This window comes from Mesorhizobium sp. M0018, from assembly GCF_040323955.1.
Lineage (GTDB): Bacteria > Pseudomonadota > Alphaproteobacteria > Rhizobiales > Rhizobiaceae > Mesorhizobium.
Genome location: NZ_JAMYVL010000009.1, coordinates 167,412 through 255,571 on the forward strand (window position 1 = coordinate 167,412; position 88,160 = coordinate 255,571).

The 88,160-nt window shown below is 63.6% G+C and carries 81 protein-coding genes, 1 tRNA gene and 1 pseudogene (1 of these 83 only partly in view); 54 read left to right on the forward strand and 29 right to left on the reverse strand.

What is annotated here, in order from left to right:
• The 5 genes from NKJ81_RS15245 to ppa all read left to right on the forward strand — a co-directional run.
• Nucleotides 1-269 carry the end of a TPM domain-containing protein gene (locus NKJ81_RS15245; RefSeq protein ID WP_352500800.1) on the forward strand. The gene continues 574 nt to the left of window position 1, outside the view, so the window shows 269 of its 843 coding nt (coding positions 575-843); its start codon lies beyond the left edge, outside the window; the stop codon is at nt 267-269.
• Between the two features lie 52 nt (nt 270-321).
• On the forward strand, nt 322-1,164 hold the full coding sequence (locus tag NKJ81_RS15250; protein WP_352540956.1) for a TPM domain-containing protein: 843 nt from the start codon (nt 322-324) through the stop codon (nt 1,162-1,164).
• Between the two features lie 10 nt (nt 1,165-1,174).
• The gene (locus NKJ81_RS15255; protein ID WP_352540896.1) at nt 1,175-1,813 is read left to right on the forward strand and encodes a TPM domain-containing protein; all 639 of its coding nucleotides are present in this window, start codon (nt 1,175-1,177) and stop codon (nt 1,811-1,813) included.
• Between the two features lie 117 nt (nt 1,814-1,930).
• Complete coding sequence (locus NKJ81_RS15260) at nt 1,931-2,437, forward strand: GNAT family N-acetyltransferase (protein ID WP_023678138.1); 507 nt, start codon at nt 1,931-1,933, stop codon at nt 2,435-2,437.
• 116 nt (nt 2,438-2,553) lie between these two features.
• On the forward strand, nt 2,554-3,084 hold the full coding sequence (gene ppa, locus NKJ81_RS15265) for an inorganic diphosphatase (RefSeq protein WP_352451245.1): 531 nt from the start codon (nt 2,554-2,556) through the stop codon (nt 3,082-3,084).
• Between the two features lie 15 nt (nt 3,085-3,099).
• On the opposite strand, the gene NKJ81_RS15270 is transcribed toward ppa, so the two are convergent.
• Together NKJ81_RS15270 and NKJ81_RS15275 are read right to left on the reverse strand one after the other, a co-directional pair.
• On the reverse strand, nt 3,100-3,690 hold the full coding sequence (locus NKJ81_RS15270) for a hypothetical protein (protein ID WP_352540897.1): 591 nt from the start codon (nt 3,688-3,690) through the stop codon (nt 3,100-3,102).
• A 98-nt stretch (nt 3,691-3,788) separates the two neighbouring features.
• A complete protein-coding gene (locus NKJ81_RS15275; protein ID WP_352540898.1) occupies nt 3,789-4,394 on the reverse strand; it encodes a TetR/AcrR family transcriptional regulator in 606 nt (201 codons plus the stop codon).
• An 82-nt stretch (nt 4,395-4,476) separates the two neighbouring features.
• On the opposite strand from NKJ81_RS15275, the gene NKJ81_RS15280 reads away from it, so the two are divergent.
• Complete coding sequence (locus NKJ81_RS15280) at nt 4,477-5,760, forward strand: MFS transporter (protein WP_352474677.1); 1,284 nt, start codon at nt 4,477-4,479, stop codon at nt 5,758-5,760.
• A gap of 278 nt (nt 5,761-6,038) precedes the next feature.
• Nucleotides 6,039-7,613, forward strand: a complete 1,575-nt coding sequence (locus NKJ81_RS15285) for an alkaline phosphatase D family protein (RefSeq protein WP_352540899.1) — start codon at nt 6,039-6,041, stop codon at nt 7,611-7,613.
• Nucleotides 7,614-7,660: 47 nt separating this feature from the next.
• On the opposite strand, the gene NKJ81_RS15290 is transcribed toward NKJ81_RS15285, so the two are convergent.
• Complete coding sequence (locus NKJ81_RS15290) at nt 7,661-7,942, reverse strand: hypothetical protein (protein WP_352451242.1); 282 nt, start codon at nt 7,940-7,942, stop codon at nt 7,661-7,663.
• Nucleotides 7,943-8,140: 198 nt separating this feature from the next.
• Here NKJ81_RS15290 and typA point away from each other — a divergent pair, with 198 nt between their 5' ends.
• Together typA and NKJ81_RS15300 are read left to right on the forward strand one after the other, a co-directional pair.
• The gene (gene typA, locus NKJ81_RS15295; protein WP_352540900.1) at nt 8,141-9,970 is read left to right on the forward strand and encodes a translational GTPase TypA; all 1,830 of its coding nucleotides are present in this window, start codon (nt 8,141-8,143) and stop codon (nt 9,968-9,970) included.
• 16 nt (nt 9,971-9,986) lie between these two features.
• Nucleotides 9,987-10,196, forward strand: a complete 210-nt coding sequence (locus tag NKJ81_RS15300) for a hypothetical protein (protein WP_352540901.1) — start codon at nt 9,987-9,989, stop codon at nt 10,194-10,196.
• 31 nt (nt 10,197-10,227) lie between these two features.
• Here NKJ81_RS15300 and NKJ81_RS15305 read toward each other — a convergent pair whose 3' ends face one another.
• Nucleotides 10,228-10,854: a DUF1062 domain-containing protein gene (locus NKJ81_RS15305; protein ID WP_352540902.1), complete on the reverse strand. Its 627-nt coding sequence runs from the start codon at nt 10,852-10,854 to the stop codon at nt 10,228-10,230.
• A gap of 393 nt (nt 10,855-11,247) precedes the next feature.
• On the opposite strand from NKJ81_RS15305, the gene NKJ81_RS15310 reads away from it, so the two are divergent.
• Nucleotides 11,248-11,862, forward strand: a complete 615-nt coding sequence (locus NKJ81_RS15310; protein WP_352540903.1) for a LysE family translocator — start codon at nt 11,248-11,250, stop codon at nt 11,860-11,862.
• Nucleotides 11,863-11,871: 9 nt separating this feature from the next.
• Here NKJ81_RS15310 and NKJ81_RS15315 read toward each other — a convergent pair whose 3' ends face one another.
• Both NKJ81_RS15315 and NKJ81_RS15320 read right to left on the reverse strand, forming a co-directional pair.
• Nucleotides 11,872-12,195 (reverse strand): YciI family protein, encoded by a 324-nt coding sequence (locus NKJ81_RS15315; RefSeq protein WP_023678126.1) that lies wholly within the window; start codon nt 12,193-12,195, stop codon nt 11,872-11,874.
• A 137-nt stretch (nt 12,196-12,332) separates the two neighbouring features.
• A complete protein-coding gene (locus NKJ81_RS15320) occupies nt 12,333-12,896 on the reverse strand; it encodes a peroxidase-related enzyme (RefSeq protein WP_352540904.1) in 564 nt (187 codons plus the stop codon).
• A 130-nt stretch (nt 12,897-13,026) separates the two neighbouring features.
• On the opposite strand from NKJ81_RS15320, the gene NKJ81_RS15325 reads away from it, so the two are divergent.
• A complete protein-coding gene (locus NKJ81_RS15325) occupies nt 13,027-17,847 on the forward strand; it encodes an NAD-glutamate dehydrogenase (protein WP_352540905.1) in 4,821 nt (1,606 codons plus the stop codon).
• Between the two features lie 189 nt (nt 17,848-18,036).
• Nucleotides 18,037-19,413, forward strand: a complete 1,377-nt coding sequence (locus tag NKJ81_RS15330) for an MFS transporter (protein WP_352540906.1) — start codon at nt 18,037-18,039, stop codon at nt 19,411-19,413.
• 37 nt (nt 19,414-19,450) lie between these two features.
• On the opposite strand, the gene purH is transcribed toward NKJ81_RS15330, so the two are convergent.
• The 4 genes from purH to htpX form a co-directional block, all read right to left on the reverse strand.
• Entirely contained in the window at nt 19,451-21,067 is a 1,617-nt protein-coding gene (gene purH / locus NKJ81_RS15335; protein ID WP_352540907.1) for a bifunctional phosphoribosylaminoimidazolecarboxamide formyltransferase/IMP cyclohydrolase, read from the reverse strand.
• Between the two features lie 84 nt (nt 21,068-21,151).
• Nucleotides 21,152-22,900: a heparinase II/III family protein gene (locus NKJ81_RS15340; protein ID WP_352540908.1), complete on the reverse strand. Its 1,749-nt coding sequence runs from the start codon at nt 22,898-22,900 to the stop codon at nt 21,152-21,154.
• A 146-nt stretch (nt 22,901-23,046) separates the two neighbouring features.
• Nucleotides 23,047-24,435 carry an RsmB/NOP family class I SAM-dependent RNA methyltransferase gene (locus tag NKJ81_RS15345; protein WP_352540909.1) on the reverse strand — a complete coding sequence of 463 codons (1,389 nt, stop codon included), beginning with the start codon at nt 24,433-24,435 and terminating at the stop codon, nt 23,047-23,049.
• Nucleotides 24,426-25,439 (reverse strand): zinc metalloprotease HtpX, encoded by a 1,014-nt coding sequence (htpX, locus tag NKJ81_RS15350; protein ID WP_352540910.1) that lies wholly within the window; start codon nt 25,437-25,439, stop codon nt 24,426-24,428. The genes NKJ81_RS15345 and htpX overlap by 10 nt, the downstream gene beginning before the upstream one ends.
• A gap of 116 nt (nt 25,440-25,555) precedes the next feature.
• Between htpX and NKJ81_RS15355 the strand changes: the two genes are divergently transcribed.
• A complete protein-coding gene (locus NKJ81_RS15355) occupies nt 25,556-25,768 on the forward strand; it encodes a DUF1674 domain-containing protein (protein ID WP_352451229.1) in 213 nt (70 codons plus the stop codon).
• 17 nt (nt 25,769-25,785) lie between these two features.
• Here the strand turns inward: NKJ81_RS15355 and NKJ81_RS15360 are convergent, their stop codons facing one another.
• Nucleotides 25,786-26,457, reverse strand: coding sequence for an HAD-IA family hydrolase (locus NKJ81_RS15360; RefSeq protein WP_352451228.1), 672 nt, complete (start codon nt 26,455-26,457; stop codon nt 25,786-25,788).
• 178 nt (nt 26,458-26,635) lie between these two features.
• Between NKJ81_RS15360 and NKJ81_RS15365 the strand changes: the two genes are divergently transcribed.
• From NKJ81_RS15365 to NKJ81_RS15375, 3 genes are all read left to right on the forward strand, one after another.
• Nucleotides 26,636-27,505, forward strand: a complete 870-nt coding sequence (locus NKJ81_RS15365) for a transglutaminase-like domain-containing protein (protein WP_352540911.1) — start codon at nt 26,636-26,638, stop codon at nt 27,503-27,505.
• Nucleotides 27,506-27,833: 328 nt separating this feature from the next.
• Nucleotides 27,834-29,195, forward strand: a complete 1,362-nt coding sequence (locus NKJ81_RS15370) for a pilus assembly protein TadG-related protein (protein WP_352540912.1) — start codon at nt 27,834-27,836, stop codon at nt 29,193-29,195.
• Between the two features lie 388 nt (nt 29,196-29,583).
• Nucleotides 29,584-30,852 carry a class I SAM-dependent methyltransferase gene (locus NKJ81_RS15375; RefSeq protein ID WP_352540913.1) on the forward strand — a complete coding sequence of 423 codons (1,269 nt, stop codon included), beginning with the start codon at nt 29,584-29,586 and terminating at the stop codon, nt 30,850-30,852.
• On the opposite strand, the gene NKJ81_RS15380 is transcribed toward NKJ81_RS15375, so the two are convergent.
• Nucleotides 30,853-31,596, reverse strand: a complete 744-nt coding sequence (locus tag NKJ81_RS15380) for an MOSC domain-containing protein (RefSeq protein ID WP_352540914.1) — start codon at nt 31,594-31,596, stop codon at nt 30,853-30,855.
• The gene (gene acs, locus NKJ81_RS15385; protein WP_352471293.1) at nt 31,596-33,551 is read right to left on the reverse strand and encodes an acetate--CoA ligase; all 1,956 of its coding nucleotides are present in this window, start codon (nt 33,549-33,551) and stop codon (nt 31,596-31,598) included. The genes NKJ81_RS15380 and acs overlap by 1 nt, the downstream gene beginning before the upstream one ends.
• 306 nt (nt 33,552-33,857) lie before the next feature.
• Here acs and NKJ81_RS15390 point away from each other — a divergent pair, with 306 nt between their 5' ends.
• Nucleotides 33,858-34,130 carry an usg protein gene (locus NKJ81_RS15390; RefSeq protein WP_352540915.1) on the forward strand — a complete coding sequence of 91 codons (273 nt, stop codon included), beginning with the start codon at nt 33,858-33,860 and terminating at the stop codon, nt 34,128-34,130.
• A 45-nt stretch (nt 34,131-34,175) separates the two neighbouring features.
• Here NKJ81_RS15390 and NKJ81_RS15395 read toward each other — a convergent pair whose 3' ends face one another.
• On the reverse strand, nt 34,176-35,210 hold the full coding sequence (locus NKJ81_RS15395) for an aldo/keto reductase (protein WP_352540916.1): 1,035 nt from the start codon (nt 35,208-35,210) through the stop codon (nt 34,176-34,178).
• Between the two features lie 55 nt (nt 35,211-35,265).
• Nucleotides 35,266-36,447, reverse strand: coding sequence for an MFS transporter (locus NKJ81_RS15400; protein ID WP_352471291.1), 1,182 nt, complete (start codon nt 36,445-36,447; stop codon nt 35,266-35,268).
• A gap of 137 nt (nt 36,448-36,584) precedes the next feature.
• Here NKJ81_RS15400 and NKJ81_RS15405 point away from each other — a divergent pair, with 137 nt between their 5' ends.
• Entirely contained in the window at nt 36,585-37,493 is a 909-nt protein-coding gene (locus tag NKJ81_RS15405) for a LysR family transcriptional regulator (protein ID WP_352500794.1), read from the forward strand.
• A 60-nt stretch (nt 37,494-37,553) separates the two neighbouring features.
• Here the strand turns inward: NKJ81_RS15405 and NKJ81_RS15410 are convergent, their stop codons facing one another.
• Nucleotides 37,554-38,603 (reverse strand): aldo/keto reductase, encoded by a 1,050-nt coding sequence (locus NKJ81_RS15410; protein WP_352540917.1) that lies wholly within the window; start codon nt 38,601-38,603, stop codon nt 37,554-37,556.
• A 109-nt stretch (nt 38,604-38,712) separates the two neighbouring features.
• Nucleotides 38,713-39,375 (reverse strand): YggS family pyridoxal phosphate-dependent enzyme, encoded by a 663-nt coding sequence (locus NKJ81_RS15415; protein WP_352540918.1) that lies wholly within the window; start codon nt 39,373-39,375, stop codon nt 38,713-38,715.
• A gap of 146 nt (nt 39,376-39,521) precedes the next feature.
• Between NKJ81_RS15415 and leuS the strand changes: the two genes are divergently transcribed.
• Nucleotides 39,522-42,146 carry a leucine--tRNA ligase gene (leuS, locus tag NKJ81_RS15420; protein WP_352540919.1) on the forward strand — a complete coding sequence of 875 codons (2,625 nt, stop codon included), beginning with the start codon at nt 39,522-39,524 and terminating at the stop codon, nt 42,144-42,146.
• Nucleotides 42,133-42,714 (forward strand): LPS assembly lipoprotein LptE, encoded by a 582-nt coding sequence (locus tag NKJ81_RS15425; RefSeq protein WP_352540920.1) that lies wholly within the window; start codon nt 42,133-42,135, stop codon nt 42,712-42,714. Before leuS ends, NKJ81_RS15425 begins: the two co-directional genes overlap by 14 nt.
• A 72-nt stretch (nt 42,715-42,786) precedes the next feature.
• Here NKJ81_RS15425 and fsa read toward each other — a convergent pair whose 3' ends face one another.
• Entirely contained in the window at nt 42,787-43,440 is a 654-nt protein-coding gene (gene fsa, locus NKJ81_RS15430) for a fructose-6-phosphate aldolase (protein WP_023678103.1), read from the reverse strand.
• A 90-nt stretch (nt 43,441-43,530) separates the two neighbouring features.
• Here fsa and NKJ81_RS15435 point away from each other — a divergent pair, with 90 nt between their 5' ends.
• Nucleotides 43,531-45,714: a primosomal protein N' gene (locus NKJ81_RS15435; RefSeq protein ID WP_352540921.1), complete on the forward strand. Its 2,184-nt coding sequence runs from the start codon at nt 43,531-43,533 to the stop codon at nt 45,712-45,714.
• Between the two features lie 9 nt (nt 45,715-45,723).
• Here NKJ81_RS15435 and NKJ81_RS15440 read toward each other — a convergent pair whose 3' ends face one another.
• Nucleotides 45,724-46,179 (reverse strand): type II toxin-antitoxin system VapC family toxin, encoded by a 456-nt coding sequence (locus NKJ81_RS15440; protein WP_352540922.1) that lies wholly within the window; start codon nt 46,177-46,179, stop codon nt 45,724-45,726.
• The gene (locus NKJ81_RS15445; protein WP_254018681.1) at nt 46,176-46,421 is read right to left on the reverse strand and encodes a type II toxin-antitoxin system Phd/YefM family antitoxin; all 246 of its coding nucleotides are present in this window, start codon (nt 46,419-46,421) and stop codon (nt 46,176-46,178) included. Before NKJ81_RS15445 ends, NKJ81_RS15440 begins: the two co-directional genes overlap by 4 nt.
• 210 nt (nt 46,422-46,631) lie before the next feature.
• On the opposite strand from NKJ81_RS15445, the gene NKJ81_RS15450 reads away from it, so the two are divergent.
• The 6 genes from NKJ81_RS15450 to NKJ81_RS15475 all read left to right on the forward strand — a co-directional run bounded on the left by NKJ81_RS15450 (nt 46,632) and on the right by NKJ81_RS15475 (nt 52,436).
• Nucleotides 46,632-47,027 carry an AGROH133_08824 family phage infection protein gene (locus tag NKJ81_RS15450; protein ID WP_352500793.1) on the forward strand — a complete coding sequence of 132 codons (396 nt, stop codon included), beginning with the start codon at nt 46,632-46,634 and terminating at the stop codon, nt 47,025-47,027.
• A gap of 246 nt (nt 47,028-47,273) precedes the next feature.
• Nucleotides 47,274-47,834: a F0F1 ATP synthase subunit delta gene (locus tag NKJ81_RS15455; protein WP_352540923.1), complete on the forward strand. Its 561-nt coding sequence runs from the start codon at nt 47,274-47,276 to the stop codon at nt 47,832-47,834.
• A complete protein-coding gene (gene atpA, locus NKJ81_RS15460; protein ID WP_352489181.1) occupies nt 47,834-49,363 on the forward strand; it encodes a F0F1 ATP synthase subunit alpha in 1,530 nt (509 codons plus the stop codon). Before NKJ81_RS15455 ends, atpA begins: the two co-directional genes overlap by 1 nt.
• 28 nt (nt 49,364-49,391) lie before the next feature.
• Nucleotides 49,392-50,276, forward strand: a complete 885-nt coding sequence (locus NKJ81_RS15465) for a F0F1 ATP synthase subunit gamma (protein ID WP_352540924.1) — start codon at nt 49,392-49,394, stop codon at nt 50,274-50,276.
• A gap of 67 nt (nt 50,277-50,343) precedes the next feature.
• Nucleotides 50,344-51,909 (forward strand): F0F1 ATP synthase subunit beta, encoded by a 1,566-nt coding sequence (gene atpD / locus NKJ81_RS15470; RefSeq protein WP_352471279.1) that lies wholly within the window; start codon nt 50,344-50,346, stop codon nt 51,907-51,909.
• 119 nt (nt 51,910-52,028) lie between these two features.
• Nucleotides 52,029-52,436, forward strand: coding sequence for a F0F1 ATP synthase subunit epsilon (locus tag NKJ81_RS15475; RefSeq protein WP_023678096.1), 408 nt, complete (start codon nt 52,029-52,031; stop codon nt 52,434-52,436).
• 168 nt (nt 52,437-52,604) lie between these two features.
• Here NKJ81_RS15475 and uxuA read toward each other — a convergent pair whose 3' ends face one another.
• Together uxuA and NKJ81_RS15485 are read right to left on the reverse strand one after the other, a co-directional pair.
• The gene (gene uxuA / locus NKJ81_RS15480) at nt 52,605-53,783 is read right to left on the reverse strand and encodes a mannonate dehydratase (RefSeq protein WP_352540925.1); all 1,179 of its coding nucleotides are present in this window, start codon (nt 53,781-53,783) and stop codon (nt 52,605-52,607) included.
• Nucleotides 53,780-55,282: a mannitol dehydrogenase family protein gene (locus NKJ81_RS15485; RefSeq protein WP_352540926.1), complete on the reverse strand. Its 1,503-nt coding sequence runs from the start codon at nt 55,280-55,282 to the stop codon at nt 53,780-53,782. Before NKJ81_RS15485 ends, uxuA begins: the two co-directional genes overlap by 4 nt.
• A 175-nt stretch (nt 55,283-55,457) precedes the next feature.
• Here NKJ81_RS15485 and uxaC point away from each other — a divergent pair, with 175 nt between their 5' ends.
• The 9 genes from uxaC to recQ all read left to right on the forward strand — a co-directional run bounded on the left by uxaC (nt 55,458) and on the right by recQ (nt 64,800).
• Nucleotides 55,458-56,867 (forward strand): glucuronate isomerase, encoded by a 1,410-nt coding sequence (uxaC, locus tag NKJ81_RS15490; RefSeq protein ID WP_352540927.1) that lies wholly within the window; start codon nt 55,458-55,460, stop codon nt 56,865-56,867.
• 38 nt (nt 56,868-56,905) lie between these two features.
• Entirely contained in the window at nt 56,906-57,883 is a 978-nt protein-coding gene (locus NKJ81_RS15495) for a TRAP transporter substrate-binding protein (RefSeq protein WP_352540928.1), read from the forward strand.
• A gap of 103 nt (nt 57,884-57,986) precedes the next feature.
• Nucleotides 57,987-58,514 carry a TRAP transporter small permease gene (locus tag NKJ81_RS15500; protein WP_023719697.1) on the forward strand — a complete coding sequence of 176 codons (528 nt, stop codon included), beginning with the start codon at nt 57,987-57,989 and terminating at the stop codon, nt 58,512-58,514.
• Nucleotides 58,515-58,518: 4 nt separating this feature from the next.
• Nucleotides 58,519-59,799, forward strand: a complete 1,281-nt coding sequence (locus NKJ81_RS15505; protein ID WP_292656436.1) for a TRAP transporter large permease — start codon at nt 58,519-58,521, stop codon at nt 59,797-59,799.
• A gap of 12 nt (nt 59,800-59,811) precedes the next feature.
• Nucleotides 59,812-60,588: a FadR/GntR family transcriptional regulator gene (locus tag NKJ81_RS15510; protein ID WP_352540929.1), complete on the forward strand. Its 777-nt coding sequence runs from the start codon at nt 59,812-59,814 to the stop codon at nt 60,586-60,588.
• 28 nt (nt 60,589-60,616) lie between these two features.
• Entirely contained in the window at nt 60,617-61,474 is an 858-nt protein-coding gene (gene kduI / locus NKJ81_RS15515) for a 5-dehydro-4-deoxy-D-glucuronate isomerase (protein ID WP_352540930.1), read from the forward strand.
• Nucleotides 61,471-62,238 (forward strand): 2-dehydro-3-deoxy-D-gluconate 5-dehydrogenase KduD, encoded by a 768-nt coding sequence (gene kduD, locus NKJ81_RS15520; RefSeq protein WP_352540931.1) that lies wholly within the window; start codon nt 61,471-61,473, stop codon nt 62,236-62,238. The genes kduI and kduD overlap by 4 nt, the downstream gene beginning before the upstream one ends.
• Before the next feature lie 24 nt (nt 62,239-62,262).
• A complete protein-coding gene (locus NKJ81_RS15525) occupies nt 62,263-62,601 on the forward strand; it encodes a cupin domain-containing protein (RefSeq protein WP_352540932.1) in 339 nt (112 codons plus the stop codon).
• A gap of 363 nt (nt 62,602-62,964) precedes the next feature.
• On the forward strand, nt 62,965-64,800 hold the full coding sequence (gene recQ / locus NKJ81_RS15530) for a DNA helicase RecQ (RefSeq protein WP_352540933.1): 1,836 nt from the start codon (nt 62,965-62,967) through the stop codon (nt 64,798-64,800).
• A gap of 22 nt (nt 64,801-64,822) precedes the next feature.
• Here recQ and NKJ81_RS15535 read toward each other — a convergent pair whose 3' ends face one another.
• Both NKJ81_RS15535 and NKJ81_RS15540 read right to left on the reverse strand, forming a co-directional pair.
• Entirely contained in the window at nt 64,823-65,041 is a 219-nt protein-coding gene (locus NKJ81_RS15535; protein WP_352450887.1) for a hypothetical protein, read from the reverse strand.
• A gap of 210 nt (nt 65,042-65,251) precedes the next feature.
• The gene (locus NKJ81_RS15540) at nt 65,252-66,169 is read right to left on the reverse strand and encodes an alpha/beta fold hydrolase (RefSeq protein WP_352540934.1); all 918 of its coding nucleotides are present in this window, start codon (nt 66,167-66,169) and stop codon (nt 65,252-65,254) included.
• Between the two features lie 723 nt (nt 66,170-66,892).
• On the opposite strand from NKJ81_RS15540, the gene NKJ81_RS15545 reads away from it, so the two are divergent.
• Nucleotides 66,893-67,492, forward strand: coding sequence for a TetR/AcrR family transcriptional regulator (locus NKJ81_RS15545; RefSeq protein ID WP_352540935.1), 600 nt, complete (start codon nt 66,893-66,895; stop codon nt 67,490-67,492).
• A 77-nt stretch (nt 67,493-67,569) separates the two neighbouring features.
• A complete protein-coding gene (locus NKJ81_RS15550) occupies nt 67,570-68,145 on the forward strand; it encodes a DUF308 domain-containing protein (RefSeq protein WP_352450884.1) in 576 nt (191 codons plus the stop codon).
• Nucleotides 68,146-68,220: 75 nt separating this feature from the next.
• Here the strand turns inward: NKJ81_RS15550 and NKJ81_RS15555 are convergent.
• Nucleotides 68,221-68,310, reverse strand: a tRNA-Ser gene (locus tag NKJ81_RS15555).
• A 337-nt stretch (nt 68,311-68,647) separates the two neighbouring features.
• Between NKJ81_RS15555 and NKJ81_RS15560 the strand changes: the two genes are divergently transcribed.
• From NKJ81_RS15560 to NKJ81_RS15570, 3 genes are all read left to right on the forward strand, one after another.
• Nucleotides 68,648-69,355 (forward strand): 50S ribosomal protein L21, encoded by a 708-nt coding sequence (locus tag NKJ81_RS15560; protein ID WP_352450883.1) that lies wholly within the window; start codon nt 68,648-68,650, stop codon nt 69,353-69,355.
• Nucleotides 69,356-69,453: 98 nt separating this feature from the next.
• Nucleotides 69,454-69,723 carry a 50S ribosomal protein L27 gene (gene rpmA, locus NKJ81_RS15565; RefSeq protein WP_023678077.1) on the forward strand — a complete coding sequence of 90 codons (270 nt, stop codon included), beginning with the start codon at nt 69,454-69,456 and terminating at the stop codon, nt 69,721-69,723.
• Nucleotides 69,724-69,842: 119 nt separating this feature from the next.
• Entirely contained in the window at nt 69,843-70,430 is a 588-nt protein-coding gene (locus NKJ81_RS15570; protein WP_352471260.1) for a GNAT family N-acetyltransferase, read from the forward strand.
• Between the two features lie 10 nt (nt 70,431-70,440).
• Here NKJ81_RS15570 and NKJ81_RS15575 read toward each other — a convergent pair whose 3' ends face one another.
• Nucleotides 70,441-71,310 (reverse strand): endonuclease/exonuclease/phosphatase family protein, encoded by an 870-nt coding sequence (locus NKJ81_RS15575; protein ID WP_352540936.1) that lies wholly within the window; start codon nt 71,308-71,310, stop codon nt 70,441-70,443.
• A gap of 171 nt (nt 71,311-71,481) precedes the next feature.
• Here NKJ81_RS15575 and obgE point away from each other — a divergent pair, with 171 nt between their 5' ends.
• Nucleotides 71,482-72,513 carry a GTPase ObgE gene (gene obgE / locus NKJ81_RS15580; RefSeq protein WP_352471258.1) on the forward strand — a complete coding sequence of 344 codons (1,032 nt, stop codon included), beginning with the start codon at nt 71,482-71,484 and terminating at the stop codon, nt 72,511-72,513.
• A 2-nt stretch (nt 72,514-72,515) separates the two neighbouring features.
• On the forward strand, nt 72,516-73,643 hold the full coding sequence (proB, locus tag NKJ81_RS15585; protein WP_352500789.1) for a glutamate 5-kinase: 1,128 nt from the start codon (nt 72,516-72,518) through the stop codon (nt 73,641-73,643).
• Between the two features lie 18 nt (nt 73,644-73,661).
• Here the strand turns inward: proB and NKJ81_RS15590 are convergent, their stop codons facing one another.
• Nucleotides 73,662-74,150 carry a hypothetical protein gene (locus tag NKJ81_RS15590; protein ID WP_352471256.1) on the reverse strand — a complete coding sequence of 163 codons (489 nt, stop codon included), beginning with the start codon at nt 74,148-74,150 and terminating at the stop codon, nt 73,662-73,664.
• 78 nt (nt 74,151-74,228) lie between these two features.
• Between NKJ81_RS15590 and NKJ81_RS15595 the strand changes: the two genes are divergently transcribed.
• From NKJ81_RS15595 to NKJ81_RS15605, 3 genes are all read left to right on the forward strand, one after another.
• Complete coding sequence (locus tag NKJ81_RS15595) at nt 74,229-75,509, forward strand: glutamate-5-semialdehyde dehydrogenase (protein ID WP_352540937.1); 1,281 nt, start codon at nt 74,229-74,231, stop codon at nt 75,507-75,509.
• A gap of 163 nt (nt 75,510-75,672) precedes the next feature.
• Nucleotides 75,673-76,260 carry a nicotinate-nucleotide adenylyltransferase gene (locus tag NKJ81_RS15600; protein ID WP_031212055.1) on the forward strand — a complete coding sequence of 196 codons (588 nt, stop codon included), beginning with the start codon at nt 75,673-75,675 and terminating at the stop codon, nt 76,258-76,260.
• 74 nt (nt 76,261-76,334) lie between these two features.
• A complete protein-coding gene (locus NKJ81_RS15605) occupies nt 76,335-77,624 on the forward strand; it encodes an MFS transporter (protein ID WP_352540938.1) in 1,290 nt (429 codons plus the stop codon).
• Between the two features lie 29 nt (nt 77,625-77,653).
• On the opposite strand, the gene NKJ81_RS15610 is transcribed toward NKJ81_RS15605, so the two are convergent.
• Nucleotides 77,654-78,511 carry a mechanosensitive ion channel family protein gene (locus NKJ81_RS15610; protein ID WP_352471253.1) on the reverse strand — a complete coding sequence of 286 codons (858 nt, stop codon included), beginning with the start codon at nt 78,509-78,511 and terminating at the stop codon, nt 77,654-77,656.
• A 239-nt stretch (nt 78,512-78,750) separates the two neighbouring features.
• Here NKJ81_RS15610 and rsfS point away from each other — a divergent pair, with 239 nt between their 5' ends.
• From rsfS to NKJ81_RS15650, 8 genes and pseudogenes are all read left to right on the forward strand, one after another.
• Nucleotides 78,751-79,128: a ribosome silencing factor gene (gene rsfS / locus NKJ81_RS15615; protein ID WP_023678068.1), complete on the forward strand. Its 378-nt coding sequence runs from the start codon at nt 78,751-78,753 to the stop codon at nt 79,126-79,128.
• A gap of 61 nt (nt 79,129-79,189) precedes the next feature.
• Complete coding sequence (gene rlmH, locus NKJ81_RS15620; RefSeq protein ID WP_352540939.1) at nt 79,190-79,672, forward strand: 23S rRNA (pseudouridine(1915)-N(3))-methyltransferase RlmH; 483 nt, start codon at nt 79,190-79,192, stop codon at nt 79,670-79,672.
• A 151-nt stretch (nt 79,673-79,823) separates the two neighbouring features.
• Nucleotides 79,824-81,167: a murein hydrolase activator EnvC family protein gene (locus NKJ81_RS15625; protein WP_352540940.1), complete on the forward strand. Its 1,344-nt coding sequence runs from the start codon at nt 79,824-79,826 to the stop codon at nt 81,165-81,167.
• Entirely contained in the window at nt 81,168-82,493 is a 1,326-nt protein-coding gene (locus NKJ81_RS15630; protein ID WP_023678065.1) for a S41 family peptidase, read from the forward strand.
• 202 nt (nt 82,494-82,695) lie between these two features.
• Nucleotides 82,696-83,892, forward strand: a complete 1,197-nt coding sequence (locus NKJ81_RS15635; RefSeq protein ID WP_352540941.1) for a divergent polysaccharide deacetylase family protein — start codon at nt 82,696-82,698, stop codon at nt 83,890-83,892.
• 1 nt (nt 83,893) lies between these two features.
• Entirely contained in the window at nt 83,894-84,415 is a 522-nt protein-coding gene (locus NKJ81_RS15640) for an RNA pyrophosphohydrolase (RefSeq protein WP_352540942.1), read from the forward strand.
• A 29-nt stretch (nt 84,416-84,444) separates the two neighbouring features.
• A complete protein-coding gene (gene alr / locus NKJ81_RS15645) occupies nt 84,445-85,596 on the forward strand; it encodes an alanine racemase (protein ID WP_352540943.1) in 1,152 nt (383 codons plus the stop codon).
• 117 nt (nt 85,597-85,713) lie between these two features.
• Nucleotides 85,714-86,991, forward strand: a pseudogene (locus NKJ81_RS15650) (D-amino acid dehydrogenase); the annotation flags it as partial.
• A gap of 37 nt (nt 86,992-87,028) precedes the next feature.
• On the opposite strand, the gene NKJ81_RS15655 reads toward NKJ81_RS15650, so the two are convergent.
• Nucleotides 87,029-87,910 (reverse strand): LysR family transcriptional regulator, encoded by an 882-nt coding sequence (locus NKJ81_RS15655; RefSeq protein ID WP_352540944.1) that lies wholly within the window; start codon nt 87,908-87,910, stop codon nt 87,029-87,031.
• Nucleotides 87,911-88,160: the final 250 nt, after the last annotated feature.

An 88,160-nucleotide genomic window follows, 5' to 3' on the forward strand; every position in this document is an offset into this window, starting at 1 on the left:
GCGACGATCTGTTCTTCACGATCTTCATAGCCATCTGGGCAATCATCTTTTTCGGCGGCCTCGCAGCCTCCATCCTGCCGCCGATCTTCGGCCAGAAGATCGGTCCCGGCCGCTATCGCTGGCTGGGCATGACCTTCGAGCCAAACCGGCGGTCGTCCGGCGGCTGGTCGGGAGGTTCCGGCGGGGGATGGTCGTCGGGTTCAAGCGGTGGCGGGTTTTCCGGCGGCGGCGGTTCGTCCGGCGGCGGCGGCTCCTCGGGAAGTTGGTGACGAGATGACAAGACACGCCATCAGCCCGGTGGAATCCGGCCGTTTCATCAAAATGATCGGCACCGCGCTGTTGGCCATGGCGGTGCTGCTGGTCGGCTTCGCGGCGCTCGCCGCCGCACTGCCGGCGCTGACCGGACGGGTCGTCGACAATGCCGGCATCATCGATGCCGCGACCGAGGCGGCGCTGACGCAGAAGCTTGCCGAGTTCGAGACCAAAGGGTCCGACCAGATCGTCGTCGCGACCATCCCCAGCCTCGACGGCGAGGAGATCGAGCCTTACGCCAACCGGCTGTTCCGCGCCTGGAGACTCGGCCAGGCGAAGGAGAACAACGGCGTCCTGCTTCTGGTGGCGCCGAACGACCGCAAGATGCGCATCGAAGTCGGCTATGGGCTTGAAGGCACGCTGACCGACCTGCACACCAAGCTGATCATCGAAAACGACATGGTGCCGGCCTTCCGTGCCGGCGATTTCTCAGGCGGCATCAGCAAGGCCGTCGACGACATGATCATGGTGCTGGAAGGCAATCCCGAAGAACTGGAGGCGCGCGGCAAGCGCAATCCGGCGAATGACAATCCTGTCGATCCCATCTTCATGCTGTTCATCGTCCTGTGGGCGACGATGTTCTTCGGCGGCTTGGCAATGGCGTTCCTGCCGCCGATCTTCGGCACGAAGCTGTCGCCGGGCGTGTACAAGTGGCTGGGCATGACGTTCCGCTACGGCCGTGGGCCAGCTTCGTCATCTTCCGGCGGCGGTAGCTGGACGTCCGGGACCTCGTCAGGCAGTGGCTGGTCGTCTGGAAGTTCCGGCAGCGGTTGGTCGTCCGGAAGTTCGGGCGGCGGGATTTCAGGCGGCGGCGGCTCGTCCGGCGGCGGCGGTTCTTCAGGAAGCTGGTGAGACATCAATCATGGCAACACGACCGATCAGCCCCGAGGATCATGAGCGCATCGCCGATGCGATCCGCGCTGCCGAATCAAAGACCGACGGCGAGATCTACTGCGTCGTGGCGCATGCCAGCGACAGCTATTTCTTCCCGGCCGCTTTCATGGCGATGCTCAGCATGCTCGTCGTCAGCCTCGCCGTCGGTTACGGGCTGGAAGCCTGGTGGCTGTCGATCCGCTTGCCGCATTTCGTCATCGCCGAGCTTCTGGCGCTTGCCAGTGTGCTCATCCTGTTGTGGGCATTGCCGGCATTGCGCATCCATTTGGTGCCGAGGCGGCTGCGCTACCAGGCCGCCCACGCCAATGCGATGAAGCAGTTCCTCGCCCGCAACGTCCACCGCACCACGGCGCGCACTGGCGTGCTGGTGTTCGTCTCGATTGCCGAGCGCTACGCCGAGGTGGTCGCCGACAGCGGCATCGATTCTCGTGTCGGCCAGCATGTCTGGGACGGTGTCGTCCGCGACCTTACGGCGCATGCCGGCGACGATCGGCTTGCCGAGGGGTTCGTCAAGGCGATCCAAGCAGTCGGTGGGGTACTGGCCGAGCATTTTCCGGTCTCGACCGGCGACAGCAACGAACTGGACGACCATCTGGTCGAGATTTGATCTCGCCAAAAGCGGTTTCGCAGCGTCTCAAGGACGCACCGTCCGGCTGTGTGAAAGCATCGCGGCGGTTGACCGGACTCTTGCAATCGGGCGCGGCGGGTTTATGGTTAACCAATCATGAATACGCTGAGCATCGACATCAGGAAAGCCGAACCGCGCGATGCAGCCGCCATCGCCGACGTGCATCTCGAGGCTTGGCGCGGCGCCTATTCGGGCATCATCCCGCACCGCACGCTGACATCGATGATCAACCGCCGCGGCGCCGACTGGTGGGCGAATGCCATTCGCCGCGCTGCCACCGTCCTGGTCGTCGAAATCGGCGGCAAAATTGCCGGCTATGCGACGATCGGCAAGAACCGCGCCCGCGAACTCAGGCAGCAGGGCGAGATCTACGAACTTTACCTGCGGCCGGAATATCAAGGCATCGGGCTCGGCAGCCGGCTGTTCTCGGCCGCGCGGGCACGGCTGGCCGACCATGGCCTGAAAGGCATGGTGGTCTGGGCGCTGGAAGACAATCAGAACGCACTTGCCTTCTATGCCGGCGCCGGTGGCCGCGATGTTGCCGAAGGCGTCGAGATCTTCGAGCAGAAGGCGCTGAAGAAGGTCGCTTTCGTCTGGGAATGACGGCCAGCGCATGATCCGGCCGGTTTTCGGTTAGGACGATCTCCCCGTACCATTCGCCGCATTGCACCATTCGCCGTCGCCCGCTATCGATCTGCAATCGAGAGAGGGATAAAGCGATGCGTATCGAAGCGATTGCCAGCGGAAAGAACCCGCCCGAGGACGTCAACGTCATAATCGAGGTGCCGATCGGCGGCGAGCCGATCAAGTACGAGATGGACAAGGAGGCCGGCACGCTGTTCGTCGACCGCTTCCTGCACACTTCGATGCGCTATCCCGGCAATTACGGTTTCGTACCACACACGCTGTCGGGCGACGGTGACCCGATCGACGTATTGGTCTGCAACACGCGCGCGCTGGTGCCAGGCTGCGTCATCAATGTGCGGCCGATCGGCGTGCTGGTGATGGAGGACAATGCCGGCCAGGACGAGAAGGTGATCGCGGTGCCTTCGCCCAAGCTGACCTTGCGCTACGAGGACGTCCACGAATACACGCAATTGCCCGACATTACCCGCCAGCAAGTGCAGCACTTTTTCGAGCACTACAAGGATCTCGAACCCGGCAAATGGGTCAAGATCGAAGGCTGGTACGATGCGGCCTATGCCAAGAAGATGATCGTCGAGGCAATCGAGCGGGCCAGGCGCAAGTAATTGTCGGGCAAATAATCAGTTGTCGACGCGGCCGAAAGCGGGCGCGTCGCCAAGCACCTCACGCTTGTCCTTGCCGCAGGCGAAGGTGCGTGCCTTCTCGTCGGCAAGCTTGCGCGCCTGATCGTTGGCGGCGGGATTGCCGGTGGCGAGCACAAGGCCGATCGTGCAGCCTTCGTGGGCGTCAGGCTGGGCAACCTTGGCCACAATCAGCACTTCCGTCGACTTGTTCTCGCCCTCGCTATCGCTGATCGAGCGACGATGGATGACGGCGAACGGAATGGCAGTTTTGCCGTTGGTTTCGATACGCCACTCGACCTTGGGTCCAGCCGAATTGAGACCGGAAAAGCTTTCCCAGACCGTGGTCATGTCGCCAGGTGGAAAGCCGTAGAACAGCGATTCCCGCGCGTCGTCGTAGGAAACCAGCACCGGGTAGCCGCGGTAGCCCGAACAGGCGAGATCGGCCCAGTCGCCGTCGCCTTCTTCCGCTTGGGCATAGGTGACGCAGTCCTTCTCCCAATCGAGATCGGTATAGACGCTGGATATGTCGCCGGCCCGGGCCGCCTGGCAGAAACCGGCGAGGGCAAGCGGGATCAAGAGAGCGCGCATGGCGGAACAACTCAGTTCGGGGGGCGCAGCGTACCGTCAAATTTAGCAGCAGCCTAGAGGAAGTCAGGCTGCGCACAGTGGTCTGGCAAAACGGAACACTATTTCTTCAAACTTGCCTCTATCAGAAGATCGGCGTTGCGGGCCACCGACTGCGCCGGTCCGCCGGCACCGAACAGCTGGCCGCTAATATAGGCGCCCTCGATCAGCAGCAGCAGCCCGTCGCCCAGCGTCTCGGCGTCGCCGGCGCCCATCGCCGCCGCCATGGCGCGCAGGCGGCGGCGCAGTTCCTGCTTGTTGGCCTCACTCACGACGCGGGCCGGATGGCCATGTTCGGGATATTCGACCGCGGCATTGGTCATGCCGCAGCCGCGATAGTCGGGCCTTTGCGTACGCTTGCCGACACGCGTCAGGAAGGCGACGATCTGCGCGCGCGGATCGCCGGGATGGGCATCCACCGCCTCGTCGAAACGCTCCCAGAATTCGAGGTCATAGTGCCGGAGGTAGGATGCGGCCAGCTCGTCCTTGGACGGAAAGCTGCGGTAGAGGCTGGGTTTGGTGACGCCGGCACGCCGCACGATCTCGTCGACGCCGATCGCCCTGATGCCTTGCCGGTAGAACAGATCGCGCGCCACCTGGAGAATCCGTTCGGCGGCGCGAGGCGGCGGTGCGTCATTGGCCTTGATCGTTGGTTCAATGCTTTTCATGCCTGGTCTGCCGATTAGCTGGTTGACAATGTTACCGGTCGGTACGTATGTTTCGCGCTCCTGCAACGTACCGGTCAGTAACATGATAGCTCAATCCCGCCCGTTTGGCCAGCGCTACGCTTTCGTCGTGGTCGCCGTCATCTTCCTTTGCCTGCTGATCGCAGCGGGCCTGCGTTCGGCGCCGGCAGTCATGATGCTGCCGCTGGAGAACAGTTTCGGCTGGCGGCGCGACGTGGTGTCGCTGGCGGCGGCCACCGGCATCTTCCTCTATGGCCTGACCGGGCCGTTTGCCGCGGCGCTGATGGAGCGGATCGGGCTGCGCCGCACCTTGCTTGCCGCGCTGCTCTTGATGTCGGGATCGACCGCGCTCAGCCTGTTGATGACCAAACCGTGGCATCTGCTCCTCACCTGGGGCGTGTTTTCCGGCGTCAGCTCGGGCGCCGTCGCCACCGTGCTCGGCGCGACCATCGTCAACCGCTGGTTCAAGACCAATCGCGGCTTGGTGATGGGGCTGATGTCGGCGTCCAGTGCCACCGGGCTGCTGGTCTTCCTGCCGCTGCTCGCCTCGCTCGCCCAGTCGGGCGGCTGGAAGCCGGTCGCCATCGCCATTGCCGTGGCCACCGCCTGCCTGGTGCCGCTGGTCTATATGCTGGTGCCGGAGCGCCCGGCGTCGATCGGCATGGTCCGCTATGGCGCCGATGCCGACGACGTGCCGCCGGTGCCGCCAGCCTCGCAAGGCAATTTCCTTTCGCATACATTGAGCACGCTGCGCCGCGCCGCCGGCACGCGCGTCTTCTGGTATCTGTTCGCCACCTTCTTCGTTTGCGGCTTCACCACCAACGGGTTGGTCGGCACGCATCTGATCGCCTTTTGCGGCGATATGGGCATCGGCGAAGTGCAGGCCGCAGGCCTGCTGTCGATGATGGGCATCTTCGACCTGATCGGCACGACGCTGTCGGGCTGGCTCACCGACCGTTTCGACCCGCGCAAGCTGCTCGGCGTCTATTACGGCATTCGCGGCCTGTCGCTGATCTATCTGCCCTATTCCGGCTTCTCGGCGACCAGCCTGATCATCTTCGCGGTGTTTTACGGACTGGACTGGATCGCCACGGTGCCGCCGACGCTCAGGCTTTCCAACGAGGCGTTCGGCGACCGCAGCGGGCCGATCGTCTTCGGCTGGATCGTCGCCGGCCATCAGGTTGGCGCCGCGACAGCGGCCTTCTTCGGCGGCACCATGCGCGAGCTGCAAGGCAATTACGAGCTTGCCTTCCTGATCGCCGGTATGACGGCAATAGCCGCCGCCTGCATCTCGCTGCTGATCAACACCAGCCGCCCGGCGTTTGATCCGGAACCGCAGGCGGCGTAGGGCGCAATCGGCCGTGCTAATCTCCCCCCTTGAGGGGGAGATGGCCGCGAAGCGGACAGAGGGGGTCGGTCCAACGGGGCTCGGCCCCTTATCGCAGGCGCAAGAGGTCGGTGCTCCATCCGAGACGACCCTCTCTGTCGCCTTCGGCGACATCTCCCCCTCGAGGGGGAGATTCGCCAGCCTGTTCACTGTTATCAAACCTTCATCGTTTCGAAATGTGCCTGAAACATTGAAGCTGGAGCTTGGCGGCGACGTTCAACGCCATCCAGGAGACAGCCATGAACAAGATTTCGATGACGCGGCGCGCTTTCGTCACGTCGGCCAGCGCCGTTGGCCTGGTCGGCGCCTCGGGCCTCGCCCTCCCCTATTACTCGCGCGCCAATCAGCGCCCGGCTTTCACCCATGGCATCCAGTCCGGCGACGTCGACGCCACCAGCGGCATGGTCTGGACACGCACCGACCGGCCGTCGCGCGTCATGTTCGAGGTGTCGCCGACCGAAAGCTTCACCAATGCCGTCCGCCTCGCGCCGCTCGATACCTCGCCGGCCAGCGATTATACGGTGAAGCGGCTGCTTACCGATCTCGCCTCCGACCAGGACATCTTCTACCGCATGGTCGCGGCCGATCTTGCCGACATCAACGCCGTTTCCGAGCCGGTCGTCGGCCGCTTCCGCACGGCACCTGCCTCGAAGCGCGACATTCGCTTTGCCTGGTCGGGCGACACCGCCGGCCAAGGTTGGGGCATCGACGAGACCGGCATGAAGACCTACGCCACCATTGCCAAGCACACGCCCGACTTCTTCCTGCATTCGGGCGATACGATCTATGCCGATGGTGCGATGAAGGACGAGGTCGACCTGCCCAACGGCGGCAAGTGGAAAAACAAAGTGCTGATCGACGAGAAGCGCAAGGTTGCCGAGACGCTGGACGAATACCGGGCGCAGTGGAAATACAACATGATGGACAGGCATGTGCTGGCGCTCAGCGCCATCTGTCCGACCTTCTATCAGTGGGATGACCACGAGGTGCTGAACAACTGGTCGGACTCGAAGGACCTGAGCGCCGACGATCGCTACACTGAAAAATCCATCCATGTGCTGGCGGCACGTGCGGCGCGCGCCTTCCACGAAATGACGACGATCCGTTACGAGCCGTCGGAGCCCGGCCGCGTCTACCGCAAGATCGCCTATGGTCCGCTGCTCGACGTGTTCTTCCTCGACATGCGTTCCTACCGCGGCCCCAACGGTCCGGATATGCAGGAGACGATGACGCCGCAATCGCGCATCCTCGGTGAACAGCAGATCAAGTGGCTGAAGCGTGAACTGGCGAATTCCAACGCAACCTGGAAAATCATCGCCGCCGACATGCCGCTCGGCCTCGTCGTCTGGAACGACGGCACCAAGAAGGTAGGGGCCGAGGCGGTCAGCAATGGCGACAATGGCCCGGCCAAAGGGCGTGAGCTGGAAATTGCCGACCTTCTTCGCTATATAAAGAATGCGGGTATCAGCAACACTGTCTGGCTCACCGCAGACGTGCATTATACAGCCGCGCATTACTACAATCCGGACAAGGCGCAGTTCCAGGACTTCGATCCGTTTTGGGAATTCGTTTCGGGTCCGATCCATTCCGGGACGTTCGGGCCTAATGGTTTCGATATGACATTCGGCCCGGAGCTGAAGTTCATAAAGGCACCAACTGCCGAACAGGGTCAAAACCTGGCGCCTTCGGCCGGCCTGCAGTTCTTCGGGCTCGTCGAGATCGATGGCGCCACCGAACAGTTGACGGTGCGGCTGATGGATCGCGACGACAGCGAACTCTACAAGGTCACGCTTGATCCGGTGCGGTCGGCGTGAGCGACGGCGCCACTACCCTCGGGCCAGCCCGAGGGTAGGAACGTATATCAATCGGGATAGCAGACGACGGGAATGTTGGGCCAGACGGCGCTGTCGCATCCGGCATTTTGCTGCCGCTGCTTGAAGGCGGCGCTGACCGGCCCGGTCACCACCGGATCGACGCCATCGGGAGCATCGGCAAAAAGCTGCTCCGCCGACGGCTTGTCGGACGGCAAAGCAGACCGCGTCTCCTTGAACGACGCCGCCGATTGCGCCGCGCCGGCCGCGAGGAGGACGGCGAGCGCGGTACATGCCAAAATCGGCCGGAGTTTGATGCCTATCTCGATCATGAAATTCGAACTGTCCGGACCATGAAAGGTTCCGCCTTGGTTAATAATTCCACTTCACACCAAGACATTTAAGATTTGGTGACTTTATTTGGTGGCTCGCCTCCTCTTTCGCAATTGCGAAAAACCCTGTATGAGCCGCCCAACCGAAAGAGGCAGCGCCTTTTGGCCTGCTGCCTGCAACGCTCCCGAGACCGAAACATGAAAATCCGCAATATCGCGATCATCGCGCACGTCGACCATGGAAAAACCACCCTCGTCGACCAGCTTCTGAAACAGTCCGGCTCGTTCCGCGACAACCAGCGCGTCGCTGAGCGCGCCATGGATTCGAACGACCTCGAAAAGGAACGCGGCATCACCATCCTGGCCAAGGCGACCTCGGTCGACTGGAAGGACACCCGCATCAACATCGTCGACACGCCCGGCCACGCCGACTTCGGCGGCGAGGTCGAGCGCATTCTGTCGATGGTGGATTCGGCCATCGTGCTGGTCGACGCCGCCGAGGGGCCGATGCCCCAGACCAAATTCGTGGTCGGCAAGGCACTCAAGGTTGGACTGAAGCCGATCGTCGTCATCAACAAGATCGACCGGCCAGATGCCCGCCACGTCGAAGTGGTGAACGAGGTGTTCGATCTTTTTGCAGCACTTGACGCTACCGACGAGCAGCTCGACTTCCCTATCCTTTACGGTTCAGGCCGCGACGGCTGGGTCTCGGAAAACCCCGAAGGTCCGAAGGACCAGGCTCTGGCGCCGCTGTTCGACCTCGTCATCAAGCACGTGCCGGCGCCGACCGTTCATCCCGGCCTATTCCGCATGATCGGCACCATCCTGGAAGCCAATCCTTTCCTCGGCCGCATCATCACCGGCCGTATCGAATCCGGCACGCTGAAATCCAACCAGGCGGTCAAGGTGCTGCACCATGACGGCACCCAGGTCGAAACCGGCCGAATCTCGAAAATCCTTGCTTTCCGCGGGCTCGAGCGCCAGCCCATTGACGAGGCGCAGGCGGGCGACATCGTCGCCATCGCCGGCCTGTCGAAAGGCACTGTCGCCGACACCTTCTGCGACCTGTCGGTGACCGAGCCGCTGCACGCGCAGCCGATCGATCCGCCGACTGTGACGATGTCTTTCCTCGTCAACGATTCGCCGCTGGCCGGTACCGAAGGCGACAAGGTGACCAGCCGCGTCATCCGCGACCGCCTGCTGCGCGAGGCCGAAGGCAATGTCGCGCTGAAGATCGAGGAATCACCTGACAAGGATTCGTTCTTCGTTTCCGGCCGCGGCGAATTGCAGCTGGCCGTGCTGATCGAGACGATGCGCCGCGAAGGTTTTGAGATCGCCGTGTCGCGGCCGCGCGTCGTCATGCAGAAGGGCGATAGCGGCGAATTGCTGGAGCCGGTCGAGGAAGTCGTCATCGACGTCGACGAGGAGCATGCCGGCGTCGTCGTGCAGAAGATGTCGGAGCGCAAGGCCGAGATGGTCGAGCTTCGCCCTTCGGGCGGCAATCGCCAGCGCATCGTCTTCCACGCACCGACGCGCGGGTTGATCGGCTACCAGTCGGAACTGTTGACCGACACGCGCGGCACCGCTGTGATGAACCGGCTGTTCCATGCCTATGAACCTTACAAGGGTGAGCTGCCGGGCCGTACCAACGGCGTGCTGATCTCCAACGAACAGGGTGAATCGGTGGCGTACGCCATGTGGAACCTGGAAGACCGTGGCCCGATGGTCATCGACCCGGGCGTCAAGGTCTATCAGGGCATGATCATCGGCATCCATTCCAGGGACAACGACCTCGAAGTCAACGTGCTCAAGGGCAAGAAGCTGACCAACATCCGCGCCGCCGGCAAGGACGAGGCGGTAAAGCTGACACCGCCGATCCGCATGACGCTGGAACGCGCGCTGGCCTGGATCCAGGACGACGAGCTGGTCGAAGTGACGCCGAAGACCATCCGCCTGCGCAAGCTCTATCTCGATCCGAATGAGCGCAAGCGTTTTGAGAAGTCGGCGAAAGTGGTCGGCGCGGCATAAAGGGCAATACCGCGCAATGAGCGGTAAACTCGTCACGGCTGTCATATACGACAATCGACCCGAGGCCGAAGTTTGCGTGTCGATGCTCGACGCGTATGGAATTTATGCTCTCGCGAATTATCTTCTCGACACGGGCAGGCTTGGCTTGATCCATGTGCAAGTCGCCGACTGCGATCTCGATGCGGCCAAGGGTTTGATTGGCTCGGCCTCCAAAGAGGGCGACTGACCCCTGGCCGTACGGATTCCCTGCCGTTGCCTCATTCACCTGCAGCCGAAATGATTTTGTCCCGGTCTGGTTCGCCAGACAGGTGGATCTGGATCGCCGTTCCCGCCCGCGCTGGCTTGCGCAAGGCTTTGGCTCCGTCCGGACCAACCACCAGCAATCGTTTCTCTTCCCAAACCTGAAGCCGCGATCGCGAGACACCGAGTTCGTTGGCGAGCAACCGGTCGAGCCGCAGCGCTGTCGGCATTTCGAGCCAGAGCTGAAGTTCGAGCGCGCTGGTATTTTCCGGTCTATCCCCGAGCGCCTGCTTATGAACGACGGCTTCGGGAAACTCCTCGACGCGCCCGATACTGCTTCGCAATGCGGCAACATCGAAGGCATGGCGCCGCGCCAGGACCGGATCGTTGCTTTCGAGCGCCTGCAATATTGTCGGTTCGATATCGCGGCGGCTGCAGCGCTCCAGAATGCCGAAATTCCAGGAATTGTCGCAGTCGATGCAGCGGTAGATCAACCAGGCGTCAATGCGCTTGCCGTTGGCATTGACCCGGAATTTGCCGCTGCAGCGATAGGCTTTCAGGCCGCCGCAGCGATTGCAGTTGAGGTGAGGTCGAGGTGCGGTCTTGGGTGTGATCGTCCAGCGGATACGCAGTATCGAAGGCATGCCGAAAAGCCCTTCCCGTCGGGAAGTTCGTCAGATCGGCGATATCGAGAACCCATGCGGGGACGGCGTGGCGAGAGACTGCGGCAGTTGGAAATCAGGTGTCGCGGGTGGTTATGCGCGACAGCGGTTCAGCAGTGCCAAACCGGTCTCGAACCGCCACCCGAGGAACACATGATGTGAAAATAGGCATCGCGACTGCGACGCCCTGCTCTGTGTTGGGGGAGTTGACGAGACCGGCGGTTACGAAGGCAAAGTGAAGCTCGAAATGATGTCGGGACGACATTTCTAACCGCGAGGTGCCTGGCCGACAAGCCTTCTTTCGGTGGACGCTACTGTCGTCGGACCAGTTGGGTTATCTTGAACGACCCAAACATTTCAAACGGGATCCGCGTCATGCATTTCACATCGCTTCTGATTTTTGCCGGCGCCCTGCTTGTTGCCGCCGGCTCGCCCGGCCCATCGATCGCCGCTCTTGTGGCGCGGGTCATCGTAAAAGGGTTTCGCGACGTGTTCCCGTTCCTGCTTGCGATGTGGATCGGCGAAGCGATCTGGCTGTCGCTGGCGGTGTTTGGCCTCGCCGTGGTGGCGCAGACGTTCCACTTTGCCTTTGTCGTCGTGAAGTGGGTCGGCGTCGCCTATCTCGGCTGGCTTGCCTGGAAGATGTGGACGGCACCGGTCGAGGCCAAGGAAGGCGCGCTGCCGCGCGAAGATTCGCCCGTCAGACTGTTCTTTGCCGGCATGGCCGTGACGCTCGGCAACCCCAAGATCATGATGTTCTATCTGGCGCTGCTGCCGACCATCATCGACCTCGGTTCGGTCAGCATGGTCGGCTGGATCGAATTGACGGCGACCATGGCAGTGGTCCTGGTCGCCATCGATTTGACATGGGTGCTCGCCGCATCGCAGGCGCGCAAGCTCTTGAGGAGCAAGCGGGCGATGAAAATCGCCAACCGCATCAGCGCCGGTACCATGGCCGGCGCTGCGGCGGCGATCGCCGCGCGGTCTTGAGCCGGCGCGTCAACCCATTTCGATTATCGGCGCAATCTCGACGCTGAAACCCGGGTCCGTCAGGATAGGACAATCCTTGGCCTTGCCGACGGCATCGTCGATGTCTTTCGCTTCGATGATGGTGTAACCGGCGGTCGGATTGCTGCCGCCATTGTTCTCGACCTTGCCGCCAGGCAGCAGGGTCTTCGACATGCCGACTGGATTGCCGCCGTCGACCACCGCTGAGCCAAGCTTGCCGTACCAGCCGTTCCAGGCATCCATCGCTGCCTTCCGTTCGGCCTCCTCGGTCGGCATCTTGCCCGAGCCGTGATAGACGTAGAGAAATTTCGCCATGTTCTCCTCCTCTGATCGGCGGCATCGAACCGGCATGCGGTCATGCCGCATGCCGATCATCGGACCAAACCGGCAAACAAGCAACGAGAATGCGAAGTAGCTAATATAATATGCCGTTGACTCGCAACGCCGGTGCCCTATCGCGCCATCGCATGGTATTCATCGTTCGGCCGCATATCGATTGCCGATGCCAGCCGGTTCGACATGTTGAAGAACGCCGCGGTCGAGGCGATGTCCCAGATGTCGCGGTCGGAAAAGCCGACTTGCCGCAACGCCGCCCGGTCCGCTTCGACGATCTTTGCCGGCTGCCCGGTCAGCTTCACCGCGAATTCGAGCATGGCGCGTTGCCTGTCCGACAGCTTGGCGGCGCGAAAATTCATCACCATCATCTCGCCGAAGGCTGGGTCGCCGGAAAGCTGGCGCACCGCCGCGCCATGCGCGGCCAGGCAATAGTAGCAATGGTTGACCGATGAGACGGCCACCGCGATCATCTCGCGCTCGAGTTTCGACAGGCCGGATTCACCCAGCATCAAATCATTGTACATGTCGGTGAAAGCGCGCAGCTTCTTCTCGTCGAAGGCATAGGCGAGCAGCACGTTGGGAACGAGGCCGAGCTTCTCCCGGCACTTGGTGAAATAGGCCTTGGTCGCGTCGCTCAGCTCCGCCGGTGCCAGGTCAAGCGCGGTGATTTTGTCCGTCATGGCGGATCTCTCCTCTTTTTCGCCAGGCTGCCGGTGAATTCCGACATTTCGTCGCAAGCCGTCAAACCTTTGTCGCCAAATACCCGTCATCTGTTAGCATACCCGCAAAAACATGTGACGGGAGGGACTCATGGCCAGCGTAAAGTCAGCGAGCCGGTTGAAAAAAGCCGGCCTGACGAGGGGTGAAGCCGCGGGTGGTGAAAAGCCCGGCAGGCTTGCCGACTACCTGCTGGCCCGAGCTCCGGCCGAAGATGTCGCCGCCTACGACGTCATCGATCTCGAACGCGCTGCCGAACTCGCCGGCCGCGCAGTGGCCAGGCACAAGAAGGACGACTGCGTCGTTGCCATAGACGTCGATTCCGGTGTCGTCCGCCAGGGCCGGCCGATGACGGTGATCACTGTCGTCAACGACAACATGCCGTTCCTGTTCGATTCCGTCCTCGGCGAGATTACAGAAAGCGCCGGCGAGCCGCTGCTGGTTACCCATCCAGTCATAGTCGTCAGGCACGGCAAGAACGGCGTCGAGGAAATCCTCGGCGATGGCGGTTATGCCAAGGGCGACCACAGCCATGACCGACTGAGCGTCATCCATGTCCATATCGGCCGCCTTTCGGCCGAGCAGGCCGAAGGCCTGGCCGCACGCCTGACGAAACTGCTCGGCCAGGTGCGAGCCGCCGTCACCGACTGGAAGCCGATGCTTGCCCGCCTCGACCAGGCGATCTCGGAATTCCGCTACTCGCCAGTGCCGCTCGACAAGGCCCATGTCACCGAGGCGATCGCCTTCCTCGAATGGCTGCGCGACGACAACTTCACCTTTCTCGGCATGCGCGAATTCAACTATACCGGCGGCGAGACGAGCGGCATGCTCGAGCGCGCCGAAAAGCCCGGCCTCGGCATCCTTTCCGATCCCGACGTGCTGGTGCTCAGACGCGGCACCGAAGCGGTGAGCACGACGCCGGAAATCCGCGCCTTCCTGCATGGGCCGGAACCGCTGATCGTCACCAAGGCCAACGCCAAGTCGTCGGTGCACCGCCGCATCTACCTCGACTACATCGGCGTCAAGACCTACACCGGCAAAGGCGTGCTTTCAGGCGAGCTCCGTATCGTCGGCCTGTTCACCTCGACTGCCTATACGCGCTCGGTGATGAAAATCCCCTATCTGCGCTCGAAGGCGGAAACCGTCATCGCCAAATCCGGCTTCAATCCAAGCGACCATTCCGGCAAGGCATTGATCAACGTGCTGGAGAGCTATCCACGCGACGAGCTGTTCCAGGTTCCGGTGCCGATCCTGCGCAAGCATGCCGAAGCCATACTGGGCTTGATCGAGCGGCCGCGCGTCAGGGCATTGGTGCGTGTCGACCAGTTCGACCGCTTCGTCTCCGTGCTCGTCTTCGTGCCGCGCGACCGCTACGACAGCGTCGTGCGCGAGAAGATCGGCACCTATCTGAAGACCGTCTTCGAAGGCCGGCTGTCCGCCTATTACCCGGCCTTCCCGGAAGGCGGGCTGGCGCGCGTCCATTTCATCATCGGCCGCTCCGGCGGCAAGACGCCGAAGGTCGAGCAGGCAACGATCGAGGCGGCGATCCGCGACATCGTACGGACTTGGGACGATGCCCTGCGCGAGACCGCGACCGAGACCGGCGCCGATGCGAGACTCACGGCCATCGCCTCGCGTTTTTCGGAAAGCTATCGCGACAGTTTTCGGCCGGGCGTGGCGCTGGCCGATGCCGGGCGCATCGCCAAGCTCGATGCGTCAAATCCGATCGCCATCGACTATTACCGTCACGCCGACCAGAAGCCGCATCAGGCGGCGCTGAAGATCTATCACCATGGCAGCCCGGTGGCGCTGTCGCGGCGCGTGCCCGTGCTGGAAAACATCGGTTTCCGCGTCATCAGCGAGCGCACTTTCGAGGTCGGCGACAATCAATCCGGCATGATCAATAGTGATCAGCCCGGCATGGTCTTCATCCACGACATGGAACTCGAGAACAGCTACGGCAGGCCGATCGACCTCGGCAATGGCGGCGCGCTGTTCGAGGATGCGTTCCTTTCCGTCTGGCGCGGTGATGTCGACAATGACGGCTATAACGGCCTTGCCCAGACCGCCGGCCTGTGGTCGGGCGAGATCACCGTCCTGCGCGCCTATGGCCGCTATCTGCAGCAGGCCGGCATCCCGCAGAGCCAGGATTTCATCGCCGCCGCGCTCAACCGTTATCCCGAGATCGCCCGCGACCTGCATGCGCTGTTTGTCGCCCGCCTCGGCGCGACGGCCGAGACGGAAGGCGTCGCTCAGGCCAAACATCTGAAAGCCAAGATCACGGATGCGCTGGAAGACGTTCCCAACATTGACGACGACACCATCATCCGCCGTTATCTGAACCTGATCGAAGCCTCGCTGCGCACCAATCATTTCGTTGCCGATACGAAACAGAAAGGCCAATCGCTGGCGATCAAGCTCGATTCGCAATCGGTCGACGGGCTGCCGGCGCCGCGGCCATGGCGGGAGATCTTCGTCTACGGCTCCGAGGTCGAGGGTGTGCATCTGCGCTTCGGCCCGGTCGCGCGCGGCGGCCTGCGCTGGTCGGACCGTGCGCAGGACTATCGCACCGAGGTGCTCGGCCTGGTCAAGGCACAGCAGGTCAAGAATGCGGTGATCGTGCCGGTTGGCGCCAAGGGCGGCTTCTACCCGAAAAAGCTGCCGATGAGCGCCGGGCGCGACGCAATTTTCGAGGCCGGCACGGCCGCCTACAAGAATTACGTTTCCAGCCTGTTGTCGATCACCGACAATATCGGGCTGGATGGCGTCATCCCGCCAGCCGGCGTCGTGCGGCGCGATCAGGATGATCCGTATTTCGTCGTCGCCGCGGACAAGGGCACGGCGACCTTCTCGGACATCGCCAACGCCATCAGCGAAAGGCACGGCTTCTGGCTCGACGACGCTTTCGCCAGCGGCGGTTCGGCCGGCTACGACCACAAGAAGATGGGCATCACCGCCAAGGGCGCCTGGGAAGCGGTCAAGCGGCATTTCCGCGAGATGAACCGCGACATCCAAACCACGCCGTTCACCGTCGTCGGCGTTGGCGACATGTCGGGCGACGTGTTCGGCAACGGCATGCTGCTGTCGGAGCAGACCCGGCTGATCGCCGCCTTCGATCATCGCGACATCTTCATCGATCCCGATCCCGACATGGCCGCTTCGATGGCCGAGCGCCGGCGTATGTTCGCTCTCGCTCGCTCAAGCTGGCAGGATTACGACAAGACGAAGCTGTCCGAAGGCGGCATCATCGTCTCGCGCAGCCAGAAGTCGATCACCTTGCCGGCCGCCGCGGCTGCAGCTATCGGCCTCGGCAAGACAACGGCCACGCCGGTCGAGATCATGAGTGCCATCCTCAAGGCGCCGGCAGATCTTTTGTGGTTCGGCGGCATCGGCACCTATGTCAGGGCATCGGGCGAGACCAACCAGGACGTCGGCGACCGTGCCAATGACGCGATCCGCATCACCGCACTCGACCTGCGTGCCAAGGTCATCGGTGAAGGCGCCAATCTCGGCGTCACACAGCGGGCGCGCATCGAATTCGGATTGACTGGCGGCCGCTGCAACTCAGATGCGATCGACAATTCGGGCGGCGTGAACTGCTCAGACGTCGAGGTCAACATCAAGATCGCGCTGGCTTCCGCCATGCGGAAAGGATCGCTGACGCGGCCGTCGCGCAACAAATTGCTGGCCGAAATGACCGACGAGGTCAGCGCCCTGGTGCTGTCCAACAATTACCAGCAGACGCTGGCGCTGTCCCTTGCTCGCAAGCGCGGCCTTGCCGACATTGCCCATCAGAGCCGCTTCATGGAGGCGCTCGAGGCGCGCGGGCTGCTCGACCGTGCCGTCGAGACGCTGCCGTCGCCGGCGGCTCTTGCCGAGCGCGAAGCGCGCGGCGAGCCGCTCACCCGGGCCGAGCTCGGCGTGCTGCTTGCCTATGCCAAGATCGTGCTGTTTTCCGATATCGTCGCCAGCGACGTGCCGGACGATCCGCATTTCGACCGCGACCTGATGGGTTACTTTCCCGACCGCATGGCAAAGAAATATGCGGCGGAAATCCACGGCCATCGCCTGCGCCGCGAGATCATCGCCCGTGCCGTCGCCAATGACCTGGTCAATCGCGGCGGCCCGTCCTTCGTCAACAGGCTGCAGGAAGCGACCGGGCGCAGTGCCGCCGATGTCGTGCGCACCTTCGCCGTGGTGCGGGATGGCTTTGCGCTGCCGGCGCTCTATCGCCAGATCGACGCGCTCGACAACCGGATCGACGGACAGATCCAGCTCGACCTCTATCAGGCGGTCAGCCGGCTGATCTATGTGACCAGCGGCTGGTACCTGAAGAACGATGCCGGCACCGCACCACTCGGGCAGCGGATCACCGAGTTGCAGGATGCGCGCAAGGTGCTGGAGCCGAAGCTCGTTGCGCTGTTGCCGGCCTTCTCGCGCGAGCGGATCGAGGAGCGGCGGCACAGCCTGTCGAAGGGCGGCGCGCCCGAGAGCCTGGCCGAGCAACTGGCGTTGACCGATGTGGCGGAACTCATCCCCGACATTGCGCTGACGGCGCGGACGGCAAATGCCGGCATCGTCGCTGCCGCCAAGGCGTTTTTTGCAGTCAGCGATGTCTTCCGCATACCGCGCGTCGAAGATGCGGCGCGCTCGATCACGCCCTCGGATTATTACGATCAACTGGCGCTTTCCCGCGCTACCGACACGATCGGCGCGGCCAGGCGCGGCATCGCGGTGGCGGCGCTGACCGGCCATGCCGAGGCGGCGGATCCGGTGTCGGCATGGTTGGAGGCCGGCGGCGAACGGGTCGGACGCATCCGCGAGCGGCTGCAGGCTCTGACCGAGGGCGGCGACATCACCGTGTCGCGGCTGTCGGTGGCGTCCGGCCTGATGAGCGATCTGACAGGGCTGTGAGACGTCTTCCATATTGCGCGGGATTGCCGGGAAGAACTGCGCTATTGAGCGAACGGCGCCCTGCGTTGGGGGGCGCCGGAGCATGATCCCAAAAAGTGACGATCGGCTTTTGGACAAGATCGTGCTCAACAACAAGACGGAGCATCATTCCGATTCGATCGGCATGGAGCAAGCTCCAGCGGAGGGGACATGGCTGAGATGGCAGTGCAGCGGGCATCGGGACGCGGCATCTGGGGATGGATGCTGTTCGACTGGGCGGCACAGCCGTTTTTCACGGTCGTTACCACCTTCATCTTCGGTCCTTATTTCGTCTCGCGCATGGCCAGCAATCCAGAGACCGGGCAAGCGGCCTGGGGCTACGGCATTGCCGCCGCCGGCGTCGTCATTGCCGTTTTGTCGCCGGTCCTCGGCTCGATCGCCGATCAGACCGGACCACGCAAACCGTGGATAGCCTTCTTCGCCGCGGTCAAGATCACCTGCCTCACCCTGCTGTGGTTCGCCGCGCCCGGCTCTAATCTTTTTCTGGTCGTGGTGTTGTTCTCGCTGGCGTCGGTCGCGGCGGAATTCTCGACTGTCTTCAACGATTCGATGATGCCCCGCCTGGTGCCGAAGAGCGACATCGGCAGGATCTCGAACATGGCCTGGGGACTCGGCTATCTCGGCGGCATGATCGCACTGATCTTCGTCGTTACCGTCATGGCCGGCTCGCCTGAAACCGGCAAGACCGTCGTTGGGCTCGACCCGATCTTCGGCCTCGACCCCAGGCTCGGCGAGGACGCGCGCGCCACCGGACCGTTGTCGGCGGCCTGGTATTTCCTGTTCATCCTGCCGATGTTCTTCTTCACGCCTGATGCGATCAAAGGCATTCCAATCGGGCCGGCGGTGCGCGAAGGCCTGTCGGAACTGAAGTCGACGCTGGCCGAAGTGCGCAAGCGCAGCGGCATTTTTCGCTTTCTCATCGCCCGCATGATCTATCAGGACGGCGTCAATGCACTGCTGGCGCTGGGCGGAACGTTTGCGGCGGCAATGTTCCATTGGTCGATTACCGAGATCGGCCTGTTCGGCATCATCCTCAACGTCGTTGCCATCGTCGGCTGCCTGGTTGCCGCACGCCTCGACACAGCACTGGGTTCCAAGACCATAGTGATGATTTCGCTGGTCATGCTAAGCATCGCTACGCTCGGCATCGTCTCGACCGGCCCGGGCTATACGCTGTTCGGCGCCTGGGTGATGCCCGGACTGGACGGCGGCGGATTGTTCGGCACGGCGGCGGAAAAAGCCTACATTTTCTACGGCCTGCTGATCGGGCTTGCTTTCGGGCCGGTGCAGGCATCGTCGCGCTCCTACATGGCGCGCAGCGTCTCCGCTGCCGAATCGGGCCGCTATTTCGGCATCTATGCGCTGGCCGGCCGGGCAACCAGTTTTGCCGCACCCTTCATGGTGGCCACGATCACCCTGGCCAGCGGCTCGGCGCGGCTCGGCATGGCGGCGATCGTGCTGTTCCTTGGCGCCGGCATGGCAATCCTGATCGGCACGCCCTATCCGGCGGATCGGCCGGCGGAGTGAGCTGCTCTTGCCTTCTCCCACAGCGGGGGTAACGCGTTCAATGCCGGAAATGCCTCACTCCGGTGAAGACCATGGCAATGCCGTGAGCGTCGGCGGCGGCGATGACATCGTCGTCGCGCATCGAGCCGCCGGGCTGGATAACGGCTGTGGCGCCGGCTTCGATTGCCGACAAAAGCCCATCCGCGAACGGGAAAAAGGCATCCGAGGCGACGACCGAGCCCCCGGTCAAGGGCTCCGTCAGGCCGGCAGCCTCGGCGGCGTCGAGCGCCTTGCGCGCCGCGATGCGCGAGGAATCGACCCGGCTCATCTGGCCAGCGCCGATGCCGACTGTAGCGCCATCCCTGGCATAGACGATGGCGTTCGACTTGACGTGCTTTGCCACGCGAAAAGCGAATTTCAGATCGGCCAATTCGGCCGGAGTCGGAGCGCGCCTGGTCACCACTTTCAGCTCGAGGTCATCCACCACCGCGTTGTCGCGGCCCTGAACCAGCAAACCGCCAGCAACCGATTTCAAGCCAAGGCCCGCCGCGCGCGGGTCGGGCAGGCCGCCGGTGACCAGCAGGCGTAGGTTCTTCTTGGCGGCAATGATGCGCACTGCTTCTTCGGACGCCTCCGGTGCGATGATCACTTCGGTAAAGGTCTTGACGATCTCTTCGGCGGTTCCGGCATCGAGGATGCGGTTCATGGCGACGATGCCGCCGAAGGCCGAGACCGGATCGCAGGCCAGCGCCTTGGCATAGGCCGCCTGCAGCGAAGCGTCCTCAGCGACGCCGCACGGGTTGGCGTGCTTGATGATGGCAATTGCTGCGGAGCGCGACGGGTCGAACTCGCCGACCAGCTCGAAGGCAGCGTCGGTGTCGTTGATGTTGTTGTAGGAAAGCTGCTTGCCCTGAAGCTGGCGCGCCGTGGCGACGCCCGGCCGCCTGTCGCCGTTGACATAGAAGCCGGCGCCCTGATGCGGGTTTTCGCCATAGCGCATCACCGACTGCAGCTTGCCGCCGAAGGCGCGCCATGTCGGATGCTCGATCTCAAGCGCCTCGGCGAACCATCCCGAGATCGCCGCATCGTAGGTGGCGGTGCGGGCAAAGGCCTTGGCTGCCAGCTTCTTGCGGAAATCCAGCGACAACGAGCCGAAATTCATCTCCAGCGCGTTGAGCACCGAGGCATAGTCATCGGGATCGGTGACGATGCCGACATAGGCGTGGTTCTTGGCCGAGGCACGGATCATCGCCGGGCCGCCGATGTCGATGTTCTCGACGATCGCCGCGTAGTCGGCGCCGGAGCGACGCACCTCTTCGAACGGATAGAGATTGGAGACGACGAGATCGATCGGCTCGATGCCGTGGTCGCGCATCGCTGCGGCGTGCTCGGGATCGTCGCGCACGCCAAGCAGTGCGCCATGCACCGACGGGTGCAGCGTCTTGACGCGGCCGTCCATGATCTCGGGAAAGCCGGTGAGCTCGGACACGTCGCGCACCGCCATGCCTGCCTCGGCAAGCGCCCTTGCGGTGCCGCCGGTCGAGACTAGCTCGACGCCGGCCGAAGCCAGCGCCCTGGCGAAATCGATCAGGCCGGTCTTATCAAAGACGGAAAGGAGCGCGCGACGGATGGGTACAAGGTCGGGCGCGGGAATGTTCTTGGCGGCGACGGCCATGGGCTGGCGGCCTTTCCAGTTCTGGTTGGAGAGCGTCCGCGGGCCGTAGCATATGAGGCCCGGAAATCAAGCCGCAAGACTTGATCAGTGTCTGCCGTTGCCACCGGCTTCAGCTTTTTCCGGACGGCCGGCGATGATGGTGCGCGTCAATTGCCAGTGGACCTCCGAAATTTCCGAGGCCTTGAACGCAAGCACGATCTGGCGGCTGCGGCGCGGGCCGCCAAGCCCTGCGAAATAGATCGATTCCTCGACCTCGGGCACCACTTCGGTAGAGGTAAACACCCAGGTGTCGGCATGGTCGGCGGCCAGCACCAGACGGTCATGCTCATCCTGGAGCAGGCTAATATCGGGATGGACATGGAAACGCACCGTGACGAAGTCACGGCCATTGTTGCGGATAGAAGCGCCGCCCGGGCGCAGGAAACGGTCCCTGCCGGCAAACACATTGCCTTCGGTCGATAATTTCAGCTCGCGCTCATGCAGGAAGCCGAAGCGCGCTGCATAGCCGTCATGGCGGGCGATGAAGCCCTGGCTGCCCTTCTGGTCGGTGCGCTTGCAAGGCACATGCTGCGGCCCGCCGATCAAAGGCGTGCCGAGCAGGTCGTTGACGCGCAAGGAGTGATTGAAGCGCGCCGACGACGTGTCGTTGATGGTGGCGGTCGAGTGGGCGGCGGTGGCGCGGGCAAGCGGCCGGAACTCGGCGGCGCCATAAGTGTCTATTCCGGCGTTGACGATATAGTGCTGGCGGCCCGACGACAATTCGAAGGCGAGGCATCCGGCGTGAGCGGCATTGGATACGTCGACAGGGGGCGGCGGGCCGGTATCGGCGATCACAGTGACACCGCCCATCGACAGGCGCTCATAACCCGAATGCGGCGCGTGCAGCAACGGTGCGCCGGCGGTGTCGTCGTGATGCAGGATGCTGGCGATACGGTCGTGAATGGTGGCGCCCATGCCGTTGAAGCGGGCGAGGCTGCCGTCCTGATGGCGAAAGAAGCGCAATGCCGGCAGCATCCGGTCGATGGCGCCGATCAGGGCGGCAGGCGGTGTCTCGGCCTGATTGGCGTATGTCTGGCGCAACGGCAGAAGGTCGGCGAGGATTTCAAGCACGGCCATCGGATTGCGCGAGATATGGCCGCCGTCAGGCAGGATCTGGCGGTCGAGCTCCTCGGCGAGATTGCGGGTAGCACCGCGTAGCGCCGAGGCCGGCGCCGGCAGCGACAAAGCGGCAAAGGCCAGCGCAATGCGGGCGCGCAGCCGGTCCTTGCCGTCCGGCATCTCGCGCACCATGGCGCGCAGATAGCGGATCTGGACGGCGAGCGATTTCAAGAACGCGCGGTAGAACGGAAATTCGGCGCCCTGCAACACGATCGAGGAATGCTGCAGCCAGGCAATGACACGCTTGGCCGTCGTGCCGGGCTCCCAGGCGACGCCGGAAATATGGCTGCCATGGATTGCAATCCAGTCGGAAACCAACGCCCGCGCGTTGGCGGCGGCTAGCTCGGTGCCGGCGGCACGCATATGCCGCAGCCAGCGAAAGCCATGCAGCGTTTTTTGCCAGCCGGGATTGGGCACGTCGATCTGGAAGGGCGATTTGCCGCCGGTCTCGACCAGATGCCCCGAAAGCGGATAGCGGCCGTAATAGATCTCGAGCGCGATCTGAGGATCGGCGAGCCGCAGGTCCGGTGGGGCGATCAGGACGCGCTCCGGCGTGCGGCCTGAGTAGCGCCAGCGATAGAGTGGCCCGGCGCGCAAGCGCCGGCGCGTCTTGCGCCAGAACTCCCTCGCGACAAGCGTCCACAGACGCGTCGTGTTACCGGCAGCGATTGCCAAAACCCCTCCTGATCGTCCTCACCCAGGCACAAGTTTATATGATTCAAGAACTTGTGCGAAGGCGAATTCCGCGGCAGTGGGGCCGTTCAGCCTGTTTTCCATGCCTCCTCGCCCCAAGAAGCCGGACGGCGCTTCAAGATCGGCCCTTAGCCGGCTCTGCGCATGCGGGCGGCGAAGAAGCCGTCCAGCCCGGAGCGGCCCGGCGAGCCTAGCTCCAGATCGGCAGGCGTGGTGCGCAACGTGCCTTGCGGCGTCAGAAACGGGTCGATGCCGGCGATCTCACCCGGCCGAAGCGGGTCGTCGACAATCTCCGCATTGCCGGCGAGAAAGTCGCGATAGAGCTCTTCGCCTTCCAGTGGATCGAGCGAACAGTTGGAAAAGACGATGCGTCCACCAGGCTTGACCAGGGTGACGGCGCGGGCAAGCAGCCGGCGTTGCAGGTTGGCCAGTTTTTCGACGTCGGCCGCCGTCTTCGTCCAGGGGACGTCGGGATGCCGCCGCACCGTGCCGGTCGAAGAGCAAGGTGCGTCGAGGAGGACCGCATCGAAGAGGTCCTTCGGCTCGTATTTGAGCAGATCGGCCTGGACGATCTCGGCGGCCAGACCGAGCCGTTCGAGGTTCTGCGTCAGCCGTGCCAGCCGCGTTTTGGACATGTCGAGCGCGGTGACGTGGGCGTCGGCGAGGATCAGCTGGGCGGTCTTGCCGCCCGGCGCGGCACAGAGGTCGGCGATTCGCAAACCATTGATGTCGCCGAACAGCCGGGCCGGCAGGCTGGCCGCTGCATCCTGAACCCACCAGGCGCCTTCCCCAAAGCCGGGCAGTTCGGTCACGGAAGCGCTGAGCTTTTCCACCCGCACCGTGCCGGTCGGCAGGACAAAGCCGCCGAGCCGTTCGGCCCACAGCGCCGGGTCCGACTTGACCGAGAAATCGACCGGTGCCTCATGGCGATGGGCGAGCAGTATCTGCCTGGCCTTGTCGAGGCCGTAGACTGTTTTCAAACGGTCGGAAAACCATTTTGGCGCCTCGTCGGTAGCGGCAAGTGCTGCGGCGAGCTCGTCCTGCTTGGCCCGCGCCAGCGTGCGCAGCACGCCGTTGACGAGGCCGGAAAAGCGCGCCGTGCGCGGATCGGACTTGGCGTGTGTCACGGCGAGGTCGACGGCGGCGCTGTCGGGAACATCGAGGAACAGGATCTGCGCTGCCGCCACATGCAAAATGTGCGAAAGCGCCGTGGCGTTGGGCGGTAGCGGCTTTTCCAGGCGACGGGCCAAAAGGCCTGATATGGTCATGCGGTAGCGCAGGGCGGTGACCAGAATGGCGCGCACCAAAGCGCGGTCGCGCAGGTCGAGCGCCTTGTATTGTGGATGACCGTTCTCATGGTCGGTCAGCCCGTCGAGCGGCGTCCTCGCGTCGATGACGGCGGCAAGCAGCCGCGCGGCTGCCTTGCGCGCGGCGAGACCGGCTACGGCCTCGCCGCTCGAATTGTGTTCACGATCGCCTGAAATTCCGTGCCGGCGCTTCGCTGAACTCACGACCACGGACCTTTGGGGCCGGTCGGATTGCGTCCCCAGGGATTGGGTCTCGGCTTGGCCGGCTCAGCCGGCCTCTCGGGCCGCGCGGCCCTGTCCCACGGACCAGACGGCTGCCCGGTCCCTTCCGGCGCCGGCCTTGGCGTCGCGGCCGCTTCGGGTGCGCCGGCCATTTCGCTCGCCATCCTCTGCAACGCGGCGATGCGGTTTTCTGTGCTCGGGTGAGTGGAAAACAAACTGTCCATACGCTCGCCGGAAAGAGGATTGATGATGAAGAGATGGGCGGTTGCCGGATTGCGCTCGGCATCCGGGTTGCGGATGCGTTCGGCGCCCCGCGCGATCTTGTCAAGCGCCGAGGCGAGCCACAGCGGGTGTCCACAGATTTCGGCACCGCGCCGGTCGGCCTCATATTCGCGGGTGCGGCTCACCGCCATCTGCACGATCATGGCGGCCAAAGGCGCGACGATCATTGCCACCAGCACGCCGACGATGCCGAAGGAATTGTTGTTGTCGCGGTTGCCGCCGAAAAAGAAGGCGAAATTGCCGAGCATCGAAATTGCGCCGGCAAAGGTGGCGACGATCGTCATGGTCAGCGTATCGCGGTGCTGCACATGGGCGAGCTCGTGCGCCATCACCGCCGCGACTTCTTCATGCGATAGCCGCTCGAGCAGGCCGGTGCTGGCGGCGACAGCGGCATTTTGCGGATTGCGGCCGGTGGCGAAGGCATTGGGCTGCGGATTGTCGATGAGATAGGTTCTCGGCATCGGCAGGCCGGCACGTTGCGCGAGACCCTGCACGATGGCGTAATATTCAGGCGCGTTGCGTTCGTCGACTTCGATCGCACGGTGCATCGACAGCACCATCTTGTCGGCGTTCCAATAGCTGAACAAATTGGTGCCGGCGGCGATCAGCAAGGCGATCATCATGCCGCCGGATCCGCCGACCAGATAGCCGACGCCCATGAACAGGGCCGTCATTGCGGCCAAAAGCATGGCGGTGCGAAGGGTGTTCATCGTCTGCTCCATTTGGGCCCAACAAAGGGGTCGATCCTTGTGGGCCCATCGCTATATGATGGGAAACAGCGGTTCCCGTTTCAATCGGGGCCTGTTTCAATCTAGCGGAAGATCGCATGATCGACAAAACCAGCCAAACGCATGCTAACGGCTCGCCGCAAAAGCCGCTGACCCCGGCAGCCAGGCGCGCCTTGGTCGAGGCCGAGGCCCGGCGGGAGAAATATCGCGAGCAGGAAGCCACGCTGCCGAGGGAGATCGGCGGGCGCGGCGGCAAGGAGCCTGGCCGCTATGGCGACTGGGAGGTCAAGGGCCTGACCAGCGACTTTTAGCGCAAGCAGGATGCTAGTTAAGCAGGCTGTGCGGTCCGTTCCGCTTCGATGGCAATCCAGCCGTTGTCATCGACAGCGATGCCGATCGCGCCATAGCCGGTGATGGCGGCATGCGGCGTCTGCAACGGATGCCGGTGCGTGGCGCTGATCACCACGATTGCAGCGCCCGCGGCTTCGGCTGCCGCTATGCCGGCCGGCGCGTCCTCGAAGACGAGGCAGTCGCGCACATCGACGCCGAGCCGTGCGGCCGCCAGCCGGAAGCAGTCGGGTGCCGGCTTGCCGCGAGCCACGTCCTCCGCCGCGACGATCACGGCGGGAGCCGGAATGCCGGCGGCCTGCAGGCGCAGCAAGGCAAGTTCGCGCGGTGCCGAAGTGGCGATCGCCCAGCTTCCAGGCGGCAGCGACGCCAAGAAGGCCGCGGCGCCGGCAATCGGGCGAATGCCCTCGACATCGGCCGCCTCGGCCTGCAAAAGCGATTCGGCTTCGCGGGCAGGATCGACGCCTGGGAGCGCCAGCCGGCCGATGGTCTCGATCGCCCGCACGCCGTGGATGGTCGGCAGGAATGCGGCGACGTCAAGACCTTGCCGATGCGCCCACGCTGCCCAGACCCTTTCCGCCGCGGCGATCGAATTGAGAATCGTGCCGTCCATATCGAACAGGAAGGCCGCGAATTTTCTGCCTGCGAACATCGGTTTCCCGGGGTCATCTTGGAGGAATTATTTCGAAAGACGCGTGTCGATCGACCGTAACGTTGCCGCGTCCGTATGGGAAGTCGCGAGGCGTCGTTTTTGACGACCACAAGGAACCGCCGCACACTCTCCTGCGTTGACCAGCACTATCTTCCATGACGATCGTAGGGGGACGGCGATGCTGATCAGGCTCGGCTATGAAATTGCCATTGAATGCGCTGCAGCCACGCCGATTGTTTCGCTGCTCGAGATCCATCGGGATCGCCAGGCCGACATCAAGCGGCAGACGCGCGTGCTGACGTCGCCGTCGGTTCCGACCAGGGTCTACCACGATCTTTTCGGCAATAGCTGCCGCCGCTTCACGGCGCCGGCCGGAAGCTTTCGCATCCTTTATGACGCGGTGGTCGAGGACAGCGGCGAGATGGACGAAGTCAACACGCTGGCCGGGGAAGTCCCGGTTGCCGAATTGCCGGACGAGGTGCTCGGCTATCTGCTCGGCAGCCGTTACTGCGAGACCGACGATCTCGGCGACCTGGCCTGGCAACTTTTCGGCCAGCTTCCGCCGGGCTGGGCGCGGGTGCAGGCGATCGTCGACTATGTCCACAACCGCCTGTCCTTCGGCTACGGCTATGCGCGCTCGACCCGCACGGCGGCGCAGGCGCATGAGGAGCGCGTCGGCGTCTGCCGCGACTTTGCCCATCTGGCGATCACGCTCTGCCGCTGCATGAACATCCCGGCCCGCTACGTGAACGGCTATCTCGGCGATATCGGCGTGCCCGCCGATCCGGCGCCGATGGATTTCTCGGCCTGGGTGGAAGTGTTCCTCGATGGCAGATGGTACACCTTCGATCCTCGCCACAATGTGCCGAGGATCGGCCGCGTCGTCATAGCCCGCGGCCGCGACGCCACCGACGTGCCGCTGCTGCACAGTTTCGGCCCGCATCGGCTCAGCCTGTTCAAGGTCTGGACCCACGAGCAGGAAGGCAATCTGTTCAAGCCGCCCTATCGCGGCGTCGACAAGACCGTCAGCGCACGGATGCTGGCCTGATCTTCGGACACATTCGCAGTCCGGATTTCCACCTGCCGCCACTGCGGCAGCACTGATCCTGTTCGATACATCTCGTCTGTACCGGATTGGGACGCAGTCCAGCCGTCTCGAATTGCGAGCCCGAATCTTGGTAAGCGCTTTTTGAACAAAGCCGTGCCGACGCGGCTTTCGTTTACCCGCTGTTTACCTTGTCGCCGCTCGAAACCGTTTGGAAACAATGGCCTGAGCGGGGGCCGCTCGCTTTCCCGCGCCCGGCGGCGCGATCCGGCCGGATTCCTGCAATGCGCGTTCGGACAGCTGCAGGCTGTAGCGAATGGAGGCGGAAGGGATGCGGCGTTTCGGGGGTCTTGTTCAGGCGATCGGCGGCTTTGCCGGGGATCGCAGCGGAAATTTCGCGGTCCTGTTTGGTATAATCGGCTCAGTACTGGCGCTGAGTGTCGGCTTTGCCGTCAACGTGTCCCAACTCTACAATGTAAAATCGAGCCTGCAAGGCGTGGTCGATGCAGCGGTCACCTCGACGGCCCGCGACCTGACAACCGGCGTCATCAGCGAGGCCGACGCCAGCAAATCGGTGCAGGCCTTTCTCGATGCCAACAGCACGGCGGGTATCCTCCAGGACAACCAGATCGTCCTCGACAATCTGGTTGTCGACAGGACAGCCAAGACTGTCCAGGCGGACGTCCATGTCAACGTCAACTACTATTTCCCGCTTTTCAGCACGGTTGGCATGCAACGCGTTCCCGCATCGACGACGGCTCTCTATTCGGACAAGCAGATCGAAGTCGCGATGATGCTCGATGTGACCGGCTCGATGGCAGGCCAGAAAATCATCGATCTGCGGACGGCTGCGGCGAATGCCGTCGACAGTTTTCTGGGCGGTCAGGACACCTCCAAACCGCGCGTGCGGGTTGCCATCGTGCCTTATGCCAATTCGGTGAATGCCGGTACACTTGCCGCCAGCAGCGTCTATGTGGAAACCACCGCCAGCCAACGCAAACAGGCGCCGGCCAATGACGCTGTGCAGTATGTCTCGGGGCTCATCCGTCCTGACAATTGCGCCACCGAACGCAAGGGGACCTACCAATATTCGGACGCAGGCCCCGACGCCAGCATGGTCAACCGCGACTACCTGCTGTCGTCCTTCGCCTGGCAAACCGGCACCGCCGCCTGCCCGGCCGCCACGCTGATGCCGCTGACGGCGGATGCGACGGCGCTCAAGACTGTCATCAAGAATTTCGTCGCCTCCGGCGGCACTGCCGGCCATATCGGCGTGCAGTGGACCTGGTACATGCTCTCGGAGAACTGGGGGGGCATCATGAGGACTTCGCAGCAGCCGGCCAAGATGGATCCAAGAAAGGTCGCCAAAATCGCGATCCTGATGACCGACGGCGAATTCAACCTGTCCTACTTCGATGCGAGCACGGTGAGCGACGTCTACAATGACGCCGGCAAGGAGCCGACCCGCACGGCCGCCAAGAAACTTTGCGCTGCCATGCGCGACAACGGCATCGAGATCTTCACTATTGGGTTCGACCTAAACGAAACGAATGCCAAGGCCACGCTCCAGGATTGCGCGAGCCCGGACACCGCCAAGATCAAGCACTTCTACCAAGCTGCCAATGGAACCGAACTCAACCAGGCTTTCCAGGACATAGCGCGCAACGTCGAGATGTTGACCGTAACCAAATAAGGGACAACAGCCCAAAAAGGAAAAGGCCGCCGCTTCTCGCGAAGTCGGCGGCCTTCCGTGTTTCCGTCCATGGCGCGGCTCCTGGCGGCGACGGTTGGTCGCCAGCCGCGCATCTCGCGCCTTAACGGGAAGACTGCTTCCCGAAAGTGCGATCCGCTGAGGCCACGTTCTGGAAAACGAAATCACTCGACATCGGATCACCTCCTTTCGATTTGTTGAACACTCCCCCATGATGGGGTGTCATCCGGCAAATGGCAAGGCGCGGCACCCGAAAATCCTGAACAAGCCTGCTTGTGCACTCGGGCGGCTTGCGGCCGGCCGATCGGGCAGGCAAGATCGAGCCGCTATTGTTCCGGGCCACTATTTTGCCGGGTAAGGGAGGACGGGGATGGAGGCAGCCGAGAGAGCGGCCCGGATTGTTCGGACGGTCATCGAGACGCTGAAGCCGGGTTTTGCGGTGAGGCTGTGGACAGGCGAGCGGATCGGCCCGGCTGCCGGCCCGGTGCTCACCATCAACGACCAGGACATCGTCTGGCAGATCGTACGTCGGCCCTCTTTATCGACGCTGATCGAGATGTGGATTGCCAAGGCGGTCGACGTCGAAGACGGATCGCTGTTCGATTTCTACGCCTTGCCCACGCACGGCAAGCTCAGGACGAAGCTCAAGACATTGCCGAAGCTGGCGATCCTGCGCGACCTGCCGGCGGTGCTGTTTTCGCGAAAACAGATGACGACGCGAACCGATCTTTCCGGCCGCAATCCTTTCGTCAGCGGTTCGAGCAAGGAGGCGATCCAGCATCATTACGACATTTCCAACGCATTCTACCGGCTCTTCCTCGACGAGCGCATGGTCTATAGCTGCGGCTACTTCAAGGATTTCGCCAACGATATCGATCAGGCCCAGAGAGACAAGCTCGACCATATCTGCCGCAAGCTTCGGCTGAAGCCCGGCGATAGATTGCTCGACATCGGCTGCGGCTGGGGAGCGATGCTCATCCATGCGGTGAAGAATTATGGCGTCGTCGGCCACGGCGTCTCGCTATCGGAAGCACAGACCGAGCTCGCCCGTGAACGCATCCGCGCCGAGGGGCTGGAGGACCGCATCACCATCGAGATAAAGTCCTATGCCGAGCTGTCCGGCTCCTTCGACAAGATCTCGTCGATCGGCATGTTCGAGCATCTGGGGCTTGCCAACCATGCGGCCTATTTCTCGAGGATCCATCGCCTGCTCAAGCCGGGCGGCATCTATCTGCACCACGCCATCACCCGGCGCGACAAGGGCAGCTTGAAGAAGACGCTGCGCAAGGGGCCGGAATTCAAGGCGCTGATCAAATACATTTTTCCGGGCGGCGAACTCGACACGATCGGCATGACGCTCGGCAATCTCGAGGCGCACGGCTTCCTCGTCTACGACGTCGAAAATTTGCGCGAGCACTATGCGCGCACCTGCAGGCTATGGGCCGAGCGCCTCCACGCACGCTTCGATGAAGCTATCGCCGAGGTCGGCGAAGCCAAGGCGCGGCTCTGGCTGCTTTATCTCACCGGCTGCTCGATTACCTTCGAACGCGCCTCGGCGCAGGTTTTCCAGACCGTTGTCACTAGGCGCGCGCGTGGGCCGAGCGGCCTGCCGCCGACGCGGGCGGATTTGTACCGATAGCTACAGGAGGCGCATCGTGGCGCCGATCTCGACGCGGGCCGGTCGATCGACGGTGCAGTAGACGCCGAGGTTATGGGCGTTGTGGCGGACCAGGCTGCGCAGGATTGCCGGGTTGTGGTCGAACCCGTTCTGGCCAATGATGGTGAAGCCGCAGCGACGGCACGGCTCGGAGATGGTCAGGAGCAGGTCGCCGATTGCCAGCTTGCACCCGATCCATTCCGTCTCGGGAAACGACCCCTCGACCTCTGGCATATCGACGACGATGTTGGAGCGGAAGCGGCGCGCGTCGGCGGCGCCCTCTGGATGCAGCACTTTCAAACGCGCCAGTGAGGCGGTGGTCAGCAGATGAATAGGGGTTTTGACGTAGCGTTCCGTCAGCAGGGGGCCGAGGTAATCCGGAGCCGCATTTTCCCGGCGGAACGGCCGGATGGAAGCCGCAAAGCCGAGATACGCGGAAACCGCGCGATCACTTTGCGCGCCAGGTGCCGAAAGCCAGCGTCCGTCGGGGATGGCGACCTCCAGCCTGCCGGCCTGCGACAGCCGGGTGCGGATGCGGGGCACCTTGTGCCATTTCGCTTCGCGGTCGGGCCGCGCGATTTCATCGGTCGAGGTATCGACAAGACCAAACAGGCGGTCGCCTTCGACGGTATACCAGTCGACGGAGATCGCCTCCTGAAACTCGCCGGCGAGCGAGCTCGCGGGATAGCGCCAAAGCTCGGTGACGGCGCCCAATGCGGGTTGCATCAGCCCTTCTTGTTTTGCCGGTTGGCGATCAGGTCGTCGACGACTGCCGGGTCGGCGAGCGTCGAGGTGTCGCCGAGCGCGGCAAAATCATCCTCGGCGATCTTGCGCAGGATGCGCCGCATGATCTTGCCGGAACGGGTCTTCGGCAGGCCGGGCGCGAACTGGATCTTGTCGGGCGAAGCGATGGCGCCGATCTCCTTGCGGACATGGGCGACGAGCTCCTGGCGCAATTCCTCGCTTGGCGTCTCGCCGGCCATCAGCGTGACATAGCAGTAGATGCCCTGGCCCTTGATATCGTGCGGGTAGCCGACGACGGCGGCCTCCGAGACCTTCTCATGCGAAACCAGCGCCGATTCGACCTCGGCGGTGCCCATGCGGTGGCCGGAGACGTTGATGACGTCATCGACGCGGCCGGTGATCCAGTAGTAGCCGTCAGCATCGCGGCGGCAGCCGTCGCCGGTGAAGTACCTGCCCTTGTAGGTCGAGAAATAGGTCTGCACGAAGCGGTCGTGATCGCCATAGACGGTGCGCATCTGGCCCGGCCATGAGTCGGCAATGCAAAGATTGCCGCTGGCTTCGCCTTCCAGTACCTTGCCGTCGGCGTCGACCAGCTGCGGCTTGACGCCAAAGAAGGGCCGCGTCGCCGAACCCGCCTTGAGGTGGGTGGCGCCCGGAACCGGCGTGATCATGATGCCGCCGGTCTCGGTCTGCCACCAGGTGTCGACGATCGGCACCTTGCCGTTGCCGACGACGTTGAAATACCACTCCCAGGCTTCCGGATTGATCGGCTCGCCGACGGTGCCGAGCACGCGCAGCGACTTGCGCGACGTTTTGGTGACATGGGCATCGCCGGCGCCCATCAGCGCGCGCAGCGCCGTCGGCGCCGTGTAGAAGATGTTGACCTTGTGCTTGTCGATCACGTCCCAGAAACGCGACTGCGACGGGTAGTTCGGCACGCCTTCAAACATCAGCGTGGTGGCGCCGTTGGCGAGCGGCCCGTAGACGATATAGCTGTGGCCGGTGACCCAGCCGACATCGGCGGTGCACCAGTAGATATCGCCGTCATGATAGTCGAAGACATATTGGTGGGTCATCGAGACATAGACGAGATAGCCGGCGGTGGTGTGCAGCACGCCCTTCGGCTTGCCGGTCGAGCCGGATGTGTAGAGGATGAACAGCGGGTCCTCGGCGTTCATCTTCTCGGGCTTGCATTCGGCCTTAACCGTGGCGACCTCGTCATGGTACCAGACGTCGCGCCCGGCGGCCCAGCCGGTCTTGCCGCCGGTGCGGCGCACGACCAAGACCTTTTCGACTTTCGTTCCGGCCTTGGCGGCGATCTCGATCGCCTTGTCGGTGTTCTCCTTCAGCGGGATAGTCTTGCCGCCGCGCAGGCCTTCGTCGGCGGTGATGACGAAGGTCGACTTGCAGTCGTCGATGCGTCCGGCCAGCGCATCCGGCGAAAAGCCGCCGAAGACAACCGAATGAATGGCGCCGATGCGCGTGCAGGCGAGCATCGCATAAGCGGCCTCCGGGATCATCGGCATGTAGATGGTGACGCGGTCGCCCTTCTTGACGCCGTGCTTCTTCATCACATTGGCGAGGCGGCAGACACGTGCGTGAAGTTCGTTATAGGTGATCTTCCTGTCGTCGTAGGGATTGTCGCCTTCCCAGATGATGGCGGTCTGTTCGCCGCGCTTCTTCAGATGCCGGTCGATGCAGTTCCACGAAACGTTTGTCTGGCCATCCTCGAACCATTTGATAGAAACCTTGCCGTCGAAGGACGTGTTCTTGACCTTGCTGTAGGGCTTGAACCAGTCGATGCGCTTGCCGTGCTTGCCCCAGAACTTGTCCGGGTTCTTGACGCTGTCGGCGTACCATTTCAGGTAGGTGTCATTGTCAATCAGCGCGTTCTTCTTCCACGCCGGCTGGACGCGATGGACATGAACATCGGACATTTCTTCGCCTTCCTCCCCAAAACCAAACCGCCGGCTTGACCGCCGGCAGGATCGCGGCGATGCGGCCGCGAATTCGCGCGCATTATTAACAGTTCGGCGGTGACGGCAACATTAGACGTTGGATTCGCGCGGCGGGATGCCGCAGGTGCCTTGCCGGGCGGTGTCAGCACTCTCGTGAGGCGGCTGCTAAGCGCATGTTTTTGCGGGAGGAATCTGGTTTGATCGCAGAAATATCAATAGACGAATAAGCAAATGGGGTGCACAATTTCAGGCTGGGAGGAAGGAGAATCAACCAGGGGACCGGCAATGCGCGACCATTCAGAAATGGACCTGATGCTCAAGGGCTATGGCTTGACCACGGCCAAGATTTTTTATCACTTCCCAGATCATCCGCATCTGCTGCAGAGCTTCATCTGGCAGGATTACGACATCGCCCCGAAATTTCCCGTGCTGATCCGCTTCATCGAGTTCTGGAAGGCCAAGCTCGAAGGCCCGCTGCATTCGGTCAGCTACACGCACCAGAAGCTGATCGCGCCGAACGAATGGCGCAAGGTCGACGGCGAGTTCGTTCTGCATTAGCCGGGCGGGCGGCAGTCTGGGAGCCGCCGCCCAGCTTTTGGAGCGTCAGACTGCGGGCGGGTTCAGCCGGGCAAAACCCTCCTGCCGGCGATAGGGAAAATACGGATAGGGTGCGGTGACCTCACTTGCCGTGTCGAGCTTCTTCATCTGCTCGGCTGTCAAGGACCAGCCGACGGCGCCGAGATTCTGGCGCAACTGCTCCTCGTTGCGCGCGCCAATGATGACGGAGGCGACGGTCGGCCGCTGCAGCAGCCAATTGATGGCGATCTGCGGTATGGTCTTGCCGGTTTCCTCGGCGACAACATCAAGCGCGTCGACGACCCGATAGAGATGCTCATCCTCGACGGGCGGTCCGAAGCTTGCCGTGTCGTGCAGCCGGCTTTTCTCAGGCAGCTTCTGGCCACGGCGGATCTTGCCGGTCAGGCGGCCCCAGCCGAGTGGGCTCCACACCAGCGCACCGACGCCCTGGTCGAGGCCGAGCGGCATCAACTCCCATTCATAATCGCGTCCGACCAGCGAGTAATAGACCTGATGGGCGACGTATCGGGGATAGCCATGTCTATCCGCCAGGCCGAACGACTTCATCACTTGCCAGCCGGAAAAATTGGAGACGCCGACATAACGCAGCTTGCCGGCGCGCACGAGACTGTCCAGCGTCGACAGCACCTCCTCGATCGGTGTTGCGGCGTCGAAGGCGTGCAGTTGCAGCAGGTCGATGTAATCGGTGCCAAGACACTTCAGCGCGTCTTCGACGGCCTTGATCAGGCGTGAACGTGACGAGCCGGCATCGTTGGGACCGTCGCCCATCGGCAGCGAGGTCTTGGTCGAGATCAGCACGGCGTCGCGGCGGCCCTTGATGGCAGCGCCGAGCACTTGTTCGGAAGCGCCATTCGAATAGACATCGGCGGTGTCGAACAGGTTGACGCCGGCCTCAAGGCAGATGTCGACCAGCCGCCGTGCTTCCGCCGCATCGCTGTTGCCCCAGGCACCGAACAGCGGGCCTGAACCGCCGAAGGTTCCAGCGCCGAACGAGAGCACCGGGACCTTCAGGCCTGATGCGCCAAGATTTCGATAATCCATGGGTTTGCTCCTTGTGGAAGGATGGCTGTTTCAAAGATTGGCTGAGGTTTGCGTTCTATGACCGCGCGATTTCCGGTGTAGCGAGGACAGGATCTCGGTCGAGACGCAGCGCAAACGCCGCCACGGCAAGCGCTGAAAGTGGCAACAGCGCCGCGACCCAGGTGACGGCACCGAGGCCGGGACCATGGGCGATGACCACGCCGCCGAGCCAGGCGCCGGCCGCATTGCCGAGGTTGAAGGCGGCGATGTTGAAGGATGAAGCTAGGCTCTGGCCGGCGCCTTGCGCCTTCTGCAACACCCATAACTGTAGCGGCGCGACGGTGGCGAAGGCGGCGGCGCCGAGCAGGCCGACATAGATAACGGCCATGACCTGGCTGTGCAGGGCGAAGGTCATGGTGCCGAGCACCAGCGCCAGCACGACGAGACTGCCGAGAACGGACGGTACCAGCCAGCGATCGGCGAACTTGCCGCCGGCGAGGTTGCCGGCGATGAGGCCGCCGCCGAAGACCAGCAGGATCGGCGACACCGCTGTCTCGTCAAAACCGGTGATCTCGGTCAGCAACGGGGCGATGTAGGTGAAGACGGCGAAGACGCCGGCATAGCCAAGCACGGTGGTGGCAAAGCCAAGCAGGACCGGCGCGCGGCCGAGCAAGGCGAGATCGGCGCGCAAATTGCTCTTCTCAGGCTCTGTTCGGCTGCGCGGCACCAGCAGCAGAATGATGGTAAAGGCGGCGATGCCGACCAGGGTCACCGCCCAGAAGGTCGCGCGCCAGCCGAAGGCTTGGCCGAGCCATGTGCCGAAGGGCACGCCGAGGATGTTGGCGATGGTCAGGCCGGTGAACATCAGGGCGATCGCCGAGGCTTTCTTGTTGGGCGCCACCAGTCCGGTCGCCACGACCGAGCCGACGCCGAAGAAGGTACCGTGGGCGAAGGCGGTCAGTACGCGCGCACCCATCAGCGTCCAGTAGTCTGGGGCAAGCGCACAAGCGAGGTTGCCCAGCGTGAAGATCGCCATCAGCGCCAGAAGCACGGTCTTGCGCGGCCAACGGCCGGTCGCGATCGTCAGCAGCGGCGCGCCGATGACGACGCCCAGCGCATAGCCAGAAATCAGCTGGCCGGAAGCTGAGATCGAGACGCCGAGATCGGTGCTGACGTCGAGCAGCAGGCCCATGATGACGAATTCGGTGACGCCGATGCCAAAGGCACCGGCGGCAAGAGCGTAAAGAGCAAGGGGCATGGCGGTTCCCACTTCGATGACGACCAGTTTTGACGACGGGCGCCGTGTCCTCCCACGCCCCGATCCGGAAGATCGTGCCGCGATGTGCTGTGAACCAGCCTTGCATCGGGCACATCGTCTGTGAAATAGATTCACCAATGGCCAGGCCCGACATCAATCGCTCCGGCGAGATCGAAGTGTTCGTCCGCGTCGTCGAGGCGGGCAGCTTTTCAGCCGCTGCCCGCGCGTTGCGGATGACGCCGTCGGCGGTGAGCAAGCTGATCGCGCGGCTGGAGGCGCGGCTTGGTGCGCGGCTGGTCAGCCGTTCGACGCGCAAGCTGCAACTGACGCCGGAGGGGGCGGCGTTCTTCGACAGCGGCGTGCGCGTCCTTGCCGACATGGCGGCGGCCGAGCGCGAGGCAGCGGCGGGTGCCGCGCCGCGTGGCCGGCTGCGGATCAACAGCTACGTGCCTTTCGGGCAGCATCGGCTGATCCCGCTTTTGCCGCGTTTCCTAGAGCGCTACCCCGAAATCTCGGTCGATCTGGTGTTGACCGACGATGTCATCGACCTGATGGAGGAGCGCGCTGACGTCGCCATCCGCGCCGGGCCGCTCGGCGAATCACGGCTGGTGGCGCGCAAGCTCGGGCAGAGCCGGGTGGTCGTCGTTGCGGCGCCATCGTATCTCGAAGCGCGTGGCACGCCCAAGACGCCCGCCGACCTCGATCGTCACAACCGGATGGGATTCCGTTTCGTTCGTCACCTCGAGGGCTGGCCTTTTATCGACGCGGCCGGCAAACCGATCACCCTGTCGATCATCGGAAATACGCTGGTCAGCGACGGCGAGGCGATGCGGCTGATGGCGCTCTCGGGGGCGGGCATCGCCCGGCTGGCACGCTGGCATGTGGAGGCCGACATTGCCGCCGGCCGGCTTCTGCCGCTGCTGGAAGATTTCAATCCCGGCGACGAGGAACTCACCCACGCCGTCTATGTCGGCCAAGGCAAGTATCTGCCGGCGCGGGTGCGGGCGTTTTTGGACTTTTTGGTCGAGACTGTTCGGCTGACTTGAGCCCAAAAAAAGATAGGGAGCCTGCCGGCTCCCGAAGCATCAAATCGAAGGTAAATTGAACTACTTTTTCGGCACAAAGGGCGCCGGCCGCCGGCCGGCCGCCTGACGCTCCAGCATCCAGCCCGGGTATTCGGCGGGCAGGGCACTGACTTCGTCGAGGCGAACAAGATCATCGGCATCGAGCTGCAACTCGGTGGCTGCAAGGTTCTGTTCCAGCTGCTCCATGCGGCTGGCGCCGATGATGACGCTCATCACGAATGGCTTGGCCAGGACATAGCCGAGCGCCACCGTGGCGACGCTGACGCCGTGCTTGGCGGCGATCTCGCGCATGACGGCGACTGCTGCCCAGGCACGGTCCTCGTTGACCGGCGGGAAATTGAAGCTGGCGCGGCGGCCCTCGCCATTGCCGGGGGCGCCCGGTCCGTATTTGCCGGAGAGCAGGCCGCCAGCCATCGGCGACCAGACCATCAGCCCGAGTTTCTCCTCGTTGAGCAGCGGCACGATTTCGCGCTCGAGATCGCGGCCGGCGATCAAGTAGTACGACTGCACGGTCTCGAAGCGGGCAAAGCCTTTGCGCTCGGCAATACCCAGCGCCTTGGCAATGCGCCAGGCCTGCCAGTTCGAGACGCCGACATAGCGGACCTTGCCGGCGGCAACCAGGTCGTCGAGCGCCCGCAGTGTCTCGTCGATCGGCGTCACCGTGTCGGTGCCGTGCAGCTGGTAGAGATCGATGTGATCGAGCTGTAGCCGCTCGAGGCTGCTCTCGACCGAATCCATGATGTGGCCGCGCGAGGAACCGCGCTGGTTCGGGCCGCCGCCCATGGCGCCATGAACCTTGGTGGCGATGATCACGTCCTGACGGTTGACGCCAAGGTTCCTGAGCGACTGGCCGAGAAGCCGTTCCGAGGCGCCGAAGGAATAGACATCCGCCGTGTCGAAGAAATTGACGCCGGCGGCGAGGGAGCGGGCAACGATCTCGTCGACGCCCTTCTGGTCGAGGCTGGCGATCAGGCCCCATTGGGCATTCTCGCCGGCCGCGCCGAACGTCATCGTGCCGAGGCAAAGTTCGGAGACGAACATCCCCGTATTTCCAAGTTGATTGTAACGCATGGTGGCTCCAGACGGGTTGAGAATAACTCGACCGATATAGGAACGAAACGTTCCGTTTCTATACGCTGGCTTAGTCGATGTCAGCCTGTGGCCTAAGGTCGGCTGCGCCTCATCTGGCGCCGAAAATCGCCGATCCAACCCTGACACTGGTCGCGCCGAAGGCGATCGCGATTTCGTAGTCGCCGGACATGCCCATGGAGAGCTTGCCGACGCCGGCCTCGAGCCCAAGCTTTTCCAGCAGCGCGAAATGCGGACCGGGGTTCTCGTCGGCCGGCGGAATGCACATCAGCCCTTCGATGGCGAGGGCGTGAACCGAGCGGCAGCGGGCGACGAAGGCGACAGCCTCGCGCGGCTCGATGCCGGCCTTTTGCGGCTCGGAGCCGGTGTTGACCTGGACATAGAGCCCTGGCGTCCTGCCCTGCCTGGCGATCTCCTTGGCCAGCTCTGCGGCGATCTTTTCACGGTCGACGGTTTCGATGACGTCGAACAATGCCACCGCTTCCTTGGCCTTGTTCGATTGCAGCGGACCGATCAGATGCAGCTCGATGTCGGAAAATGCCTCCTTCAGCACCGGCCATTTGGCTTGTGCTTCCTGGACGCGGTTTTCGCCGAAGACGCGCTGGCCGGCCTCGATGACGGGGCGGATATCGGCGGCGTCGAAGGTTTTCGAGACCGCGACCAGCGCCACCGCTCCGGCCTCACGGCCTGCCTCGCGCTCGGCGGCAGCGATCTTTGCCTTGACCGTGAAAAGCTGTTCGACGGCGCTCGCCATGCCTATATCCTGCCTGTGTTTGGCTTTTCGCCGGATCGCCGCAGTTGACGGGTCCGGCAATCCATGGTGAACACCGCGACGACATTTCTTGAGCCGCCCGGGCATTGTCCGGCGGCTCGCGCATGCTTTTAAGTGAAAAACACCCGATGGCAACCGAACGATACAATCCGCGCGCGTCAGAGCCCAAATGGCAGAAGGCCTGGGACGCCAAGAAGCTGTTCGAAGCCGACAATGACGACCCGCGCCCGAAATACTACGTGCTGGAGATGTTCCCCTATCCGTCCGGGCGCATCCATATCGGCCATACCCGCAACTATACGATGGGCGACGTGGTGGCGCGCTACAAGCGGGCCAAGGGTTTCAACGTGCTGCACCCGATGGGCTGGGACGCCTTTGGCATGCCAGCCGAAAACGCGGCGATGCAGAACAAGGTCCACCCCAAGGACTGGACCTATCAGAACATTGCCGCCATGCGCGAGCAGCTCAAGGTCATGGGCCTGTCGCTCGATTGGGCGCGCGAGTTCGCCACCTGCGATGTCGATTACTATCATCGCCAGCAGATGCTGTTCCTCGATTTCGTCGAGAAGGGGCTGGTGACGCGCAAATCCTCCAAGGTCAACTGGGATCCGGAGGACATGACGGTGCTTGCCAACGAGCAGGTCATCGACGGACGCGGCTGGCGCTCGGGCGCGCCGGTGGAACAGCGCGAGCTGACGCAGTGGTTCTTCAAGATCACCGATTACGCGCAGGATCTGCTGGATTCGCTCGATCAGCTCGACGACTGGCCGGAAAAAGTAAAGCTGATGCAGGCGAACTGGATCGGCCGTTCGGAAGGGCTGCTGATCCGCTGGCCGCTGGCCAAGACAGTCGGCGGCGAGCATGAGCTCGAAGTCTATACGACCAGGCCCGACACCATCTTCGGCGCGTCCTTCATGGCGATTGCGGCCGACCATCCGCTGGCCAAAAAGGCCGCCGAGGACAATCCGGCGGTGGCAAAGTTCATCGACGAAGTCCGCCATATGGGCACTTCGGTGGCGGCATTGGAGACGGCCGAGAAGAAGGGTTTCGACACCGGCATTCGCGTCGTCCATCCGTTCGACGAGAGGTGGACGCTACCCGTCTACGTCGCCAATTTCGTGCTGATGGACTATGGCACCGGCGCCATCTTCGGCTGCCCGGCACATGACCAGCGCGACCTCGACTTCGCCAACAGATACGGCCTTCCGGTCATCCCGGTGGTGATGCCGGAAGGCGAGAATCAAGGAAGCTTCCAGGTCATCGACGAGGCTTACGTCGATGATGGCGCGATGATCAATTCGCGCTTCCTCGACGGCATGAAGCCGGATCAGGCATTCGACGAGGTGGCGAAGCTGCTGGAACAAAGGACCATCGGCAACCGGCCGATGGCAGAGCGCAAGGTGAATTTCCGCCTTCGCGACTGGGGCATTTCGCGCCAGCGCTATTGGGGCTGCCCGATCCCGATGATCCATTGCGAGGATTGCGGCGTGGTGCCGGTGCCGAAGGCCGACCTGCCGGTCAAGCTGCCGGACGACATCGAGTTCGACCGGCCGGGCAATCCGCTCGATCGCCATCCGACATGGCGGCACGTCAAATGCCCGCGTTGCGGCAAGGATGCGCGGCGCGAAACCGACACGATGGACACATTCGTCGATTCTTCGTGGTATTTCGCGCGCTTCACCGCGCCGTGGGCAAACGATCCGACCGACCCCGAGGCCGCGACTGAATGGCTGCCGGTCGACCAGTATATTGGCGGTATTGAGCATGCGATCCTGCATTTGCTCTATTCGCGCTTTTTCACCCGCGCAATGCGCGAGACCGGCCATGTCGATCTCGCCGAGCCGTTCAGGGGCCTGTTCACGCAAGGCATGGTGGTGCACGAGACCTATCGGGTTGGTGGCGCCTCGAACGGCCGCTGGCTTGCGCCAAGCGAGGTCAGGCTGGAAGACGCCGACGGCAAGCGCCGCGCCTTCGAAATCGCCACCGGCGAAGAGGCGGTGATCGGTCCGCTCGAAAAAATGTCGAAGTCGAAGAAGAATACGGTGAGTCCGGAAGAGATCACCGACGGCTACGGCGCCGATACGGCGCGCTGGTTCATGCTGTCGGACTCGCCGCCCGAGCGCGATGTCGAATGGACCGACGAGGGCGCAGCCGGCGCGCACCGCTTCATCCAGCGCATCTGGCGGCTGGTGTCGACGGCTGCCGAATCGCTCGCCGGAGTCCGGCCAGAGGCGGCGAAGGACGGCGAGGCCGGGACAGTGTCCAAGGCCGCGCACAAGATCCTGAAGTCGGTCGGCGAGGATATCGAAAAGCTCGCCTTCAACCGCGCCATCGCGCGCATCTACGAGCTCGCCAATGCCTTGACCGTGCCGCTCAACGAGGCGGCAGAGGGCAAGGCCGGTCCGGCGCTGCAAGCGGCCTGCCGTGAGGCCGTCGAGATCCTGGTGCACCTGATCGCGCCGGTCATGCCGCATCTGGCCGAAGAGTGCTGGGAGACGCTCGGCGGCACCGACCTTGTCGCCGAACGGCCCTGGCCGGACTACGATCCCTCGCTTGTCGTCGACGCCGAGATCGTGCTGCCGGTCCAGGTCAACGGCAAGAAACGCGGCGATTTGACAATTGCCCGCGACGCGGACCAAGGTGCGGTCGAAAAAGCGGTTCTGGCCCTCGACTTCGTGCAGAGAGCGCTCGAAGGTAAGGCGCCGCGCAAGGTGATCATCGTGCCGCAGAGGATCGTTAATGTCGTTGCCTGAGCCGCGAAAGACAGTGCTGACGCTGCGCCGTGTCGTGCTTTGCGGGCTGCTCGCGTCGGTGGCGCTGGTTTCCGCCTGCACGGTGCGGCCGCTCTATTCGAGCGCGCCGCTGATCGCCGGCTCGCAGGTCGGTGCTGCTGCCGAACTGGCATCTATCTCAGTCAAACCGGTCAAGACCCGCTACGCCCAGCAGGTCCGCAACAATTTGATCTTCGCGCTCGGCCAGGGCGCCGGCGAGCCGGCTTCGCCGGTCTATTCGCTTGATCTCGGCGTCTCCGAACTCGTCGAATCGGCGGCAATCGAGCAGGTCACGACCGACGAGGACGAGCCGACCGCCGGCACTGTGACGCTGACTGCCAACTATGTGCTCAGCGATGCCAAGACGGGCACGGTCATAGCGAGGGGCAAGCGCTCGATTCCGTCGTCATACGACAGGCCGCGCCAGGAATTCGCGTCATACCGAGCCCAGATCGATGCCGAGAACCGTGCGGCGCGCGAGCTGGCAGATGTGCTGCGGCTGTCGATCGCCCAGGATCTGATCAAGCACGGCAAGCCGGCGGCAAGCTAGGTCTTTCCAGAGTGCGCAATCTGCAAAAAAAAGGCCGGTTGCTCGGCCTTTTTTGTTCGTAGGATAGTCGCTTCAGCCGATCTTCTGCCCGGTCTTTGCCCAGTCGGCGAGGAACAGTTCCAGGCCCTTGTCGGTCAGCGGGTGCTTGACCAGCGCCTTGAGCGTCGCCGGCGGCGCGGTGATGACATCGGCACCGATCAGCGCCGCCTGCTTGACATGGTTCACGGTACGCACCGAAGCGGTCAGGATTTCAGTCTGGAAGTCATAATTGTCGTAGATGGTGCGGATATCGGCAATCAGCTCCATGCCGTCCCAGCCGCTGTCGTCGATGCGGCCGACGAAGGGCGAGATGAAGGAGGCGCCGGCCTTGGCGGCGAGCAGCGCCTGGGTGGCCGAGAAGCACAGCGTGACGTTGACCATGCGGCCGTCCGACCGGATGTCCTTGCAGGCCCTCAGGCCGTCGAGCGTCAGCGGCACCTTGATGCAGACATTGTCGGCGATCCTGGCCAGGATCTTGGCCTCCGCCATCATGTCCTTGTATTCGGTGGCGACGACTTCGGCCGAGACCGGGCCCTTGACGATCTCGCAGATCTCCCTTGTGACGTCGGCGATCTTGCCGCCGGATTTCAGGATCAGCGACGGATTGGTGGTTACGCCGTCGAGCAGCCCCAAATCGTTCAGCTCGCGGATTTCCTTGACATCGGCGGTGTCGACAAAAAATTTCATGGCGGTCTCCTGAAGATTTTTCATGTGCACGTCATGCACATTTGGGGTCGGACTTTGATCTAGACCAAAGTCGGGGCAAGGTCACGCCTCATGATGGAAGATTCGCCCTTTGTCGCGGCCGCACCGGTGCTGGTGCCGATGCCCGCCGAGCGCCCCTACACCTATGCCGTGCCGGCTGGCATGCGCGTGGTGCCGGGCTCGATCGTGCGCGTTCCGCTTGGGCCTCGCCAGGTCGCCGGCATCGTCTGGGACGGCGCCGTCGAAAAGGTCGACGCGAAGAAATTGCGGCCGATCGAGCAGGTTTTCGACTGCCCGCCGATCGACCGCGCGATGCGGCGTTTTGTCGATTGGGTGGCGCAGTACACGCTGTCGCCGCCCGGCATGGTGGCGCGCATGCTGCTCAGGGCGCCGGAGGCGTTCGATCCGGAGCCGTGGATCGAAGGGCTGCAGCGCACCTTCGCCAAGCCCGACCGGATGACGGAGGCGAGGATGCGCGTGCTGGAGACAGCCGAAGGCGGACTTGCCTGGACGCGATCCGGCCTGGCGCATGCGGCAGGCGTGTCGTCGACGGTGGTGGACGGGCTGCGGGCGCAGGGCGTATTCGAGACGGTGATGATCCCGCCGCGGCCGGTGGTCGCAGCACCCGATCCCGGCTACGCCGTGCCTTCACTGATGCCGGACCAGAGCGAAGCAGCCGAGATGCTGCGCACCAACGTCGCGACCGGCACATTCGGCGTCACCCTGCTCGATGGTGTAACCGGATCCGGCAAGACGGAGGTCTATTTCGAGGCGGTTGCGGCCGCGCTCGATCGCGGCAAGCAGGTGCTGATCCTGCTGCCGGAAATTGCGCTGACCCACGCTTTTCTCGAACGCTTCCAGGAGCGGTTCGGTGCCAAGCCGGCGGAATGGCACTCGGATCTGCCGCCAAGGATGCGCGAAAAGGTCTGGCGGCAGGTGGCGGAAGGCGGCGCGCGGGTCGTCGCCGGCGCGCGCTCGGCGCTGTTCCTGCCGTTCAGGGAGCTTGGACTGATCGTCGTCGACGAAGAGCACGACCCCGCCTACAAGCAGGAGGATCGCGTCTTTTACAACGCGCGCGACATGGCCGTGGTGCGCGGCCATATCGGCGGTTTTCCGGTCGTGCTCGCTTCGGCGACACCGTCGGTCGAAAGCCGGGTCAATGCCAGCCAGGGCCGCTACAGCAGGGCGGTGCTTTCGGCGCGCTTTGCCGAGGCGGCACTTCCCGATCTCAAGACGGTCGACATGCGCCGCGCGCCGCCGGCACGCGGCGGCTTCCTGTCGCCGGTGCTGCTCGGCCATATGCGGCAGACGCTGGAAAGAAAGGAACAGTCGCTGCTGTTCCTCAACCGGCGCGGCTATGCGCCGCTGACGCTCTGCCGGGTCTGCGGCCACCGCTTCGGCTGTCCGGTCTGCTCGGCCTGGCTGGTCGAGCACCGCTTTCGCGGCCAGCTCGTCTGCCACCACTGCGGGCACAATGAACGCCGGCCCGAAGCCTGTCCGGAATGCGGCACGCTCGATCATCTGGTCGCCTGCGGGCCAGGCGTCGAGCGCATCGCCGAGGAGGTCGTCGCGCATTTCCCCGATGCCCGCACCATCGTCTTGTCGTCGGACCTGATGGGCGGCGTGCGGCGGCTGCGGCTCGAGCTTGAAGCCATCGCCAATGGCGAGGCCGACATCGTCATCGGCACGCAACTCGTCGCCAAGGGCCACAACTTCCCCAATATGACGCTGGTCGGTGTGGTCGATGCCGATCTCGGCCTTGCCAATGGCGACCCGCGCGCCGCCGAGCGCACCTTCCAACTGCTCAGCCAGGTGACCGGCCGCGCCGGTCGCACCGGCAAGAAAAGCCTCGGCCTGCTGCAGACCTTCCAACCCGACCACCCGGTGATGCGCGCGATCGTCTCAGGCGATGCCGAGGCCTTCTACGAGCGCGAGATCGCCGAGCGTGAGCGGGCGGGGCTGCCGCCCTTCGGCAGGCTCGCCGGCGTCATCGTCAGCGCGGCGACACGGGCCGAAGCCGAAGGGCACGCCCGTGGCCTGCGTCGCGCCGCGCCGCAAGCCACCGACCTGTTCGTGCTCGGCCCGGCCGAGGCGCCGCTGTCATTGATCGGCGGCCGCCATCGCTTTCGCCTGCTGATCCAGGGCGAGCGGCGCGCCGACATGCAAGGGTTCATTCGCACCATGCTGGCCGAGGGACCAAAGATAAGGGGCTCGGTGCGAGTCCAGGTCGACATCGACCCGCAGAGCTTTTTGTAAGCTGTCGAATTACCCTTTCGAGGCGCGTTCGGTGAATGGGTTCAGGTAAGGCACGTCGAGAATCGCAAAATGCCGGGTGTTGGCCGTCAAAACTGACAGGCCGTGCAAACGGGCAGTAGCTGCGATCAGAACGTCCGCCAGACCCGGATTGGCGCCTCTGGCGATAGTGGCGTCTTCCAGTTTTCCGGCTTCTCGCGCGATTGCTAAATCGATGGGAAGGATGCGCTGGTTGAACTCTAGAAGCAACCTTTCGAACCACTCATTGATGCGCTCTGCCTTCATATGCCCGCCCGCCCGCTTCAGTTTCGCGATTCCTCCTTCCACCTCCAAGATGACGATCGACGAGAGCTGCCAAGAGCCGCGTTCTCCTTGTTCGGCAACCCAGTTCTGCACGTGTGCCGGAAGCAGAGGCCGACCAGGTGCAAATGCCGAGAGAAAAGACGTATCAAGCAGATAGCCGGTCAAAACTCCACTTCCCGCGACGGCGATTCGTTTCGCTCAAGCTCGATGCCGCCTGGATACTGAAGCAGGAAATCCACGAAGTCTTTTTGGCTGTTCTGCGGATAAAGTTTCCGTCCCTCACCGATTGGCACCACCATGACTGCGGGCTTGCCGTGCTTGGTGATAACCGTGGGCTCACCGTTCTCAGCAGCCTCCACGAGCGCGGAAAGGCTGGCCTTTGCCTCTCGTAGTTGCATCGTCTTCATGCGCGGAACCTCTTGTGGTCTCATGTAGTCACAATATAGGAATTGTGCAGAAAAAAACAGCCCGTTGTGTAACGTCCTGTTAGCCCGGTCGATACAACGGCGCTCGCGTTGGGCTGACGCCCCGTAAATTGCGACGGCCCATCTGGCGCATGTCTCTTGCTTCGCTAGAATGCCCGAAAATTTTGAATATCCATTTACGAGGGGACAAGGATGGAATTTGCGTTTCCATGGCCGATGAGCCAGGGCGAGTGGCTGGCATGGTCAAGCGCCGTCGTGACCTTGCTTTTCGGGCTGCTGCTGTTCCTGGCGCCAGGGCTGGCCTTCCGGATTCTCAGGCTGCAGGTCAAGCCCGAGAAGGCGGCGGCGATCGCCGAAGGTCGCGGCAGGATGTCGGGCTTCTATCTCGGTGTCAGCCTGTGCTGCATCCTCTTGGCGCAGCCGCTGCTCTATATGGCGCTCGGCTTCTCCTGGCTGTTCACCGCCTTCGGCCGGCTGCTATCGATGATGTCGGACGGCGCCAACACGCCGTTCAACTGGGCTTCCATCGTCGTCGAGCTGGTGCTGGCGGCGCTGCCGCTTGCCTTCGCCTTCGGCTTTTTGCCCTGAATCAGGGATCAATCCGGGGTTGGTTGCTGAACTCGCCCGGCGGATGCGACAATAGTGCCTGAAAACCATGCCGGACGACGCATTGCGGTCTGAAAATGCCTGTGCTAGACGGCAATCGACTTTCGACCGGGGATAGCGGAAGCCGCGCCTCCGTGCTTGGAAAAATGTAGTAAGGTCAAAGATTTAGCCAGAGTTTTTGCTCGCGCCAACAATCTGCGGCCTGTCAGACAAGAGAAAAGACGGTCCGTGGCCCAATCGTCATCGCCAATCTCAGGTGTCGCAGAACGCTATGCGGGTTCGCTGTTCGAACTCGCGCTGCAGGCCAATTCGGTCGCCAGCGTCGAGGCCGACCTCAACAGGTTCGAAACGATGCTCGAAGGCAGCGCTGACCTTTCGCGGCTGATCAGGAGCCCTGTCTTCTCCAGCGAGGACCAGGCCAAGGCGATCGCCGCGATCGCCGACAGAGCAGGGATTACCGGCCTCACCGGCAATTTCCTGCGCGTCGTTGCCCAGAATCGCCGGCTGTTCGCCGTGCCCGGCATGATCAAGGCGTTCCGCCGGATCGCCGCCGAACACCGCGGCGAGACCGCTGCCGAGGTCACCTCGGCGCATGCGCTGACGCCTGCCCAGGAAACCGAGCTGAAAGCAGCGCTGAAAAGCGTCGCCGGCAAAGACGTGGCGATCACGGTCACCGTCGATCCGTCGCTGCTCGGCGGACTGGTGGTCAAGATCGGCTCGCGCCAGATCGATACGTCGCTCAAAACCAAACTCAATTCGCTCAAGCTTGCACTGAAAGAGGTCGGCTGATGGACATCCGCGCCGCGGAAATTTCCGCAATTCTGAAAGACCAGATCAAGAATTTCGGCAAGGAGGCCGAGGTCTCCGAAGTCGGCCAGGTGCTGTCCGTCGGTGACGGTATCGCCCGCGTCTACGGCCTCGACAATGTCCAGGCCGGCGAGATGGTCGAGTTCCCCGGCGGCATCCGCGGCATGGCGCTCAACCTCGAAGCCGACAATGTCGGCGTTGTCATCTTCGGCGCCGACCGCGACATCAAGGAAGGCGACACCGTCAAGCGCACCGGCGCCATCGTCGATGCACCCGTCGGCATGGGTCTGCTCGGCCGCGTCGTCGACGCGCTCGGCAACCCGATCGACGGCAAAGGCCCGATCCAGGCCACCGAACGCAAGCGCGTCGACGTCAAAGCGCCCGGCATCATCCCGCGCAAATCGGTGAACGAGCCAATGTCGACCGGCCTCAAGGCCATCGACGCGCTGATCCCGGTCGGCCGCGGCCAGCGCGAGCTGGTCATCGGCGACCGCCAGACCGGCAAGACCGCGATCATCCTCGACACCATGCTCAACCAGAAATCGGTGCACGACAACGGCCCTGAGAAGGAAAAGCTGTACTGCGTCTATGTCGCCGTCGGCCAGAAGCGCTCGACCGTGGCGCAGTTCGTCAAGGTCCTGGAAGAGCGCGGCGCGCTCGACTATTCGATCATCATCGCCGCGACCGCCTCCGATCCGGCGCCGATGCAGTTCCTGGCGCCGTTCACCGCCTGCACCATGGGCGAATATTTCCGCGACAACGGCATGCACGCGCTGATCAGCTACGACGATCTGTCGAAGCAGGCCGTCGCCTATCGCCAGATGTCGCTGCTGCTGCGCCGTCCTCCGGGCCGCGAGGCCTATCCCGGCGACGTCTTCTACCTGCACTCGCGCCTGCTCGAGCGCGCTGCCAAGCTCAACGACGAAAACGGCGGCGGGTCTCTGACGGCGCTGCCGATCATCGAAACGCAGGCCAACGACGTTTCGGCCTATATCCCGACCAACGTCATCTCGATCACCGACGGCCAGATCTTCCTGGAAACCAATCTGTTCTTCCAGGGCGTGCGCCCGGCGGTCAATGTCGGCCTGTCGGTGTCGCGCGTCGGCTCCTCGGCGCAGATCAAGGCGATGAAGCAGGTTGCCGGGTCAATCAAGGGCGAGCTCGCGCAGTACCGCGAAATGGCTGCTTTCGCGCAGTTCGGCTCCGACCTCGATGCCGCCACGCAACGCCTGCTCAACCGCGGCTCGCGTCTGACCGAGCTGTTGAAGCAGCCGCAATTCTCGCCGCTCAAAGTCGAGGAGCAGGTCGCGGTGATCTTCGCCGGCGTCAACGGCTATCTCGACAAGCTGGCGATCAACCAGGTCGGCAAGTTCGAGCATGGCCTGTTGTCGCATATGCGCTCGGCCGGCAAGGACGTGCTCGACGGCATCCGCAAGGAGAAGGCGCTGTCCGACGATCTGCGCGCCAGGCTGAAGGCAGAAATCGACGCCTTCGCCAAGACCTTTGCTTGAGCAGGACGGACGGGATCAGGTTTGAAGCATGCCTTCGTTAAAAGACCTTCGTAACCGTATCGCCTCGGTCAAGGCGACGCAGAAGATCACCAAGGCGATGCAGATGGTCGCCGCGGCGAAGCTGCGTCGCGCGCAGGAAGCGGCGGAAGCGGCGCGTCCCTATTCGGAGCGCATGGGCGCGGTGCTGGCCAACATCACCCAGGCGATCGGCGGCGGCGGCGATGCCCCGGCGCTGATGACCGGCACCGGCAAGGACGACGTGCATCTGCTTGTCGTCTGCACGGCCGAACGCGGTCTGTGCGGCGGCTTCAATTCGCAGATCGCCCGCTTTGCCCGCGACCACATCCGTAAGCTTCTGGCAGACGGCAAGCAGGTCAAGATCATCTGCGTCGGCAAGAAGGGGTTCGACATATTGCGCCGCGACTACGGGGCGCTGATCATCGAGCGTGTCGACCTGCGCGAGGTCAAGACGCTGGGCTTCGTCAATGCCGATGCCATCGCCAAGAAGGTGATCCACCTGTTCAACGAAGGCGGCTTCGATATCTGCACGCTGTTCTATTCGCAGTTCAAGTCGGTGATCAGCCAGATCCCGACGGCGCAGCAAATTATCCCGGCGGGCGCGCCTGCGGCTGGCGCGGAAGTGAGGTATGGCGGCAGCGCCGTCTACGAATACGAGCCGGAGCCGGGCGAGATCCTCTCCGATCTCATCCCGCGCAACATTTCCGTGCAGGTTTTTCGCGCGCTGCTCGAGAATGCTGCCGGCGAGATGGGCGCCAAGATGAGCGCCATGGACAATGCGACGCGCAACGCCGGCGACATGATCAACAAATTGTCGATCACCTACAACCGCCAGCGGCAGGCGCAGATCACCAAGGAATTGATCGAAATCATTTCGGGCGCCGAGGCGCTCTAGGCACGCCCACAAGGAGGTCATCGACCTCAAGCGTGTGAGAAACAAAGAGACGAAAAGGGTAAGGACGATGGCGAAAGCAGCGACCCCGAAGACGGCAGCCCCGAAGGCCGCGGCACCAGCGAAGGCTCCGGCAGCAGCAAAGGCCGCTCCGGCCAAGAAGGCGGCAGCAACCAAGGCCGCCGCTGTGAATGCGCCGGCCGACACCATCAAGAAAACCGGCCTGGCAGGCAAGGTTCGCCAGGTCATCGGCGCCGTTGTCGACGTCCAGTTTGGCGAACATCTGCCGGCGATCCTGAACGCGCTTGAGACGATCAACGTCGGCAATCGCCTGGTGCTAGAGGTGGCCCAGCATCTCGGCGAAAACACCGTGCGCTGCATCGCCATGGACTCGACCGAAGGTCTGGTCCGCGGCCAGGACGTCTATGACACCGGTGCACCGATTACCGTGCCGGTCGGCCCGGGCATGCTCGGCCGCATCATCAACGTCATCGGCGAGCCGGTCGACGAGGCAGGCCCGGTCGACGGCATCGAGATGCGCTCGATCCACCAGCCGGCGCCGACCTATGTCGAGCAGTCGACGGAAGCGCAGATCCTGGTCACCGGCATCAAGGTGCTCGACCTGCTGGCCCCCTATGCCCGCGGCGGCAAGATCGGCCTGTTCGGCGGCGCCGGCGTCGGCAAGACGGTGCTGATCCAGGAACTGATCAACAACGTCGCCAAGGCGCATGGCGGCTTCTCGGTGTTCGCCGGCGTCGGCGAGCGCACCCGCGAAGGCAACGACCTCTATCACGAGTTCATCGAGTCCGGCGTCAACAAGAAGGGCGGCGGCGAAGGCTCCAAGGCGGCGCTCGTCTATGGCCAGATGAACGAGCCGCCGGGCGCCCGCGCCCGCGTCGGCCTGACCGGGCTGACGGTTGCCGAATATTTCCGCGACCAGGGCCAGGACGTGCTGTTCTTCGTGGACAACATCTTCCGCTTCACGCAGGCGGGCTCGGAAGTGTCGGCGCTGCTCGGCCGCATTCCTTCAGCCGTGGGCTACCAGCCGACGCTGGCCACCGACATGGGCGCGCTGCAGGAGCGTATCACCACGACGACCAAGGGCTCGATCACCTCGGTGCAGGCGATCTATGTGCCGGCCGACGACCTGACCGACCCGGCACCGGCCACCTCGTTCGCCCACCTCGACGCGACGACCGTGCTCAACCGCGCGATTTCGGAAAAGGGCATCTATCCGGCCGTCGATCCGCTCGATTCGACCTCGCGCATGCTCGACCCGATGGTTGTCGGCGAAGAGCATTACCAGGTCGCCCGCCAGGTGCAGTCGATCCTTCAGCGCTACAAGTCGCTGCAGGACATCATCGCCATCCTGGGCATGGACGAGCTGTCGGAAGAGGATAAGCAGACCGTGGCCCGCGCCCGCAAGATCGAGCGCTTCCTGTCGCAGCCCTTCTTCGTCGCCGAAGTGTTCACCGGCGCACCGGGCAAGCTGGTCGACCTCGCCGACACTATCAAGGGCTTCAAGGGCCTTTGCAACGGCGATTACGACCATCTGCCGGAGGCCGCCTTCTACATGGTCGGCGGCATCGAGGAAGCGGTCGAGAAGGCACAGCGCCTGGCCGCTGAAGCGGCCTGATGGTGAATGGTCAATAGTGAATTGTGAATGGGGAGTAGCGGACAGGAAATCGGGGGCTGAGTGAAGGTCATTCTTTCTGACCATTCACCATTCACCATTCACCAGTCGCTAAATTGATCATGCCTGAAGCTTTCAAATTCGAACTGGTCTCGCCGGAGCGCCTCTTGGTTTCCGAGCAGGTCGAATCCGTCGTCATTCCGGGCGCCGAGGGCGAAATGACTGTCATGGCGCATCACGCGCCGGTCATGACGACGATCAAGCCGGGCGTCGTCACGCTAAAGACCGCGCAAGGCAAGGAAGAGCGCTATGTGGTGTTCGGCGGCTTTGCCGACATCGTTCCGGCCGGCTGCACGCTGCTGGCGGAATCGGCTGTGGCCGTCGGCGACATCGACCGCGCCGACCTTGCCCGCCGCATCCAGGAGGCCAGGGAAGACGCCGCCGACGCCAAGGACGACCAGACCCGCAGCAAGGCCGAGCAGTTCCTCAACCAGCTTACGACGCTTGAAGGTGCGCTGTTGCCGGCTTAACAGGCGCCCCTTGCCTTCTCCCCTTGTGGGAGAAGGTGGATCGGCGCGCAGCGCCGAGACGGTTGAGGGGTGTTGGAAGAACTGAGACGGCGGCGATCCCTGGAGCACCCCTCATCCGACCGAGCTCCGCTCGGCCACCTTCTCCCACAAGGGGAGAAGGGGGGCTGGTCACACCGTCAGTACCTCCACTGCGCGCATGACGCCGCGCAGTTCGGCGAGGCCCTTCAGGCGGCCGATGCAGGAATAGCCGGGGTTCACCTTCTTGCCGATGTCATCGACAATGGCATGGCCATGGTCCGGACGCATCGGGATCTGCCAGTCCGCCCTGCCTGCCGCCTTGCGCCGCCGCTCTTCGCCAATCAGCGCCGACACGACCGCCACCATGTCGGTGTCGCCGTCGAGGTGCTCGGCTTCGTGGAAGGAGCCGTCTGGCTCCTTGGTGACATTGCGCAGATGGGCGAAATGGATGTTTTCGGCGAAGGCCTCGGCCATCGTCGGCAGATCGTTCTGCGCGCCCGCGCCGTAGGAGCCGGTGCACAGGGTCAGCCCGTTAGCCGGCGAAGCGACCGCGTCGAGCAGCGCGCGGGCATCATTGGCGTTGGAAACGATGCGCGGCAGGCCGAACAGCGAAAAGGGCGGATCGTCGGGGTGGATCGCCATCCTGACTCCGGCCTCTTCGGCGATCGGCACGATCTCGCGCAGGAAGGCAAACAGGTTTTCGCGCAGGCCTTCGGTGGAGACGTCCTTGTAGAGGTCGAGGGCGCGGCGGAAGCTTGCCCGATCGAAGATGAATTCGCGCGCCGGGACCCAGCCGATCAGGTTGCGCTCCAGCCTTGCCTTGTCGCTGTCGCTCATCCCTTGCAGTCGCGCACGCGCGGCCTCGACGCGGGCCGGTGGGTGATCGGCCTCGGCCCCTTCTCGCTCGAGGATGAAGACGTCATAGGCGCAGAGCTCGACGACATCGAAGCGCAGCGCCGTGCCGCCATGCGGCATGGGATAATCGAGGTCTGTGCGCGTCCAGTCGGTGATCGCCATGAAATTAAAGCAGACGGTATTGATCCCGGCGGCGGCGACGGCGCGGATCGAGGCCTTGTAATTGTCGATCAGGCTGCGCCAGTCGCCGCTGCGGGTCTTGATGTCCTCGTGCACGACGATGCTCTCGACCACATCCCAGGTCAGGCCTGCTGCCTCGATCTCGGCCTTGCGCCTGGCGATCTCGTCCGCCGGCCAGGCGCGGCCGTCATTGAGGTGATGCAGCGCGCTGACGATGCCGACGGCGCCGGCTTGACGGACATGGGCAAGCGTCACCGGATCGTCCGGCCCGAACCAGCGCCAGGTTTGTCTCATGGCTTCTCACTGCCTATGCCAAGCGCTGCGAAGGCAGCGGCAGGTCCGCCCCGCCGCAGGCGCTCGAGATGGGCTGCCGTCAGATCGATCAGTGTCATGCGGTGGGCATGGTCCTTGGCGAAGCCGGCGAGATCGAATATCGCTGTCACCGTTTCACCAGCCGGTCGGCTGCCGAGCGCCGTAAGCCGAGTGTCGATCGGGTCGGTGAAATGAGCTTCCGGCAAGGTTTTGCCGCGCGCCTCGCAAGCGGCGATCCAGGCCGCCACCACCAGCATGAGATGCGCGGGCGGGTCACCGGCGCCCAGTCGATCGAGGGCAGAGGCGACGATGCGCTGCGGCAGCTTCTGGCTGCCGTCATTGGCGATCTGCGCCGTGCGATGGGCGAGCGCGGTGTTCGAATAGCGTTCGGCGAGCTGGGCCGTGTAGCCGGCCGTATCGAGCCCGGCGTCCTGCGGCAGCGTCGGGATGGCCTCGGCCCATAGTCCGTCGACGAATTGCCGGATCGCCGGGTCGGCAAAGGCGCGGTCGACCGTGTCGTAGCCGCTTAGCAGGCCGAGATAGGCGATTGCCGAATGCGAACCGTTGAGCAGCCGCAGCTTCATGTCCTCGAAGGGCCCGACGTCGCCGACCATGGTGACGCCGAACTTTTCCCAGGCCGGCCTGCCTGCCGGGAAATCATCCTCGACCACCCATTGGCAGAACGGCTCGGTCATCACCGGCCAGGCATCCTCGACGCCGAGCTCGACGGCGATACGCGCCCGGTCGGCATCGGTGGTCGCCGGCACGATGCGGTCGACCATGCTCGACGGGAAGGCGACGCCGTCGGCGATGTGTGCGGCGAGCCTGGCATCGCCTGAAGTGGCGAGCCTGGCATCGCGCAGTGCGGCGAATTCGACCAGCAGGCGGTGCAGTGTGGCACCATTGGCCGGAAGGTTGTCGCAGCAGAGCACGGTGAAAGGCTGGATGCCGGCGGCACGGCGGCGCGACAGCGCCTCGGTCAGGAAACCATGCGCCGTCCGTGGCATTTGCGGGTTGGCCAGATCATGGACGATGTCGGGGTGGGTATTGTCGAGGCCGCCGCCGGCTGCCCTCAAATAGGCCTTTTCGGTGATCGTCAGCGTGACGATGCGGGTGCGCGGATCGGTCAGGGCGGCGAGCACCGCAGCCGGATCTTCCGGCGCCATCAGCAGCGACAGGATCGAGCCGACGACGCGCAGCTCTTCGCCGACGCTGCTCCTGATCGCCAGCGTGTAGTGGCCATCCTGCGGCGCCAGTGCGTCGCGCGTGTCAGGACTGCGCAAGGACACGCCGACAATGCCCCAGTCCGCCTCGCCCGCCGCCAGGCAGTCGTCGACATAGGCCGCCTGGTGGGCGCGATGGAAGGCACCGACGCCGAGATGGACGATGCCAGGTGCGACGCCGCCGCGGTCGTAGCGCGGAATCGCGACCGAAGCCGGCAGTGCCTTCAGCGTGCTGTTGGAAAGGCGTCTACTGATCATTGCGCCACGTGTCTGATCGAGATTGTTGGGTCACTGCTGGCAGGCGGCGTAACACCCGATGCCGTCACGCACAATGGGCAATGGCCGACGAAAAGTCATCATACAACAACCAAGTTTTTGTATGTTGACATTATTTCTTTCCAACCCTACCGATGTCCGGATTGGGAGGATTTACGTGGCCGCATTGACGGATCCGGACTTGCTGTTTGCCGCCGAGGCGCGCCCGCGTTCGCTGGCCCGCGATCTCTACGCCACGGTCAAGGACCTGCCGATCGTCAGCCCGCACGGCCACACCGATCCGCGCTGGTATGCGCTCAACGAGGCGTTTCCCGATCCGGCGCAGTTGCTGATCGTGCCGGACCACTACATTTTCCGCATGCTGTTCAGCCAGGGCGTTCGGCTTGAGGAGCTTGGTGTGCCGACGCTTGACGGCTCGCCGGTTGAAACCGACGGCAGAACGATCTGGCGGTGCTTCGCCGAGCATTATTACCTGTTTCGGGGTACGCCGACCCGGCTGTGGTTCGACCATGTGCTTGCCCATCTGTTCGGCATCGACGAGCCGTTGACGGCCGCAACCGCCGACCGCCATTACGACATGATCTCGACCTTGCTGCAGTGGGAGAATTTTCGCCCGCGAGCGCTGTTCGAGCGCTTCAATATTGAAGTCATCGCAACGACCGAAGGCGCGCTCGACGATCTCAGATGGCACCAGATGATCCGCGACAGCGGCTGGGACGGCCGCGTCGTCACCGCCTATCGGCCGGATGCGATCGTCGATCCCGACTTCGAAGGGTTCTCGGCCAATCTCGACCGGCTTGGCGAGATCACCGGCTGCAACACCGGCAATTGGGCCGGCTATCTCGATGCGCATCGCCAGCGGCGCGCCTTCTTCAAGAGCTTTGGCGCGACTTCCTCCGATCACGGTCATCCGACGGCCGAAACAGCCAATCTCTCGGATGCTGCCGCGCAGGAGCTGTTCAACCGCATCCGCCGGGGCTCGGACGACGAGCGCGAGCGAAAGCTGTTCCGCGCCCAGATGCTGACCGAGATGGCCAAGATGAGCCGCGACGACGGGCTGGTCCTGCAGATCCATCCCGGCTCCTGGCGCAATCATTCGCCTTCTATCTTTCACAAGTTCGGCAGGGACAAAGGCTTCGATATTCCGACCCGAACCGACTATGTGACGGCGCTGAAGCCGCTGCTCGACTGCGTCGGGCTGGAGCGCGACCTCACCATCATCCTCTTCACGCTCGACGAGACCAGCTATGCGCGCGAGCTGGCGCCGCTCGCCGGCGTCTACCCGGCATTGAAGCTCGGGCCGGCCTGGTGGTTCCACGACAGCCCCGAAGGCATGCGCAGGTTCCGTGAGATGACCACCGAAACCGCCGGTTTCTATAACACCGTCGGTTTCAACGACGACACCCGCGCCTTTCCATCCATACCGGCCCGCCATGATGTGGCGCGCCGGGTCGATTGCGCTTTTCTGGCGCGTCTCGTCGCCGAGCATCGGCTCGGCGAAGACGAGGCGCACGAGCTGGCGCAGGAACTTGCCTATGCGCTCGCGAAAAAGGCGTACCGGCTCTAACGGCGCTTGCCGCCATCATTCAAAAAGGGAGGAAACCAATGCTGCATTTTTCGAGACTGGCGGGAGCTACGCTAGTTGCCGCCGCACTGCTGGCCGGATCGGCAAGCGCCCAGACGGTCCTGCGCTCGTCCGACACCCACCCGGATGGCTATCCGACGGTCGAGGCGGTCAAATATTTCGGCGAACTGGTGAAGGAGCGCACGGCCGGCCGCTATGTGGTCGAGATCTATCCTTCCGCGCAACTTGGCGAGGAAAAGGACACGATCGAGCAGGTGCGCACCGGCGTGATCGATCTCAACCGCGTCTCGATGGCGCCGTTCAACGGGCTCATCCCCGAGACCACCGTGCCCTCGCTGCCCTACATCTTCCGTTCGGAAGAGCATATGCACAAGGTCATGGACGGGGCGATCGGCGACCAGATCGCGGCGGCGTTCGACAAGGTCGGGCTGGTGCTGCTCGCCTTTTATGACGGCGGGTCGCGCTCCTTCTACAATTCGAAGAAGCCGATCAACACCGTAGCCGACATGGCCGGGATGAAGTTCCGCGTCATCCAGTCCGACATCTTCGTCGACATGGTGGCGGCACTCGGCGCCAACGCGACGCCGATGCCGTATGGCGAAGTGTATTCGGCGATCGAGACCGGGGTGATCGACGGCGCGGAGAACAATTTTCCGAGCTACGACACCGCCAAGCATGCGGAAGTCGCCAAGTATTATTCGCTCGACGAGCATACGATGGTGCCGGAAGCCTTCGTCATGGCGAAGTCGAGCTGGGACAAGCTGACGCCGGAAGACCAGGCGATCTTCAAGGCGGCCGCGAAGGAGAGCGTCGCCAAGCAGCGCGAGCTGTGGACCGCCAAGGTCAAGGAATCGCGCGCCAAGGTCGAGGCGGCCGGTTCGCAGATCACGACGCCGGACAAGCAGCCCTTCATCGACGCGATGGGGCCGGTCTACGAGAAGCACGTCAAGGACGACAAGCTGAAGGCCATGGTCGAAGCCATCAAGGCCGTGCAGTGATAAAGCGGCGGCGCGGACATTCCGTGCCGCCATCCTCCTGGGGAGAAAACCGGTGACTTCCAGCCCAAAACCAACACCGCTCCTGTCCGGCGTCGCGCAAGTGATGTCGCGCGTCAGCACGGCGGCGCTGTCGATCGCCGGCATCGGGCTGGTGCTGATGACCGCGTTCGTCGCCTGGCAGGTGTTCGGCCGCTATGTTCTGAACCGCTCGCCGAGCTGGACCGAGCCCGGCTCGGTGATGCTGATGAGCTGGTTCATTTTCCTCGGCGCTGCCGTCGGTGTGCGCGAGAACTACCATCTTGGCTTCGACGTACTGCTCTACGTGCTGCCGAAAGGCGGCAAGCGCTGGCTGCGGATGATTTCGGATCTCGTCGCGCTCGCCTTCGGCATCGGCATGATCTGGTACGGCAGTCAGCTGGTCGCATTGACCTGGGGCTCTGTCTTGCCGTCGCTCGGCATATCGGGGGGCTGGGACTACGTCCCGCTTGTCGCGGGAGGCGCGCTCATCGTGCTCTTCACGCTGGAGCGCATTGTGCTTCGCCTCTCCGGCGCGCCGATCGACGATGCCCTCGATGAACTGCCGCCGGCCGAAGTCGCGGCCGAACTCGACACCGCCAACGTGAAGGTCTGACGCCATGGAACTGTGGATTCTCTTCGGCGTCTTCACCCTGCTGATGCTTATCGGCACGCCGATCGCTTTCTGCCTCGGCGTCGCAAGCCTCGCCACTGTCCTCTATATGGGCCTGCCGCCGCTGATCGTGTTCCAGCGCCTGAATTCCGGCATGAGCGTCTTTTCACTGCTGGCCATTCCGTTTTTCATCTACGCCGGCGACTTGATGGTACGCGGCGGCATCGCCAGCAAGATCGTTGCCTTCGCCGGCTCGCTCGTCGGCCATTTGCGCGGCGGTCTCGGGCAGGTCAACATTGCAACCGCTACACTGTTCGGCGGCATTTCCGGCTCAGCGGTGGCGGAGGCAGCGGCGGTAGGCGGCCTGATGATCCCGCAGATGAAGGCGCGTGGATATGGAGCGGACTACGCCGTCAACGTCACGTCGATGGCGGCACTGATCGCGCTGCTGCTGCCGCCGTCGCACAACATGATCATCTACTCGATCTCGGCAGGCGGAAAGATCTCCATCGCCGATTTGTTCACGGCCGGCATCATCCCGGGCCTGCTGCTGGCCCTGTCGCTGATGGTCACCGCCTATATCGTGGCGCGCTCCCGCGGCTATCCGACCGAGGCGTTTCCGGGCTTCACCGCGGTCGCGCATCTTTTCGCCGTCGCCGTGCCCGGCCTGCTGTTGATCGCGATCATCTTCGGCGGCGTGCGATCGGGCGTCTTCACCGCCACCGAGAGTTCCTGTATCGCCGTCATCTATGCGCTGCTCGTGACCGTCTTCGTCTACCGGCAGATGACCTGGGAAGGGTTCGTTCATGCTACCCATGGCGCCGTGCGCACCACGGCCATGGTGCTGCTCATCATCGGCATGGCGGCGGCGTTCTCGTGGCTGATGGCCTTCCTGAAAGTGCCGGCAGCGTTGATAGCCTCCATGAACGCGATCTCGGACGATCCGCTGGTTGTGCTTCTCCTGCTCAACCTCCTGATGCTGTTCCTCGGCACGTTCATGGACATGGGGCCGACGATCATCATTTGCACGCCGATCTTCCTGCCCGTTGCGCAGGCCTACGGCGTCGATCCGGTGCATTTCGGCGTCATCATGATCCTCAATTTCGGCATCGGACTGAACACGCCGCCGGTAGGCGCGGTGCAGTTCGTGGCGTGTGCAGTGGGCAAGATATCCGTCTGGGAATCGATGCGCTCGATCTGGCCGTTCTATGCGGCAGGCCTCGTGGTGCTGGCGCTCGTCACTTACATTCCGGCCATTTCGCTATGGCTGCCGAGCGTCTTCAAATAGGGGGTGCGCGACATGGCCTCGGACACCGCAGTCGGGCTCCGCGTCGAACGAAGACCGAAGCTTTCGGAAACCGTTGTCGCTGCGATCCGCAAACAGCTGCAGGCGGGCGAGATCCAGCCCGGGCAAAAGCTGCCGACCGAGGGTCAGCTGACTGAAACCTTCGGGGTCAGCCGCACCGTGATACGCGAGGCGCTGGCCAAGCTTGCCGCGGACGGCCTGGTCGAGCCGCGCCAAGGCGCCGGCGTCTTCGTCACCGAGCATATCTCGACAGCGTTCGGTGCCCTGGCAGCGGAGATGGGCAGCAAGGATTCGATCGCCCTCAACGTGCTCGAAGTCCGGTTGGCAATCGAGATCGAATCCGCAGGGCTTGCCGCCATCCGCCGCAACGCTGCGCAGGAAGCGGCGATCCAGGAAGCCTTCTTCGAATTCGAACGGCTGCTCCTCAACAGCGAGCCGACAGGACCGGCCGACCTTGCCTTCCACCGCGCAATCGCCAGCGCCACCAACAATCCATTCTATGTCGAGATGCTCGACGTGCTCGGCCGCCGCGCCATCCCTTGCGACGTGACCTCGCCCTGGTCGACCGAGATCGCCCAATCGGACGCCTATCAGCGCGGCCTGCAGCGTGAGCATCTGGTGATCCTCAATGCGATCTCGTCAGGCGATGCCGAGGCGGCCCGGGAGGCGATGCGCGCGCATCTCGGTGCCAGCCAGCAGCGCTATCGCGAGCGCCTGCACGCGCGCCAGGTTTTTTATGCCGACTCGGTCAAGGCCGCGGGAACTGAATAAGCAATTGAGGCAGCCCCATGGGACAGCAATGAATCACACCGACAATCATACCGATTTCACCTCCCGCTTCGCCGTCGACCCTGTTTCTGCCGCGGCGATGGGGACGGACGAGCTGCGTCACAATTTTCTCATCGAAGGCCTGTTCCGGCCCGGCAGCATCAGCCTGACCTACACCCATTACGACCGCATGATCGTCGGCGGCGCCATGCCCGCCGGCGCACCCCTGCCGCTGCAGGCGATCAAGCCGACCGGGACCAAGAATTTTCTCGACCGCCGTGAGATGATCATCGTCAACATCGGCAGCGCGGGCGTCGTGAAAGCCGGCGGTCAATCCTTCGAGCTGCAGGCGCGCGACATGCTTTATCTCGGCATGGGCACCGATGAGGTATCGTTTGCCGCGACCAATCCGGCAGCGCCGGCTAAGTTCTACCTGCTGAGCGCGCCGGCGCATCAGAGCCACCCCAACCGGCTGATCCGCATCGGCGATGCCAAGCGGCTCGATCTCGGCAGCCAGGCGACTTCCAACGAGCGCTCGATCTTCCAGTTCATCCATGCCGATGGCGTAAAGACCTGTCAGCTTGTCGTCGGCATGACGCAGCTTGCCCCCGGTTCGGTCTGGAACACCATGCCATGCCATGTGCATGACCGGCGCATGGAGGCCTATCTCTATTTCGACCTGCCGGAGGCGGCGCGAGTGTTTCACTTCATGGGCGAACCGGACGAAACGCGCCATCTCGTCATGCGCAACGAGGAGGCGGTGCTGTCGCCGGGATGGTCGATCCATTCGGGCGCCGGCACCTCGAACTACGCCTTCATCTGGGCGATGGCCGGTGACAATGTCGACTATACCGATGTCGACCTGGTGGCGATGGAGGAGCTCAAGTGAGCGATCTCTCGGCCTTCAGCCTTGCCGGCAAGCGCATCCTCGTTACCGGCGCCAATACCGGCATCGGCCAGGGCATCGCCGTGTCGATCGCGCGCGCCGGCGGCGCGGTCGTCGGCGTCGGCCGGTCGGCGATGGACGAGACGGCGGAGAAGATTGCGGCGGCCGGCGGCCGCTTCGAGGCGGTCCTCTGCGATCTTGGTGATGATGCAACTGCCCAGGCGATGCTTGACCGCGTCTGGGACGGCACCGGACCGCTCGATGGCCTGGTCAACAATGCCGGCATCATCCGGCGTGCCGACGCGGTCGACCTCACCGAAGCCGACTGGGACGACGTCATGGGCGTCAATTTGAAGACGGTGTTCTTCCTCAGCCAGCGCTTTGCCAGGCGCGTGCTTGCCGAATCTGGACGGCGTGGGAAGATCGTCAACATCGCTTCGGTGCTGAGCTTTCAGGGCGGCATTCGCGTCGCCTCCTACACCGCCTCCAAACATGGCGTGCTCGGCATCACCCGCCTGCTGGCATGTGAATGGGCGGCAAAGGGCATCAACGTCAACGGCATTGCGCCGGGCTATATCGAGACCAACAACACCGAGGCGCTGCGCACCGATCCCGACCGCAGCGCCTCGATCCTGGCGCGGATTCCGGCCGGCCGCTGGGGCGCGCCGGAAGACATCGGCGACGCAGCCGTCTTCCTGCTGGCGCCAGCGTCCAACTACATGCACGGCGCGGTGGTGCCGGTGGACGGCGGCTGGCTGGCGCGATGAACAACAAAAGGTGAGAGTCTGACGATGACCGGAACCAAAATCTTCTCGCATGCCGGCGAGGGTGCGTGGACGCCGACGCCCGACGGCAACCGCCGGCGCGTGCTCCTGCACACCGACGAACTGATGATGGTCGAGTTCGGTTTCGACAAGGGCGGCGTCGGCGCGCTGCACTCGCACCCGCATGTCCAGGCAAGCTACGTCGCCGAAGGCCGCTTCGAAGTCACCATCGACGGCAGGACCGAAATCCTGGAGACGGGAAGCAGTTTCATCGTTCCGTCCAATCTGGTCCATGGTGTCAGGGCGCTGGAGGCGGGACGACTGGTCGACAGCTTCACGCCGCACCGCGCCGATTTCCTCGACTGAGCTGCGGGCCCGAAGTTCAGGCAGCCGGCTCTCGGAACGAAAAAACCCGCGCCTCCGGAGAGACGCGGGCGTGTTGCCTGGGCGCTTGTGGCGCCGCGGTACTCAAAACATCACCGCAGAACCTGAACCTGCCGAATGATGGTGAAGATAGGATTAACCGCTCCGAGGCGTTGCGATATTCACAGCCAAAGCGAATAGGGGCTGGAACGACGGTCTGATATCGGCCAATGAGAGAGAAGTTCGCCTCAGGCGGTGCCGCGGACAGGACCAGAGGGGTCGATAAATGTTCGAATCTGCTGTCCAGGCAATCACCTGGCGATTCGCCGGGGAATTTCGGCAGGTCGTATCCCCGAAAGTTCTGTAATGCAGGTTGCAGCGAGCATCCCGACAGAGGATTCCAAGAGGCGCGTCCTCAGGGATGTATTCGGCTTCGATGACTTTCGTCTCGGCCAGGCGGCCGTGATGGAGGCGCTGCTGGCCGGGCATCATGTGCTGGCCGTCATGCCGACCGGCGCCGGCAAATCGCTCTGCTACCAGGTCCCGGCGCTGGTGCTGGGCGGGCTCACCATTGTCGTTTCGCCGCTGGTGGCCCTGATGCAGGATCAGGTCGCCGCATTGCGCCTTGCCGGCGTGGCGGCCGATACGATCAATTCCTCGCTCGACCGCGATGCCAATGTCGCTGCATGGCGCCGTGTCGCGGCAGGCCAGACGCGCCTGCTCTATCTTGCACCGGAGCGGCTAATGACGGTGCGAATGCTCGAGGCGTTGACCAAGCTCGATGTCCGGCTGATCGCCATCGACGAGGCGCATTGCATCTCGCAATGGGGACCGGCGTTCCGGCGCGAATACGAAGAATTGTCGAGACTACGTGATATCTTCCCGAAAGTGCCGATCATTGCGCTGACGGCGACGGCGGACGAGACGACGCGCACCGACATTGCCGCGCAGCTGTTCGACGGGCGCGTCGATACCGTGGTGCTCGGCTTCGACCGGCCGAACATCAAGCTAAGCATTGAGCCCAAGCAGGACAGCAAGCGCCAATTGCTAAACTTCGTGCAGCGCCATGTGGGCCGCAGCGGGATCGTCTATTGCCTGTCGCGCAAAAAGACCGAAGAGATGGCGGCGTTCCTCGAGCGCAGCGGCGTACGCGCGCTCGCCTATCATGCCGGCATGAGCAAGGACGCGCGTGAAGCGAATCAAAACGCTTTCATGACCTTGTCCGGCGTGGTGATGGTGGCGACCATCGCCTTCGGCATGGGGATCGACAAGCCGGACGTCGCCTATGTCTTCCACACCGACCTGCCGGGCAGCTTGGAGGCTTATTACCAGGAAATCGGGCGCGCGGGGCGCGACGGGCGGGCGGCCGAGGCACATATGCTGTTCGGTCTCGGCGATATCCGCATGCGCCGGCTTTTCATCGAAGACGAGGACGCACCGGCTGAGCACAAAAGGCGCGCGCATGGCCGGCTCGAAACGCTGATCGGTTATTGCGAGACGACGCAGTGCCGCCGTCAGATCCTGCTTGGCTATTTCGGCGAAAGTGCTTCGCCTTGCGGCAATTGCGACAACTGCCTCGACCAGGCGCCGCATGCGGATGGTGAGGCGGAGGCACGGCTCATCCTGGCGGCGATCGCACAGACCGGCGAGCGCTTCGGCGCCGCCCATGTCGTCGATGTCCTGCTCGGCCATGAGACCGAGAAGGTCCTGGACAGGAACCACCACAGGCTTGCCAGCTTCGGCACCGGTGTGGCGCATAAGAAGAATCTCTTGCTGTCGCTGCTCCGCCAACTCGTCGCGGGAGGGTTCCTGACATTGGACTCAGCCGGCCATGGCGGCCTCGCCATTGCCGAGAAGGGCCGTGCGCTGGCTCGGGGCGAGGCTTCATTCCGGTATCGCTTGGACGCGCGCCAGTCATCGCGAGGCAAGATACGTCCTGAGGATACCGCAGCAGGCACGGAAGGTCTGGATTCGGCGCTGCTGGCGGCGCTCAAGGCTGTACGGCTGCGTCTTGCCCGGGAACGCCAGGTGCCGGCCTTCGTGATCTTTTCGGATCGTACACTGATCGATATGGCCGAACGCTGCCCGCGTGATCTGGACGCCTTCGCCGCGGTCAACGGCGTCGGCGCCGCCAAGCTCAAGGATTTCGGCGAGATATTCCTCGGCGCGATCGCTGCGCATCAATCCGGGGTGGCGGGCTGAAAGACCCACTTCAGTGACGCAATCAGCACCGGCTTCGTCTCGCCGCGGCAATCGCAGCCTCCTGCTGCCGCAAGCGCTCGATCTTCGCACTCTGGCGGGCAGCCACGGTCGAGGCGACACGCTGCCCTCCCAACAGCCAGCCCGGAATGTTGGTGTGGACGACTTTGCCACGAGCGATGGCTGTCGCCGACATTTCGTCGGCGACCGCGCCTATCGCCACGTTGAGCTCGACGCAACTCATCTTGTCGTATTTCGCAGCATCAAAGGATGCCGGCAAAGGCGATGCGCAACTTCCGACAAACATGAGGCTGCATATCAGAGGCGTGGCCGTGGAGATCGCCTTCATTCCCTTATCAAGCACGTTGATGCCGGACGGGCGGATTTTCGGAGGGTTCTCGATCTCAGGCCGCGAAGCGCTCCCGAGGTTCCGCGTAACTGAAGCATGTGACCTCTACAATACTCTGTGCTGACCGACCTGTTTGTCGTCAAAGAATTCCGAGAGAGCCGCTGCCGTCTTGTCGGGGTGCTCTTCCGGGAAAAAGTGCCCGCCTTGGACAGCGCGTCCTGCCACTCTGTCGGCCCATTTCCTCCAGATGGCCAGCGGCCCGCCTTCTTGCGCATACCAGTTCTCCAGGGCGCCTTCGACACTCCATAGCGCCAGTAGCGGACTGTCGATGCGACGACCGTTTGCGCGGTCCAACGCGTCATGTTCACGATCGATCGTCGCAGCGGCGCGATACTCTTCGCAGATGGCATGAATATGCGCGGGATCGCGAAGCGCATCAACATAGGCGTTCCTGACCTCTTTGGAGACCATTTTCGCCGACGATCCCCACTGCGTTATTGCATCGTCGACGACGGCATCGGGAGCCGCGCCGATCAGACGCTCCGGCAGGGGCTCCGGCTGGGCAAGAAGGCTCCAGGGCCAGAAGCCAAGCACCAGTCTGGCATCCGCCCGATCCCATGTTGCGGCGGTGGGGATGATGTCGAGGACGGCGATTTTGAGCACGTTGTCGGGATGGTCCAGCGCCAGGCGATAGGCAACCCGCCCGCCACGATCATGCCCGGCAACCATGAACCGCTCAAACCCCATTTGCTTCATGGCCTGAACCATGTCGCCGGCCATGGCGCGTTTGGCGTATGGGCTATGATCGGCAGAGGAAACCGGACATCCGCTTTGCCCATAGCCTCGAAGGTCGGCGGCGACCACCGTGAAGCGGAGCGCCAAGGCTGCGGCGATATCCCTCCACATCAGATGCGTTTCTGGAAAACCGTGAAGAAGCAGCAGCGGCGGACCGGTGCCTCCGACCCTTGCGAAAATCGTCGTATCGTCCAGTCGTAGGCTGGTGGCTCTGAAACCTGCAAACACCGTCAGCTTCCTCCGCGCCCTTAGGAAAGCTGCCTAAGGGCGCTAACGGCCGCCTGAGGCGAAAACCCCGGCCGCGATGGCCAGGGTTCAAGCCGGCCAGTTGCTAAAATCGAAACCAGACCCAGACGCGCCTGCGGAAGCACCGCCTGCGCCGATAGCCGTTTCGCCAGTAAACGCGACAGACCCTTCTCCAAGCGCGCCGGCGGCGCCGGCGCGGCATGTGCCACCGGCGATGATAGACTGGTTGCAACTCTGCTTGAGTTTCATCGTCGTCGAAGGTCTCGACATCCGGCGCCTCGAGTTCATCGAGAATGCCGCTTCTGGCAGTTGGAACGCCGGCCACTGCGTTGATTGGCCGAACCGTGCTTGCAAGGGCCGCGGCCCCGGCAATGCCAAACATTCCTGTCAAAAATAGTCGCCGATCCATGGAAACCTCCCAGTCTTCAACCAGCGATAGAACAAGCTAACGATGGGGAGATAGCGCAGTCGGTGCAAACGCCTAGTGCCGCACGGCTATTAGCGGTGGTCCGGTCGGCCGGAGGGTGTTGCCTCGTCCTCGAAGTGGGATGGCTACCTCGATCGACAAACACCCGGAGCTTTTTGAATTGATGGCGGGCCGAAAACAATGAAGATCGAATGAGGTCTACGCCATAGCCACGCAATTCACGCTACTCGCGGTGCAAGGAGGCTTGACTGCCATCCTACCAGAAGGTAGGTAAAAGCATGAGCAACTTGTCTACCACCTCTGACGACATCCTGGCTTGTGCACGTTCACTGATCGTGGCTGGCGGCTACAACGGTTTCAGTTATGCCGACATTGCTGAAGTGGTCGGGATCCGTAAGGCGAGCATTCATCACCATTTCCCAAGCAAGGTCGATCTGGTTCGGACGCTGGTTGCGCGGTATCGCGAAGAAACTGAAGCGGGGATGGCAAATGTCGAACTTCACGAATCCGATCCGCTCGAACAGTTGCGGATCTATGCCGGGTATTGGGAAGCCTGCATCGCGAACGCCAGCGCCCCGTTTTGTATCTGCGCGCTGTTGGCAAGCGAGCTCCCCGTGCTGCCCGAGGAAGTTAGCCTTGAGGTCCGGGCGCATTTCCGCTCGCTGTCAGGGTGGCTTAAATCGGTGATGGAGCGCGGCGTGCGGCACGGCCAATTTCGACTGATGAGCACCCCTCGTGCCGAGGCTGAAGCGTTCATGGCGACCGTTCACGGCGCGATGCTTTCAGCACGGGCCTATGGCGATCCGAAGATATTCGGCGTCGTGACAGGCCCACTCCTGGAGCGGCTCGCTCTGCGTTCCCTCCAAATACGACCCTAAGACCTCAACTAACCATAGCCGTAACGACTCTGCGACATTCGTCGAGAGCCCTACCTACTAGTCGAAAGGATGATCCAATGACGATTCACGATGGCGATCTTTCACGCGCCAGCCAGGAACAATGGCTCAAGCTCTATTACTTCGCTCGGACGGCATTCTCGGCTGTCTGGGTGGCGGCTGCCTTTACGGTGGGACAGCATTCCGGGGTGGTCGCGGCGGTTTTGCTCGTGGCTTATCCTGCATGGGATGCCCTGGCCAATTTTGTCGACGCATCGCGCAGCGGAGGATTGGGACAGAATCGCACCCAGACCATCAACGTCGTGGTCAGTGTGGCGACAACGCTCGCGGTCATTGTTGCGCTGAAGATGAGCATGAATTGGGTGCTCGGCGTGTTCGGCCTATGGGCGATCCTGTCCGGCCTGCTTCAACTCGGCACCGCCGTCCGCCGTTGGAAGAGCTCTGGTGCGCAGTGGGCGATGATCCTGAGCGGAGGGCAATCAGCACTGGCAGGCACGTTTTTCATCGCGCAGACGCGGATGCCGATGCCGCCATCGATCTCCAACGTGGCCGGCTATGCCGCAGTAGGCGCCCTGTATTTCCTGGTTTCGGCGGTGTGGCTGAGCGTGAGCCAATTGCGGCGGAAGGCTGCATAGCGTGCCATCTTAAGCCATTACCGGCGCGATGAGAGATGCTGTTACCTATGGGTCCGGAATGGACACATTCCGAAGTGGCGGAGAGGGAGGGATTCGAACCCCCGATGGGCTTGCACCCATGCCGCATTTCGAGTGCGGTGCATTCGACCACTCTGCCACCTCTCCGCGGTCATGGTCCGCCGTTGCCGGCGCGGCGCACTAGATAACGGCTGGACAGGCAGGTTACAAGGGCCAATCTGCCCCGGCGCCGCAGCTTCTGTCCATGCTTCTTCGAGGCTCCGGTGGCCGTTGCTCGATATTTGCAAGGTCTGGGCTTAACCCATTCGCAGCTTGCCCGCGGCGCTTGCCTTGACTCAAGCCGAACCTTCGGTTAGGGACAGCGCGCAATCGGCGTGGAGGGGTCTTCCGCGCCGCTTGTTTTTTGAACCCGCAGACTGACAAAAAGACGGCCGAACCGCCTGAAGCGGTTCATCAAGGCCGACCGAACAGCGAAAGGCAAAAAATGTTCGCAGTCATCAAAACGGGCGGCAAGCAGTATCGCGTTGCCGCCAACGATCTCCTGAAGATCGAAAAACTCGAAGCCAATGTCGGCGACATCGTCGAGATCGGTAATGTGCTCGCGCATGGCGAAGGCGAAAACGTCACGTTCGGTGCGCCGTTCGTGGATGGTGCGATGGTCACCGCCGAAGTCGTCGAGCAAGGCAAGAACCGCACCGTCATCGCCTTCAAGAAGCGCCGCCGGCAGAATTCGCGCCGCAAGATCGGCCATCGCCAGCTTTTGACCACCGTCAGGATCGCCGAAATCCTGCTGGGTGGCGCCAAGCCGGCGAAGAAGGCCGCCGCCAAGACCGAAGCCAAGGCCGAGGTCGCCGCCAAGACCGAGGCGAAGGCTGAAGCCGCGCCGAAGGCAGCAGCGAAGGCAGAGGCTGCGCCGAAGAAGGAAGCCAAAGCCGAGACGACCGAGGACAAGGCTGCCGAAGCCGCCGCGCCGTTGTTCAAGGCGCCGAAAGGCGAGCCGGACGACCTGACCGTGATCAAGGGCATCGGCCCGGTCGCCGCCGGCCAGCTCAACGAACAGGGCATCACCACCTTTGCCCAGATCGCCAAGCTGTCCGACAAGGACGTCGCCAAGATCGACGAGCACATGCCGTTCAGCGCCGACCAGATCAAGGACTGGCGTGAGCAGGCCAAGGAATTGGCGAAGAAGTAGAACGAACCGACGCAATCGTCGCCGGATCGGACTTGAAACGGAACGCGAACGCGTTCATAAGATCGTTTAGGCGCCTCGCGGCGCATCGGAGTAGTTAGATGGCACACAAGAAAGCTGGCGGATCGTCGCGCAATGGTCGCGACTCCCATTCCAAGCGGCTCGGCGTGAAGAAGTTCGGCGGCGAAGCCGTGATTCCGGGCAACATCATCATTCGTCAGCGTGGCACGACGTGGCATCCCGGCACCAATGTCGGCATTGGCACGGACCACACGCTGTTTGCGCTCGAAGCTGGCGCAGTCACCTTCAACAAAAAAGCCAATGGCCGAACCTACGTATCGGTGAACCCGATGACGAAGGCAGCGGAGTAGCCGGTTCCGCACGAGAACACCGGCACCCATCTCGGGACCGGTGTCTGGCCAAGCCAGGAAATGGATCAGGGGAGATGGGTTTCCATCTCCCCTTTTTCTTGTGCCTGGAGGACTTTGATATGGTTGCCGAAGCGGAAGCGACAGACGACGAAAGTTACACGATAGATTGCCCGGTGCTCGCGACCGAGCGGCTGGTCATGCGTGCCCCGCGTGAAAGCGACATCGAGCAATTGGTGGCGCTCGCCGACAACCGCCATGTCGCGGAAATGCTGGCTCGCATGCCGCATCCCTATGGCGAGGCGGAGGCACGCGCTTTCCTGGCCATGACGGCATCGCGCCGGGCCGGAATCGCCTATGCGTTGACGCTGGCCGGCACCGAGACCTTCGTCGGCTGTGCCGGGCTCAACACCACGGATCGCGGGCTGGAGCTTGGCTACTGGATCGGCGAGCCGTACTGGAAGCGCGGCTACGCGACGGAAGCAGCGCACGCACTGGTCGACCTTGCCTTCCAGAGAACCACGATCCAGGTGCTGCACGCCTCGACGCGGGTTATCAATCCGGCCTCGCGCCGGGTCATCCACAAATGCGGCTTCCAGTATGCCGGCCAGGGCATGCTGAACTCGATCGTTGCCGGTCAGGTTCCGGTCGAGCGCTACCGTCTCGATCGCAAGACCTGGACCAGCCTGCGGAACTGGGTGCATTTTTGATGGATGCGGCTCACGTCATCTCGAGCCAGACCGGCAAGTGATCCGAACCGGCCGCTTGCCGGTCGACCCACAGGCGCCTCAGCGATTTGGCAAGCGAGGCGCTGGTGAAGACGTAGTCGATGCGCTTGTAGCGGCTGGTATCGCCCGGCCGCTTGGGGTCGACCCAGGTGACGAGATCGGCGCCGGCAGCGCCGAGGCGTGCGGCGGCATCGATGGCGAGGTCGGCGGTCACCGGCATGCCGAATTCGTGGTCAGGCTGGCCGGCGAGTTCGACATGTTCCGGCGATCCGGCCAGCATGTTGAAGTCGCCCATGACGACGAAGGCTTCGGGAGAAGGCAGCTCCGGCAAGCCGATCTCGGCGACGCCGGAGAGCCCGCCGCCCTCGAGCGGGTATTTCAACAGACGCTGGCGCAGAAAGCGGATCTGGCTCAGGCGTTCAACCGGGCTGCGATGGTCGAGATGGGTGGAATAGAAGCGGATCGGACCAAGCGGCGTTTCGACCAGCGCCTCCAGCGCGCCGCGCTGGAAGTTCATCGCCTCGACACTGCGGCTGCGCGGCAAAAGGAGATTGCGCGACAGATGGATCGGCGTCCTCGACAGCACCATGTTGCCGAGCTGGAAGGTGGTCGTGATGGCGCGGCCGTTCTCCAGGCGCGAGCCGGCGTCGGCTTCGAAATTGCTGCCGTAGACGGCAAAATAGTCGGGCAGCGCCTCGCCGAGCTCGGCCACCATGTCGCGGCCGCCATTCTTCGGGTTAGCGCGGGTGACCTCCTGCAGCGCGATCACGTCGGCGCCGCGCACGGCATCGGCGATACGGCCGACATCGTAGCGGGCGTCGAGACCGACGCCGTAGTGGATATTGTAAGTTACCAGCTTCATTCCGACATCTCGCGCTTGGAAAGCCGAAGATCGATTTTCGGCAAGGGTCAACCAAATGCTACGCGTCCAGAGATACGCGCGACGTTACAGTAGCAAAAACGGCCCTCGCCCTTCGACCCGCCTTGGTTTAGAGCAATCCCGCAAAGCCAATAACAGAAACCATACAATCCGATGAAATTTCTCGATCAAGCCAAGGTCTACATCCGCTCCGGCGACGGCGGCGCCGGTTCGGTGTCGTTCCGGCGCGAAAAGTTCATCGAGTTCGGCGGCCCGGACGGCGGCGACGGCGGTCGCGGCGGCGATGTCTGGGTCGAGGCGGTCGATGGGCTGAACACGCTGATCGACTATCGCTACCAGCAGCATTTCAAGGCCAAGACCGGGACGCACGGCATGGGCCGCAATATGACCGGCGCCAAGGGTGCCGACGTGACGCTGAAAGTGCCGGCCGGAACACAGGTCTTTGCCGAGGACAATGAGACGCTGATCTGCGATCTGACGGTCGTCGGCCAGCGCTTTCTGTTGGCCAAGGGCGGCAATGGCGGTTTCGGCAACCAGCATTTCAAGACCTCGACCAACCAGGCGCCGCGCCGCGCCAATCCCGGACTGCCGGGCGAAGAGCTCAACATCTGGCTCAGGCTGAAGCTGATCGCCGATGCCGGCCTGGTCGGGCTGCCCAACGCCGGCAAGTCGACCTTCCTGGCGGCGGTCACCGCGGCCAAGCCGAAGATCGCCGACTATCCCTTCACCACGCTGCATCCGGGCCTTGGCGTGGCACGCATCGACGGTCGCGAATTCGTCATTGCCGACATTCCGGGCCTGATCGAAGGCGCGCATGAAGGTGTCGGCATCGGCGACCGCTTCCTTGGCCATGTCGAGCGCACGCGTGTCCTTCTGCATCTTGTCTCGGCGCAGGAAGAAAATCCGGCCAATGCCTACAAAACCGTGCGTGCCGAGCTCGAAGCCTACGGCAATGGGCTGACCGACAAGGTCGAAATCATCGCGCTTTCCCAGGTCGACATACTCGATGCCGACGCGCGCAAGAAGAAGGCCGCCTCGCTGAAACGCGCGGCCGGCCGCGCGCCGATGCTGCTTTCGGCAGTCACCGGCGAAGGCGTCGAAGCGGTGTTGCGCGCGCTGATCGCTGTGGTGGCCGATGCACGCGAGGCGGTCGCTGCGCCGGTCGAGACGCGCTGGAACACATAGCCATGGCCGCGCAATCGCTGAAAAATTATCGGCGCATTGCCGTCAAGATCGGCTCGGCGCTGCTTGTCGACCGCACGACGGGCCTGAAGCGCGACTGGCTGGCCTCGCTTGCCGACGACATCGCCATGCTGGCCAGTGGCGGCGCCGAAATTCTCGTCGTGTCTTCCGGGGCGATTGCACTTGGCCGCACCATCCTCGGTCTCGGCAAGCGGGCGCTGAAGCTCGAGGAGAGCCAGGCGGCGGCCGCCGTCGGGCAGATCGCATTGGCCGGCGCCTGGTCGGATGCGCTCGGCAAGAATGGCTTGAAATCGGGCCAGATCCTGCTGACGCTCGGCGACACCGAAGAGCGTCGCCGCTATCTCAACGCACGGGCGACGATCTCGACACTGCTCAAAATGAAGGCGGTGCCGGTCATCAACGAGAACGATACGGTGGCCACCTCCGAAATCCGCTATGGCGACAACGACCGCCTGGCGGCGCGCGTCGCCACCATGATGGGCGCCGATCTTTTGGTGCTGCTTTCCGACATTGACGGGCTCTACACGGCGCCGCCGGCGCGCGACCCGCAAGCCCGGTTCATTCCGGTCGTCGACCGCATCACCCCTGACATCGAGGCGATGGCGGGTGCCGCTGCTTCGGAATTGTCGCGCGGCGGCATGCGCACCAAGCTCGACGCCGGCAAGATCGCGACCGCCGCCGGCACCGCCATGATCATCACATCAGGCACGCGGCTGTCGCCGTTGCTGGCAATCGAGCGCGGCGAGCGCGCCACCTTCTTCCGGCCGAGCGCCAATCCGGTCAAGGGCTACAAGACCTGGATCGCCGGGCAGCTCGAACCGGCCGGCCGGCTGACCGTCGATGCCGGCGCCATCGGCGCGCTGCTCTCGGGCAAGTCGCTGCTGCCGGCCGGCGTCAAACTGGTCAGCGGCAATTTTGCGCGTGGCGACACGGTGGCGATCCTGTCGCCCGAGGGCCGCGAGATCGCGCGCGGGCTGGTTGCCTATGATGCCGCCGATGCCGTAAGGATCGCTGGCCTGAAGACGACCGAGATCGAAACGGTGCTCGGCTACGAGGCGCGTTCGGCGATGATCCACCGCGACGACCTTGTGGTGAGCGGCGCGACCGACTGAGAAAGGGCTCCATGCACGCTACTTGTGGGGTTCAGGCGGCCATTTAGGCGGGTTGCGGTATCTTTCCTCAACGTCGCGTTTAGTTCTCAGCAACTCGCTGCAGCCTCCCAGCTCTGCTTCGATCCCAGCCTTGGCTCGTCGATCCACCTCGATTTGGGAAATGTCCTTGTCGTCCCCGGCGACGACATCGCGAATAAGCCCGTCGGTCGTTGTTATTTTCGCACTTGTATCCTCCTTCGTCCTTTTTTCTATTTCCGCTTCAAGCCGAGCCCGCGGCCCACATCCATGGAGCTCCTCGACAACGACGGCAATCCGAGAGGGCGGTGTCGCCGGTGCGCCGCAGTAGCGTTCAGCAAAAGCAAGTTGCACCATCAAGCTGTACACAATCAAAGCCATCCCGTCGGGGCTCTCGCCAGGCTCGAACTTGTCGTCGCAGTAGTCGGCGGCGTGAAGGCCTGTCGGCAGGAGCATCGCGCCGACAGCAACGAGAATTATGAAGCTCTTCATTCTACTCCCCCAGATTTGCGGCCATTGCCGCGAAGGCCGGCCGCGTGTAAATCCACCAAGCTTCACCGGAGCGGTCAGATGCTGAACAAACACAAAGGCGAAGATGTAGCCAGTTTGATGGCACGGACGGGCCGTAAGGCCCGCGCCGCCGCCCGACCGCTGGCCATCGCCACCACCGCCGCCAAGAATGCGGCGCTTCTCGCCATGGCCGACGCGGTCGTTTCCCGTGAGCAGGACATTCTTGACGCCAATGCCATCGATGTCTCGAATGGCCACGAGTCCGGGCTTTCCGGCTCGTCCATGGACCGGCTGAAGCTGGATCCGGCGCGCATCCGCGCAATGGCAGACGGTATTCGCGAAATCGCCGCACTCGGCGATCCGGTTGGGGATGTCATCGCGGCTTGGGACCGGCCGAACGGCCTGCATATCGAACGGGTGCGCACGCCGCTCGGCGTCGTCGGCGTCATTTACGAGAGCCGGCCGAACGTTACCGCGGATGCCGGCGCGCTGTGCCTCAAGGCGGGCAATCCAGTAATCCTTCGCGGCGGCTCGGATTCGCTCAACTCTTCCGCCGCTATCCATGCCTGCCTGGTCGAGGGGCTGAAGGCAGCCGGGCTGCCGGAGGATGCCATCCAGCTGGTGCCGACTACCGATCGCGCCGCCGTCGGCGAAATGCTGAAAGGGCTTTCAGGCAATCTCGAGGTCATCATTCCGCGCGGCGGCCGCAGCCTGGTCGAGCGTGTGCAGAGCGAGGCGCGGGTGCCGGTCTTCGCGCATCTCGAGGGCATCTGCCATCTCTATATCGACCGATCGGCCGATCTCGACATGGCGGTCAAGATCGCGGTCAATGCCAAGATGCGGCGCACCGGGGTGTGCGGTGCTGCCGAGACGCTGCTGGTCGACCGTGCCGCCGCCGGCACGCATCTGGTGCCGATCCTCGAGGCCTTGCGGGCGGCAGGCTGCGAGATCCATGCCGATGCCGAGGCGCTGAGGCTTTATGCCGATGCCCAGCCCGCGACCGATGCAGACTGGGTGACCGAGTATCTGGACGCGATCATTGCGGTGAAGCTGGTCGACGGCGTCGCCGGCGCCATCGAGCATATCGAGACGTTCTCCTCGCATCACACCGAGGCGATCATCGCCGAGGACGCCACAGCGGTCGACCGGTTCTTCAACGAGGTCGATTCGGCGATCCTTCTGCACAACGCCTCGACCCAGTTTGCCGATGGCGGCGAGTTCGGCATGGGCGCCGAGATCGGCATCGCCACAGGCAAGATGCATGCACGCGGGCCGGTCGGCGTCGAGCAACTGACCTCGTTCAAATACCGCGTACGCGGGTCGGGACAGGTGAGGCCTTGAGCGCCGGTCTTACCCTCCCCCTTGTGGGGAGGGTGGCGAGCATCGCGAGCCGGGTGGGGGTGCGACGCTGAACTCTGCAACACCCCCACCCCGCTCCGCTTCGCGGATCGACCCTCCTCACAAGGAGGAGGGTAAGGAATCCGTATCCTCCCACTATCTGCACATGCCGCATGCCGGGAAAGGCGTGGCGGTCGGGCTGTTCGGCGGTTCGTTCAACCCGCCGCATGCCGGCCATGCGCTGGTCGCCGAGATCGCACTCAGACGGCTTGCGCTCGACCAATTGTGGTGGATGGTGACGCCCGGCAACCCGCTCAAGAACGCCGGAGACCTGGCGCCGCTGGCTGAGCGGCTGCAGCTATCCGAAAAGATCGCCAAGAACCCGAAGATCAAGGTCACCGCCTTCGAGGCAGCCCACCGCGTCCGCTTCACCGCCGACACGCTGGCGCTGGTCAAGGCGCGTAACCCGGGCGTCGATTTTGTCTGGATCATGGGCGCCGACTCGCTTCGCGACTTCCACCGCTGGCAGCGCTGGCGCCGCATCGTGATGACGTTCCCGATCGCGGTGGTCGACCGGCCAGGCGCGACGCTGTCGTTCCTGTCGTCGGTGGTCGCCAAGACCTTCGACTATGCCCGCGTCGACGAAGGCGACGCACCGCGGCTCGCGCGCATGACGGCGCCGGCCTGGACCTTCATCCACGGCCCGCGTTCGTCGCTGTCGTCGAGCGCGATCCGCAAGGTGGCGAAGGGCTGAACCGGCGCGGAAGGCAAGTCCGGTGATGTCGCTTTTGCCGCTGCCTTGACCTGCTTGATGGGCGATCCTCGGTCATGACGATTCTCGAGCGCGACCAGGACAAGAACGGTCTAGGGCAGCCGGCGCCGTCGATCGCCATTGCCAGCATCCTTTTGTCGATGGCGCTGATCGCCGTCGGCAATGGGCTGATGTTCGCCTATATCCCAGTCCGGCTCGGCGCCGAGGGCTTCGATCCGACATGGGCGGGGCTGATCGTCACCGGCCTTTCGGCCGGCGGCCTTGCCGGCTGCATCCTGACCGGGCCGCTGGTGCGGCGTGTCGGCCATGCCCGCGTGTTCATGGTGCTATCGGCACTGATCGTGCTGTCCAACGCCGCGGTCGGCGCCGGGCCGCACCCCTTGCCATGGATCGCTGCACGGGCACTCTACGGCTTTGCCATATGCGGCCTGTTCATCGTCGCGCAGAGCTGGCTGAACGATGTCGTCGCCAACGCCATCCGCGGCCGGGTCATGGCCATCTTCTACGTTGCCTATGTCGCCGGGCTCGGCGTCGGTTATTCGACGCTGGCTTTGATCGATATCCGCACGGCCGACGCGCCGCTGATCGGCATTGCCTTCACCGCGCTGTCGATCCTTCCCGTCGGGCTGACGCGGCTTGCGCAGCCGCCGGCGCCGCAAGCGGCGTCCGTGGCGCTCGGCCGCGCCTGGCGGATCTCGCCGGTCGGCGTTGCCGGCATGCTTGCCGTCGGCGGCCTGTCGATGACGATCTCGGGCTTTGCGCCGATCCATGCCACGGCCAAGGGCTACAGCCAGGCCGACGTCGCCTTGCTGCTTTCGGCAATGCCAGTCGGCACGCTGATCCTGCAGATTCCGCTCGGCTGGATTTCCGACCGCACCGACCGGCGCTTTGTGCTGATCGCGGCGTCGGCGCTTGCCGCCGCGGCGGGCCTGTTTGCCCTCGGTTTCGACGGCGGCGCGCTGGCGGCGCTGCTCATCATCTATGTGGTCTGGGACGGCGCCTCGGAATCGATCTATTCGCTTGCCAGCGCCCATGCCGGCGACCGCGCCGGCAAGGACGACATGGTGGCGCTGTCGAGCTCGCTTTTGTTTGCCTGGTCGCTTTCCGGCTTCGTCGTACCCGGCATTGTGACCGGGCTTTCCGCCGCCTACGGCACGCAGGCCTTCATCTATGTGGCAATCGTCATTGCCGCCGCCTACTGCCTGTTCGTTCTCTGGCGCGTCGTCATGGCGCGGCCGGTGCCCGCCACCGAGACCGGCAGTTTCGCGCCAATGACGGCGCAGGCGCCGTTGCCTGTCGATCTCGCCTTCGCGCCTGAAGATCAGCGCGGGCGCGGAGAGCTTTGAGGGGCATCCTGCCAGCTGGCTGCAACGCTCTATTGCTGCGTGGCTGAGGCCTCCGGCTGCGGCGCTTGCGGCGCCGGCGCCGGAATTGAAAGACCTTCGGCATCGAACGCCTGCTTGACCCCTTTGGTGAGGTCGATCTGGGCGGCGAAGAAATCGGCAGCCGCCGTCCAGTAGCGCAAGCTGATGGCGACGGTGCTGTCGCCGACGGTCGCGACAAAGGCGATCGGCGCAGGCTGCCGCCTGACGCGCCGGTCGGCGGCGGCAACGCCAAGCATGGTCTTCTGCGCAAAATCGATGTCGTTCCAGGAGCCGATGCTGAGCGTGATGTCGCCGCGCCGCACACCGTTGCGGGTGAAGTTGCGGACCGGCTGGTTCCACAGGGTCGAGTTGGGTGCAAGCACGTAGACGCCTTCGACCGTCCTCAGCGTTGTGGCAAACAGCCCGATCTCCTCGACGGTGCCGGATATCGCGCCGACTTCGACATATTCGCCGATGCGGAACGGCCGCAGCGCCAGCAGCATGATGCCGGCGGCAATGTTCTGCAGCGTGCCTTGCAGCGCCAGGCCGATGGCCAGGCCGGCGGCACCGATAGCGGCAATGATCGAAGCCGTCTGCACGCCGAACTGGCCGAGAACCATGATCACGACCAGTCCCAGGATGGCGTAGCGGACGACCTGCGAGAAGAAATGGCGGAGCGTTTCGTCGAAGCCGCTGATATGGCCGAGGCCGGCATAGATCGAACGCTCGGCGAGGCCGGCGACGATGTAGCCGATGACCAGCAGGATGACGGCGCCGACCGCCGAAAGCGAGTAGGAGACGATCAGCGTGCTGAGTTGCGCAAGGCCGGATTGCACGGTGAGGAGGGCGTTCTGGGGATCGATCGGCATGTCGGGATTCCGGTTCGTGGATGAGCCGATAACCGCTGCGGGGCGAGGCGGTTCCGATTTTCTGGCCCGAAAAGCCGGATATTCGGCCGTTACCGGGCGTCTGCTTGTGAGCGGTGTCTTGAAACTGCAACCTAACTCTGCCTATCTAAGGAGTGTCACCTGATTTCAGAGGTGATTTGGTTGTTCTTGCTGCGAAAGGAAATACACTGAGAACAGCACTGCGGAAGAAGGCCGACATCGTGCCTTCGCCGGCCGGGATCAGCGTAAACGACGCCGTGTCCCGCGCCATCAAGACAGTCCTTGCCAGTCTGGAAGACTCCAAGGCCGAAAATATCGTCTCAATCGACATTCAGGGGAAATCGAGCCTCGGCGACTACATGGTCGTCGCATCGGGCCGATCGCACCGTCATGTCTCGGCTGTTGCCGATCATCTCCTCAAGGCGCTGAAGGATGCCGGGCTCGGCACGGCGCGCGTCGAGGGGCTGGCTGGCGCCGACTGGGTCCTGATCGATTCGGGCGACATCATCGTCCATGTCTTCCGTCCCGAGGTCCGCGACTTCTACAATCTCGAAAAGATGTGGCAGGCGCCCGATCTCGAGGAGGAGACCCTCCACTGAGCCGTATTCGTCTTGATGCATGTCGTCGTCCGACATGCATCAGCGGCTCTTCGAGGCAGGGATGAAGATTACGGTTCATGCCGTGGGCCGAATGAAAGCGGGCCCCGAGAAGCAGTTGGCCGACCGCTATTTCGAGCGTTTTACGAGGAGCGGTCCTGCCGTAGGCCTCGAATTCGCTGGGATCGTCGAGATTGCGGAAGGTCGCGCGCAGACGGCCAATGAGCGCCGGCGCGAGGAAGGCCAGAAGCTGCAGACGCACTTGCAACCGGGCACGGCGCTGATGCTGCTCGATGAGCGCGGCAAGAACCTTTCCTCCGAGGATTTCGCCGGCCGCATAGGTTCGCTGCGCGATGGCGGGCGCAAGGCGCTGGTGATCGCCATTGGCGGCGCCGACGGCCATGACCAGTCACTGCGCGACCTGGCTGATCTGACGGTGTCGCTCGGCGCGCTGACCTGGCCGCATCAGCTGGTCCGCGTGATGCTGGGCGAGCAGCTTTACCGGGCGGCCACGATCCTTTCCGGTCACCCCTACCATCGTTCATGAACTCGGCTCCGTCGGCGAATTGATGCCAGCCGCCCGGATTTTTGCCCCAATGCTCATCGACAGTTTGGGCTCATGGGGTTTGTCGATGACGGCCGGGGCTCGAACATGGTTGATGGTTCGTTAACGAAGCCGCGCATAGAGTTGGGCTTCAATGTCTGAAGACTGGAAATCACGAACGGGCTCCTGGCGCGTGCGCTACGGCATCGCCGTGGCGACGATCGCGCTTTCGCTCGGCGTCGCGCGGGCCGAGAACACGCTCGACCTGGCGCCCGACCCGGACCAGAGCCGCGCCGAATACGAAAAAGTATCGAAAGAGATCACGCTGTCGTCCGAGCGGCTGGCCAAGCTCGCCGCCGACATAGCGGCTGTCAAGAAGGACCACGCCTCGATCACCGCGGCGCTGATCCAGTCGGCGATGACCGAGCAGAAGCTCGGCCAGGACATCGAGGACATTGGCGGCAAGCTGGAAGGGCTGAAGGCGCAGGGGCAGAAGATCCGCGCCTCACTGGCCGCCAGACGCGACGTTCTGGCCGAAGTGCTCGGCGCGCTGCAGCGCATGGGGCTCAATCCGCCGCCGGCGATCCTGGTCAAGCCGGAGGACGCATTGTCGTCGGTGCGCAGCGCCATCCTGCTCGGTGCCGTGGTGCCGGAACTGCGCCAGCGGACCGACATGTTGCTGGCCGACCTCAAGGAGCAGTCGCGGGTGACGGCCTCGATCGAGGCCGAGCGGGCGCGGCTGACGGCAGCTGTCGGCGAGCAGGCGGCGGAAAAAAAGCGGCTCGGCATGCTGCTCGAAGCCAAGCAGAAGCTCGCCGCCGATACGCAAACCGCGCTGGCCGTCGAAAAGCAGCGGTCCGCGACGCTGGCGGCCAAGGCCGGCAGCCTGAAAGAACTGATCGCCTCGCTCGAGGCCGACAGAGCCCGCAAGGCGGCGGATGCGGCCAAGGCAGCCGAGCAAAAGACGGCCGACGCCGACAAGGGCCCGGTATCGGCTGCGGCGCCGACGGAATTGGCCTCGCTGCCGGTGCCGGAGAGCAACAGGCTCACCGCTGCCGCGCCGTTTTCCGCGCTTCAAGGGCAGATCGCGCTGCCGGTCACCGGCAGGATCAAGCGGCGCTTCGGGGCCGACGACGGTAACGGCGCGATGATGCTCGGTGACATGGTTGCGACACAATCGGGAGCCATCGTCACAGCGCCGGCGGATGGAAATGTGCTTTATGCGGGGCCTTTCCGCTCTTACGGTCAACTCTTGATCCTGAATGCGGGTGACGGCTATCATGTCGTCCTGGCGGGGATGAGCAGAATCAGCGTCGCGTCTGGCCAGTCGGTGCTCGCAGGTGAGCCGGTCGGCGCGATGGGAGAGGCCCGGGTGGCGAGCACCTCGGCATCGAAGAATGGAAATGCCACGCCGGAGCTCTATGTCGAGTTCCGCAAGGATGGAAAACCCGTCGATCCGGCCCCATGGTGGGCGGACCGTTTTTCTGGAAGGACGTGAATGATGCGGAAACTGTCGCTTCTGTTTGCCGGTGCGCTGATGGGTGCATCGGCGATGAGCCTGGTCTATGGCGCGCCCGGCTCGACAGCGAAAGCTGCGGGCTCCGAGACCTATAAGCAACTGGCGATCTTCGGCGATATCTTCGAACGGGTGCGGGCGAATTATGTGACGCCGCCCGACGACAAGTCGCTGGTTGAAAATGCCATCAACGGCATGCTGTCGTCGCTCGACCCACACTCCTCCTACATGAATGCCGAAGAAGCGCAGGACATGCGCGTGCAGACCAAGGGCGAATTCGGCGGCCTCGGCATCGAGGTCACCATGGAGAACGACCTGGTCAAGGTGATCACGCCGATCGACGATACGCCGGCCGCCAAGGCAGGCGTGCTCGCCGGCGACTATATCGCCAAGATCGACGGCGAGGAGGTTCGCGGCCTGACGCTCAACGACGCCGTCGAGAAGATGCGCGGGCTGGTCAATACGCCGATCAAGCTCACCATCTTGCGCCAGGGCGCCGACAAGCCGATCGAACTGACCGTCGTGCGCGATATCATCAAGGTCAAGGCGGTCAAGTTCCGGGTCGAAAACGACATCGGCTACATGAAGATCACCTCCTTTACCGAAAAAACCTATGACGACCTCGAGAATGCCATCGACACCATCAAGAAGCAGGTGCCGAACGACAAGCTCAAGGGCTACGTGCTCGACCTGCGCCTCAATCCGGGCGGTTTGCTCGACCAGGCGGTGAGCGTGTCGGATGCCTTCCTCGACCGTGGCGAGATCGTCTCGACGCGCGGCCGCGACCCGAAGGACGTCACCCGCTTCGACGCGCGGGCCGGCGACGACATCGGCGGCAAGCCGCTGATCGTGCTCGTCAATGGCGGCTCGGCCAGTGCCTCGGAAATCGTCGCCGGCGCGCTGCAGGATCTGCGCCGCGCCACGGTGGTCGGCACGCAATCCTTCGGCAAGGGTTCGGTGCAGACCATCATCCCGCTTGGCGAGAACGGGGCGCTGCGGCTGACGACGGCGCTCTATTACACGCCGTCCGGCAAGTCGATCCAGGGCAAGGGCATCACGCCCGACATCAAGGTCGACCAGCCGCTGCCGGCGGAACTTCAGGGCAGGGACCTGACGCGCGGCGAATCGGACCTCAAGGGCCATATCAAGGGCGCCGACGAAAGCACCACCGGTTCGGGTTCGGCAGCCTATGTGCCGCCGGAACCGAAGGACGATTTGCAGCTCATCTATGCCGAGCAGCTGCTGCGCGGCCAGAAGACGGATCCGGCGTTCCCGCCGAATCCGCAAAAGGCCGTGTTGAACCAGTAAGGGCAGGCAAGCCGGGCCAAACAGGTCTGGCTGCCTGAGCGAAGCGATGCGATGCTGCCGGGGCCGCGAGGCTCCGGCAGTTTGATTCGGGGGCCGCGGCCGGCATGCCGCGCGTCCAGTGATGCAAGGGGACGCGCCGACATTTTGGATTTTGCGCCTCCGGAGAAGGTTTACTTCGGGGATGCACGCCGGGGGTGCGGGCTTGGCTGATATCGGCAAGGACATAGAACGACCTCTCGGACAGGCGATCCGGCTGCCGCGCTCAGGCAGCGGGATCAGCGCCGGTACGGTCGCGGCCACGCTTGTCGTGCTGTCCGTGGTCGGCGTCTCCAGCGCCATCGCCTTGCGAGACAAGCCGTTCCGGAAGCTGCAAGAAGTAGCCGTTTCGACGCCGAAGACGCCGGCGGCGGATACCGCCGCCGCGCCCGCCAAGGCGACGCCCGAAATGGCTGCGCCAGGCAACGCAAGCGGGGCCAACATAAGCGGGCCGAAGACGGGCGGTCCGCAGATCATCCATGTCCAGACCGAGGGGGGCGCCGCTCCACCCGAGGCGGCCATAGTCATTCGCGACCCTTCGACGATCGGCCAGAACCTCAGGATCGCGCATATTCCCGACAAGGCGCTGGTCGAGGCCAGCGAAACCGGTCCGTTGCCGATCCGCGCCGCCGACGGCAGGCGCCCGTTCGATGTCTATGCGCGGCCGTGGTCCGGGGCTCGCGGTGCACGCGTGGCGCTCGTCATCGGCGGGCTTGCCGTGTCGCAGACCGGCACGCAGGCAGCCATCGCCAAGCTGCCGGCGGAAGTGACGCTGGCCTTCGCGCCGCAAGGCAACAGCATCGGCCGCTGGATGCAGGTGGCGCGGCAGAGCGGCCATGAGGTCATCATGCAGGTACCGCTTGAGCCGTTCGACTATCCGAACGTCAATCCCGGCCGTAACACGCTGACCGTGGCTGCAACGCCGGACGAGAATTTGAAGAATTTACGCTGGGCGCTGTCGCGAACGACCAACTACACCGGCGTCATGAACTATATGGGCGCCCGCTTTTCGGCCGACGCGACGGCGATGGGGCCGTTGATGGCCGAGCTTGGCAAGCGTGGTCTGGCCTATGTCGACGACGGTTCGTCGGCGCGCAGCCTGGCACCCGAACTGGCGCTGAAGGACGGCGTGCCGTTCGTCGGCGGCGATACGGCGATCGATGCGGTGCAGGACCGCGGCGCCATATTGAAGAAACTGGATGGGCTGGAAGCCACGGCACGGGCGAAAGGCTTTGCCGTCGGCATCGGCTCGGCTTTCGACCTGACGGTGGATACCGTGTCTTCCTGGGTGACCGAGGCCAAGAAGCGTGGCATCGAGATCGTGCCGGTTTCGGCGGTGGCCATAGATCCGGAAAAAGGCTGAGATGGCAAAGAGCAAGCTCGTTGACCCCGAGGCGCTGCCCTACCGGCCCTGCGTAGGGGTGATGGTCCTCAATGATGCCGGCCTGGTCTGGGTCGGCCATCGCATTGCCGAGCCGGACAGCGAATTCGCTGGAACGACGCAGCTCTGGCAGATGCCGCAGGGCGGCATCGATGATGGCGAGGAGCCGCTGCCCGCGGCGGCGCGTGAACTTTACGAAGAGACCGGCATGCGCTCGGTGTCGCTGCTGGCCGAGGCGCCGCACTGGATCAAATACGACCTGCCGGCGCATCTGGTCGGCGTCGCCTTCAAGGGACGATATCGCGGCCAGACGCAGAAATGGTTTGCCTTCCGTTTCCACGGCGACGAAAGCGAGATCGCGATAAATCCGCCGCCGGGTGGCCACAAGGCCGAGTTCGACCGGTGGGCGTGGCGGCCGATGCTGGAATTGCCGGGCCTGATCGTGCCGTTCAAGCGCAAGGTCTACGAAGACGTGGTGGCGGCGTTCCGGCACCTGGTGGCGTAGCCGCCGGCCTTCCGTTAAAACAGGTCGGCATGAACGACGTCTCCAGCAAATCTCTTCCGCCGACCGTCACCCTGGGCGAACCGATCAGCGAAGCCGCGGCAGGGGCGATCCTGACCATCGATCTCGGCGCCGTCCGTGAGAACTACCGGCGGCTGAAGGCGCGGCTGGGGGGCGTCGGCTGTGCTGGAGTGGTCAAGGCCGACGGCTATGGGATTGGCGCGGCGCCGGTGGCGGCGGCGCTGATGGGTGAGGGCTGTAATACTTTCTTTGTTGCGCATTTGGCCGGCGGCATCTTGCTGCGCAAGGCGCTCGGCTCAGATCCGGCCATTTATGTGCTGAACGGCATTCCGCCGGGTGCGGAAACGGAAGCGGTTGTGGCAGGGCTTTGCACCGTACTCAACAGCGCCAGCCAACTCGCGGCATGGCGCGAGATGGCCGGGCGGGTGGGCCGTAAATTGCCGGCCGCCCTCCAGGTCGACAGCGGCATGTCGCGGCTCGGCATGACGCCATCCGAGGTGAAGGCAGTCGCGCAGGATCCGCAGGCTTTCGACGGTGTCGAACTGACGTTCGTGATGAGCCATCTCGCCTGCGCCGACGAACCCGAGCAGCCGGCCAACGAGCGGCAGCGGCTGGAATTCGAACGGCTGCGCCGGATGCTGCCGGAAGCGCCGGCTTCGTTTGCCAACTCATCAGGCATTTTTCTCGGACAGCGCTATCACTACGACCTCGTTCGTCCGGGTGCCGCTCTCTATGGCATCAATCCGACGCCGGCGAAGGAAAACCCGATGCTGCCGGTGGTGCGATTGCAGGCCAAGGTCATCCAGACGCGGATATTGGGGGCCGGCGCCGGTGTCGGCTACGGTCACACTTTCCACGCCAAGGCCCCGCTTGCCGCGGCGACGATTTCGCTCGGCTACGGCGATGGCTGGCATCGTCGCGCCGCTTCCGCCGCCTGGCTCGAAAATGTGCGGCTGCCCTTCGTCGGCCGGGTTTCGATGGATACGATCATCCTCGACATTTCCGCACTGCCGCCCGGCAAGCTGAAGGCCGGCGACCTCGTCGAACTGATCGGACCGTCGTCGCAGACGGTGGACCAGGTAGCCGGCCAGGCCGGCACCATCGGCTATGAGGTCTTGACCAGCCTCGGCCACCGTTTCCACCGGCGCTATGTGAATGGCTAGGACGCAAGGTTGTTGTCCTCACGCATGTCTTTTCCCTAAGCATCGGCACTTGGCTGGCGCCACAGAATCCGGCAGACATGAGGCGGCGATGATCCCGGTCTCGAATCCCGACGAGATGCCGCCGCGGAGAACCAAACGATGAAGATCTTCGTGCTGGGCGGCGGCGTGATCGGGGTCACCACCGCCTATTTTCTTGCCGAGGCCGGTCATCAGGTGACGGTGATCGATCGCCAGAAAGGCCCGGCGCTGGAAACCAGCTTTGCCAATGCCGGCGAGATCTCGCCCGGCTATGCCTCGCCCTGGGCCGGGCCCGGCGTTCCGCTGAAGGCCATCAAATGGCTTTTGATGAAGCACGGTCCACTGGTGGTGCGACCGGCCCTCGATCCGCATATGTGGATATGGCTGGTCAAGATGCTGCGCAATTGCACGACTGAACGCTACGCGCTGAACAAGGCGCGCATGGTGCCGCTGGCCGAATACAGCCGCGACACGCTGAAGGCGCTGCGCGAGGCGACCGGCATCGCCTATGACGAGCGCGCCAAGGGCACGCTGCAGCTCTTCCGAACGCAAAAGCAGCTCGACGGCGTCGGCGGCGATGTCGAGGTGCTGAAGGCCTATGGCGTCCCCTACGAGGTCCTCGACCCCGACGGCTGCATTGCGGCCGAGCCTGGGCTGGCCGGCGTGCGCGAGAAATTCGTCGGTGGCCTGCGGTTGTCCGGCGACGAAACCGGCGACTGCAAGATGTTCACCGACAGGCTTGCCGAGCTTTGCGCGGCACGCGGCGTCACCTTCGAATACGACACGGAGATACGGCGCGTCGTCAAGAAGCGCGATCGCATCACCAACATCAGCACCAGCAAGGGCTGGATGGTCGCCGATGCCTATGTGATGGCGATGGGCAGCTATTCGGCACGGTTCATGCGCATGCTGAAGCGGCCCATCCCGGTCTACCCGGTCAAGGGCTATTCGATCACCCTGCCGATCAAGGACGCCGCCGCTGCACCGGTCTCGACCGTGATGGACGAGAGCTACAAAGTAGCGATCACCCGGCTCGGCGACCGTATCCGGGTCGGCGGCACGGCGGAGATTTCCGGCTTCGACCTGCGGCTGCATGAATCGCGGCGCCGCACGCTCGAACATTCGGTCGGCGACCTGTTTCCGGGCAGCGGCGACATGCGATCGGCGACCTTCTGGTGCGGGCTGCGGCCGATGACACCGGACGGGCCGCCGCTGATCGGCCGCACCGATTTCTCCAATCTCTATCTCAACACTGGCCATGGCACACTCGGCTGGACCATGGCCTGCGGCTCGGCCAAAGTTCTGGCCGACATCATCTCCAGCCGGGTGCCCGACATCGACGTCGGCGATCTCGGGCCCGGACGATACGCCAAGTAAGACGCCCACCAGCTAAGACAGCCAGCGGCCGGCAGGCTCACGCGAACAAACCCCTGTCTCGTTCGACGGCCTTGGTAATGAAGCTCGCGACGACCTGGACGCGGCGCAGCGGCCTGACCGATTCATGATAGACCAGCCAGTAGGCGCGGCGGATGGGTGCGACGATATCGAGAGGCACCAGCTCCGGCATCGAGCGGGCAACGAAGGTGTGCAGGATGCCGATGCCGGCGCCGGAACGCACCGCTTCGGCCTGGCCGAGCGCGGAGGAAATGGCGAAGCTGGTCCGCCAGTCGGGGCTGAATTCGGCCGCGTAGTCGAGTGAGGGACTGACGATCAGGTCCGGCACGTAGCCGATCAGCGTATGCTGGCCTAGCTCGGCGGCGGTTCCGGGCAGGCCATGGGTGTCGGCGTAGGCACGCGACGCGAACAGGCCGAGCGTGTAGTCGACCAGCTTTCCCGCCACCAGGCGGCCTTCCGTCGGCCGTTCGACGGTGATGGCAATGTCGGCCTCGCGCCGGGACAAAGAGAAGGAGCGTGGCACCGGCACCAGCTGGATGGTGAGCTCACGGTTCAGAGCGGTCAGCGCGCCGAGGCGCCTGGCCAGGAAGGCGACGCCAAAGCCGTCCGGCGCGCCGATGCGCACGGTGCCCGAGATGTCGTCGCCTTCGCCTGAAACGGTCGAGCGCGCGGCGATCATGTCGCCCTCCATGCGTTCGGCAATCTCGAGGAAACGCTCGCCCGCCGGCGTCAGCTCACTGCCGGTGGTAAGCCGGCGAAACAGTTTTGTCCTGAGCGCGGCCTCGAGGGCGGCAATGCGGCGCGAGACGGTCGCGTGATTAAGCTCCAGCCGCCGGGCGGCACCGAGGATCTGGCCGGCCCGCGCTACGGCAAGGAAGATACGGGCATCATCCCAGTTCATGAGGGTCCTGGCGATAACGATCAAAACCGCGTTCCTTCGCGCCCCCCTCTGTCCTGCCGGACATCTCCCCCTCAAGGGGGGAGATTGGCAGTTTCGCCGCAGGCGTCTTTCTTGCCGCGGTGAAGATTTCCGAAGGCGGGCGTGACAGCCAATCTCCCCCCTGTTTGGACCGGAGACATCGCGAACAGGTGTGCGAGGACATCGCGAACAGTGCTCCATGCTATCTCTCGACGAGGTTGAGGTCGATGGT

Bases quoted from the DNA above. Each gene is read 5' to 3' on its own strand.
- NKJ81_RS15250 (WP_352540956.1), top strand. From the start codon at position 322: ATGATCGGCACCGCGCTGTTGGCCATGGCGGTGCTGCTGGTCGGCTTC.
- NKJ81_RS15255 (WP_352540896.1), top strand. From the start codon at position 1,175: ATGGCAACACGACCGATCAGCCCCGAGGATCATGAGCGCATCGCCGAT.
- NKJ81_RS15260 (WP_023678138.1), top strand. From the start codon at position 1,931: ATGAATACGCTGAGCATCGACATCAGGAAAGCCGAACCGCGCGATGCA.
- ppa (WP_352451245.1), top strand. From the start codon at position 2,554: ATGCGTATCGAAGCGATTGCCAGCGGAAAGAACCCGCCCGAGGACGTC.
- NKJ81_RS15270 (WP_352540897.1), bottom strand. From the start codon at position 3,690: ATGCGCGCTCTCTTGATCCCGCTTGCCCTCGCCGGTTTCTGCCAGGCG.
- NKJ81_RS15275 (WP_352540898.1), bottom strand. From the start codon at position 4,394: ATGAAAAGCATTGAACCAACGATCAAGGCCAATGACGCACCGCCGCCT.
- NKJ81_RS15280 (WP_352474677.1), top strand. From the start codon at position 4,477: ATGATAGCTCAATCCCGCCCGTTTGGCCAGCGCTACGCTTTCGTCGTG.
- NKJ81_RS15285 (WP_352540899.1), top strand. From the start codon at position 6,039: ATGAACAAGATTTCGATGACGCGGCGCGCTTTCGTCACGTCGGCCAGC.
- NKJ81_RS15290 (WP_352451242.1), bottom strand. From the start codon at position 7,942: ATGATCGAGATAGGCATCAAACTCCGGCCGATTTTGGCATGTACCGCG.
- typA (WP_352540900.1), top strand. From the start codon at position 8,141: ATGAAAATCCGCAATATCGCGATCATCGCGCACGTCGACCATGGAAAA.
- NKJ81_RS15300 (WP_352540901.1), top strand. From the start codon at position 9,987: ATGAGCGGTAAACTCGTCACGGCTGTCATATACGACAATCGACCCGAG.
- NKJ81_RS15305 (WP_352540902.1), bottom strand. From the start codon at position 10,854: ATGCCTTCGATACTGCGTATCCGCTGGACGATCACACCCAAGACCGCA.
- NKJ81_RS15310 (WP_352540903.1), top strand. From the start codon at position 11,248: ATGCATTTCACATCGCTTCTGATTTTTGCCGGCGCCCTGCTTGTTGCC.
- NKJ81_RS15315 (WP_023678126.1), bottom strand. From the start codon at position 12,195: ATGGCGAAATTTCTCTACGTCTATCACGGCTCGGGCAAGATGCCGACC.
- NKJ81_RS15320 (WP_352540904.1), bottom strand. From the start codon at position 12,896: ATGACGGACAAAATCACCGCGCTTGACCTGGCACCGGCGGAGCTGAGC.
- NKJ81_RS15325 (WP_352540905.1), top strand. From the start codon at position 13,027: ATGGCCAGCGTAAAGTCAGCGAGCCGGTTGAAAAAAGCCGGCCTGACG.
- NKJ81_RS15330 (WP_352540906.1), top strand. From the start codon at position 18,037: ATGGCTGAGATGGCAGTGCAGCGGGCATCGGGACGCGGCATCTGGGGA.
- purH (WP_352540907.1), bottom strand. From the start codon at position 21,067: ATGGCCGTCGCCGCCAAGAACATTCCCGCGCCCGACCTTGTACCCATC.
- htpX (WP_352540910.1), bottom strand. From the start codon at position 25,439: ATGAACACCCTTCGCACCGCCATGCTTTTGGCCGCAATGACGGCCCTG.
- NKJ81_RS15355 (WP_352451229.1), top strand. From the start codon at position 25,556: ATGATCGACAAAACCAGCCAAACGCATGCTAACGGCTCGCCGCAAAAG.
- NKJ81_RS15360 (WP_352451228.1), bottom strand. From the start codon at position 26,457: ATGTTCGCAGGCAGAAAATTCGCGGCCTTCCTGTTCGATATGGACGGC.
- NKJ81_RS15365 (WP_352540911.1), top strand. From the start codon at position 26,636: ATGCTGATCAGGCTCGGCTATGAAATTGCCATTGAATGCGCTGCAGCC.
- NKJ81_RS15370 (WP_352540912.1), top strand. From the start codon at position 27,834: ATGCGGCGTTTCGGGGGTCTTGTTCAGGCGATCGGCGGCTTTGCCGGG.
- NKJ81_RS15375 (WP_352540913.1), top strand. From the start codon at position 29,584: ATGGAGGCAGCCGAGAGAGCGGCCCGGATTGTTCGGACGGTCATCGAG.
- NKJ81_RS15380 (WP_352540914.1), bottom strand. From the start codon at position 31,596: ATGCAACCCGCATTGGGCGCCGTCACCGAGCTTTGGCGCTATCCCGCG.
- acs (WP_352471293.1), bottom strand. From the start codon at position 33,551: ATGTCCGATGTTCATGTCCATCGCGTCCAGCCGGCGTGGAAGAAGAAC.
- NKJ81_RS15390 (WP_352540915.1), top strand. From the start codon at position 33,858: ATGCGCGACCATTCAGAAATGGACCTGATGCTCAAGGGCTATGGCTTG.
- NKJ81_RS15395 (WP_352540916.1), bottom strand. From the start codon at position 35,210: ATGGATTATCGAAATCTTGGCGCATCAGGCCTGAAGGTCCCGGTGCTC.
- NKJ81_RS15400 (WP_352471291.1), bottom strand. From the start codon at position 36,447: ATGCCCCTTGCTCTTTACGCTCTTGCCGCCGGTGCCTTTGGCATCGGC.
- NKJ81_RS15405 (WP_352500794.1), top strand. From the start codon at position 36,585: ATGGCCAGGCCCGACATCAATCGCTCCGGCGAGATCGAAGTGTTCGTC.
- NKJ81_RS15410 (WP_352540917.1), bottom strand. From the start codon at position 38,603: ATGCGTTACAATCAACTTGGAAATACGGGGATGTTCGTCTCCGAACTT.
- NKJ81_RS15415 (WP_352540918.1), bottom strand. From the start codon at position 39,375: ATGGCGAGCGCCGTCGAACAGCTTTTCACGGTCAAGGCAAAGATCGCT.
- leuS (WP_352540919.1), top strand. From the start codon at position 39,522: ATGGCAACCGAACGATACAATCCGCGCGCGTCAGAGCCCAAATGGCAG.
- NKJ81_RS15425 (WP_352540920.1), top strand. From the start codon at position 42,133: ATGTCGTTGCCTGAGCCGCGAAAGACAGTGCTGACGCTGCGCCGTGTC.
- fsa (WP_023678103.1), bottom strand. From the start codon at position 43,440: ATGAAATTTTTTGTCGACACCGCCGATGTCAAGGAAATCCGCGAGCTG.
- NKJ81_RS15435 (WP_352540921.1), top strand. From the start codon at position 43,531: ATGATGGAAGATTCGCCCTTTGTCGCGGCCGCACCGGTGCTGGTGCCG.
- NKJ81_RS15445 (WP_254018681.1), bottom strand. From the start codon at position 46,421: ATGAAGACGATGCAACTACGAGAGGCAAAGGCCAGCCTTTCCGCGCTC.
- NKJ81_RS15450 (WP_352500793.1), top strand. From the start codon at position 46,632: ATGGAATTTGCGTTTCCATGGCCGATGAGCCAGGGCGAGTGGCTGGCA.
- atpA (WP_352489181.1), top strand. From the start codon at position 47,834: ATGGACATCCGCGCCGCGGAAATTTCCGCAATTCTGAAAGACCAGATC.
- NKJ81_RS15465 (WP_352540924.1), top strand. From the start codon at position 49,392: ATGCCTTCGTTAAAAGACCTTCGTAACCGTATCGCCTCGGTCAAGGCG.
- atpD (WP_352471279.1), top strand. From the start codon at position 50,344: ATGGCGAAAGCAGCGACCCCGAAGACGGCAGCCCCGAAGGCCGCGGCA.
- NKJ81_RS15475 (WP_023678096.1), top strand. From the start codon at position 52,029: ATGCCTGAAGCTTTCAAATTCGAACTGGTCTCGCCGGAGCGCCTCTTG.
- uxuA (WP_352540925.1), bottom strand. From the start codon at position 53,783: ATGAGACAAACCTGGCGCTGGTTCGGGCCGGACGATCCGGTGACGCTT.
- NKJ81_RS15485 (WP_352540926.1), bottom strand. From the start codon at position 55,282: ATGATCAGTAGACGCCTTTCCAACAGCACGCTGAAGGCACTGCCGGCT.
- NKJ81_RS15495 (WP_352540928.1), top strand. From the start codon at position 56,906: ATGCTGCATTTTTCGAGACTGGCGGGAGCTACGCTAGTTGCCGCCGCA.
- NKJ81_RS15500 (WP_023719697.1), top strand. From the start codon at position 57,987: ATGTCGCGCGTCAGCACGGCGGCGCTGTCGATCGCCGGCATCGGGCTG.
- NKJ81_RS15505 (WP_292656436.1), top strand. From the start codon at position 58,519: ATGGAACTGTGGATTCTCTTCGGCGTCTTCACCCTGCTGATGCTTATC.
- NKJ81_RS15510 (WP_352540929.1), top strand. From the start codon at position 59,812: ATGGCCTCGGACACCGCAGTCGGGCTCCGCGTCGAACGAAGACCGAAG.
- kduI (WP_352540930.1), top strand. From the start codon at position 60,617: ATGAATCACACCGACAATCATACCGATTTCACCTCCCGCTTCGCCGTC.
- NKJ81_RS15525 (WP_352540932.1), top strand. From the start codon at position 62,263: ATGACCGGAACCAAAATCTTCTCGCATGCCGGCGAGGGTGCGTGGACG.
- recQ (WP_352540933.1), top strand. From the start codon at position 62,965: ATGCAGGTTGCAGCGAGCATCCCGACAGAGGATTCCAAGAGGCGCGTC.
- NKJ81_RS15535 (WP_352450887.1), bottom strand. From the start codon at position 65,041: ATGAGTTGCGTCGAGCTCAACGTGGCGATAGGCGCGGTCGCCGACGAA.
- NKJ81_RS15545 (WP_352540935.1), top strand. From the start codon at position 66,893: ATGAGCAACTTGTCTACCACCTCTGACGACATCCTGGCTTGTGCACGT.
- NKJ81_RS15550 (WP_352450884.1), top strand. From the start codon at position 67,570: ATGACGATTCACGATGGCGATCTTTCACGCGCCAGCCAGGAACAATGG.
- NKJ81_RS15560 (WP_352450883.1), top strand. From the start codon at position 68,648: ATGTTCGCAGTCATCAAAACGGGCGGCAAGCAGTATCGCGTTGCCGCC.
- rpmA (WP_023678077.1), top strand. From the start codon at position 69,454: ATGGCACACAAGAAAGCTGGCGGATCGTCGCGCAATGGTCGCGACTCC.
- NKJ81_RS15570 (WP_352471260.1), top strand. From the start codon at position 69,843: ATGGTTGCCGAAGCGGAAGCGACAGACGACGAAAGTTACACGATAGAT.
- NKJ81_RS15575 (WP_352540936.1), bottom strand. From the start codon at position 71,310: ATGAAGCTGGTAACTTACAATATCCACTACGGCGTCGGTCTCGACGCC.
- obgE (WP_352471258.1), top strand. From the start codon at position 71,482: ATGAAATTTCTCGATCAAGCCAAGGTCTACATCCGCTCCGGCGACGGC.
- proB (WP_352500789.1), top strand. From the start codon at position 72,516: ATGGCCGCGCAATCGCTGAAAAATTATCGGCGCATTGCCGTCAAGATC.
- NKJ81_RS15590 (WP_352471256.1), bottom strand. From the start codon at position 74,150: ATGAAGAGCTTCATAATTCTCGTTGCTGTCGGCGCGATGCTCCTGCCG.
- NKJ81_RS15595 (WP_352540937.1), top strand. From the start codon at position 74,229: ATGCTGAACAAACACAAAGGCGAAGATGTAGCCAGTTTGATGGCACGG.
- NKJ81_RS15600 (WP_031212055.1), top strand. From the start codon at position 75,673: ATGCCGCATGCCGGGAAAGGCGTGGCGGTCGGGCTGTTCGGCGGTTCG.
- NKJ81_RS15605 (WP_352540938.1), top strand. From the start codon at position 76,335: ATGACGATTCTCGAGCGCGACCAGGACAAGAACGGTCTAGGGCAGCCG.
- NKJ81_RS15610 (WP_352471253.1), bottom strand. From the start codon at position 78,511: ATGCCGATCGATCCCCAGAACGCCCTCCTCACCGTGCAATCCGGCCTT.
- rlmH (WP_352540939.1), top strand. From the start codon at position 79,190: ATGAAGATTACGGTTCATGCCGTGGGCCGAATGAAAGCGGGCCCCGAG.
- NKJ81_RS15625 (WP_352540940.1), top strand. From the start codon at position 79,824: ATGTCTGAAGACTGGAAATCACGAACGGGCTCCTGGCGCGTGCGCTAC.
- NKJ81_RS15630 (WP_023678065.1), top strand. From the start codon at position 81,168: ATGATGCGGAAACTGTCGCTTCTGTTTGCCGGTGCGCTGATGGGTGCA.
- NKJ81_RS15640 (WP_352540942.1), top strand. From the start codon at position 83,894: ATGGCAAAGAGCAAGCTCGTTGACCCCGAGGCGCTGCCCTACCGGCCC.
- alr (WP_352540943.1), top strand. From the start codon at position 84,445: ATGAACGACGTCTCCAGCAAATCTCTTCCGCCGACCGTCACCCTGGGC.
- NKJ81_RS15655 (WP_352540944.1), bottom strand. From the start codon at position 87,910: ATGAACTGGGATGATGCCCGTATCTTCCTTGCCGTAGCGCGGGCCGGC.